Below are 110,521 nucleotides of genomic sequence, written 5' to 3' on the forward strand. Positions count from 1 at the left end.
GGAAACCGCGCACGACAGCGCCGGCGATATCGGTGTCGCACACGGTCTGCAGGCCGGACCAGGCCGGCATCGAATTGACTTCGAGGATCGAGAAGCCGCCCTCCCCGTCCTCCACCAGGTCCACCCCGGAATAGTCGACCCCGACCGCGGCGGCGGCGGCCTCGGCCATCTCGGCGGCGTCCCGGGGCATGGCCCAGGGCAGCGGCCGGCCCCCGCGGTGGACGTTGGTGATCCAGCCGTCGCCCTCCCGGATCATGCCGGCGATCGCGCGTCCGTCGCAGACGAACACGCGATAGTCGCGCCACAGCCCGTCCCGCCGCGGCACGTAGCGCTGGAGATAGTAGACACGGGCTACAGCCTCCTCGTCCGGCAGGTCCCCGGGCGTCTCGATCAGCGCGAGCCCCTCCCCTTGCGAGCCGAACAGCGGCTTGAGGACCAGAGGTGCGCCGGGGCGGGCTTCCCGCTCCACGATCTCCGCGGCGGCCTCGCGTTTCGAGACGACCCAGGTCTCCGGGGTCGGAAGGCCGGCACGGGCGATCAGCAGCGAGGTCGCCGCCTTGTCGACCGAGCGTTCGATGGCCGTGGGCGGGTTCCAGACCGTCACGCCCGCCGAGACCAGGGCGTGCAGCACGCCGAGCCGCATGGTGGTCGCCTCGAACGTGCCCCCCGCGATGGTCCGCAGCAACACGCCGCCGGGCAATTCGCCGGAGAAGCCCGGGACCCGCAGCGGCTCGCCGCCGCCGGTGGCCACGATCACGTCGGCCAGGGAGAACAGCACCGGCTCGACCCCCTGCGCCCGCAGGGCCGCCAGGAGCCGGGCCTTGTGCCAATTGCCGTTATCGGCCGCGAGGGCGATGCGCATGGATCGGAGACTCTCGACGGCCCTTTCCTGCACGGGAAAGCACCGGATCTGTGTGGGTGCGAAGCGCGATCGCGAGGGCCGGCCGGGACCGGCTTCCCTCTCTCCCACTGGGGAGAGAGGGACCCTCGCTTCATGCGATTGGCAGTGCGACGTCGTCTACGCCGCGATGCCTCGTGAACCGGAGCTCGAACGCCCCGCGTTTAAGCGAACGACGCTTCCACCAGCGCCGGCTCCAGGCGGCCGCCGCGATACGTGGCGCCGGTGCGCACCGACGTGACGATCGCTTCGGCCGGCGAGAACAGCGCGCCGTCGATCCTGTAGAAATCGCCGTTCACCCGCGAAAAGATCTCGGCGAACGGGGCGCCGTGGTCGCTCGACGTGGTGGACGGGATCTGCTCGGCGAGCTGCTTGGCGTCGGCATCGTCGGCATCGACGAAGAGCTGGACCCGGCCACCGTAGATGATCGCATCGTTGGTGCGGCCCATCGCCTTGATGAAGTCCGGGTGGGGCGGCGAAAGCGGGGCCGACCCGATGCCGTCTACGATCGCGTGCAGGTCGAACCCGACCGTGTGGGCCTTGTGCAGGGCCACCTCGAGCACCCGGGCGACCACCTGGGTCGAGCCGGCCAAGCTCTGGGTCGGTGCGAAGATGAAGGTCAGGTCCTCGGGCCGCAAGCCGGCCGCTTCGGCGACCTTGGCGACGACGCTGTCGGGCGGACCGCCGGCGGCTTCGAGCACCAGAGCGGTCTTCGAAGCGGAATCCCGATAGCCGAGCTCCTGATACAGATCCTCGACCGCAGCGACTGCGCGGCCGGGGCCCGAGCCGAGGGCGAAGAAGCCGGAATCGCCGGCTTCATCGGCCAGGCTCCAGCCCGCATACTGGCTGCCCAGGCAGGCGAGCACCGGGTCGGCCGCATGGACGATCACGGAATACGGCCAGGAGGCGATCGGGCCGCTCGGGGCGATGCTCACGGTGCCGAGGCCGCCGAGGCAGATCTCGGCGATGCGTCGTCCGGCCTCGATGGAGCCGCGCGCCTGGGCGCCGGCATCGACCATCCGGGCTCCGCCGGCCGTCTGCGACACGGACAGGCGCAGCGTCGCGGCGTCGGCCACGAACCGCTCGATCAGCGGCGCCGTCAGCGCGTTGACGCTGGGATAGGATTGGCTGGCACTCATCTCAGGGTTTCCTCGGGGTGCATTTTCTCAGCGGTGAGGTCGGCTTGGAGCCGCGCCGTCCGCGTGTTCAAACTGTCGAGCGCCATCTGCCGGTCGGCCCCATGGGCAAGCACCGTGCAGAGAGGCGCGTCGCGGCGGACCACCGTGCCGGGGCGCGGGCGGTCGCGCACATGATCCGGCCAGGCGAAATCCGGCACGGGCGCATGCTCCCGACCCGCGTAACAGATCTGGGCGGCGGCCGCATCCGCCGGTTGCGCACCGAGCGCCGGCATGGCGCCGAGGCTGGCCGCGATGTGGGCCGCCAGGAGCGGCGTGCTCCGGCGATCGAGGATGTCGAGGGTCGCGCCGGGCCGCGGGTTGATCTCGGTGAGCCACCAGCAGCCGGACCCGTCGACCAGGAAATCGGCGCTGCCGAGGCCGCGCAGGCCGGTCGCCGCAACGATGCTCTCAACGGCCTCCGCGACCGTAGCGATCAGCGCGTCGGGGAGAAGCCGAGCTTCCGTCGCAGCGCCGGTTGCGGCACCGCCGAACCGGTAGGGCCGGATCGGCGACGGCGCGCACCATTGCTCCGTCACCGCCAGCATTTGGATCGCGCGTCCGTCGGCGAGGAAGTTCAGCGCGTGGGGTCGGCCCGGGACCCGGGCCTGGAAATAATGCGCGTCCGGCGCGGGGCCGCGACCCGCCGGACGGATGTGGCTGCCGCCGCTGCCGCCGGTCCGCTTCAGCAACCAGCCGGACGGGTCGGGACGCGCATCGGTCGCGATCTTGGGATGCGGGATGTCGAGCCGGACGCAGAGCGCGGCGAGCGCGAACGGATCCTTGAGTGCGGCGACCGCGGGCGCATCGGCGCCGACCAGACGGTGCCGTTCGGCGGCCCGGGCGATCAGGCCGGGCGCGTCCTCGAAGCCGCTGCCAAGGACGAGGCCGACGACCGAGCCTGCGGTTTCGGCCAAGGCGTCGATCGCCGCCAGGGTCGCTTCGAAAGCCATCGGGCTGCCGAATCGACCCGGGAGCGGCCGGTAGGCTTCGCTGAGCGCCAGCGTGTCGGAATCGCCGAACAGGTCGGCCACGAAGGGGCGCATTCCCGCCCGCCGAGCCGCCTCCGCGAGGGCGCGCCCGGATTGAGCGGCGATCAGGATCGCCTCTGCCACGCCGGGATGCGCCGGAGCCGGCTCAGCCCGCGATCTCGACGGCCAGCGTGTAGGCGTCGCGGAAGTCGAGGCAGAGCGGCGTATCGGAGGCGAGCATCCGATCGAACAGGCGGCGCTGGGTCTGGTACTTCACATTGCCCACCGCGAGGGCGCCGATGCCCACGCCCTTGCCGGTCGGCAGCGGCACGTCGACGGCGTTGACGTCGATTCCGGCGATCCCGGCGGGCGGCACCGCGTTCACGTCGGACGCGACGAGAAGCTTCGGAGCGGATTTCAGATCCTCGGCCGAGAGGATCGGGATGCCGGCCGGCCCGGCCGACAGGATCACGTCGGCGTCCCGGATGGCGACGCGGCGGTCCTCCGGTGTCGTCCCGTCGACGGCGCCGACCTCGATGCCGAAGCGCCACTTCATCGTGAAGGCGATCTTGGAGACCCGCTCCTCGCCGTCATGGCCGACCAGGACGGTCTGCGCGCCCTGAAGCGCGCCGATCACCGCGGCCACGTAGGCGACCACGCCGGCGCCGCCGAAGATCACGATGCGCTTGCCGGTCAGATCGGTGCCGAATTTCTGCCGGAGGGCCCGGGAGACCTGCGCCACCATGGCGGCGCCGGTGGTGAACGAGCCGGCGGGATCGGCGAAGACGTGGTTCACGAACGGCGGCACGAACGCCTTCTTGGCGCGGTCGACCATGTCGAGGGCGTCCTCGGCGTTCTTGCCGCCGATGAAGATGCCGGTCCGCGTGCCGTCTGCCGGAGAGCGCGAGAAGATCGAATCCTGGGTCAGCGACACGACGTCGGCGAGGCTGACCTCGGTGTAGGTCACCACCGTCTCGAAGCCGGCGTCGACGGCCATGTTCACGTCGAACGGGCTCATGTGCCGGAGCGGCGTCAGCATGTGGAGGATCGAGCGGGCCATGACGTTCTATCCCGTTTGGCGCGCATCAACCTGCGCCTGCAGACCGTCCAAACCCGCTGCGGGTGCCGCGGTCAAGTCCGGACCCGCCGGTTCAGTCCCCCGTGGTTATCGATGCGCCGCTGTTGCGGCCGCGGGCAATCAGGAAGCGAAGCGGCCCGCCGCGGTCGAGACTTGCCACCAGGGACCGGGCGTCGGCCTCAGACGGCATCAGCGCGAATCCGGTCGGTCCCCAGGACGATTGGCCGTAGCCGGGCACGCCCTGCGCGGCGGCTTGGTCGAGGGCCTGTGCGACGGCGGCGCTGGCGTAGCGGCCGCCCTGGTGCGGGGCGAAATGATCGCCGATGAGATCCTGGATCCGGGTGATTCCCGCGCCGAAGCCGTGCGGCTCGGCGAGCGCGACCGCCGGCAGGACCTGCATCAGCACGATCCGGCAGATCTCGGCCGCCTGTGCCTCGGGGAAGCGCGGGAGGTCGCGAAACGCCTCTACCTCCCGCGTCCCGTGCACGCCGGCCATGCTCCGATCGAGGATGAGCACGATCCGCCAGGCTTCGGGATAGGAGAGGCGCGCGGTGACCGGCGGTGCTGCGCCATCGGGGCCGCGGCCGCCATCGACGATCAAGCCGCCCTCGGTAAACGCACTGAGCCCGACCCCCGACCGATTGCCGCGATCGAGGCTGGAGGAGAACGCGGCCGCCGAGAAAGAAGCCCCGCTCAGTCGCGCCATCGCGGCCGCCACGGCCAGCGCGAGCTGCGTGCCCGATCCGAATCCAGCGTGCGCCGGGATCGTCCGCTCGACCGCGATCGCCACCGCGTCGGACCCGCCGAGATGGCTCGCCGCCGCACGGGCGTAGCCCTGGACGCGCTCGACCTCCTCGCCGGTGACGGACAGGTGTGCGGACCGGCGGGCGGTGAGCGTCAGGGAGGGCGTGTCGATGGCCAGCCCGATGCTGCCGAAGCGGCGGCCCAGGCCGCCGTGCAGGTCCAGGAATCCGAAATGCAGCCGCGCGGGCGCCTCGACTCGGATGGTGCTGCTCGAAGCGGCCGCCTCGTTCCGCTGGGGGACCTCGCCCACGCCCATGTCTTCGAAATCCACACGCCGAACCGGCGCGCTTTTCCCATGCGGCGGGCGGCCGAAGCAACGGGATCTTGCGGCCGATCGGCCGAACCAGAATGCGAACCCCCCTTGCCGAGGCGTGCGGATGAATGCAAACCTAGGGCAGCGACGGCGCGCCGAGTTGCCGCCCGCCCGGACCTGTCGGGCGGTCGAGCCATTCCGATCCGGCGGGATTCTCCTTCGGGAGTGAACCTGCTTCGTCCGGTCTTACGGCCGTCGCCCGCTCCGAAGCCAAACAAGAACGTCGCGTGAGGGAGCATGGCAGCCTGGGTGAAGGGTGGCGCGACGGACGCGGGCACCGCCATCGAGGCGGCCGTATCCTTGCTCGCCAAGGCGCGCGCGCCGGTGATCGCCGGCCTGAGTGCCGACGTCGCCGCGATCCGCGCGGCCTATGATCTCGCGGGGCGCATCGGCGCCTCCATCGATACCGCTGGCGCGGTCGGCACGTATGCCGAGCTAGGCTCGCTGAGCCGGGTGGGCGCCATGACCTCGACGCCGGCCGAAGCGGTCGGCCGGGCCGATGCCGTGCTCGTGGTCGGCGCAGCCACTTGGCATACGCCACTCATCAAACGCTTGGCGGAATCGAAGCCCACGCGTGGGCGCGCTGCCGGTTCGGACCGGGCGCTCCTGGCCCTCGGAGCCGGTCCGGAGGGCTCACAGGCGGCGCTGTCCTGCCCGGCTACGGGCGGGCTGGCGGAGGCCGTCGCGGAACTGCGCGCTTACGCCAAAGGCCATCTCGCGGGCGACACGCCGCAGGCCAAGCTCGTCGCGCGGATCGCCGCCGCACAGTACGGCGTCCTGCTGTACGATCCCGCGGAGCTCGGTGAACTGGGCGTGGAGATGCTCCAGGGCTTCGCCATGGAGCTGAACGAGACCACGCGTTGCTTCACGCTCTCGGTGGCTGGACCGGATCAGGACCGCGCCGTCGTGCCGGTGGCCGCCTGGTTGACCGGGCAGGGGCCGCGCAGCGGGTTCGGCCGCCGCGTCCCCGAACATGATCCGTGGCGCTTCGATGTCGCCCGGCAGGTCGCCGCTGGCGAGGTCGATGCCGTCGTCTGGCTCGCCGCGCTGCCAGTGGACCGGCCGGATTGGCTGGCTGCCGTGCCCTCCGTGGCGCTGGTCGCCGAGGCGGAAGCCTCTCTCGCCGACGTGGTGATTGCGGTCGGCCGTCCGGGACGCGACCTGGGCGGCGTCTTGTGGAACGAGCAGCGCGCCGCGCTGACCTATTGGCCGGCTTCGGCCCCGACGGACCTGCCGTCCGCCGCGTCGGTACTGGGTGCTCTGGCGGAGCGCCTGGTCGAAGCTGGCGCCGTGTCGAGGAGTGAGCCCGCATGCTGAGCGTGATCCGGGGCGGGCGCGTCGTCGATCCGACCGCGTCCCGCGATGCCGTCGGCGACGTCTGGATCGAGGATGGCCGCATCGTCGAGCCCGCCGGCCGGGCGCCCGATCGGGTGATCGATGCGTCCGGCTGCGTCGTGATGGCGGGGGGCGTCGAGGTGCACTCGCACATTGCCGGCGGCAACGTGATCACCTCGCGCCTGCTCCTGCCCGACCTCTATGTCAGCGAGGCCTCGCCCGAGGGGCATCCTTTCGCGCATGCCGGCGGAGCTGCGGGCTGGATCGGCTCGACCTACGCGCGGATGGGCTACACCACCGCGGTCGAGCCGGCGATGCCGCCGACACACGCCTTGGCGACCCAGCTCGAACTGGCCGACATCCCGTTGCTGGATCGCGGCGCGCTCACCGTGATGGGCAACGACGACCAGCTTCTGCAGCTGTTGCGCGAACGGCAGGGCGGGAATGCCGTCCGCGATCTCGTGGCGCTCTCGGTCGCCACCTCGCGCGGCCTCGGCGTCAAGTGCATCAACGCCGGCGGCGCATCCGCTTTCAAGGACGGCGCGCTGCGCCTGTCTCTCGATGACGAGATTCCGGTCTACGGTCTCTCGACTCGGCAGATCATGGGGTCGCTGCTCGACGCGGTCGAAGAGATCGGCGTCCCGCACCCGCTGCACGTCCACTGCAACAATCTCGGCCTGCCCGGCGCGGACGATTCGTTCATCGAGACCCTGGAGGCCGCGGAAGGCCGACGCATCCACTTCGCCCATGCGCAGTTCTATGCCTACGGCGCCACCGAGGGTGGCGGCTTCCGTTCCGCGGCCGAGCGCATCGCCCAGGCCATCGCCGACAACCCGAACGCGACCCTCGATATCGGGCAGGTGGTGTTCGGACAGACCGTAACGGTCTCGCTCGACATCTTGCGGCAGTTCGCCGGCCGTAAGGGTGCCAAGCCGAAGAAGTGGGTGTTGAACGCCGGCGATGCCGAAGGCGGCGGCGTGGTGCCGTTCCTGTACCGGCCGCGCGGCCCGACCAGCTCGCTGCAATGGGCGATCGGTCTGGAGATCATGTTGCTCTCCACGGATCCGGAGCGCACGATCCTCACCACCGACCACCCGAACGGCGGCCCGTTCACGCAATACCCGCGCATCATCCACTGGCTGATGGACAAAGCTGAGCGCGATCGCGAGATCGCGACGCTGCCGGGTATCGTCGCGGAGCGGTCCAGCCTGCCGACTCTCGAGCGGGAATACAGCCTCTCGGAAATCGCTCAGCTGACGCGATCCGGCCCGGCCAAGCTGCTGGGACTCGCCGACCGTGGCCACCTGCGGCCCGGGGCCTGTGCCGACGTGGCGGTCTACCGCGACACATCCGACCGCACGGCGATGTTCACGGCCGCAAAGCTGGTCCTCAAGGACGGCGTGCCGATCGTCGAGGATGGCGAGGTGGTGGAATGGCGCGCCGGCCGGACGCTCTCGCTCTCGGTCGAGTCGGATCCGGCGATGGCCAAGCGCGCCGACGCCTACCTGACGGACCGGTTCGGCGAGGGGCTCGACAGCTTCGCTGTCCCGGACGCGGCGTTCGACGCAGATACGGACACCTTCGAGGCGGTGCCATGCCGGGCGTGATCAGCGGGGCGAGTGGCGGAAACAACCATGTCTGACCTCAGCCTCAACGGCATCCCGATCATCGACACCTTCGCGGAGGCGTTCGATGTGGCCGGGACCGCCATCATCGTCACCAACGACACCGCCAAATGGGCGATGATCGCCGCGACCACCATGACAGGCTTCGCCACGTCGGTGATCGGCTGCGGCGCCGAGGCCGGCATCGATGCCGTGCTGTCGCCGGACGAGACCCCGGACGGGCGGCACGGCGTGCGCATCCTGCTGTTCGGCTTCGAGCCGAACGGCCTCAAGGACCAGCTGATCAAGCGCGTGGGTCAATGCATCCTCACCTGCCCGGGCACGGCCTGCTATGCCGGCGTGGACGGACCGACGAAGATCAAGCTCGGCGGCGCGATCCGGTATTTCGGTGACGGCTTCGCCATCGCCAAGCGGCTGCCGGACGCCAGCGGCAAGCTTCGGCGCTACTGGCGCATCCCCGTGATGGACGGGGAGTTCCTCTGCGAGGATTCGGTCCGGTCCGTTGATGGCGCCGTGGGCGGCGGTAACCTGCTGTTCCTTGGCCGGACCCATTCCGAAACCCTGATCGTCGCCGAGGCGGCCGTTGAGGCGGCCAAGGCGGTACAAGGTGCGATCCTGCCGTTCCCGGGCGGCATCGTCCGTTCGGGCTCGAAGGTCGGCGGCCGCACCAAGGGCATGATGGCCTCGACCAACGATGCCTATTGCCCGACCCTCAAGGGCCGTGCCGGCTCGGCGTTGCCAGCCGATTGCGGCGTCGTGCTGGAGATCGTGATCGATGCCCTGACCTCGCAGGGCGTGTCCGACTCGATGCGCGCCGGCCTCCATGCCGCCACCGAGATCGGCGGAAAGCACGGGCTGATCGCCGTGACGGCGGGCAATTACGGCGGCAATCTAGGCCGTCACCATTACCATCTGCGCGACTTGCTCGCGCGCGACGACACCAAGACGGAGGGCTGAGCCTTGAGCACCCTCACCCTGCGCGCGGCCCCGCCCGAGCGGCTCGACTTCCTGAACATCAATCCGCTGGCCCTGAGCCGGCTTTCCCAGGCCGACGCCGAACGCCTGGAGATCGGGACATCCCGCACCGGCGTGCGTCTCGGCGACTGCTTCTCCGTCTCGCTGGACGGCTCCGACACCCTGACCATTGAGGGCGGCCACGAGCGCCTCGACCGGGTCGGCGCTGCCCTGTCCGAGGGAGCGATCCGCGTGACCGGCAATGTCGGCCAGCGCCTCGGTGAGGGCATGGCCGGCGGCAGCCTGACCGTGACCGGCGATGCCGGACCCTATGCGGGCTCCGGCGCCACCGGTGGCGCCATCACGATCGACGGCGATGCCGGCGATTATGCGGGCGGTGCCGTGTACGCGGCCAAGGCCGGCCTCGATGGTGCGACGCTGATCATCCGCGGAACGGCAGGCGCGCATCTCGGCGACCGGATGCGGCGCGGGATCCTCCTGGCTGGCCGGGCGGGTGCCTATGCCGGCTCCCGGATGATCGCGGGGACGTTGGCCGCCCTGACCGTCGGGGACCATCCGGGCTACGGCATGCGCCGTGGAACCCTACTGATCGGTTCGCACGGACGGTTGTCGCCGACCTTCGTTGAGACCGGGACGCACGATCTCGTCTTCCTGAAGCTGCTTGGAAAATCACTCCGGGGCCTCAGCGCGGAGCATGCCGCGCTGCTCGATCGGCCGCTGCGGCGCTATTCCGGCGACCTCGCGACCCTCGCCAAGGGCGAGATCTGGGTCGCGTCCTGACGTCACCCTGGGCAGAGCGGCCGCACGCGGCATATGCTCTGTCCAAGCGGGCCCGTACGAGGCCGGCACATTGGGGAGACGCCCATGCTCCTGCTTCTGTCGATCTGTCTCGTCGCCCAGCCCTCGACCTGCCGCGAGGACAGGATCGAAATGTCCTACGAGGGCTCGAACCCGTTCATCTGCCTGCGCCATTCGCAGAGCGCGCTGGCGACCTGGCAGGCCGCCCATCCGGACTGGCATGTCGAGCGCTGGCGCTGCGCCGCGCGCGGCAGCCTGCCGAAAAACCTGTGAGCGCGTCCCGAGACCGCCTCCCGGCGCCGGGTCTCCGGGCGGCCGGTTGCCGGCGACGAGCCCCGGCCGGGCGGCACCGATGCGCTCGCTGAAACTCCGTTTCGCGCTGCTGCTCGGTGGCACCGCGATCGTGGTGATGCTGGCGGCCCTCGCGGCGTTGGCCTCGATCGCGGCGGCCGAACGGACGGTTGACCGCACCCTCGAAGCGCAGCGCCGTCTCGAGCTGCTGGCCGAGTTGTCCGGCCGCCTCACTCAGTTCGGCCTCGCGGCGGTGGAGACGGTCGGCAATCCCGACGGGCAGCCCGAGGCCATGGCGATCGCCCGCGATAATGCCGACCGGGCGCTCACCACGGTCGACGAGGCGCTGGCCCAGAGTTTCCCGCCGAGCGACGACCCGGCCGACCGCATGCAATACGCCGCCCGGACGCGACCGATGGCGCAGCTGCGCGCCGCCCGGGTCGTGCTCGACCGTCAGGTCGCGCGGATCAACCGGCAGACCGAACCCGAGAAGCGTCAGGACGCGATCAAGGGTGCGCTCAACGGCTTCGGGGCGATGACCGGCCAGCCGCTGTCGTTCCTGATCGAGGCGGAGCGGCGCAGCATGGCGCTCGGGTCGGAACAGGCCCGCGCCCTGTCGGCGCGTCTGCGCGTGGCCGCAGCCTCGGCGGTTGCGGCGGCCCTCGTGCTCCTGGCGGTTCTCTATCGCGGAGTCACCCGCCCGACCTTAGCGCGGATCGAGGAGGTCCGTCGGGCGGCGAGCGCCATCGGCCACGGTGCCCTCGATACGCGCCTATCGGTGGCGACCCGCGACGAACTCGGGCTGCTGATGACCAACGTCAACCGCATGGCCGCACGCCTCGCCCGGCGCGAATCCCGGGTGGTGGCCGACCGTGCTGCCCTAGAGGACACCGTGGCGACCCGCACCGCGGACCTGCGGGCCGCCAACGCCCGCCTGGAGGCCGTGGATCGCTCCCGCCGGCGCTTTTTCGCCGATGTCAGCCACGAGTTGCGCACGCCGCTCACAGTCATCCTCGGCGAATGCGATCTGGCGCTGCGTGGTGCGTCCCGGGGTGCGGATCCGGCGCCGGTCTTCGCGACGATCCGGAAGCGGGCGCAGCGGTTGAAGCTTCGGGTCGAGGATCTGCTGCGCGTTGCGCGGTCGGAATCCGGGGAGATCGAGTTCGACAAGCGTCCGCTCGGGCTCGCCTCGGTGCTGGCCGAGGCCGTCGACAACATGGCCTCGGAGGCGGCCCGACGTCGCGTCGGCCTCAGCCTCGATCCCGGCACCCAGGACGTCGAGTGCCTGGCCGACCGCGAGTGGATGCGCCAGACGGTGGAGAGCCTCGTGGACAACGCCCTGCGTCACGCTAAGGGGCTGGCCCGGGTCGAGGTCGCGTTGTCGGGCGAGCCCGGAGCCCGCGCCCTGATAACCGTGACCGATGACGGGCCCGGCTTCGGCGCGTCGGAGGCCGAGCTGTTCGAGCGTTTCCGCCGCGGCGCCGGAGCGAGCCCCGACGAGACCGGCTTCGGCATCGGCCTGGCGCTCGCGCGCTGGATCGTCGAGCAGCATGGCGGCTCGATCCGCCTCGGGGCCGGCCCCGACGGACGCGGCGCTCGGGTCAGCCTGGACATCCCGGCGCTCGATCCGGCATGGGAGAGCGGCACGGCTGGGAATACGGCCAGTACCATGCAGGTGAGGGAGCCAGCCGCATGACGCGGATCCTGATCGTCGAGGACGATATCGACATCCGGGGGCTATTGGCCCGCGGCCTGGAGGCCGAAGGGTTCGAGGTCGGTACCGCCGCCTGCGTCGACGAGGCGTTGAAGGCGGCGCATGATCCTGCGCCCGGCGCCGTCCTGCTCGACATCAACCTGCCCGACGGCTCCGGCCACGATGTCTGCCGGTCCCTGCGTGAGGGTGGTTTCCCGGGCGCGATCCTGTTCCTGTCGGCGCGCGACGAGATCCGCGACCGGGCCGAGGGCCTGGCGCTCGGCGCCGACGACTACATCATCAAGCCGTTCGTGTTCGACGAGCTCGTGGCGCGCCTGCGGACGCACCTGATGCGGCGCGAGCAGGCCGAGGCGCCGCGCTCGCGGATCAGTGCCGGGCGGCTGCTGCTCGATCTCGACACCCGTCAGGCGAGCTGCGGCGAGGCCAGCGCGCGCCTGACCCCGCGGGAGGCCGATCTCCTCGCCATGCTGATGGAGAGCATCGGCAAGCCGGTGTCCCGCGCCGATATCTTCGACCGGCTCTGGGCCAGCCAGGGCGGCCTCTCCCTTAACGTGGTCGACGTCTATATCGGCTATCTACGCTCCAAGATGGCGGACTTCGTTCGGTACGGGGGGCCAGGATTGGTCACCGTTCGGGGCAAGGGCTTCATGCTGGAACTACGCGGTCCCGATTTCCGCCAATGAGCCACTATACTTAAGTCGAATCCGGTAACGGTTTTGATGGTGAGCCGGGCATTTAGGTAGAGTCTCACAAAAAATTTGGGAGTATCCGGCAACTTAGTGCTTGAAGACCGCTGCTGAATCGCCGATATCGGTGGCGCGCCGGAAAACCAGAGCGCCATCAGTGTCTTAGGGTACTCTTAGGAACCCGAGACGCCTGGTGAGGATACCGCCAAGGAGAAACACCATGAAGTGGGCTGCCCCTGTTGTGTCCGAGATCTGTGTCGGCATGGAAGTGACGAGCTACGAGTCGGCTGAGATCGACACCTTCAACTAAGTTTTCAGGGGCCGGGGATCGCGGGAACCGCACCATGCGCGTCGTGATTCTCGGCTCCGCTGCCGGTGGCGGCCTCCCGCAGTGGAACTGCCGCTGCCCCAATTGCACCCTTGCACGGTCCGAGCCGGACCGGGTGCGCCCACGGACCCAATCGAGCATCGCGGTCTCCGCGAACGGGTCCGATTGGCTCCTGATCAACGCCTCGCCGGATATCCGGCAACAACTCTTCGACAATTCCCAGATGCATCCCCGCGAGGGACTGCGCCACTCGCCGATCCGGTCCGTGCTCCTGACGAACGGAGACGTCGACCACGTGGCGGGTCTGCTCACCCTGCGCGAGGGCCAGCCCTATACGCTGTACGCCACCCGCGGCATTCTGGACTCCGTCAACGCCAACCGCGTGTTCGACGTGATGGCCGAGGGCGTCGTCGCCCGCCAACCGATCGCCATGGACCAGCGGTTCGAGCCGATGCCCGGCCTGTCCGTCACGCTGTTCCCGGTTCCCGGGAAGGTGCCGCTCTGGCTCGAGGACGAGACCATGGAGATCGGCGCAGAGACCGAGACCACCGTGGGCGCGCTGATCGAGGCGGGCGGGCGTCGCCTCGCCTACATCCCCGGATGCGCCCGGGTCACGGACGCGCTCAGGGACCGGATCGCCGGCGTGGACGCTCTGCTGTTCGACGGTACCGTCCTGCACGATGACGACATGATCCGTGCCGGCGTCGGCACCAAGACCGGCTGGCGGATGGGGCACGTGCCGATGCGGGGCGACAATGGCTCGATCGATGCGCTGGCCGGCGTTTCGCTCGGCCGCCGCGTCTTCGTCCACATCAACAACACCAATCCGATCCTGGTCGAAGGTTCGCCGGAGCGCGCCGATGTCGAGGCGGCCGGCTGGACCGTGGCCCATGACGGTCTGAGCCTCGCCCTCTGAGGCAATCTCGCCCACCGGTTGGGTACAGGCCGAGCCGGCACTATATCGGGATCGAGCCCGGACATTCGCCCCGGCGGGGCATCATTCTGAACGGTCGTTGCCGGCACTCGGGATGGTTCCCGCGCAGAGGGCGGGATCGGAGTACAGGAAACGCGACCCGAGAACGGATTCCGGTAACGCCATGAACGCAGTCTTCCCGACCCCTTCGTCGACCCCCGACTCTGCCGAGAGCCAGCGGCTGCTCTCCCCGGACGAGCTTGAGGCAGCTCTGCGCGACATCGGCGCGCGTCGGTACCACATCCTGCATCCGTTCCACCGGCTCCTGCACGACGGCAAGCTCTCGAAGGATCAGGTCCGGGCCTGGGCGTTGAACCGCTACTATTATCAGGCGATGATCCCGGTGAAGGACGCCGCCGTGCTCGCACGGATGACCGACGCGTCCCTGCGGCGGATCTGGCGCCAGCGCATCGTCGATCACGACGGTGACCATCCGGGCGACGGGGGCATCGAGCGCTGGCTGAAGCTCGCCGAGGGTGTCGGGTTCGACCGGGATTACGTGCTGTCGACCCGTGGCATCCTGTCGGCCACGAAGTTTTCCGTCGAGGCCTACGTCCACTTCGTCGCCGAGAAGAGCCTGCTGGAGGCGATCGCCTCGTCGCTCACCGAGATGTTCTCGCCGACGATCATCTCGGAGCGCGTCGCCGGGATGCTGAAGAACTACGACTTCATCACCAAGGACACGCTGGCGTATTTCGACAAGCGCCTGACCCAGGCACCGCGTGATGCAGACTTCGCCCTCGATTACGTGAAGACGCATGCGACGACGCCGGACCTGCAGCGGCAGGCGATGGCCGCGCTGACGTTCAAGTGCAACGTGCTCTGGACCCAGCTCGACGCCCTCTATTTCGCCTATGTCGACCCCGGCATGATCCCGCCGGATGCGTGGACGCCGGGAACCGGTCTCGTTGCGGAAGCACCCGTCGCGACGGCGGGGTCCGGCGTTCGCAAGATGGCAGCCGACGACCGGCCGCGCCTTCCGCGAGGCGTGCGGCTGCGCCACGACGAGACCCGCGGCAAATACGTCCTGCTCGCTCCGGAGCGGACCTTCGACCTCGACGACAACGCCGTGGCGGTGCTCAAGCTCGTGGATGGGAACCGCAGCGTCGCCGCGATCGCCGACGAGCTTGGCCGGACCTATGCGGCCGATCCGCGGGCCATCGAGGCCGATATTCTGATGATGCTGGACGGGCTGGCGGAAAAACGGGTCCTGGAGCGATGAACGCACTGACGCCGAACCGGCCGGACGTTCCAGCGCCGGTGGGCCTGCTCGCCGAGCTGACCCACCGCTGTCCGTTGCGCTGCCCCTATTGTTCGAACCCGCTGGAGCTCGACCGTCGCTCCGGCGAGCTCGACACGGCCACGTGGCAGCGTGTCCTGACGGAGGCGTCCGGCCTCGGCGTGCTCCATGTCCACCTCTCCGGGGGCGAGCCGACGGCGCGCAACGATATCGTCGAGATCACCAAGACCTGCGCGGATCTCGGCCTCTACTCGAACCTGATCACCTCCGGGGTGGGCGGTGCTCTGGGCAAGCTCCAGGCGCTCTACGATGTCGGGCTCGACCACGTGCAGCTCTCGGTGCAGGGCGTCGATGCGCAGAACGCGGAGAAGATCGGGGGCCTGAAGAACGCGCAGCCGCAGAAATTCGAGTTCGCCGCCAAGGTGGTCGAGCTGGGGCTGCCGCTGACGCTGAACTCGGTGATCCATCGCGGTAACATCCACGAGGTCGAAGGCTTCATCGACCTTGCCGTGAAGATGGGTGCCAAGCGCCTCGAAGTGGCGCACACGCAGTATTACGGCTGGGCCTACGTCAACCGCGCGGCCCTGATGCCCGACAAGGCGCAGGTCGATGCCTCAATCCGGATCGTCGAGGCCGCACGTGAGCGGCTCAAGGGTCAGCTCGTCATCGACCTCGTCGTGCCGGATTACTACGCGAAATACCCGAAAGCCTGTGCCGGCGGCTGGGGCCGCAAGCTGATGAACGTCACGCCCCAGGGCAAAGTCCTGCCCTGCCACGCGGCCGAGACGATCCCGGGTCTCGAGTTCTGGCACGTCACCGACCACGCGCTGGGCGAGATCTGGCGGGATTCGCCAGCCTTCACCGCCTATCGCGGGACCGACTGGATGAAGGAGCCCTGCCGCTCTTGCGACCGTCGGGAGAAGGATTGGGGCGGCTGCCGCTGTCAGGCCCTGGCGCTCGCCGGGGATGCCGCGGCGACCGATCCGGCCTGCTCGCTCTCGCCGCTCCACGCCAAGGTGCGGGCGTTGGCCGTCGAAGAAGCGGCTGAGACGCCGCCGGAATATGTGTATCGGACGATCGGCAGCAACGTCCGGTCGCCTTTCAAGGAGGACGTCAACTCGTGAAGCTTCTTGCCACGACAGCCGTCGCGCTGGTGCTGGCCGCGGCGCCGGCGTTTGCTGAAGATGCGCCCAAGCCCGCGGCGGTCACCCAGGTCAACGCGGCGGCCCCGCCCAGTGCGGCCGATCTGCTGTTCGAGCAGCCGCATATGAAGAACGCGGCCCCCGGCTCGACGATCACGTACGATTACCTGCGCCGGTCGGGCATCGCCAAGGGACCGTTCGGGCCGCCCCTGTCGGATACGCTCACGCTCACGCTGGAGCCAGGTAAGAGCCCGGAGGCACGCGACATCCGCGTCATGATGTTCTCCGGCCTGAACCGCGTGCCGGCCGGTCCCTTTGAGGACATGAGCGGCAACCCGGTGGTCTCGCTGTTCCTGGAGAACCACCTCCGCTCTCTGGCGAAGGTGCTGGAGGCCAATCCGCGCTACCTGAAGCTCGCCATCCGTAAGGGACTGCGCGAGGCCGCGACCGTGACGCCGACCAAGGTCTCGGTAGGCGGCCGCGAGGTCGACGGCTGGCGGGTCGAGATCCAGCCCTTCGCCAAGGATGCCATGGAACAGCGCATGCGCGGCATGGACAAGATGATCTACACCTTCATCATCGCCCCGACGGTTCCTGGCGAGATCGTCTCCATCGAGGCGTCGTCGAAGAACGCCGAGGGTGGCGAATTGCTCGAGGAGAAGCTGAGCTATGATCCGAAAGCTGGCTGAACGCGGCGCGCTCGCCGCCCTCGCCCTGTGCCTGTCCGGCCTCGCCGGTTGGGCGGCTGAAGAGAACGACTATCCCACCGACGCACGGGTCGATTACGTCTTCGGCTGCATGGCGGCCAACGGCCAGACCCGCGAGAGCATGCAGCGCTGCTCCTGTTCACTCGACCAGCTCGCCGCGATCCTGCCCTACGACAAGTACGTGCAGGCGAGCACGGTCCTGTCGATGCGCCAGGGCATCGGCAACCGGGCGAACGAGTTCAAGGCGACCAAGATCTTCGACGACAAGGTCGCCGATCTCCGGCGCGCGCAGGCCGAGGCGGAAATCCGCTGCTATCGCGGCTGATGACCGGACCATGACGGCCGGCGTTGCGCTGGCCTGTGGTTTCGATCACACCGGGTCCCGAACCACTCCTGAGAACGGGACCCGATCCGTGCCCCCCTCCCCCGGCCTGTCCGATTTGTTGCCCGGCCTCGGGTCGCGCACGTTGGTCATGGGCATCCTCAACGTCACGCCCGATTCGTTCTCCGACGGCGGCCTGTTCTCCGGTGAGGCCGAGGCGGTCGCCCAGGCGAAGCGCCTCGTGGACGAGGGCGCCGCGATCCTCGATATCGGCGGTGAATCGACCCGGCCGGGCCACATTCCCGTCCCGGCCGAGGAGGAGCAGGCCCGCGTCCTGCCGGTGATCCGGGCGGTGGCACCCGGCCTGACTGTCCCGATCTCGATCGATACCTACAAGGCGTCCACCGCGCGTCTCGCGCTCGAAGCGGGCGCGCGCATCGTCAACGACGTCTGGGGCCTCCAGCGAGAGCCCGACATCGCCTCCGTGGCAGCCGCACACGGCGCCCCCGTGGTGATCATGCACAACCGTGAGACCATTGACGCGGATCTGGATATCATCTCGGACCTGCTGACCTTCTTCGAGCGCTCGCTCGACATCGCCCGGCGGGCCGGCATTCCGGAGCGCGACATCGTGCTCGATCCTGGCGTCGGCTTCGGCAAGACCTGGACGCAGCACCTGGACGTGCTGCGGCGCCTTCCCGAGATCCGGGCCCTGGGCTTTCCCGTCCTGGTTGGAGTCTCCCGCAAATCGCTGCTCGGCCGACTGCACGACCGTGAAACCCGGCCGGCGGACCGGCTCTACGGATCGCTCGCAGCCCATGCCCTCGCCGCCACGCTCGGAGCCGACATCGTGCGGGTCCACGACGTCGCGGCCCATGTCGATGCCGTTCGGGTTGTCGACGCCGTCATGCGGCCGGACGCCCGATGAGCACGGACCGGATCGGCGTCGCCCGCATCGCGGTGTTCGGGCGCCACGGCGTGCTGCCTGAGGAAGCCGTGCTCGGTCAGCGCTTCTACATTTCGATCGATGCGCGGCTCGACCTTGCGCCGGCCGGTCGCTCAGACGACGTCGCCCACACGGTCAGCTACGCGGACCTCACCGAGATCGCCGTCATGATCGCGACGGAGCGCCGGTTCAACCTCATCGAGGCTCTCGCCGAGACGATCGCGGCCACGATCCTCGAACGCCACGCCATGGTTGAAGCGATCACGATCCGCATCGACAAGCCGAGCGCGCCGGTGCCCGCGATCCTGGATGGGGTCAGCGTCGAGATCACGCGCCACCGCGGAGCCCGCGCATGAGGGCGTATCTCGGCATCGGCAGCAACATAGGCGACATGGCCGCGATGCTCGACCGTGCGGTCGCGGGGCTTGCCGCGACGCCCGGCATCGACGTGGTCGCCCGCTCGGCCGACTATCGGACGCCGCCCTGGGGCAAGACCGATCAGCCCTGGTTTCTCAACGGTGCGGTGGCCGTCGATACGACGCTCGATCCGCATGGGCTGCTCGATGCCTGCCTCGGCGTCGAGCATGCGCTCGGGCGCATCCGCGAGGAGCGCTGGGGCCCCCGGGTGATCGACGTCGACGTGCTGGCGTACGAGGGAGCAACGGTGGACGACGCGCGGCTGGTTCTGCCCCACCGTCATGTGCGGGAGCGTGCCTTCGTGCTGGTGCCACTGGCCGAGATCGCCCCGGATCTCGTGATCGGCGGCGAGCGCGTCGCCGATGCCCTGGCCAAGCTCGACCGCACCGGGATCACGCGAGTCTGAGCCGAGGCTTGCGGGCGGCTGTCAGCCCGCAAGCCCGAAGCGTGGCCTACTTCGCGCCGGGTTCGGCCATTTCGTTGGCCTCGTCGTCGAGGAGCGGCACGTCGTAGTCGCGCAGTACCTGATCGATGTCTGCTTTGCGCTTGCGCAGGACCGTATTGAGCGAGCGCTTCCAGTCGTTCTCGCCGAGGCGCACACCCATGGCGATCCGGTAGGCCATAGGCGGACGGGAGGGCTCCTTGAGCAGGGGCGTCACCGTCATGGGCGTTCCGGATTGCTTCGCAAGCCATCCTGCAGCAGGTCCCCAGAGCACCGCTGCATCGATGTCCTTGGCAGCCAGCCCCCCGACGATCTCGGCGCCGACGGTCTGGTACTTGCGGGCCGGATCGAGCTGATAGGGCGCGTAGGCCTTCATGGTCGAGACGAGGCCGAGATCACCCATCCGGTTCACCGGCGGTGTGCCGGCGATGACCCCGATCGCCTTACCTTTCAGCCGCGGATCGTCGAGGGCGGTGATGCCGTCGAGTTCTCCCATGCGGGTGACGAGCACGTAGGACGAGCGATAATAAGGATTGGTGGTCTGGACGAGGTCGCTGCCGAAGGCCTGGCCCATGATCAGGTCGCACAGGCCGGTGCCCAGCGTGTTGCGCACGAAGCCGGGACCCTGGGTCAGCCAGTAGTAGCGGACCTTGATCTTCAGTTCGTCGGCGATGATCGCCGCGATCTTGTTCTCGAAGCCGTCTTCCTTACGCTCGGAAAACGGCATGTTGCCGGGATCGCCGCAGACGCGCAGCACATCGGTCGTAACCGTGTCCGGTAGATGCTGCGCTGCAGCCCCCTGCGCCACCGTCATCGACAGGGCGCAGAGGGCGAGCGTCCGGGTAAAGGACAATGCAGGGGAGGACATCAGCCGCCCATGCACTCCTTCTCGGCCTTCCGGGCGGTCTCAGGCTTGTCCTCGTGGTCGGAGGGACGAACGCGGCCAACCGCGCCATCGGCCCGGGCCTTGAGGTAGGTGTAGAGATCGTCCGAGTAGCACATGACGTTCTTGTTATCGCCAAAGGCCGGCATGACCTTCTGCTCGGATGCGCTGATGTCCTGCTTGCCGCCCACCAGGATGCCGATGAACTCCTCATACGAGAGGTGCTTCAGCGAGTCCTTCAGGGCCGGCGCGTAGGTCGAGCCCATGCCATCAGGGCCGTGGCAGACGTGGCACTCGGCGTGATAGCGGCGGTAACCGGAGTAGGTGTACCAGTCGAGCTTCTTGCCATCGTTGGTGACGTGGTACGTCGGATGGCCGTCTGCGTCGACGTACTTGCCGTCCTCGACCTTAACGGCGGCGTTCTTCTTAAGTAGAGCGGGGTCCTGCTCGGCGGTCTTGTCGTTCGCGTTCAGCGAATTGGCGAGAGCCGGATCGGCAGGCTTGGCATCCTCAGCATGTACGGCAACCGCGGAAACGGTCGCTAGGGCGAGGGCGGCGAGAAACGGCCGCGTGACGATGTTGCTGAGGTTGTGCAACGCGTAGTCTCCCTGGAGCGAGGCCCTTCGTCTCGCTTGGAGCCGTAGCCTCTTACGACGAATTCTAATCACAAGGATGCCGGCGCGGAAACCCGCGCCGGCACCATTTCGACACCTAAACCCTGCGGCCGATTAGTTCGGCAGAGCGAAGACGGTCAGCTGACCACCGAGGTTGGTGTACTGCGAGAGGGCTGCGTAGCCGCCCACCGCGCCGAGACCGGCGTTCGGGTCGGTCAGACCGGCCGCGAGGCCGATGCCGGCCCAGCCGCCGACGCCCGACAGGACGCCCACGTACTGCTTGCCCTTGAGCTGGTAGGTCATCACGTTACCGATGATGCCCGACGGCGTCTTGAACTTGAACAGCTCCTTGCCGGTCTTGTCGTCGACAGCCTTCAGGTAACCTTCGAGGGTACCGTAGAACACCACGTCACCGGCGGTGGCGAGAGCACCGGACCACACCGAGAACTGCTCGGCGTTGGACCACTTGATCTTACCGTTGACGCCGTCCCAGGCGATGAAGTTACCCATGCCGCCGTGCGAGTTCGGGGCCGGGTACATCGACAGGGTCGCACCGACGTAGGGCTGGCCCGGGGTGTAGGTCACCCGGAACGGCTCGTAGTCCATGCAGACGTGGTTGGTGGGCACGTAGAACAGGTTGGTCTTCGGCGAGAAGGCAGCAGGCTGCTGATCCTTGGTGCCGAGGGCCGCCGGGCAGATACCCTTGGAGTTGGTATCCTCGCCGTTCTGCTCGGTCGAGTACTTCGACACGACCAGCGGCCGGCCGTAGTTCTTCGAACCCTTGTCCATGTCGACCTTGGTCGCCCAGTTGACGGCCGGATCGAACTTCTCGGCGACCAGGAGGGCGCCGGTCTCGCGGTTCAGCGTGTAGCCGAAGCCGTTACGGTCGAAGTGGGTCAGGAGCGGCTGCTCCTTGCCGTCAACCTTCTGATCCGTGAGGATCATCTCGTTGATGCCGTCGTAGTCCCACTCGTCGTGCGGGGTCATCTGGTAGACCCACTTGGCGACGCCGGTATCTGGGTTACGCGCCCAGATGGTCATCGACCACTTGTTGTCGCCCGGACGCTGCTTGGGGTTCCAGGTCGAGGGGTTGCCCGAGCCGTAGTACATCAGGTCGAGCTTGGGGTCGTACGAGAACCAGCCCCAGGTGCAGCCGCCGCCGGTCTTCCACTGATCGCCTTCCCAGGTCTTCAGCGAAGAATCCTTGCCGACCGGCTTGCCGAGCGAGGTGGTCTTCTCCGGGTCGACCAGCATCTGGTCGTCCGGGCCGATGGAGTAGCCGCGCCACACCTTCTTGCCGGTCTTCAGGTCGTAGGCGGTGACGTGGCACTGCACGCCGAACTCGCCGCCCGAGATGCCGACGATGACCTTGTCCTTCACGGGCAGAACCGTGGCGGTGTTGGTCTCGCCCTTCTTCGGGTCGCCGTTGACGACGGACCAGTTCACCTTGCCGGTCTTGGCATCGAGCGACACGAGGGTGGTGTCGGCCTGGTGCAGCAGGATGGTGCCGTCGGCATAGGCGAGGCCGCGGTTGACCGTGTCACAGCACATGACCGGGATCACGGACGGATCCTGCTTCGGCTCGTACTTCCAGACGATCTTGGCCTCGTGGTCGAGGTCCAGGGCGTACACGATGTTCGGGAACGGCGTGTGCACGTACATCATGTTGCCGATCACGAGCGGCGAGCCCTCGTGGCCGCGCAGCACGCCGGTCGAGAAGGTCCAGGCAACCTGGAGGTTCTTCACGTTCGCCGAGGTGATCTGATCGAGCTTCGAATAACGGGTGTTGCCGTAGTCGACCGTCTGAAGCGCTTGTTCCGCCGGGTTGGCGATGCTCTTCAGGACGCTTTCGTTGGCCAGCGCCGGCGCGGCGATAGCCGCGACACCTGCGCCGAGCGCGAGGAGATGTACCGCTCTCATGGGTTCCTCCGACAAGTCTTAAGAGTCGTACAGACGCACTTAGAGAGTGGCGTCGCTCGGACCCCGACCTGACTGTTTGCGACAGGGATGGACGCTTCGGTAGCGGGCGTAGCGGACTTGAGGAGATCGAAAGATCCCCTCGCCAGGAGCCGCCATCCCTGAGGCGGCTCCCTCGAAACCGAAGCTTGCCCGGACCTTAAGAGATTTTTGAGCGCCGTCAACTCGATGTTGCTGAGCCTTGGGGATACGGTGAAAGCTTCTTTGTGCGTAACAAAACACGCGCGAATGTCATTGCTGTGCAATGTGGAATGCTGCGCTGCACAAGCTGGGGTGCGGCTATTTGGGCCCGTCTCAGGCTGCAGAGCGCGCTGTCCATGCAGTTCTTGCACGCCCAGGCCGCCCGGCTCGTTCCACTATGCTCCGACTGCCTGATGAGCGTGACCATAACCGGTATTCAGGGCGCAGGCTGAGAGCTTGGCCAATCGCGGTGCGAAATGGTCGAGCTTGGGAAATGGCGGCGTTTTCGTGGGTTGAAGACGGCTTGTAGTCCCGCCGCTCGCGTTGGATGCGACGTTTTGGAGCCCGTGGCTCGTCCTCCTCACGAGGCTGTGATTGCCGAATCGTCCCGGCTCGATTCGTGACGTTCAAGACAGCAACGGTCCGGCGGGTTGGGCCGGGTGTTGCGCCGGCATCAGCGGGTTCAGGCTCGGCCGGGGACAGCTTGGTGCGGGGTGGCCGGGCGTCGCTACGAACAATGCATGCAGACAGCCCTTGCCGGCCGTCAGTAACGTCGGTCGTTACCGGTCACAGCGCGCCGACGTCGCCAACGCTTTCGAATTCGGCACTGTCGCCGACGAGGTCCGTCAGGGAGATGTCGACGCGGCGGCCGTTCTTGAGACGGAGCTGGGCATCGGGTTCGAGCCAGATCGGTCTCAAGCCGGCATGGCTGCCGTGGAGGTCACCGTGGGCGAACACACCGCCCTGCCTTCGCTCCACGACGACACGGTAGCGGACACGAACGCTTTGGCATCCTTCAGCCGTGACAAGGCCCCGCCCGGTCAGCGTCGTCAGGATCTCGTTCGGTTCGAACATACGCGTGACGCGGCGGTAGGATTAAGTGGCAAGCAACATTGCCACTTAATCCTACCGCCGCGACGTGTCACGCCCTCGTGACCGTATTGTTGCGTGAGGCGGCAGCGTCGTCGGCGTGCAGGCGTCGGAAGCTTCACGGTGCTGCGCTGATACGGACAACCGGCGACAGCCTTGTGCTTTGCAGCATCTGGGGAGCAGGACGCCGCCGATACCGTTCACGGCGGGCGCGATACGCTGAAGACAACTCCGTTCGAGTGTTTCGGTGCGGTCGCCTACCGTGCCGGGGTGCAACCCCGCTTCGATAACAGCGCCACAGAAATCAAATAGACTGGTTGCGCCTGGCCGTGGGCCGGGGGTCGACACGGACCTAATCCTCGATCGGGGTAACGCTTACGGCGAAGGCCATGTGAGCCAGGTCCGACGACCGGCCATCCTTCTTTGGGGCGACATTCGAACAAGCGGCCTGGGCCCCGAAGATGGTTCGCTGAGAGATGTCTCTCTTCCTCGATCCCAGGATGCCGGAAATTTACTCAGAGTGGCTCCGGTCAGGGCCACATCCGGCGCCGAGGCGCGGTAAACACCTATCGACCGCCACCGCCTTCGCAGACGCTGTCCCGGCGCCCGCCCGTGACCCTAGCCATCGACACCCGAGTGACCCACCGCGCTCGTCGGCTCCAGTTCTCGAACCACGATGCGGCCGTTCTCGACCGAAAGCGCCAGACGACCCTGCTTCAAGGCGAGGGCCTTGTCGCCGAACAGGGTCCGGCGCCAGCCCTGCAGCGCGGCGACCTCGGCGGTGTCGTCGTCCGCGATGGCCTCCAGGTCGTCCACCGTCGCGATGATCTTCGGCGCGACGGCCTCGGACTCGCACACTGCCTTGAGCAGCACCTTCAGCAATTCCACGATGGCACCGTTGCCGCCGCTCCGGCGCATCCGCTCCGGTATGCGGATGTCACCGGTGTCCCGGGTGAGACCGCGCTCCACGGCTGCCAAAATGTCGGCTCCAGTGCGCGAACGCTCGAAGCCGGCCGGAATCGTCCGCAGCCGGCCCAGGGCCTCGGCGCCGCGTGGCGCCGCCGAGGCGACGTCGATCACCGCCTCATCCTTCAGGACCCGGCCACGGGGGACGTTCCGGGACTGTGCCTCGCTCTCGCGCCAGGCCGCTACTTCCATGAGCACGGCGATCTCACGGGGCTTGCGCATCCGTCCGGAAAGCCGCCGCCAGGCCTGGGCCGGGTCGGCCCGGTAGGTCTCCGGCGACGTCAGGACCGCCATCTCCTCGTCGAGCCAGGCGCCGCGATCGGTGCGCAGCAGCTCGGCGACTAGGACTTCGTAGACCTTCACCAGGTGGGTGACGTCCGACAGGGCGTAGCTGAGCTGGGCTTCCGAGAGCGGCCGCCGTGACCAGTCGGTGAACCGTGACGATTTGTCGATCTTGGCCTTCGCCACGTCGTTGACGAGCTGCTCGTACGACACGGAATCCCCGTAGCCGCAGACCATGGCGGCAACCTGCGTGTCGAAGAACGGCTGCGGCAGGATCCCGCCCATCAGCCAGATGATCTCGAGATCCTGACGGGCCGAGTGGAACACCTTCACGGTCCGCTCGTCGGCCATCAGATCAATGAACGGTTGCAGGTCGATGCCCGGCGCCAGGGGATCGACCAATACGCCGGTCCCGTCCGGTGCCGCGATCTGGATCAGGCACAGTTTCGGGTAGTACGTCGTCTCGCGCATGAACTCCGTGTCGACGGTCACGAAGGGTTGCTCGGCGAGACGCGAGCAGACGTCGTGCAGCGCGGCGGTGGTGGTAATCAGGTCCATGGATCCGGCTATACGCAACCGGCGCCGTCATGGGGAGACGCCTGCGCGAAGGTCCCCATGTTTCACACGGTCCTCTTTGCGCCCGGTCAGCTCGCCAAGGCCGTCCGGCGGCGCGCCTGGGCCTGCCGGCGGATCCGCATTGCGTCGGCCCGGCGCTGGGCTTCGGCGCGCCCGAGCAGGCGATCCAGGATGCCGGTCTCGATGCGCTCGCCCGTGGCGCCGTCGGTCAGCCGGCGGATCCGGTCGACCCGGAAGCCGCGATAGCCGCCCCGGCGGGCGTCGATGCCGCCCAGGAGCGTCCGGCCCGGTCCGAGCTTCAGTTCGCGCGCAGACAGGGAGCGGTTGCTCCAGGCACCGGTCGCGTCCTCGTAGACCAGATCGAAATGCCCCTCGAGCGGTAGCGTGCGCCAGGCGCCGGACTGGCTTTCGACGGGCCGGTCGGGACGGCCGACAGAAACGGAAAACGCGTTTTGGCTCATGGACATCATATGGGGATCGTGGGCCCCGTCCGGTAGGCTGGAGGCCCGGTTCGGCACCGGTTTCCGGCGTCGCGTGCTTGACTTGGGGGGCCTCGCGTGAATGGTGCCCGCCTTCCCAGAGAAGAAGCCCGTCATGCACCGTTACCGTTCCCACACCTGCGGGGCGCTCCGCCCGTCCGACGTCGGACAGACCGTCCGGCTCTCCGGCTGGTGCCACCGCATCCGCGACCATGGTGGCGTGCTGTTCATCGACCTGCGGGACCATTACGGCCTGACGCAATGCGTGGTCGATTCCGACTCGCCCGCCTTCAAGGCCGCCGAGGTCGCGCGCTCGGAATGGGTGGTGCGTATCGACGGGCGCGTGCGTACCCGGCCCGCCGGCACCGAGAATGCCGAGCTGCCGACCGGGGCGGTCGAGGTCTACATCGACGATCTGGAGGTGCTGGGTCCGGCCGGCGAGCTGCCGCTGCCGGTCTTCGGCGATCTGGAATACCCTGAGGAGACGCGGCTGCGGTACCGCTTCCTCGACCTGCGCCGGGACAAGCTCCACGCCAACATCATGAAGCGCGGGGCGATCATCGACGCGCTGCGCCGCCGGATGCGCGACGGCGGCTTCTTCGAGTTCCAGACGCCGATCCTCACCGCGTCGTCGCCCGAGGGCGCGCGCGACTACCTCGTGCCGTCCCGGGTCCATCCCGGAAAGTTCTACGCGCTCCCGCAGGCGCCGCAGCAGTTCAAGCAGCTGACGATGATCGCGGGCTTCGACCGCTACTTCCAGATCGCGCCCTGCTTCCGTGACGAGGACGCCCGCGCCGACCGCTCGCCGGGCGAGTTCTACCAGCTCGATATCGAGATGAGCTTCGTTACCCAGGAAGACGTGTTCCAGGCGGTGGAGCCGGTCCTGCGCGGCGTCTTCGAAGAGTTCGCCGAGGGCAAGCGCGTCACCAAGGAGTTCCCGCGCATCACCTTCGCGGATTCGATGCTGAAATACGGCGTCGACAAGCCGGACCTTCGCAATCCCCTCATCATCGCCGACGTTACCGATGAGTTCGCCCGGGACGACGTGGCGTTCAAGGCCTTCAAGGGCGTCATCAGTGCCGGCGGCGTGGTCCGGGCGATCCCGGCGACCGGAGCCGCGTCGCAGCCGCGCTCGTTCTTCGACAAGCTCAACGACTGGGCCCGCTCCGAGGGCGCGCCCGGGCTCGGCTACGTCGTGTTCGAGGACGACGGCGGGCAGCTTACCGGCAAGGGGCCGATCGCCAAGTTCATCCCGGCCGAGGTCCAGGCCCTGATCGCGCAGAAGACCGGCGCGAAGGCGGGCGACGCGGTGTTCTTCTCCGCCGGGACCGAGGCCAAGGCGGCCGCGCTCGCCGGCAAGGCCCGCATCCGCGTCGGCGACGAGCTCGGCCTCTGCGACAAGGATCAGTACGCGTTCTGCTGGATCACGGACTTCCCGATGTACGAGTGGAGCGAGGAGGAGAAGCGGATCGACTTCTCCCACAACCCGTTCTCGATGCCGAACATCGACCGCGAGGACTTTTTGGCCCTCGACCTCGATACCCTGGCCACAGAGGGCCAGGACGGCGAAGTCACAAAAAGAATCTTGGGTATCAAGGCGTTCCAGTACGACATCGTCTGCAACGGCATCGAGCTGTCCTCCGGCGCGATCCGCAACCATCGCCCCGACGTGATGGAGAAGGCCTTCGCGATTGCCGGCTACGGCCACGATGTGCTGGAGCAGAAGTTCGGCGGCATGCTCAACGCCCTGCGCATGGGCGCCCCGCCGCACGGCGGCATCGCCCCGGGAGTGGACCGCATCGTCATGCTCCTGTGCAACGAGCCGAACATCCGCGAGGTCGTGCTGTTCCCGATGAACCAGCGCGCCGAGGACCTGATGATGGGCGCGCCCTCCGAGGCGACGCCCAAGCAGCTCCGCGAGCTGCACATCCGCCTGAACCTGCCCGAGAAGAAGGCGTAAGCGCAGGCGGACCGGTCGCGCCGTGGCGAGCCTCGTCGCGGTCGTCGTCGCCCATGACAGCGCCGAGGTGCTGCCGGCCTGTCTGGCGGCACTGGCGCGGCAGCACGTGCCGGCGATCGTGGTCGACAACGCCAGCCGGGACGCCTCCGTGCCGGTGGCGGAGGCCGCCGGCGCGTGGGTGATCCGCAACGCCCGCAACGAGGGCTACGGCCGCGCCAACAATATCGGCGTCACCGCGGCCGTGACGGCGGAGCGGGTCCTCATCGTCAATCCGGACGTGGTCCTGCAGCCGGGGGCCGTCGATGCGTTGCTGGCGGCCGCCGCCGCTTGGCCGGATGTGGGCCTGCTGGCGCCGCGCCTGGTCGAGCCGGACGGGCGGTTCTTCTACCAGGCGCGCTCGCTGCTGGCGCCGTATCTCACCAACCCGGGGGGACGCCCGGCGCTGCCCGAGGGCGATGCCTGCGCGCCGTTCCTGTCCGGAGCCTGTCTGATGATCGCGCGGGCCCTGTTCCTCAACCTCGGCGGCTTCGATCCGAACATCTTCCTGTTCTACGAGGACGACGACCTCTGTCGGCGCGTAGCCGATGCGGGCCGCGCCCTCGTCCACGTCCACGGCGCCGTGGCTCTGCACGGTCGCGGGCGCTCGTCCGCACCGGAGCTTGGCCGGGTGTTCCGGTCGCGCTGGCATCAGGCGTGGTCGCGGGCCTATGTCAGCCGCAAATACGGCCTGCCCGACCCGAGCGTGTCCCACCTCATGACCAACCTGCCGAAGGTCGCGCTCTCGGCACTCGCCCTGCGCCGGTCCGGGCTGGAGCGGTACGGTGGCTCCGCATCCGGCGCCCTCGCCTTCCTGCGCGGCCGAGACGCCCTGGCCCGCGAGGGGCTGCGCTGATGGCCGGCCCCACGATCGCCACCGCCCTGGCACGCGGCCGCAACGGCTTCACCGGCTTGCGCCTGGCGCTGGCGCTGGCGGTGGTCGTTTCGCACGCTTTCAGCGTCGCTACCGGGGCCGCGGGCGACGAGCCGCTGGCGCGGCTCACCGGCTACACTCTGGGCGAGCACGCGGTGAACGGCTTCTTCGCGGTCTCGGGGTTTCTCGTCACCATGAGCTGCGACCGGCGCGGCCTCAGAGACTACGCGCTGGCCCGCGCCCTGCGGATCCTCCCGGGCTTCGTCGCCGCCACCGTGCTCGTTTCTCTGCTCCTCGGCGCCGCGATGACGCGCCTGCCGCTGAGCGAGTACCTGCGCGATCCAGCCCTCTGGTCGTTCGTGCGCGGGACGCTGACCGCCTTCAAGAGCAACGCCGCGCTGCCCGGCGTCTTCGAGGCCAACCCGTACCGGGCGCCGCTCGGCACGATCTGGACCTTAAAATACGAGTCTCTTTGCTACTTGGGCGTGCTGCTCGCCGCCCTGTGCGGCCTCCTCCGCCGGCGGATCCCGGCGCTCTTGATCGTTGCGGGGCTCGCTGTCGCCTTGACGGCCGCCATAGCTTGGCGTGGCCCCGAGTTGCCGAAGGGTCTGGAGACGGTCCTGCGGCTGCCGCTCATCTTTTCAGCCGGCGCCGGACTGTATCTGTGGCGCGACAGCCTGCGCGTCTCGGGTGTCGTCCTCGCCGGCCTGGCTGTCGCGGCCACGCTCCTCGCTCGAACGCCGGCCTACCCGCCCCTGCTGTTCCTGGCGGAAGCCTACGGCGCCGTGTGGCTCGCCCTCGGGCCGATGGCGCGCGGCCTGTTCGATCCGAGGGCCGACCTGTCCTACGGGATCTATCTCTACGGCTGGCCGGTGCAGCAGAGCCTGCATGCCCTCTGGCCAGAGCCCTCCGGCCTCGCCCTGCTCGCTCCCGCGCTCGCGGTGACGCTGCCGGTGGCGGCGCTGTCCTGGTACGGCGTCGAACGGCCGGCACTGGCGCTCAAGGCGCGGGCGCTCGGCCGACGCAGCCTCGGCACGATCGAGCCGGCCGGGCCGTGAGCACTCTCCCCCCATCGGCCGCGCTGGCCCTTGCAGCACGGCTTCTGGAGGCCGAGGGCTTCGCCATCGTCGCCCGGAACGAGCGCGGTGACAGCCTCTATCTCGCGCTATCTAAGAGCCCCTGGCACCTGCGTCTGTCGAACCATGCACGAACCGCCAAGCAGCGCGCCCGGCGCAATGACATCCTGACGAGCCTGATCATCGATGCGCCCCGCTCGCCGGATCAGGTTCATACGCTGGTCCTGGGGGCATTGAAGAACTTCAGCGCGGCACTGACTCTACGAGAGGCTCAAGCCTCGGCCTCGGGCTCGCGAAAGTAGGGTTCGACGGTGCCCTTCAGCTTCACGGTCATCGGGTTGCCGGCCCGGTCGAGGGTCTTGCCGGCCGAGAGGCGGACCCAGCCCTCGCTGACACAGTATTCCTCGACGTTGGTCTTATCGACGCCCTTGAATCGCACGCCGACGCCGCGCTCCAGCATGGCCTCGTCGTAGAACGGGCTGTTCGGGTTCGCGGCCAGGCGGTCGGGAGGCGTGTCGGTCATCATCCGGATCTCGGGTCGGTTTCGTGTGCGGCCCCGCGCGGGTCCGGCAGGGCGAAGGGCTCGCCGGTACGGGAATCCGGCTCGGCGCGCAACGCCGCGAGCAGGTCGGCGATCCGCCCGCTCTGCAGCAGCGGCACCAGCCGCGTCACCGTCGCGTGCGGCCGGTCCCACCAAGCGGTCTCCACCAGCGCCGCCACGGTGGCCTCGTCGAAGCGGTGGCGCACCACCCGGGCCGGATTGCCGGCGACCACAGCGTAGGCCGGGACGTCCCGGGTCACCACCGCCCGGGCAGCGACCACGGCGCCGTGCCCGATCGTGACGCCGGACAGGATCATGCAGCCGGACCCGAGCCAGACATCGTGCCCGATCACCACGTCGCCGCGCGAGGCGTGGTAATCCGCCGGTGCAAGCGCATCCGGGAACAGGCCGCGCATCGCCGCGAACGGGTAGGTGGAGGCCCAGTCGAGCCGGTGGTCGCCGCCGAGCAGGATCTCGACCTTGTCGGCGATGGAACAATAGCGGCCGATCGTCAGGCGACGGCCGCTCTCCGGGAAGCGCACTTTGGGACGCCCGTACGAGTAAGCGCCTATGGAGAAGCCGTGCGCGCGCGCCAGCGCGGCGAGGTGGATCCGCGTCTCGTTATGCGGGTTGCGCCCCCTACGCAGCCGGTGCAACAGACCGGTCACGATGGGATCCGGCGCGGTGCGCGACCGCGTCGTCTCCGGGAAAGTAGGCGAGCTGGAAGGTGAGCGATGGCCGATAACATGTCCGAGGACCTCAAGGCCGGGGCGCTCGTCTACCACCGCCTGCCGCAGCCCGGGAAGCTGGAGATCCAGGCGACCAAGCCGCTCGGCAACCAGCGCGACCTCGCCCTCGCCTACTCGCCCGGCGTCGCAGCCGCCTGCATGGCGATCTACGACGACCCGCAACAGGCTGCCGAACTGACGATCCGCCAGAACCTCGTGGCGGTGCTCACCAACGGTACCGCCGTCCTCGGCCTCGGCGATATCGGCCCGCTCGCCTCCAAGCCGGTGATGGAGGGCAAGGCGGTCCTGTTCAAGAAGTTCGCCGGCATCGACGTGTTCGACATCGAGGTCGACCAGAAGGACGTCAACAAGCTCGTCGACGTCGTCTGCGCGCTCGGGCCGACCTTCGGCGGCATCAACCTGGAGGACATCAAGGCGCCGGAGTGCTTCGAGGTCGAGGAGCAGTGCCGGGCCCGGATGAACATCCCGGTCTTCCACGACGACCAGCATGGCACCGCGATCATCGTGGCGGCGGCGGTCCTCAACGGGCTCGAACTCGCCGGCAAGGCGCTTTCGGATGTCCGCATCGTCACCTCCGGCGCCGGCGCGGCGGCGCTGGCCTGCCTGAACCTGCTCGTCTCGCTCGGCGCGACCCGGGAGAACATCACGGTCACCGACATTAAGGGCGTGGTCTATAAGGGCCGCCCGGAGCTGATGGACCGGTGGAAAGACGTCTACGCCCAGGAGACCGAGGCGCGCACGCTGGCCGAGGTGATCCCGGGGGCGGACGTGTTCATCGGCCTCTCGGCCGGCGGCGTCCTGAAGCCCGAGCTGCTGGAGAAGATGGCGGACAAGCCGCTGATCATGGCGCTCGCCAACCCCTATCCGGAGATCATGCCGGACCTCGCGCAGGCCAAGCGCCCCGACGCGATGATCTGCACCGGCCGCTCGGACTTCCCGAACCAGGTCAACAACGTCCTGTGCTTCCCCTACATCTTCCGTGGGGCGCTCGATGTCGGCGCCACCAGCATCAACGAGGAGATGAAGCAGGCGGCCGTGAAGGCGATCGCGGCGCTCGCCCGCGAGACTCCCTCCGACGTGGTCGCGCGGGCCTATGGCGGCGAGGCACGGCCGTTCGGCCCGGAATCGCTGATCCCCAGCCCGTTCGACCCGCGCCTGATCGTGCGCATCGCCCCGGCGGTGGCCAAGGCCGCGATGGATTCCGGCGTCGCCGGCCGGCCGCTCACGGATTTCAACGCCTACGTCGACAGCCTCGACCGGTTCGTCCACCGGTCCGGCCTCATCATGAAGCCGCTGTTCTCGAAGGCGAAGGCCGACCCCAAGCGGGTGATCTACGCCGAGGGTGAGGACGAGCGGGTCCTGCGCGCCGTCCAGGCGATCGTGGAGGACAAGGTCGCGTTCCCGATCCTGGTCGGGCGCCCGCGCGTGGTCGAATCGCGCCTGAAGCGCTTCGGCCTCTCCATTCAGGAGGGTCGCGACTTCGAGCTGATCGATCCCGAGGACGATCCCCGCTACCGCGCCTACGTCCAGACCTATCTGGACGTCGCTGGCCGGCGCGGCATCACCCCGGATGCCGCCCGCACGCTCGTGCGCACCAACAACACCGTGATCGGCGCCATCGCGGTCCGGCGCGGCGAGGCCGACGCCCTGATCTGCGGCCTGGAGGGCCGGTTCGAGACCCGGCTCAGGATCATCCGCGACGTGATCGGCCTGGCACCCGGCATCGCCCAATGCGCCGCCATGAGCCTGATCGTGACCAGCGAAGGTGCGTACTTCCTGGCCGACACCCATGTCCGCCAGAATCCCACCGCCGAGGAGATCGCCGAGGTCGCCCAGGCCTGCGCCGGCCATGTCAGCCGCTTCGGCCTGACGCCCAAGATCGCCCTGCTGAGCCACTCGGATTTCGGGCAGTCGGATTCCCCCTCGGCCATGAAGATGCGGGAGGCGCTGGCGCTTCTGCAGTCGCGCGACCCGAACCTGATGGTCGACGGCGAGATGCAGGCGGATTCGGCGCTCTCCGAGCTGGTGCGCGACCGGGTGCTGCCGGGCTCGCGCCTCAAGGGCGCGGCCAACGTCCTGATCTTCCCGAACCTGGATGCGGCCAACATCGCGTTCCAGTTCGCCAAGGTTTTGGCGGACGCGCTGCCGGTCGGGCCGCTGCTGATCGGCCCGGCCAAGCCCGCCCACATCCTGACGCCGTCGGTTACGGCCCGCGGCATCGTCAACGTCACCGCCGCGGCCGTGGTCGAGGCGCAATCCGAGCCGGCGCCCCTGCCCGGGGGCGAAGCCGGCGCCGGCATGATCTCCGAGTGAACTGAGCGGAACGATCCCGGCAGCTTCGGCTGCAGGGATCGTTCCCAGTCGCGCCTTCACGCCGCCCGGACGGTGTCGAGGAAGCGGGACACCTCGGCGGTGAGGTGTTCGGATTGCCGCGACAGGTCGGTGGCCGCGCCGAGCACCTGGCTCGCGGCCTTGCCGGTTTCCTCCGCGGCACTGGCGACGCCGGCGATGTTGCTGGTGACTTCCCCTGCGCCCGCTGCCGCCTGCCCGACGTTGCGGACGATCTCCTGGGTTGCGGCCCCCTGCTCCTCGACCGCCGCCGCGATCGAGGTCGCCACGGCGTTGATGTCCCGGATCCGCGCCGTGATCGTGCCGATCGCCGTCACGGCCTGGCCGGTCGAGGCCTGCACCCGCGCGATCTGGCCGGAGATTTCCTCCGTCGCCTTGGCGGTCTGCTCGGCCAGCGCCTTCACCTCGGAGGCGACCACCGCGAAGCCGCGCCCGGCCTCTCCGGCCCGAGCCGCCTCGATCGTGGCGTTCAGCGCCAGCAGGTTGGTCTGCCCGGCGATGTTCGAGATCAACCCGACCACGTCGCCGATCCGCGCTACTGCGCTGCAGAGTTCCTGCACCAGCGCGCCGGTCTGCCCGGCTTCGGTGACCGCCCCCAGCGCCAGCTTGGCCGATCCGTCGACCTGCCGGCCGATCTCCTGCACCGAGGAACCCAGCTGCTCCGAGGCGGCCGCCACGGTGTTGACGTTGCTGGCCGCCTGCTCGGCCGCGGCGGCCACCGTCGTCGATTGGCTGGCCGTCTGGTTCGCGGTGGCCGTCAGGGTCTGGGCGGTCGCCTGGAGCTCGGCGGCCGAGGACGAGACCTGACCGATGATACCGCCGACCGACGTCTCGAAGGCTTCGGCCATCTGGCGCATGCCGGCCTTGCGTTGCTGCTCCGTTGCCAGGCGCGCTTCAGCGGCCGCGGTTTCCAGCTGACGGTTCCGGATCAGGTTGTCCTTGAACACTTGCACGGCCGCCGCCATGGGCCCGAACTCGTTGCGATACAGCCCGACCGGCACCTCCACGGAGGCGTCGCCCGCGGCGAGGTCCCGCATCGTTGTCGACATCGTCCTGATCGGCCTGAGCACGCCGGCGAAGATGACGACGAGGCCCAGGCCGACCAAGAGGACGACCGCCGCGAGGGCCGCGACGTTGCGGATCAGGATGCCGCGTGCCGCATCGGCCAGGAGGTCGGCGTGCTCGATCATATCGTCGAGGCTCGCGTAGGCGAGATCGACGATGGTGGCCTGCGTCTCGGTATTCCGCTGCCGCAGGTCCTGGAACGTCACGCTCGGCGGCGTTCCCTGGCTCAGGGCGTCGAACACGGCCTTCGCGATGGCCGCGTTCTCGCCCTGGAAGTTCTTGGCGTCGGCATTCTGGAACGCGGACCGAACCGTATCCGAGACGGAGGCGGCGGCCTCGGTGGTGACGGCCCAGGCCGTTTCCAACCGCGCCCGTTCCCCGGCAGCCGCCACGGTCTCGGGCAGGGTCCAGGAGGTGCCGGCCGCCAGCGACGTCTGGACCCGGAGGGCGACGTTTCCGATCGCGACCCGCGCCGCCCAGGCCGCACGCTTGAGGCCGAGATAACGCTGCAGGGCGGCGTCCGAACGGGGGATGGCGCCGTCCACGGCGTTCGTCGTTGCGGTCAGGGCATCGAGCAGCTCTTGATAGGCGGCGAGCATCGCGGGCATCAGCGTCGCGTCGCGTCGCTCCTTGGTGAGGCGCAGGGCCGCGTCGATGCGGGGGCGCAGCGCGTTCACGGCCTCGTGCGCTGCGTTCAGCCGCGTGACGGTCGCGGTCACCGCCGGAACGGTCTGCTCGTGCAGGAGGTCTTGGGCCCTGGCGAAACTCTCGATCATCGCCTGCCGGTTCGTCGCGATCGCCGACAGCGTGTTCGGCCCCGCGGGTTCCTGGCTACCCAGGGCGAGAGTCGAGCCGCGTTCGAGACGCAGTGGCAGGATCGTCTTGAGCAGGCGCCGACTCGTATGGGCCAGGGTGACGGCGAGATCGGCTTGCCGGGCCTGTTCCTGCGCAGAGACGAGCGCAGTCGTCGTATAGCTCAGCAACATCACCGCCAGAGCGGCGATCACCAAGCATAGGAGCGTCCGTATCGAGAACCGTCCAAGCCAACGCATGATCACAATCCGATGGCCGCCCACGGCCTCTGCAGATCCTGATACCTGAAACTTTCTTTCGATGCACCGCATCCTACTGATGCGATGGATTTGCTGTACTTTGAGGTTGAAGAACCAAATAATTATAATAAATGATTCAATAGTTATAGCTTGGACGATGTCATATTGTGCGGTGGTGCCGACAACTCATCGGCTGTTAATAGAGAATTTTTATGCTGGGGCCAAAGCTCCGCACCGTCGCAGCGGCGAGGCCGCGCGTTTGTCGCACGCAGGGCTTTCGTGGCGTGCCCCGGGACGTGATGACTGAAGTACCCGCTCGAACAGGCGTCCGCGGGCGCGATCCGGTTTCGGGTTCGGGTTCGGGCCGTCGTACCCGGCCGATCCGGCTCCAGAACCGGCGCGCCTGACAGGCCGGCCGCGTCGGGTCAGGCGGCGGTGTCGATCTCGATGCGCCCGTCCATCCCGACCACGCGGCCGAGTGCGCGCACCCGGTTCAGAAGGCGGTCGCTGGCGAGAGCGGCCCAATCCCGCGGCATCCGCAGCGTGACCCGGCCGTCCTCGACGAAGAGCGGCGCCCGGGTGAGCGCACCGTCCATGCCGGCCGAGATCGGGAACGCCACCCGGAGCATCGCGCCGAGCAGGCGGGCCCGCTCGAACAGGCGCGGACCCGCCACGGTCCGGAGGATTGGGTTGGCTTTTTCCGGGGCGAGGCCGCTGTGGCGGAGCGAGACGGCGAGGGCGAGATAGGCCCGTCCCGGATGGTCCACCCCCACGAAGGCGGCGTTCTGGATCGCCGCGATGCTCTGCTCGTCGCGGTAATCGGGGTGCGCGCGCCAGCCGACATCCGAGAGCAGGCAGCCCGCATGGCGCAGGCGGCGTTCGTCCGCGGTTTCGGGGCCGTCCAGCGTCGCCACGAACCGGTCCGTCCACGCGATCAACTCCTCGCCGTGGCGCGGCGCGCGGGAGCGCAAAGCGTTGAACTCCGCCGCCGAGGCGAGGAGCGGATCGACGAGTCGCGTGTCGCGGTCGAGCTGCTCGAACAGCAAGCCCTCCCGAACCCCGGAGGCCGAGATCGCGACTTCCCGCGGGCGCCCGACCCGGATGATCTCTTCGAGCACCACGGCGCCGTAGGCCAGGAGCGGGCGGCGCGCCTCCGAGATCGTGTCGACGTCCTGGAGCAGGCTGACATCCGTCTGCTCGACGATCTGCAGGAAGCTCATCTCGTCGGTGGGCTCCACCGCGTAGCCGTGCATCACGTGGACCGGGTAGCCGCGCGCCGCCTGATGCAGCCGCGCCAGGGCGCGCCAGGTACCGCCGACCGCGTAGAAGGTCCGGCCGCGCAGGGTCTCGAGCTGCGGCTCGGCCTTGCGCATATGCTCGCGCACGATCTTGGCGGCCTTCTTGATCGACCCGCCGGAGAGGTCCTGCAGGGCGAGGCCGCCGAGCGGCATGGTCACGCCCTGGCCGACCACGGTGCCGCGCACGTCCACCAGTTCGAGGGAGCCGCCGCCCATGTCGCCGACCACGCCATCCGGCGCGTGGAAGCCCGAGATCACGCCCATGGCGGACAGCTCCGCCTCACGGCGCCCCGACAGCAGCTGGATCTCCTGGCCGCAGGCGGCCTCGGCGGCGCGCAGGAAGTCCGGCCCGTTCTCGGCGTCCCGGGCCGCTGCCGTCGCCAGCACGAACACCCGGCCGACCCGCATGGTCTCGCACAGCACGCGGAACCGTCCCAGGGCGGTCAGCGCACGGTTGACCGCGTCCTCGTTCAGCCGGCCCGTGGTCAGCACGTTGCGGCCCAGGCCGCACAGGACCTTCTCGTTGTAGAGCGGCGTCGGCGCGCGGCTCAGGCCGTCATAGGCGACGAGCCGCACCGAGTTCGAGCCGATATCGATGATCGCCACCGGCGGCCGCGGATCGCGCGAAGGCCGGTCGGCGGAATGCGCGAGGGTGAGGTTGGCGCGAGGGCTGCCCAAACGTCCGAGTCCTTGATGGAACGTGGCCGGCCGGACCGGCGGGCCGCGTGTGCAATCCGGAGCCGCAACCGAGATCGGCTCCACGTCGATGATTCGCTGCGCTCGCGGCCGAACCGGGATCCCTGGCGACGGCGCAAGCTCTAAGCCCAATCGGGCCGGCAGAGCAACGTTTCGGCTGCCCGGCCCTTTTGCCGGGCGGAGTTTCCGGATGCAGACCCGCACAACATGGTCCCGAAACCTGTCGAGCGTCCCGCGCATCGGCCGGTGCACTTAGGCGCGCTGAGCCCGACGGCTCAGAGCGCGGGGACTCGACTTCTTCGATGCCTTGCCCCGGCCGGAAAGACTTGGATTCGTCATGAAGTACTTGTGCGCGTTGAACGGTTCCTCACCGTCCGCCGGCTGGATCCGCTCGCAGCCCCCGGAGGCCAGCAGCCGCCAGCTCTGACGGTTGTCCAGGAGGTTGGCCAGCATGATCTGGTCGAGGACCTGCTGGTGCACGGTCGGGTTCGTGATCGGCAGCATAGCCTCGACCCGGCGGTCGAGGTTGCGGCTCATCAGGTCGGCCGACGAGATGTAGATCGTCGCCTTCGGGTGCGGCAGCCCGACGCCGTTGCCGAAGGCGTAGATCCGCCCGTGCTCCAGGAAGCGCCCGACGATCGACTTGACCCGGATCGTCTCGGACAGCCCCGGGATGCCCGGCCGCAGGCAGCAGATGCCGCGTACCACGCAATCGATCTGCACACCGGCCGAGGACGCATCGTACAGCGCGTCGATGATCTGCGCGTCGACGAGGGAGTTGCACTTGATCCAGATCGCCGCCGGCCGGCCGGCCTTGGCGTGGGCGACCTCGGCCTCGATGTTCTCCAGCAGCCGGTTCTTCATCGTCAGGGGCGAGACCGACATCCGCTCCAGTTCGGCGGGCTCGGCGTAGCCGGTGATGAAGTTGAAGATCCGCGAGACGTCCCGGGCGATCGCCGGGTCGGCCGTGAAGAACGACAGGTCCGTGTAAACGCGCGCCGTGATCGGGTGATAGTTGCCGGTGCCGACATGGCAGTAGGTCACGAGCTTGTCGCCCTCGCGCCGGACCACCAGCGACAGCTTGGCGTGGGTCTTCAGCTCGACGAAGCCGAACACCACCTGCGCGCCAGCCTTCTCCAGGTTGCGCGCCCAGCGGATGTTGGCCTCCTCGTCGAACCGGGCCTTCAGCTCGACGAGCGCAGTGACCGACTTGCCGAGTTCGGCGGCCTCCGCGAGCGCCGCGACAATCGGGGAGTTCGACGAGGTGCGATAGAGCGTCTGCTTGATCGCCACGACGTTCGGGTCCCGGGCCGCCTGGGCCAGGAACTGCACCACCGAATCGAAGGATTCATAGGGGTGGTGGACGATGAAGTCCTTCTGGCGGATCGCCGCGAACACGTCGCCGCCGCTCTCGCGGATCCGCTCGGGAAAGCGCGGGTTGTAGGGCTTGAATTTCAGGTCCGGCCGGTCGATCCCGACGATCTGGGACAGCTCGTTGAGGGCGAGCATGCCCTCGATCAGGAAGATCGCGTCCGCTGAAATCTCGAGTTCGTCGGCGACGAAACCGCGGAGGTCTTCGGACATGCCGGATTCGACCTCGAGGCGGATCACGACGCCCCGGCGGCGCTGCTTCAGGGCGGTCTCGAAATGCAGGACGAGGTCCTCTGCCTCCTCCTCGATCTCGAGATCCGAATCCCGCACCACCCGGAACGCGCCGCTGCTCTTGACCAGATAGCCCGGGAACAGCCGACCGGTGAACATCCCGATCACCTGCTCGATCGAGATCAGGCGCGCGGCGGTCTCACTCTGGCTGGTGGGCAGGCGAACGAACCGATCGATGACGCCGGGAACCCGGATCAGGGCCCGCAGCAGCCGGCCGTCGCGCGGCCGCACCAGCGCCAGCGCGATGGTGGTGCCGAGGTTGGGGATGAACGGGAACGGGTGCGCCGGATCGATCGCGAGCGGCGTCAGGACTGGTGAGACATGGTTGAGGAAGTATTCCTCCAGCCAGGCGGCCTGCTCGGCGGTGAGGGCGGCGGGCTCGACAATCTCGATCTCGGAGTCCTGCAGTTCCACCCGCAGCTGGCGCCAGCGCGCCTGCTGGTCGGCGGCGAGCCGCGCCACCTCGATACCGATCCGGTTCAGTTGCTCGGACGGGGTCAGCCCATCCTGGGACGGGAGCGTCAGACCGGCCCGGACCTGGTCGATCAGGCCGGCCACGCGGACCATGAAGAACTCGTCGAGGTTGTTCGCCGAGATCGATAGGAAGCGCAGGCGCTCCAGAAGCGGATGGTTCGGGTTGGAGGCCTCCTCCAGCACCCGGCGGTTGAATTGCAGCCAGGACAGCTCGCGGTTCACGAACCGCTCGGGGGAATGCCGGAGCGAGCGCCCGGCCTCGACCACGGGTTCCCGCGCCGCGCCGGCCGGCTGCTCCACCGGTGCCGCCGGGACGGCGGGCCATTCGTCGGCGGTATCGATCGGTACAGGCTTCGTCTCAGCGGTTGCACCGGGTGCCGTGGCGGCCATCGCTTTCGGGTTGGTGTCGCTCGTCACCGCAGCGCTCTTGACGGCCGCGCTTTTGGCGGCCGCGCTCCGCGAGGCCGTACGAGAGCCGGGAGCGCGCGCTCGCGGAGCCGGTGCGCTCGCATCGGCCGTGTCCTCGGCCGGTTGGCTCGATGCGGCCGTGCGGTTGGCCGGCGCGCGCCTTGCGGCGGGGCGGCGTGGGGCCGGATCGGTCGCGTCGGGCCGACGGGGCTCCGCGGCCTCGTCGGCGGCGTCGCGGTCCATGGGCTTCTGCGTCGATTCCATTCCGATTCCTGTCCTTGCCGCTGCCGGCGCGTCTACCATTCTACACCCGTAGCTTTCACGACGCTTTCGTGACGGCCACGGCTTTCCGCTTCTAAGCGTCCGGATCGATCTCGTCGTCGAACCCCATGCGGCGTAGCACGGCCAGCGCCAGGGGCCGGCTGATCCGCCGGCCGCGTCCGAGCGCGTCCCGATCCAGTTCGGCGACGAGATCCCGCGCGCGTCCCAAGGAGCGGTCGATCCGCAGCGCCAATGCCTCGATCACGCTGAGATCCACCACCAGCTGACGGTCGACGAACAGCTTGACCAGGACGGCGCGCAGCAGCGCGTCGTCCGGCGCCTCGATGGCGATGCTCGGCGCCAGGCGCAGCCGCGAACGCAGGTCCGGCGTCACGAGGCCCAGGGCGTCGATGCCGGAGGCACTGGTCAGCAGGACCGGACACGCCCGCTCGCGGGCGCGGTTGAGCAGATGGAACAGGGCCGCCTCGTCGCGCCCGTCTGCGCGATCGATATCCTCGATCACCAGCGCGCCGTTCGAGACGAGGTGCTGGACCGCATCCGCCCCGATTTCGGAGGCTGCGGCCCTCCAGGCATGGGCCCGCTCGGCCCAGATCGCCGCGAGGTGGCTCTTGCCGCTGCCCGAGGGGCCGGTCAGCACCAGCACGCTGTCGGGCCAGTCCGGCCAGGCTTCGACCAGCGCGTAGGCCGCCTCGTTCGCCGGCCCGACCAGGAAGTCCTCGCGGCCGTACCGGGGATCGAGGGGCAGGTCGAAGGCCAGCTGCCGGGGTGGTGCGTTCTCGCGCATGGGGTGCCCAGATCGATCGTTCAGGATGACCGCGTCTTGGTGGCGGTCAAGGTCCGGCCGGCCTCGTCGTTCAGGTCGATCAGCACCGGTTGCTCGGCATGATAGAGGCGGCTTTGAAGATAGCGCTTCAGGGCGAACCGCACGAGTACGCCGAGCGAGGCCGCCACCGGCACCGCGAGCAGCAGGCCCACGAAGCCGAACAGGGTTCCGAAGGCGAGCAGCGCGAACATCAGCCAGACCGGATGCAGGCCGGTCGACTCGCCCACCAGTTTCGGAGCTATCACGTTGCCCTCGAGGAACTGGCCGATCAGGAACACGCCCACGGTCAGCCCCAGATGCAGCCAGTCCGAGGACGGCCAGAACTGCACCAGGGCGACCCCGACCGAGAGCATGAAGCCGGTGAGCGTCCCGACATACGGGATGAAGGTCAGGAGGCCGGCGATCAGCCCGATCAGAACCCCGAAATTGAGCCCGACCAGCCAGAGGCCGACGGCGTAGAAGCTGCCGAGGATCAGGCAGACCAGGGTCTGGCCGCGCACGAAGCCGGTGATCGCGCCGTCGATCTGGCGTGCGAGGTCGCGCACCGTGGCCCGGTGCCGGGGGGGCACCCAGCTGTCCAGAGCCGCCATCATCCGATCCCAGTCGACAAGGATGTAGAAGGCCACGACCGGGGTCACCACCAGCAGCGACGCGATCGAGATCAGCGCCTGGCTGCCGGACCAGATCGACTTCAGGAACGCGAGCAGCCACGCGCCGCCCTGGCTCGCCAGCGTGCCGACGGAGGATTGCAGCTCGGTCAGCACGTTGTCACCGCCGACGCGCTCCAGCAGCGGCCCGGCGCGTTCGGCGATGATCCCCTGGAGCCGCGAGACCATCGCGGGCAGCGCGTTCACCAAGCCCGCGACCTGGTTGGCGGTGAGCGGGATCAGGATCAGCAGCGACACGATCAGCGCCACGACGAACAGCGCCAGGATCAGCAGGCTCGCGGCGAGGCGGCCGAGGCCCAGGCGCTCCAGGCGGTCCGCCAGCGGATCGAGCAGGTACGCCAGCGCGATGCCGGCCACGAACGGCAGCATCACCTCGCGCAGCAGGTAGACCAGGAGGCCGAGGGCGACGAGGCTCCCCAGCCCGATGACAGCCCGTGCGCGCATGATGTCGTCCCCCCTCGGGCCGCATAGCACGCCCTGTCGCAGAGTGGAGATCGGGCAGGTCCCGATCAAGGCACGCGCCAGCCGACTCGCGCAGCGCGCTGGAAGCCGCTAGAGCGGACCCGATGATGACCGGGACGACGCTGGCATGACCGCCAAGGATGGACAGGGACTGACCTACGCGGAGGCGGGCGTCGATATCGACGCCGGCAACGCGATGGTCGAGACGATCAAGCCGTTGGTGCGCTCGACGCGGCGGCCGGGGGCGGATGCCGAGATCGGCGGCTTCGGCGGCCTGTTCGATCTGAAGGCCGCGGGGTTCCGCGACCCGATCCTGGTTGCGGCCAACGACGGCGTCGGCACCAAGGTCAAGATCGCGATCGAGACCGGTCGCCATGACACGATCGGCATCGATCTGGTGGCGATGTGCGTCAACGACCTCGTGGTCCAGGGCGCCGAGCCGCTGTTCTTCCTGGATTATTACGCCACCGGCAAGCTGGTGCCCGGCGTCGGCGCCGACATCGTGCGCGGTATCGCCGAGGGCTGCCGGCAGGCCGGATGCGCACTAATCGGCGGCGAAACCGCCGAGATGCCGGGCCTTTACGACGGCTCGGATTACGACCTCGCCGGCTTCTCGGTGGGCGCTGCCGAGCGCGGCACGCTGCTGCCGAAGCCCGGTATCCGACCCGGCGACGTGGTGCTCGGCCTGCCCTCCTCCGGCGTCCATTCCAACGGCTTCTCGCTCGTCCGCCGCATCGTCGCCAAGACCGGCCTGGGCTGGGACGCGCCGGCCCCGTTCGACGCGAGCCGCAGCCTCGGAGACGCCCTGCTGGAGCCGACCCGGATCTACGTGAAGCCCCTGCTGTCCGCCCTGGAGGCGACCGACGGCATCCGCGCGCTCGCGCACATCACCGGCGGCGGCTTCCCCGACAACCTGCCTCGGGTGCTGCCGGACGATATCGGCATCGCCATCGACCTCGACGCCATCACCCCGCCCCCGGTGTTCGGCTGGCTCGCCCGCGAGGGCGGTGTCGCCGAGGCGGAGATGCTGCGGACCTTCAACTGCGGCATCGGCATGGTGGTGATCGCCGCCGCCGAGGCGGTCGACGACGTCGACGAGGCCCTGACCCGGGCCGGCGAGGCGCCGGTGCGCCTTGGCCGGATCACCGCGCGCGGCTCCGAGCCCGTGACCTTCAGCGGACGCCTCGCGCTCTGATGGCCGCCCCCCGGAAGACCCGCGTCGCGGTCCTGATCTCGGGCCGCGGCTCGAACATGGTCGCGCTGATCGAGGCTGCGAAGGATCCGGCCTACCCGGCCGAGATCGTGCTGGTCCTGTCCAACCGTCCGGATGCCGCCGGCCTTACGCGGGCGACGGCGTCCGGGATTCCGGCCCGGGCGATCGACCACACCGGTTTCCGGGATCGGGCCAGCTTCGATGCCGCCCTCGACGCCGCGCTCCGGGCCGCCGACATCGACCTCGTCTGCCTTGCCGGATTCATGCGGATCTTCACGCCGGACTTCGTGGCCGGCTGGGCCGGGCGGATGCTCAACATCCACCCCTCGCTGCTGCCGCTGTTCAAGGGGACCCACACGCACGCCCAGGCGCTCGAAGCCGGCGTGCGGCTGCATGGCTGCACGGTTCACTTCGTGGTGCCCGAACTCGATGCCGGGCCGATCGTGGCGCAGGCCGCGATCCCGGTGCGCCAGGGCGACGACCCGGACAGTCTCGCCGATCGGGTGATCGTCGAGGAGCGGCGGCTCTATCCCGCGGTGCTGGCGCTGGTGGCCGGGGGACGTGCCCGGCTGGAGGGCGACCGCGTCGTCATCGCCGACACCGCACCGGACGGCGTCCTGTTCAGCCTGTAACGGGGATTCCGAAGGGACAGGTCCCTTCGGCGGGGTCCGGGGCAGCGCCCCGGGAGGGTCAGATCGGCCGCTGCAGCTTGCAGCTGTCGAGGGCCGAGAGGGCCTTGGCGCGTGCGGAATCGTTGAAGTAGCCCGTGGTGCGGTAGGCCTCGACCTCGGATTCGTCGAGGCTGCGCAGGGTCTGACGGGCGTAGCAGCCGCAGGGACGCTCGAGGGACGCCTCGGGGGCGCTGGTCAGCCGGGCCTGGACGACCGTGCAGGCGTGGCGCACGCGGCCTTCGAGGCTGGCCTTCGTGGCCGTCTTCAGCGCCGGATCCGGCTCGTACTGCTGGAACGGGGCCGGGGATCCGCCCGCGAGGGCGGCGGTCGCGCCGATCGCGATCAGGCCGGACGCGATCAGCAGGGGCAGGCGGCGCATCGTCATGGTCTTGGCGGTCCAGGGCTGAGGGTCAAATAACCTCGGCCGTTGGACGCCGCGGGGCGCCGCTCCGTCAATGACGGACCGGACACACCGGGCGGCATTCACCCCGCTGCCGGGGGGAATGCGACGGGATGGCGGAACGGTGTGCCCGACCCGCCACCCCGGCCTCCGCTTCAGGCGGCGATATCGGAATCCTTGAAGAACTGCGCGATCTCGAGCTTGGCGTTCTCGGCGCTGTCCGAGCCGTGCACGGTGTTCTCACCGACGGACTCGGCAAACCGCTTGCGGATCGTGCCCTCGGCGGCCTGGGCCGGGTTCGTGGCGCCCATCACTTCGCGGTACTTGGCGACGGCGTTCTCGCCCTCGAGCACCTGCACGACCACCGGGCCGGAGGTCATGAAGCTGACGAGCTCGCCGAAGAAGGGCCGCTCCTTGTGGACCTCATAGAACTTTTCGGCCTGCTCCTTGGTCAGGCGGATGCGGCGCTGGCCGACGATGCGCAGGCCCGCCTCCTCGATCACCGCGTTCACGGCGCCGGTCAGGTTGCGCCGGGTGGCGTCGGGCTTGAGGATCGAGAAGGTGCGCTCGGTGGCCATGGTGTGTCCGGTCTGTCTGTGAAAAAGGCGGAGGGTGCGCGCCGGGCTGACGGGCGCATCTCAGGCGCGAAAATTTCGCTTCCGCCGCAGGCTTATAGCGGGCGCCCTACCGGGCCTCAAGCGGCGCACGGACTGGGCTCTGCCGGCGATCTGCGGCGTCGCGCCGAATCCGGGAGCCGAAGCTCAGGCGGTGGCCGAGCTCTTCCTCGAACGCGCGGCTTTCTTCCGCGGGCCGGCAGCCGGCATCGCGAAGGTCGCATCCGGCCTGCCCGGCAGGCTGACGACGATCCTGACCTTTCCGCCGAGGGCGGAAGCGATGCGGGCGATGGTGGAAACCTGCATGTCCGCGGACGGATTACGTTCAAGCTTGGCCACGTAGGCCTGAGAGGTCTCCAGCGCCTGCGCCAGTTCTGCCTGCGTCATCCCCATGTCGCGCCGGAATTGCGCCAAGGTTCGGCTCTCCTGGACAAGCAGGTCCGCATGGGCCTGGATCTCCGCCTGATCGTCTGGGGAAAACTCCGCCAGGATGTCGGTGAGCGGTACGATGGTTCCGCGCTGCGCGTCCTTTGTCATCTGAAGCCCTCCGTCATCGCTTCGGCGTCCTTCTGCTGCTGCGTTGCGAACGGGTATGCGCGGCCGATTGTGTGGTCCGGGACGAAACCATTTCGCTTGATGCCGCGTGAAACGCGCATCCGCCGTCGCGATCATTTGATTGTAGACAAGCGCCGAAGATCGACCGCCCTTCGATGCGGCTGCGAGCACGATCGCCCTGCGCGTCACATCGAATGCGTAGGCCACGCGCCATTCGACCTTGTTCACGGTCGGACGCAGTTCTTTCATGTTCGCGTGCTTCGAGCTTTTGAGGGTGTCGGCCATGGGACGGCCCAGCTGCGGGCCTTCGCTGCCGAGGGCCAAGGCATAAGCCGCGATCGTTTTTCGGGCTTCAGCATCGAACGCGGCGAACTCCGCGCGAAAATCCACGTCGAAAGCGACCGCCCACGTCAATGCCGTGCCGTCCGACCTGATTATAACTCATGAGTTATATCGTCAAGGGCGTGCGTTAGCGAGTCCTGCGCTGGCGTTGAGTGTCGCCCGCGCGGCGGCTTTGCCAACAGGCGAAACAAACTCAGCCGTGGCTCTGCCGCAACACCGCCGAAAAATCGCCTGATTGCGGCGGCTCACTCGGCCCAAGCCGATTTCGTCCGCCCCTCAGGCGCCTTCGGTGCCCAACATACGGAGACGAACCATGCGCCTCGCCCTCAGCACCACCCTCCTGCTCGCCGGACTCTCGGCCGCCGCCGCCGATACCGGGAAGGATCCGTCCGGCACGTGGCTCACCGGCGATGGCCGCGCCAAGATCCGCATCGACCGCTGCGGCCTCGGCCAGAAGCTCGTCTGCGGCAAGGTGGTCTGGCTCAAGGCACCCACCGCCGAGAACGGCGCCGCCAAGACCGACGTGAAGAACCCCGATCCGAAAAAGCGCAGCCGTCCGGTGATCGGCCTGCAGCTCATCGACGGCCTTAAGCCCGACGAGGAGAAGTTCACCGGCGAACTCTACAACATCGAAGAGGGCAAGGTTTATACCGTCAGCCTGGAGCGCGAGAGCGAGGCCGAGCTCAGCGTCTCGGGCTGCATGCTCAAGGTGCTCTGCGGCTCGCAGACCTGGACGCGGGTTCCGGACGTGAACCAGCAGGCCGCCAACAAGAACTGAGGCTTAGATCGCCGCGAGGCCGCGCTGGACGGCCGGCCTCGCCAGCACGGAGTCCAGCCAGCGCGCCACGTTCGGCAGGGCGGCGATCTCGACGCCCTGCTTGAAGTTGAGCTTGGCCCAGGTCACCGTCGCGATGTCGGCGATGGAATAGTCGCCCGCGAGGTAGTCCCGACCCTCGAGCCGGCGCTCCAGCACCCCGTAGAGGCGGTTGGCTTCGGCGGTGAAGCGCTCGATGGCGTACGGCACCTTCTCGGACGCGTAGATCTTGAAGTGGTGCGTCTGCCCGAGCATCGGGCCGAACCCGGCCACCTGCCAGAACAGCCACTCGTCCACGGCCACCCGGGCGCGCTCGTCCGTCGGGTAGAACTGGCCGGTCTTGCGACCGAGATACTGCAGGATTGCTCCCGATTCGAACACCGTGATCGGCTGCCCGCCCGGCCCGTCCGGGTCGACGATGGCCGGGATCTTGTTGTTCGGTGAGATCGCCAGGAAGTCGGGCGTGAATTGCTCGTTCTTGCCGATGTTGACCGGAACCACGCGGTACGGCAGCCCGCACTCCTCGAGCATCACCGGAATCTTCCAGCCGTTCGGCGTGCTCCAGGTATGGACGTCGATCGGCCGCCCGGACACCGCTGCCATCTTGATCTGCTCCTCGACCGATCACACGGCGGCGCGGCGTTCCCCCGCCGATCTCGGACACTGCCGGCAGTGAAGACGATTTCCCGGCCGCGCTCAAGGGCGTCGATTGCGACGGGCTCACGTTTCCGAGAGCGCGCAGCTGTCTTGTTGGCGAAAGCTGCCGCGCCCTTGTCCGAAGCGTGGCCGTCCGGCGAGATTGCCCCCTGGAATCATTGTGATCCCGGGGGGAGTCTCGATGTTCGATCGTCGTGTGCGGATTGCGGTGCTGATAGCGCCGCTCTTTTTGGTCCAGCCGCTTCTGGCGAAGGAGGCGCCGGCTCCGACCGCGAGCGAGGCCCCCGCGGGCAAGGAGCCGGCCACCCGGGAGCCGGCCGCCAAGGAGCCCTCCACGAAGGCGCCGAGCGCCGGGCAGAGCGCGGCTCGCGAACGGCAGAAGACGTGCGGCGCCCAGTGGCGCGCCCTCTCCGACGCTCAGAAGACCACTCAAGGGCCGAAATGGCCGCAATACTGGAGCAGCTGCAACAAGCGGCTGAAAGGCGGCGACAAAGCTTGACAGCAACGCGAACCGCCGCACCTCTCGTTCGTTGCTGGTTTGAACGGGAGCGTGGGTGGAATTCGGTGCTGACATGACGGATCGGCAGGCACTCCGGCCGTCTGCGGCATACCCGGCAGCCGATCGGTGCGCGTGGTCTATGCCGTCGTGCAGGCGTTCCTCCCGGTATGGGTATCGCCCCTGCGCAAGCACGCCGGACCCGGTACAGCATGGCTGAGGTCTCGGCCCATGCCGGCTCGCCCCGGCAGGCGACAATCGGCGACCGACTGATCGGCTTCCTCGATGCCTGGGTGCCCAAGCCCGCGGCCTGGGCGTTCGCCCTGCGGATCTGGATCGCCATGATGCTGGCCCTGGCTGCCGCGTTCTGGCTCCAACTCGACAGCGCCTCGTCGGCGGCCACCTGCGTGGCGATCCTCGCGCAGCCGAAGCGCGGGCAGGCGATCTCCAAGGGCGTCTACCGGCTGCTGGGCACGCTGATCGGCGCCGCCGTATCGATCCTGTTCATGGCGCTGTTCGGCCAGGACCGGGTCCTGCTGCTGCTCTCGTTCACGGTCTGGCTCGGGCTGTGCGTGTTCACCGCGCAGTACCTCCAGGACACGCGCGCCTACGGGGCGATGCTGTCGGGCTACACGGTGGCGATCGTCGCCCTCGGCCAGATCGACGAGCCGCAAGGCACCTTCGATGCCGCGGTCTCCCGCGTCGCCGTGATCGTGCTGGGCATCATCGTCATCACCTTCATCAACGACGCCCTTGCCTCGCCGAGTACCTGGCGGACGCTGCTGCCGCAGTTGCGCAAGGCCTGGGACGACACGCGCGCCTACGCCCGCGAGACCCTGTCGGACGGCGATCTGGGTGCATCGCGGACCGCCGCGCTGATCCGCACCATCGCGCCGATGCGGGCCGATGCCAGCGCCATCGCGGGCGAGCTCGACGACGGACCCTGGCGGGCCGCGGGCGCGCGCAGCTGCATCGCGGCGCTCTACGTCCTGGCGGCTGCGGTCCGCGCGGTCGCTGCGGCCTCCGCCTGCTTGCGCACGCGGAGCCCTGCGGTGGAGGAGGCGCTCGCGATCTGCCGCCGCGTCGCCGAGGATCCCGACCCCGAGACGCTCCAGCGGGACGACGCCCGACTGCGGGATCTGATGGACGCCGCGATCCGCGACGGCAAAAGGCCCCTCGACGAGGTCGTGGTCCTGCAGCGTGCCCTCGACGTCGCCTGCGCGGCCACCTTCGCGCAGGACGGGATCCAGGCGGTGGCCGACGGCCATCGGCCCTTGCGCGACGCCAGGCTGCCGACGCACCGGGATTTCCCGGTGGCCCTGCGCGGGGCCCTGCGGGTGGCGATCGGCTTTGCCATCACGGCCGCCGCCTTCGTGGCTCTCGGGCTCCCGCAGGCATCCTTCGCGCTGGTCCAGGTGGCGTCCACCGCGGCGCTCTCGTCAGTAACGCCCGATCCCAAGAAGTTCGCGAACGGCGTGGTCATCGGGATGACGCTGGCGGCGACGTTCGCGGGCATCGCGCGGTTCGTGTTCCTCGACGGCGTCCAGGGCTTCCCGATGCTCGCCATCGTGATGGCGCCGGTGATCTTCCTCGGCTGCTTCCTGTCGTTGAATCCGAAGACTTTCGGAATCGGCTTCATCGTGATCGTGTTCTTCCCCGTACTGCTGGGCCCGTCCAACCCGCAGAGCTACGACGCCCAAAGCTTCCTGCTGAACGCGTTTCTGGTCGTGATCGCCGCCATCGTCCTGTCGATCGTGGTCCGCCTGCTCCTGCCGGTCACGCCGGAGCGTCAGCGGGTCTACGCCCTCGATTCGGCCCAGCGGTCGCTGGCCGACGCCCTGGTCGGCGAAGGCGGGGACGCGACCACCCGCACGAGCCTCAACGCGGACAGGCTGTTCCAATTCGCCGGCTACAGTTCAGGCAGCGGGGCGGTGCGCCGGGCGAGCCTGTCGCACGCCTTCGCGCTGGCCCGGCTCGAAGCCTCGGCCGCGCGGGCCCATGCGGAGCTGCGGCGGCTCTGGTCGGTCGAGCCGTTGCGGGCCGCGATCCAGCAGGCCAGGGCCGGCCTCGCCACCGGCGACGACAGGGCGCTGGAGAGCGCCGCACGGGACCTGATCCGGGCAGCCTCCCAGGAGGACCGGGTTCTGCGGTTGACGACGGCGCGGGCCGCCAGTGACCTGGTGACCGCGGCCCGAACCATCGCGCGCCATCGACGCGTCCTGCGGCGCCTCGATATCGCATTGTTCTAACTTAGGGTTTGGCGCGAAACCGACATGTATGAGGATATCCATATCGGTGGGGTCCTGGTCTCCTCGTTCGTCGCGTATGCGCTTGCGGCCTTCGTGATCCTCCTCGGCCTGCGTTGGGTCTTTGCCCGGATCCGGTTCAGCCGCTACGTCGCCAACGCGCCGCTCGCCGAGGCCGGCATCTACGTCTGCGTCCTCGCCCTCCTGATCGCGTTCATCTGATGCCTGCCACCACCGCCGACGAGGACGATCCCAGAGCCGCTCACCGCGAGGAGGCGCCGCGCCCGGCCGATCCGCCGCCCCTCACCGCGCAACGGGGCCGCGCCGGGAAGGTCCTACGGCTGGCCGCCACGGGCGTGATCCTGCTCGTCGCCTTCGCGGCCGCCTGGTTCGTCTGGGAGTTCTATGTGGCGGCGCCGTGGACCCGGGACGGCCGGGTCCGCGTGCAGGTCGCCAACGTCGCCCCGCAGGTCTCCGGGCAGATCGTGGCGCTGCGCGTGCAGGACAACCAGCTCGTCCGGAAGGGCGACCTGCTCTACGTGATCGATCCGATCGATTTCGAGGTCAACGTCACCTCGGCCGATGCCGAGGTGAAGAACCGCGAGGCCGACCTCCAAGTGAAGAATGCGCAATCCGCGCGGCGCCAGGCGCTCACCACCGTGTCGACGTCGGTCGAGGAGAAGCAGCAATACGCCGGCACCGCCAAGATCGCCGAGGCGGCGCTGGAGAGCGCGCAGGCGCAGCTGCGGCAGGCCAAGGTCAACCTCGAACGGACCCAGGTGAAATCCACGGTGAACGGCCGCGTCACCAACCTGCTGATGCGGGTCGGTGATTACGCCCGCACGGGCACCTCGAACATCAGCATCGTGGATACGGACTCGTTCTGGATCGACGGTTATTTCGAGGAGACCAAGATGGCCAACATCCATGTCGGCGATGCGGCCGACGTGAAGCTGATGGGCTACGATCCGCATCTCACGGGGACGGTCGAGAGCATCACGCTTGGTATCTCGACGGCGAACGCGGCGGCGAGCACCCAGGGCCTGCCGGACGTGAACCCGGTCTATACCTGGGTGCGCCTCGCTCAGCGCGTCCCGGTCCGCGTCCGCATCGACCGCAAGCCCGCCGACGTGCCGCTGGTGGCCGGCATGACCGCGACCGTGGTGGTGGGTGATGGCCGCGCGCCGATGCCGACATGGTTCATGGACCTGCGCAACCGGGTCTCGGGCCTGATCTCCGGCCCGTCCGGCCCGCAGGTCGAAGCCGATCGACCCTGATCCCGGACCTCGACAGGGTTGGTCCTGAAGGGCCCGAAACGCGCGCCGATCAGGAGGCGCCCTCGTTGCGGACCGTATTCAGCGCGGCAGGCCTGCTGTGTGCGGCGGGCCGAGCCGTCGCGGCCCGCGAGACGGCCGCGGTGTTCGACGTCCAAATCTCCAACTTCTCCCCCGTGCCGGGCGACGAGGCCAACCGGGCGCGGCTCGAACGCACCAGCGACCAACTGCGCGACCTGCTCCGGAAGATGGGTCTGTCCGTGGTCGCGCCGACCGACCCGGTGAAAGACGAGGTCGCCTGGAGCGCAAGACCTACGCCGCTGCAGCGGCTGCGTCGGTGTCTTCGCCCGCAAGCTCGGCGCCGCCATCGCGATCACCGGGGAGGTCGAGAAGGTTTCGAACCGGATCTTGAACCTGAATGTCTATGTCGAGCCGGTTTCCGGAAACGCTCCGGAGAGCGCCTATAGCGTCAACCTGCGCGGCGACACGGACGAGTTCTTCGAGCGCGGCATCGGGTTTCTGGTTGAGGACGACAGGGGTGCCGGCCAGTGAGATGCGGTCGATCCAGACGGGCACGAGACAAACTTTTGCGGTGCCGAGCCCCGGCCCGTAAGTCTTTGATTCGGCTGTCCCGCGCTGCGAAGGATGCGGGGGGGTTCTTGGAAAATCGAGCCTGGCCGGAAATCGGGTGTTGACGGGCATCTGAAGGCGGCGCAATCTTCGGATGTGTTCAGCGATAGTGAACACAAACCGGAGAGATGGCCGGCACGTCGGGGATGTGTTGGTCCAGATCAGCTTCCGGAAGCTGGAGGAGACAGGGATGACTCCACCGCAGCGTGACGCCGCCTAGACGGCTTCGGGACAGGTTCGGCCCGGAATCCAGCGGCATCAGACGAACAACCGGACGGAGGCGGCCTTAGGGGCGCAGAAGCGGCCAAGCAATGGCTCGTCTTCGAATGCGCGAAAGGCCCCACATCGCGCCGCTTCCGCCGCGGTTCCCATCAGGTCCAGATTGGCTCTCCACCGCCCGGCATCGCCGCGGCGGTCACACCACTTGGCGCGATGAACGCCGCCCGCGATGGCCGGACGACGTATCCGCGGCTGAGATGACGGCGCCGACCGGACTCGAACCCCTCGCGCCGACATCCCTGGCTCGTGACAGGAACCGGCAAGGCGGACGTCGCATCACCAAGCGGCGCGCGCTTTGCCGATCTCACTTCAGGCGATGCCGAGCTTGTCCTTCAGCAGGGCGTTAACCGCCGCCGGGTTCGCCTTGCCGCCGGTGGCCTTCATGGTCTGGCCGACGAACCAGCCAAGCAGGGTCGGCTTTTCCTTGGCCTGGGCGACCTTGTCGGGATTGGCCGCGATGATCTGGTCGATCGCCGCCTCGATGGCGCCGGTGTCGGTGACCTGCTTCATGCCGCGGCTCTCGACGACGGCGCGCGGGTCGCCGCCCTCGGTCCAGACGATCTCGAACAGGTCCTTGGCGATCTTGCCGGAGATGACGCCCTCGCCGATCAGGTCGACAATCCCCCCGAGCTGGTCGGCCGAGACCGGCGTGGCGTCGATCGAGAGCCCCTCCTTGTTGAGGCGGCCGAAAAGCTCGTTGATCACCCAGTTGGCCGCGGCCTTGCCGTCGCGACCCTTGGCGACCGCCTCGTAATAGTCGGCCGAGGCGCGCTCGGCCACGAGCACGCCGGCATCGTAGGGGGATAGGCCGTAATCCTTCACGAACCGCGCCTTCTTGGCGTCCGGCAACTCCGGCAGGCCGGACGCCAGCGCGTCGACGTAGGCTTGGTCGAACTCGAGCGGCAGCAGGTCGGGATCGGGGAAGTAGCGGTAATCATGCGCTTCTTCCTTGGAGCGCATCGAGCGGGTCTCACCCTTGCCCGGATCGAACAGGCGGGTCTCCTGGTCGATCTTGCCGCCGTCTTCCAGGATCGCGATCTGGCGCCGGGCCTCGATCTCGATCGCCTGGCCGATGAAGCGGATCGAGTTGACGTTCTTGATCTCGCAGCGCGTGCCCAGCGGCTCACCCGGGCGGCGTACCGAGACGTTCACGTCGGCGCGCAGCGAGCCCTTCTCCATGTCGCCGTCGCAGGTGCCGAGGTAGCGCAGGATCGTGCGCAGCTTGGTCACGTAGGCCTTGGCTTCCTCAGACGAGCGCAGGTCCGGCCGGGAGACGATCTCCATCAGCGCCACGCCCGAGCGGTTGAGGTCGACGAAGCTGCGCAGCGGATCCTGATCGTGCAGCGACTTGCCGGCATCCTGCTCCAGGTGCAGCCGCTCGATGCCGACCGTGATCGACGTGCCGTCGGCCATGTCGACCAGCACCTCGCCCTCGCCGACGATTGGGTCCTTGTACTGCGAGATCTGGTAGCCCTGCGGGAGATCCGGGTAGAAGTAGTTCTTCCGGTCGAACACCGAGCGCAGGTTGATCTGCGCCTTCAGGCCGAGACCGGTCCGCACCGCCTGGGCGACGCATTCGGCGTTGATCACCGGCAGCATGCCGGGCATCGCGGCATCCACCAACGAGACGTGGTCGTTCGGCTCGGCCCCGAACTCGGTCGAGGCGCCGGAGAACAGCTTCGCCTGGCTGGAGACCTGGGCATGGATCTCCATGCCGACGATCACCTCCCAGTCGTGCAGGCCGCCCTTGATCAGTTTCTTGGGGTCGACAGGTGCGTTCATGGTGGTCCGGGCCAGGATGTGATGCGGTCTCCGCACGATCCGATTCACGACCGCATCCTGAGGTGCTGCGCAGCGGCCTCGTGGGCTCGTTCGCGGCCCCCTTGGTAGGCGCGCGTGCGCGGTCACCTCAGGATGCGGTCGCGGATGGGATCGCGCGGTGTGCCGCTGTCCTACTCTCGAGAAGCACTTACGGGCCGCTTCGCGGAAGAATCAAGCGCGCCGGGCGATCGTCCGCCGGGCGCCATAGGCGAGCATGGCCCAGAGCAGGGCGGCGATCGTCCGTACCGGGAAGAAGGTCGGCCCGTCATGGGTGATCGGCGCCGGCCACGGGATCCCGGCCGCGCTCACCGCCCAGGAGAACAGGACCGAGAATCCGAGCGCCGCGATCGCCGCAATGAAGACCTTGCCGAACTGGCTGGCGGTCCAGCCGAGATAGACCGCCACCACGATCAGCGCCGGATCGAACGCGGCCCATATCCAGACCGTCCAGGGATAGAAGGGGACTGTCATGCCCACCAAGGCTCGGGCAGGGTCGTCCGGCCGGCGGCTTGCTCGATCACCTGGGCGACCGCGAACAGCGTCTCCTCGTCGAAGGGACGGCCGATCAGCTGAAGGCCGAGGGGCAGGCCCTGGCCGTCGATGCCGGCCGGGACGGCGATGCCTGGCAGCCCCGCCATGTTCACCGTCACGGTGAACACGTCGTTGAGGTACATCTCCACCGGGTCGGCCGACGCCTTCTCGCCGATCCCGAAGGCCGAGGACGGCGTTGCCGGGGTCAGGATCGCGTCGATCCCGGCCGCGTAAGCCTCCTCGAAGTCGCGCTTGATCAGGGTGCGGATCTTCTGGGCGCGGACGTAATAGGCATCGTAGTAGCCGGCCGAGAGCACGTAGGTGCCGATCATGATCCGGCGCTTGACCTCGCGGCCGAAGCCGGCGGCGCGGGTGTTCTCGTACATCCCGGCGATGTCCTTGCCGGGTACGCGCAGGCCGTAGCGGACGCCGTCGTAGCGCGCGAGGTTCGAGGACGCCTCGGCCGGGGCGACGATGTAGTAGGCCGGCAGCGCCGAGGAGGTGTGCGGCAGGGAAATCTCCCTGATCGTCGCGCCGGCATCCTTCAGCCAGGCTGCGCCGTCGTCCCAGAGCTTCTGGATCTCGGGCGGCATGCCGTCGACCCGGTACTCCTTGGGGATGCCGATGGTCAGGCCCTTCACGCCGCGGCTGACCGCGGCCTCGAAGTCCGGCACCGGGAGGTCGACGCAGGTGGTGTCGCGCGCATCCGGACCGGCCATCGAGCCGAGCAGGATCGCGCAGTCCCGCACCGTGCGCGCGATCGGGCCGGCCTGGTCGAGGGAGGACGCGAAGGCCACCGTACCCCAGCGCGAGCAGCGGCCGTAGGTCGGCTTGATCCCGACCGTGCCCGTGAAGGCGGCGGGCTGGCGGATCGAGCCGCCGGTATCGGTAGCGGTGGCGCCCAGGCACAGCCGCGCCGCCACGGCGGCGGCCGAACCGCCGGAGGACCCGCCCGGCACCAGCTGCGCCTCGGAGCCCTTGCGCCGCCAAGGCGAAACCACGTTGCCATAGGCGCTGGTCTCGTTGGACGAGCCCATGGCGAATTCGTCGAGGTTCAGCTTGCCCAGCATCACGGCGCCGTCGCGCCAGAGGTTTGCCGAAACGGCCGATTCGTAGTGCGGCACGAAGGTTTCGAGGATCTTGGAGCCCGCGGTCGTGGTGACGCCCTCGGTGCAGAACAGGTCCTTGATCCCGAGCGGGATGCCCTCGAGCGGGCGCGCCGCACCGGCCGCGATCTTCTGGTCCGCGGCATCCGCCATCGCGAGGGCGCGGTCCGGCGTCTCCAGGATGTAGGCGTTCAGGGCGCGGGCCTTGGCCATCGCGTCGAGATGGGCCTGGGTCAGCTCGCGGGCCGAGATCCGCTTCGCCTTGAGGGCGTCGCGCGCCTCGGCCAGGGTGAGTTCGTTCGGATCCACGCTGTTCCCGTCCTCGCGCGCCACGGCGCGCATGCCCGCCAGAATGTTTGCTTCGCCGAAGGCTGGATGCAGCCTACTCGACGACCTTCGGAACCAGGAAGTAATTGTCTTCGGTCTCGGGGGCGTTGGCGACCACGTCCGCGGCGCGGCCACCCTCGGTGACCACGTCCTCGCGCTTCTTCATCGCCATCGGGGTGACCGAGGTCATCGGCTCGACGCCGCTCACGTCGATGGCGCCGAGCTGCTCGACGAAGGCCAGGATGGCGTTCAGCTCACCCTGCAGCGGACCGACCTCGTCGTCGGTGACCGCGATCCGCGCCAGATGCGCGATGCGCCGAACCGTCTTCTCGTCGACCGACATGCCGTCCCGTTCGTCCCTGCCCGGGAGGCATCCCCGGCGCCGGCCGCGCTATAGCACTGCGGTTCGACGCGCCGCAACGCGGGCGTTGGAGCCGGCCCGCCCCTCACGACGGCGGGCGAGGGGCGCGCCGAACGCCTCTTTCCGGACGGTAGCGGCTGGATTTCGGAAAAAGACGATGCGGACCAACGATCTAGCGCATCGTGCCGGTTCCGCTGCCCGGCGCGATGCGCTAGGTCACCACGTGGTTCGGCGTGACCGACATCTCGATGGTGATGCCGGCCGGGCGCACGGGCCGGAAGACCGATTGCGAGGCGCCGAAGACCAGGACTTCGAAGGCCAGGACCAACATCCAGCAGTGCTTGCGGGTCACGGATCGTTTGCGGCTGGGCTGGGCCGGAGTGCAGGGCTGGCCGATCGTCGTCATGGCGATACCCGGAGTGTGGATTAACGAGGTCTTAACCTACCTATTCGCGAACGGCTCCGGGCGCATCCGGGTCGATCTACGGAGAGCGTTAACGCTGTGGACGGTGGAGTGGCTGTGATGTGGGAGTCTGTGTTCACGAGCCTGGCGGCGGGGTTCACGGCGCAGGGGGCCGACCTCGACCGCGCCGCGGCGGAGCTGGGCTTCCCCCTGCCCGCCTCCTACCGCAGCTTCTGCGAGACCTGCGGCATCGGCCTGGCGGGCGGGCAGTTCCGGATCGCCGTTCCGTCGCCGTACGAGGCCAGCGATCTGGCCACCCAGGCCGGGGTGATCGCCATCAGCGTCGGCAACGCCGTGGCGATGCTGGAGGATGGCGGGGAACCGCACCGCTTCGATGTCGAGGACGGCGACCCGGCGGTGATCGAGCGCGCGTGCTTCTTCGGCGCCGGCGAGGACGGCAGCTTCCTGTTCTGGGACGTCTCCGGCACCGGAGAGGAATACGACATCTGGCTGCTCGCGCCCGACCTCGAGACGGTGCGGTTCGGCGGCGAGAGCCTGGCCGACTTCTTCACCCGGGTGACCGGACCCTCCGCCGCCCTGGTCCTGGGCCCCGGGTCGGCGTCGCTCCCCGCCGGGTTCGAGGGGATCTCGGAGGCCACGCTGGCGCGGGGCGCCGGGGTCGCTTAGAGCATCGCCCAGGGTCGGAATCCTGAATGATGCTCTCAGTTTTTATGCGGCATCGTCCCGAAAGCCGGCGACCACCGTTCGGGACGATGCATCAGGCGGAGCTATGAACTTCGACGAGATCCGCACCTTCGCGGCCGCATCGCGCGGTGGCGCGCGCCTGATCGGCGTCGATCTCGGGACCAAGACGATCGGGCTCGCCCTGTCGGATCTCGGCCGCCAGATCGCGAGCCCGCTCGAGACGATCCGCCGGGTGAAGTTCACCCCGGACGCGCAGCGCCTGGCCGCCTTGTGCCGGCAGCACGCGGTCGGCGGCCTGGTGATGGGGCTGCCCCTGAACATGGACGGCAGCGAGGGGCCGCGGGTGCAATCGACCCGCGCGTTCATCCGCAACCTCAGGCCGATCATCGACATCCCGCACGTCTTCTTCGACGAACGCCTGTCCACGGCCGTGGTGACCCGGGCGTTGATCGAGGCGGATGCCTCCCGGGCCCGGCGCGGCCAGCTCGTGGACAAGCTCGCCGCCGCCTACATCCTGCAGGGCTGCCTCGACGTGATGCGCAACCTCGCGGATTCCGACGCAGACGCACTCAACGACTGAGGAGCGAGACCGCACCGCTGCCGTGCCGCTCGATCCGGCCGTCGAGCTCCAGCTCCAGCAGCACCGTCTGCACCACCCGGGCGCCGACCCCGGCGCTGCGCGCGAGCTCGTCGGTCCCAATCGGGCACGGCCCCAGCAGGGCGATGATTCTCTGGCGGTCGTCTGTAGGCTCCTCCGGTTCGACCGCCGGCGCGTCGGGACCGGCGGCCATCCTGGTGCTGTCGTTGAGCAGGTCCGCCCGCCGATCCAGATCGATCTCGTCCCAGAAATCCGGTTGCTCGGCGAAGTCCGGCCGGTCCCGTGCGGGGGCTGCATCGGGATCTGGGCCGCGATCGATGATCGGGCCGATCACGGCGAGGACGTGGTCGATGTCGGCCACCAGGGTCGCGCCCTGGCGGATCAGGTCGTTGGTGCCCTCCGCCCGCTGGTCGAGCGGGGAGCCCGGGACGGCGAACACTTCGCGGTTCTGCTCCAGGGCGTAGCGCGCCGTGATCAGCGAGCCGGAGCGGCGCGCCGCCTCCACCACGATCGTGCCGTAGGCCAAGCCCGAGATGATGCGGTTGCGGCGCGGGAAGTCCCGGCCGCGCGCGTCCCAGCCGATCGGCATCTCGGCCAGCACCGCACCGCCCTCCCCCAGGATCGCGTCGACCAGGGCCGCGTGGCTGGCGGGGTAGATCCGGTCCTGCCCGCCGGCCATCACTGCGACGGTGCCGGTGTGCAGGCTGGCCTTGTGGGCGCGGGCGTCGATCCCCCGGGCGAGCCCCGAGACCACTGCGAGACCGGATTCGCCGAGGCCCCGGGCCAGCCGCTCCGTGAAGGCGAGCCCCGCGGTCGAGGCATTGCGCGACCCCACGATGGCGATGGCGGGCCGCGCCAGGATCCTGGGGTCGCCACGCAGCGCGATGAGCGGCGGGGCCGCGTCGGTAACCTGAAGCAGGCGCGGAAAGTCCGGTTCACCGGTGGCGAGCAGCCGACCCCCGAGGCGTGCCAGCGCGGCGACCTCGTCCTCGGCCTGCAGCCGGCTCGGCGGCTCGATGCGTTTCCCCTGCCGCCCGGTCAGCGAAGGCAGGGCTTCGAGGGCTGCGGCGGCGCCGCCGAACCGATTGATCAGCGAGCGGAAGCTGCGGGGGCCTACGCCCTCGGTCCGGATCAGCCGCAGCCAGTCGAGGCGCTGGGCGTCGCTGAGCTGCATGGCGCCCCCTCCTCGGGATCACGCCGTCGCCCGTGACGGCTCAGCCCTTCTGGCCGATACGCCCCTCTGAGCCGGCCGCGAGTCGGCGGATGTTGGGTGCGTGCTTCCACCATAGCAGCAGGCCGAGCAGCAGGAACAGCACAGCTTGCGTCGGCGCGCCGAGCGCCCACAGCACGAGCGGCGTCGCCGCGGAGGCGGCCAGGGCCGCCAGCGACGAGTATTTCAGCGCAAAGGCCAGGCCGAGCCAGATCGCCGCGAAGGCCGCCAGAGCCGGCGGGCTGAAGGCCAGCAGCACGCCGATGAAGGTCGCCACCCCCTTGCCGCCCTTGAAGCCGAGCCAGACCGGAAAGAGATGGCCCAGGAAGGCTCCGAGCCCGGCGGCGAGCGCCGGTCCCTCGCCGAACTGCCGGGCGATCAGCACCGCGGCGGTTCCTTTCAGGGCATCGCCCAGCAGGGTCGCGGCGGCGAGACCCTTCCGGCCGGTGCGCAGCACGTTGGTCGCGCCGATATTGCCCGAACCGATCGCCCGGACGTCGCCGAGGCCGGCGAAGCGCGTCAGGATCAGCCCGAACGGGATCGCCCCCAGGGCATAACCCAGGGCCAGGCCGCCGAGGACGGCCGGCGTCGCGAGGTCCGGGAAAATCATGCCGCCGCCGCCAGATCGTCGAGGGCGTGTACCGTCCGGCCTCCGACCAGCGTCAGCACCGCGGCGCCCTGGAGGCGCGCCTCATCGAACGGCGAGTTCTTCGAGCGCGACTTGAGCCGCCGCTTGTCGAGCACGTAGGGCAGATCGGGGTCGATCAGCACGAGGTCGGCGGGCGCACCGACCGCCAGCCGGCCGGCCTCGCGGCCGAGGATCCGGGCCGGGTTGACGGTGAGCGCCGCCACGAGCTTGGCGAGCGCGAGGTCGCCGGTATGGACCAGCCGCAGGGACGCGCCGAGCAGGGTCTCGATCCCCAGCGCCCCGTCGGCCGCCTCCGCGAAGGGCAGGCGCTTGGTCTCCACATCCTGCGGGTTGTGATCGGAGACGACGACGTCGATCACGCCCTCGTTCAGGGCCTGCACCATGGCGTGCCGGTCGGCCTCGTCGCGGAGCGGCGGCGAGAGCCGGCAGAAGGTGCGGTAATGGCCGATGTCGTTCTCGTTCAGAACGAGGTTGTTGACCGAGACCCCGCAGGTCACCGGCAGCCCGTCCTGCTTGGCCCGGCGCACGATCTCGACCGAATCGGCGGTCGAGATCATGGCCGCGTGGTAGCGGGCGCCGGTCAGCCGGACGAGGCGGATGTCGCGCTCCAGCATCACCGTTTCAGCCTCCCGGGGGATGCCCATCAGCCCAAGGCGCGAGGCGAGTTCGCCCTCGTTCATGACGCCCTCGGCGACCAGGTCGGCATCCTCGACATGCTGCATGAGGAGGGCATCGAAATCCCGGGCGTAGGTCAGCGCACGACGCATCACCTGGGCGTTGCCGACCGCATGCAGGCCATCGGTGAATGCCACCGCGCCCGCTTCCTGGAGCAGGCCGAACTCGGTCATCTCCTTGCCGGCCAGGCCCTTGGTGATCGCGGCCGCGGGCAGGACGTTGACGCACGCGGTGTCACGGGCGCGGCGGAGCACGAAGTCCACGATCGCCGGGCCATCGATCACCGGGTTGGTGTCGGGCATGCAGACCAGGGTGGTGACGCCGCCCGCCGCCGCGGCGGCGCTGGCCGAAGCCAGGGTCTCGCGGTGTTCGGCCCCGGGCTCGCCCACGAAGGCACGCATGTCGATCAGGCCCGGGGTGAGAACACGCCCACGGCAATCGATCCGCGTGGCCTCCGCCGGAACTCCGGGGGCGGCCCCCTCGGCGATGTCGGCGATCCGGCCGTCGCGCACCAGAACGGCCCCCCGCGTCTCGTGGCCCGTCGCCGGGTCGAGGAGGGTCGCGTTGGCCAGAAGAATGCTGCTCACAGGGGCGCTCTCGCTGAGGATGCCGGGCCGTCGAGACGCATGGCGAGGCCGGCCGCCGCCATATGGGCCTTGGCCTCGGCCACGCTGGCCTGCCCGAAATGGAAGATCGAGGCGGCCAGCACGGCGCTGGCGCCGCCCTGGGCCACGCCGGCCACGAGGTCGTCCAGACCGCCGACCCCGCCCGAGGCGATCACCGGGACGGTCACGGAGTCGCTGATCGCCCGCGTCAGCGCGAGGTCGTAGCCGGAGCGCGTGCCGTCCTTGTCCATCGAAGTGACCAGCAGCTCGCCTGCGCCCTTCCCGGCGACGAGGCGGGCGAACGCCACCGCGTCGATGCCGGTCGGATCGCGGCCGCCATGGGTGAAGATCTCCCAGCGGGCGGCTTCGCCGGGGCCGGAGACCCGCTTGGCGTCGATCGCCACCACGATGCACTGCGCACCGAATTTCTCAGCCGCGCGGGCGACGAGGTCCGGGTCCTTCACGGCGGCGGTGTTGATCGCGACCTTGTCGGCACCGGCCAGGAGCAGCCCGCGCACGTCTTCGACCGCGCGGACGCCGCCGCCGACCGTGAGGGGCATGAAGCAGGCCTCGGCGGTCCGGCTGACGATGTCGAGCAGCGTCCCGCGGGCCTCGCGGCTGGCGGTGATGTCGAGGAAGCACAGCTCGTCGGCACCGGCCGCGTCGTAGACCTTGGCCGCCTCCACCGGGTCGCCGGCGTCGCGCAGGCCCTCGAAGCGGACGCCCTTCACGACGCGCCCGTCCTTCACGTCGAGGCAGGGGATGATGCGGGTCTTGAGCACGAGCCCTCGGCGGTCCGATCAGGTTTCGGGATCGATCGCGAACGGCCGATCCATGATGTCCTGATACGTGTAGGGGCAGGCTTCTGGGAAGTGCCTCAAGGCGAGACCTGTCGTGTCCGCGGCTTCAAGGCGGGGGCATCGATAAGCCCGCCCGACAGCATCGCCCAGCCGGTTCTTGAGACTTGGGCTGTCACGAAGTTCGTCGGAGACGTGGTTCCGGTGCCTTGCGATATCGATTGCATCGAGTCGGCTATGCGCGCTTGAGCCGTCGTCGACCGTGAGCACGGTCGCGAGTACCCCCCGCAAGGCGCCCATCAAGCCGGCGAATTGAATCCGGCCTAAGCACTCTATCTCCTGAGCGAGAGTCTCCCCGTCGAGCCCCGTTACGGCGCCTGCACGCAGGAGAGCGCGCCGATCCTGCGTCCAGGCGTAGAAGTCGTCTTGGTAGGCCGTTCCGACTGGTGCGCGGTGGGCCATGACAACTTCTTGGGTCGATGGGCGTCGATCGTCAAACCTATCACGCCGCCGGGCCGCGTGCCTGCGCGATCGCCGCAAGGGCGGCCTGCGGGTCGATGCGGCCGTCGTAGAGGGCCCGGCCGGTGATGGCGCCGGCGATAAGGGCGCAATCGGGCTGGAGCAGGCGGTGCACGTCGTCGATCGAGGCGAGGCCGCCGGAGGCGATCACCGGGATCCGCACGGCCTGTGCCAGCGCCAGGGTCATCTCGACGTTGAGGCCCTTGAGGATCCCGTCGCGGGCGATGTCGGTGTAGATGATCGCCGCGACGCCGGCATCCTCGAACCGGCGGCCGAGCTCCTCGGCGGTCATGCTGGAGGTCTGCGCCCAGCCCTCGACCGCCACCCGGCCGTCCTTGGCGTCGATGCCCACCGCGATCTTGCCGGGATGCAGGCGCGCCGCCTCCCGGACGAATGCGGGATCGCGCACGGCGGCGGTGCCGATGATCACCCGGGCTACGCCCTTCGCAAGCCAGCCCTCGAGCGTCTTCATCTCGCGGATCCCGCCGCCGAGCTGCACCGGGATGCCGACCCGGGCCAGGATCGCATCGACCGCGGCGGCGTTGCGCGGCGCGCCCGCGAAGGCGCCGTCGAGATCGACCACGTGCAGCCAGGGAAAGCCCTGGTCCTCGAAGGTCGCGGCCTGCGCGGCCGGATCGTCACCGAAGATCTTGGCCTGCGCCATATCCCCCTGGATGAGGCGGACGCAGCGCCCTTCCTTCAGGTCGATCGCCGGGTACAGGATCACGGGTGGTCGTTTCCTTCTGGCCGAAGCCGGAGCCCGCTCAGGGGCGCCAGTTCAAAAAGTTCGCGATGAGAGCCAGGCCGAGGCGCTGGCTCTTCTCGGGGTGGAATTGCGTTCCGGCGATGTTGCCGCGGGCGACCATGGCGGTGACCGGCCCACCGTACTCGGCCTGCGCGACCACGTCCTCCGGGTGCGCGGCGGCGAGCGTGAAGCTGTGCACGAAGTAGGCGTGCAGGCCGTCTTCCCCGGTGGGGATGCCGGCGAGCAGCGCGTGGTCGCGAGCCGCCAGCAGGGTGTTCCAGCCCATATGGGGGATCTTGAGCGCCGGATCGGACGGGCGGATCGGCGCGACGTCGCCCGGGATCCAGCCGAGACCCGGCGTGGTCTCGTATTCGAGCCCGCGGGTCGCGAGCAACTGCATGCCGACGCAGATCCCCAGGAACGGCCGGCCGGCGACCTGCGCCACCTCGGTCATTGCCTCGACCATGCCGGGGACGGCATCGAGCCCGCGCCGGCAATCCGCGTAGGCGCCGACGCCCGGCAGGACGACGCGGTCGGCGGCTGCCACCACGGCCGGGTCGGAGGTCAGGCGGATCCGGGCGTCGCGCCCACTCTCGCGCGCAGCGCGCTCGAACGCCTTGGCGGCCGAATGGAGGTTGCCCGACCCGTAATCGATGATCGCGACCGTCTCGGTACTCATGCGGGTCTCGACGTGACACTCACCGGGCGATTTCCTGCGCGGGGAACAGGCCGATCACCGGCTCGGTGCGTCGGGTCGGCCCGGCCGGGAACGGCGCCCGCGGCGCCGCTGCGCTCGAATCGAGCCAGCGGTTGAGGGCCCGGGCTTCAGCCTCCTCGGGGGTAGCGGCGATGACGGCATCCCGGGCCGGCCATCCCCGGCGCACCAGGGTCCAGCGGCGCAGGCTCGAGGCTTCGAGGCCGACCAGCCAGGAGGCCAGCAGCGTGACGAGCGTGGCGATTCCCGCCGGCAACCCCATAAGATGGCCGATGCCGGCCAGGGCCAGGAACCCCGCCAGGACGATGAGCGCCGCGATCCAGAGGCGGTGGAACAGGAACCACAGCACGCCGAAGGCGAAGGCCGGCCAAGCAAAGCCGTCCGGCACGAGCACGGCCCTGTCGAGGCCGATGGACTCGCCCGGCCGCGCATCGATCGGCAGGTGGAGCGTGTAGCTGCGCATCCGCATGGCGGGTCTCCCGGCTCCGGCGCTATCCCGAACGATGTTTTCGGGACGGTGCAAACTCAAGGACGAAACGACGGTCTACAGGGAGCCCTTCGTAGAGGGAACGCGTCCCTCCTCGCGGGGATCGATCGCGACCGCTTTCCGCAAGGCGCGGGCCAAGCCCTTGAAGCAGCTTTCGGCGATGTGGTGGGCGTTGTCGCCGTACAGGGTCTCGACGTGCAGCGTCAGCCCGGCATTCATCGCGAAGGCCTGGAACCACTCGCGGACCAGCTCGGTGTCGAACTGCCCGATCTTCTCCACCTTGAACGTGGTGCGAAACACCAGGAACGGCCGCCCCGAGATATCGACGCAGACCCGCGTCAGCGCCTCGTCCATGGGCAGGTGGATGTCGGCGTAGCGCGTCACGCCGCGCTTGTCGCCGAGCGCCTTGGCAAAGGCTTGGCCCAGCGCGATGCCGCAATCCTCCGCGGAATGGTGCTGATCGATATGCAGGTCCCCGTCGACCTTGACCTCCAGGTCGAACAGGCCGTGCCGGGCGAACAGGTCCAGCATGTGATCGAGGAAGCCGATGCCGGTGGCGATCTTCGACTGCCCGGTCCCGTCGAGGCCGACGCTAACCGCGATGTCGGTCTCGGCGGTCTTCCGGCTGATGGAGGCGCTGCGCATTTTATGAGGACTTTGCGTCGGGGCCGGCCTGCGGCCGCGCGGGCGTTCTAGTGTGACTTCGTTCGGAATGGAAAGGGCGACGCCGCCCTAGCCGTTCAGCACCCGGCCCGCCACAGCGTCGAGCTTGGCCAGCACCGCCGGGTCGCGGGCGGCCGGCGCGGTCATGATCGCGCCGTCCAGCGCCCGGTGCGAACCCGCCGGGCAGGGCTCGCGCGTGGCCGGGAAATCGCGGGCGAGCCGTGCCACCAGCCGGGCGGCCTTGTCGGCGTTGGCCCGGGCCACGGCGATCACCGCGGCGACGTCCACGGCGTCGTGGCCGGGGTGCCAGCAATCGAAGTCGGTCACCATGGCGATCGTCGCGTAGGTGATCTCGGCCTCGCGGGCGAGCTTCGCCTCGGGCATGTTGGTCATGCCGATGACGTCGAACCCCTGTGCCTTGTAGGCGCGGGATTCGGCGAGCGACGAGAATTGCGGGCCCTCCATGCAGACATAGGTCCCGCCGCGATGGACGGGAATGTCCTCGGCCTTGGCCGCCGCCGCGATGTGCGCCTGCAGGGTCGGGCCGACCGGATGCGCGAGCGAGACATGGGCCACGCAGCCGTCGCCGAAGAACGATGACGCGCGCCCATGGGTGCGGTCGACGAACTGATCCACGAGCACGAACAGTCCCGGAGGCAGCTCCTCGCGGAACGATCCGCAGGCCGAGAGCGAGACCAGATCCGTCACGCCCGCCCGCTTCATCGCGTCGATGTTGGCGCGGTAATTGATGCCCGACGGCGAGAACCGGTGGCCGCGCCCGTGGCGGGCCAGGAACACGATCTTGGTGTCGCCGATCCGCCCGATGCGCAGGGCGTCCGATGGCTCGCCCCAGGGCGATGCGACCTGCTCCTCGCGCACGTCCTCCAGGCCCGGCAGGTCGTAGACCCCGGACCCGCCCATCACCCCGAGCACCGCTGCCGTCATGCCGGTTTCCCTTTCGTGAGGTTCGTCCAATCCGCGACCTCATCGTGAGGTGCCGGAGCGGAGCGGAGGCCTCCTGCGTCAGCGGCTATCCCTGGAGCTCCCCTTCGAGGCCCGCCGACGCGGGTACCTCAGGATGAGGGGAGGAGGGCATCTGCGTTGCCGGGAGGCGGACCGTCGCGTTCGCCGACCGGTAGCACGCAGTCCCAGCGCAAAAAAGGTGGGCCCCCCGAAGGAGGCCCACCCAGCAGGATCGGAGAGGCGGCGCCTCAGAAGGTCTTGTGCAGCTCCGGCTGGAGGCCGTGGACCTCGCCGCCGACATCGGCCCAGACCTTCTTCTTCACGTAGTAGAGCAGCCCCGACATGATGATCAGGAACAGGATCACGCGGAAGCCAAGCGCCTTGCGGTCCATCATGTGCGGCTCGGCCGCCCACATCAGGAAGGCCGAGACGTCCTTGCCGTACTGGTCCACCGTCTCGGGGACCACGGGCTGGCCGGCGTCGTTCTTGGCGTAGGTGACCTGGCCGTCGGTGATCGGCGGCGGCATCGCGATGATGTGGCCGGGATAGTACTTGTTGTAGTGGCCGCCATCGGGGACCGTGAAGTCCTTCGGCGCCTCCTCGTAGCCGTTGAGGAGGGCGTGGATGTAGTCGGGCCCCTGCTCGGAATAGCCGATCAGCGGAAGCCAGTCGGTGAGGAAGTACAGCGAGCCGCGGGAGAAGGTCCGCGCCTTGGCGATCACCGAGAAGTCCGGCGGTGCCTTGCCGCCGTTGGCGGCCGCCGCAGCCTGGTCGTTCGGGAAGGGGGGTGGGAACGTGTCCGCCGGCCGACCCGGCCGGTCGAACATGTCGCCCGCATCGTTCGGGCCGTCCTTCACCTGGTAGGTCGCGGCCAGCGCCTTGACCTGCGCGGCCGAGAAGTCCGGCCCGCCCTCCTGCGCGAGATTGCGGAAGGCCACCAGCTTCATCGAGTGGCAAGCGGAGCAGACTTCCTTGTAGACCTGAAAGCCCCGTTGGAGCTGGGCGGTGTCGAAGCGGCCGAACGTGCCGGCGAAGCTCCAGTTGACGCGGCCCGGCACCGGGCCGCCATGCCCTTCCTGGGCGGAGGCCGGCACGGCGCCGATCAGCAGCGCCGCGAGGGCGGCGGCAGCGGTCGTCGAGAGGACGCGGGTCATCATCATGGTTCCGTCGTCACCCCGTCAGCCTTTGGTAATCGGAGCGGCGGCGGCGCCCGCCGGCATCCCCGATCCGTTCACCTGTTTGCCCGGCCCGGTCACGCTCTCCAGGATCGAGGCCGGGAGCGCCTTGGGCGTCTCGAACAGGCCGCACAGCGGCATCACGATCAGGAAGTGGGCGAAGTAATAGGCCGTGCAGATCTGCGACGCGATCACGTAGCCCCCCTCCGGCGGCTGGGATCCGAGCCAGCCCAGGAGGAAGGTCGCGCCGATGAACGCCCAGAAGAACTGGCGGTAGATCGGCCGGTAGTTGCAGGAGCGCACCCGCGACCAGTCCAGCCACGGCGCGAACGCCAGGATGATCACCGCCGAGAACATCAGGATCACGCCGCCGAGCTTGCTCGGGACGGCCCGTAGGATCGCGTAGAACGGTAGGAAGTACCATTCGGGCACGATGTGCGCGGGCGTCACCGCCGGGTTGGCCGGGATGTAGTTGTCGGCGTGGCCCAGGTAGTTCGGCTGGTAGAACAGGAACCACGCGAACAGGATCATGAACACGCAGGTGGCGAACACGTCCTTGACGGTGGCGTAGGGGGTGAACGGAACCGCGTCCTTGCCCGACTTGATCGGGATGCCGGCCGGGTTGTTCTGGCCGGTGACGTGCAGCGCCCAGACATGCAGCACGACGACGCCGGCGATCATCCAGGGCAGCAGGTAGTGCAGCGAGAAGAACCGGTTCACCGTCGGGTTGCCGACCGAGTAGCCGCCCCACAGCAGGGTCTGGATGGTGTCGCCCACCACCGGGATCGCCGCCAGGATGTTGGTGATGACGGTGGCGCCCCAGAAGCTCATCTGGCCCCACGGCAGCGTGTAGCCGAGGAAGGCGGTCGCCATCATCAACAGGTAGATGATCACGCCGAGGATGTAGAGCACCTCACGCGGGGCCTTGTACGACCCGTAGTACAGCGCCCGGAACATGTGGACGTAGACCGCCACGAAGAACATCGACGCGCCGTTGGCGTGCGCGTAGCGCAGCAGCCAGCCGTAGTTCACGTCGCGCATAATCTTTTCGACGGAGTTGAACGCCCCTGTCGCGGAGGGCTCGTAATGCATCGCCAGCCAGACGCCGGTGACGATCTGGATTCCCAGGAAGGCGGCGAGAATCGCCCCGAAGGTCCAGAAGTAATTGAGGTTGCGCGGGACCGGATAGGCGATGAAGGACGAGTGCACGAGCCCGGCGATCGGCAGCCGGGCCTCGAACCATTTGGCGACGCGACTCTTCGGGACGTACGTGCTGGCAGTTCCGCTCATGTCCGCGTCCTTCTCACGCCGCTTCCTTGCCACCCTCGCCGATCCGGATCTTCGTATCCGTCTCGAAGGCGTAGGGCGGGATCGGCAGGTTGATGGGGGCCGGCCCGTGGCGGACGCGCCCGACGGCGTCGAACTGCGAGCCGTGGCAGGGGCACGCCCAGCCCTCGAAGCTGCCCTGGTGACCGATCGGCACGCAACCGAGATGCGTGCAGTTGCCGTAAACGATCAGCCACTGGTCGTGGCCTTTCTTGACCCGGGTCGGGAAGGCCGCCGGATCGATCATCGCCGACAGCGGGACCGCCTCCATGTCGGTCACCTCCTTGGCGGTGAGCTTGCGGACGAAGATCAGCTTGCCGCGCCAGAAGACGTTGACGATCTGTCCGTCCTGGATGGGCGTCAGATCGACGTCGATCGGCGCCCCGGCCGCGATCGTGTCGGCGTCGGGCGCCATGGAGGAGACCAGCGGCCATGCCGCGGCACCCGCACCGACGGCGAGGCCAGCCCCCGTGGCGAGGAACAGGAAGTCGCGGCGGCTGCCGTCTTGGGAGCTGCCGTCGTGGGCGCTGCCCTCCCGGGATGCGGGAGTAGTGGCGGAGGTGGTCGCCAAGATTTGGAACTCCGTGCGTCGGCGTGAGGGCCGCAGGTGCCCTGCCCTGATGTCCCGGCTGTACCGAGATCAAAGCATTATCGTTCTAATCTGAGCAATGAGACCGTCTGCCACCCCCAAGTCAAGCTATGCCGGGGCGCCGGAGGACGCGCTTAGGTCACGATCGTTGTCATATGTTGCAGGGCAGCGCCCGGCCTGCGCTGCTACGCCACGGCGCTGTCGAGACGGGTCGTTCCACCGTCCAGGAAGCCCCCGGATTGGCGGGCCCAGAGGCCGGCGTAGACGCCCCCGCGGGCGACGAGTTCGGCATGGGTGCCCTCCTCGACGATTCGGCCCCGGTCGATCACCACCAAGCGGTCGAGCGCCGCGATGGTCGACAACCGGTGGGCGATCGCCACCACGGTCTTGCCGGCCATCAGCGTGTCGAGTGATTCCTGGATCGCCGCCTCGACCTCGCTGTCGAGGGCGGACGTCGCCTCGTCCAGGATCAGGATCGGCGCGTCCTTGAGCATGACCCGGGCGATGGCGATGCGCTGGCGCTGGCCGCCCGACAGCTTGACGCCGCGCTCGCCGACCTGGGCGTCGTAGCCCCGGCGGCCCTTGTGATCAACGAGATCGGCGATGAACCGGTCGGCATGGGCCAGCCGGGCGGCGCGAACGATTTCCTCCTGCGTGGCCCCGGGACGCCCGTAGCCGATGTTCTCGCGGATCGAGCGGTGCAGCAGGGACGTGTCCTGGCTGACCATCGCGATGGCCTCGCGGAGCGACTGCTGCGTCACCGTCGCGATGTCCTGGGCATCCACCAGGATCCGGCCGCTCTCGACCTCGTAGAGGCGCAGCAGCAGGCTCGCGAGGGTGGATTTACCCGCGCCGCTGACGCCGACCAGCCCGACCTTCTCGCCGGGGCGGATCGTCAACGTGAAATCCTCGATCACGGTGGCGTCGCCGCGTCCGTAATGGAAGCCGACATTCTCGAAGCGGATCTCGCCGCCCGCGACTGCCAACTCGCGGGCCTCCGGGGCGTCGACCAGCGCGTGCGGGCGCGCCATGGTCTGCATGCTCTCTTGGATCACCCCGACATTCTCGAACACGCCGCGGACCGTCTGCATCACCCAGCCTGACATGGCGATGAGCCGCAGGATCAGGGCGAGGCCGGCCGAGGCTTCGCCGGTGGTCATGCTGCCGTCCCGCCAGAGAATCAGGCAGGCCGCCCCGGTGGCGATCAGCAGCGCGCTGTTGAGCATCCCGAGCACGCTGGTCGTCAGCGTCACCAGCCGGAACTGGTACAGGTAGGCGTCGGTATGGACCTCCACCGCGTCGCGCACCGTCGCACGCTCCTCGCGGTCGCGGGCGAACAGCTTCACGGTGAGGATGTTGGTGTAGCTATCGACGATGCGGCCGATCAGCACCGAGCGGGTGTCGGCGGTCTTGTGCGAGCGGGCGCGGGCGCGGGGCACGAACCAGGTCGTGAGCGCGGCATAGGCGCCGATCCAAACCAGCACCGGAAGGGCGAGCCAGGGCGAGATCGACCCGAACAGCCCGACCGCTGTCACCGCGTAGATCGCGACGTAGAGCAGCGTGTCGATGAACACGACGGCCAGTTCGCGAACCGCCGGACCGACCTGCACGACGCGGTTCGCAAGGCGGCCCGAAAAGTCGCCCTGGAAGTACGAGAGCGAATGCCCGAGGGTGTAGAGATGCGCCCGCCAGCGGATCTGGCTGGTCGATTGCGGCACGATCAGCTGGTTGGACAGCACCTCGTGCAGCCAGATCGAGATCGGCCGCACCAGCGCGATCAGCAGGAATACCAGCCCGAGCCCGACCGCATGGTCCGACATGACGCTGGCCCGGTCGGACGTGGCCAGCAGGTCGATGAACCAGCGCATCACCAGGTAGAGCGAGGCCTCGACGGTCCCTGCCACCACCGCGATGACGAACAACGCCACCAGGGCCGCCCGGATCGGACGCAGGTAGAACCCAGCGAAGCCAAGCACCGTCCGCGGCGGGGTCCGCGTCTCGTCGAAGGGCGCGAACGGATCGACGCGGCGCTCAAGCCAATTCAGGAACATGTCTTCCGGGCGCACAGATGGGAGAGCCCACCATGTAAGTGCCGGCCGTCGGCCGCCAAGCGCGCGCGGTCGTCGCGGCGCCGGGGCCTCAGATAAAATTCCTTCTTGAGGATCGGCCGGACGCGGCCGATCCCGTTGTCGCGGATCCGGTTCAGCGGGCCAGGGCGAGCGAGGCGCCCGACTTGGTTAGCGCCCCCTCGAGCGCGCCGCCGCCCTGGCGCAGCCGCGCCGCCACCGTGCCGCCGGGCTGATAGAGGTAGACCTCGCCATCGCGGAAATCCCAGGCCGAGACCCGGGCGAGGTCCTTGTTGGGGCAGCCGGACGCAGAGGCTTTGTAGAGGTCGAGGGCCGGGGCACTGGACAGGGTCACCTTGCAGTTCCCGCCAGTCGCGTCCCGCGCGTCCCAGCTGCCGACCACCGAGGCGCGGCCGCTGGTGACGACGGGTGGGGGCGGCGCCGGCGGCACGACCGGCTCGGCGATGACCGTGGGGGTGTTGGGCGTCGCATTGGCCTGGACGCCGGGCAGCGGCGGCGCGTCGGGGCTGGCGCTCGCGCCGGGCGGGGGCGCGAGCGGTGCCGCCGTCACCGTGCCCGACGGGACCGCCTGAACGGAATCGAGAGGCGCCTGCGACGGAGCCCTCGTCCTCGGGCTTTCCAGTCGGGTGGACGCGCAGGCGCCGAGCGTGGCGCTCAGGCACAGGGCGGCGAAGGTCGGCAGGCTCGGGCGCAGCATCGGACCACTTCGGATCAGGCTTGGGAAAAGCGCACGGCGGCGCCTTGGGCCCTGACTCGGTGGCAAATGCGCTGACGGCAAGGCGACCGCGCCGGCCGCACCCGAGTCCGCTGCGGACGGAAGGCCTTTTCGCCCCGGTGTGGCCGGGGCGCCTCAGATCCGGCGGTCAGACCACCCGCTCGACCATCATCTTCTTGATTTCGGCGATGGCCTTGGCCGGGTTCAGGTTCTTCGGGCAGGTGTTGGCGCAGTTCATGATCGTGTGGCAGCGGTAGAGCCGGAACGGGTCGTGCAGGGCGTCGAGCCGGTCGCCGGTGTTCTCGTCGCGCGAATCGATCAGCCAGCGATAGGCCTGGAGCAGGGCAGCCGGGCCGAGGAACTTGTCGCCGTTCCACCAGTAGCTCGGGCACGACGTGCTGCAGCACGCGCACAGGATGCACTCGTACAGGCCGTCGAGCTTCGACCGGTCCTCGGGGGTCTGGCGCCACTCCTTCTCGGGGGCGGGGGTCTCTGTCTGGAGCCAGGGCTCGATCGCGGCGTGCTGGGCGTAGAAGTTGGTCAGGTCCGGGACCAGATCCTTCAGCACCGGCATGTGCGGAAGCGGGTAGATCCGGATCGCCCCGTCCTTGTCCTTGCGGGTCATCATCGGAAGGGCGTTGTCGGGGCTCTTGCACTCCTCGATGCCCATCGTGCAGGCGAGCGCGTTCTGCCCCTCGATGTTCATGGCGCAGGAGCCGCAGATGCCCTCGCGGCAGGAACGACGGAACACGAGGGTCGAGTCGACCTTGTTCTTGATCCACAACAGCGCGTCGAGCACCATCGGGCCGCAATCGTCGCGGTCGACCTGATAGGTGTCGATCCGCGGGTTGGCCCCGTCATCCGGGTTCCACCGGTAGATCTTGAAGGTCTGCAGGTTCTTGGACCCGGCAGGCGGTGCCCACGAGCGTCCCTGCGTGATCTGGGAGTTTTTGGGAAGGTTGAACTGGGCCATCGCGTTTATATCCGGCAATATCGGTCAGAACCGGAAACCGGTCTGGACGGATACGCACGCCGCGGTCCGACGCGCGCATCGAGAGTGTTGAATTCAGTACACCCGAGCCTTCGGCTCGATGTACTGGATCTCGTTCGACATCGTGTACGTGTGCACCGGCCGGTAATCGATGTTGACCTGGTGGCGGCCCTCGTCGAGCCAGGAGAGGGTGTGCTTCATCCACTCCTTGTCGTCGCGGTCCGGGAAGTCCTCGCGGGCATGGGCGCCGCGGGATTCCTTGCGGTTGGCCGCCGATTCCATGGTCACCACCGCTTGGCCGATCAGGTTGTCGAACTCCAGGGTCTCGAGCAGGTCGGTGTTCCAGACCAGCGACCGGTCGGTGATCTTCACGTCGGAGGCGGCATTCCAGACCTTGTGGATCAGGCCCTTGCCCTCTTCCAGGACCTCGCCGGTGCGGAACACCGCGCAGTTGTTCTGCATGGTCTTCTGCATCTCGGCGCGCAGCTCCGCGGTCGGCGTCGAGCCGTTGGCGTGGCGGAAGCGGTCGAGGCGCTCGAGCGCCTTGTCGGTGGCGCCCTTGGGCAGTTCCTGCGCCCGGCCGTTCGGCTCGACGATCTCGGCGCAGCGCTTGCCGGCGGCGCGGCCGAACACCACGAGGTCGATCAGCGAATTGGAGCCGAGGCGGTTGGCGCCGTGGACCGAGACGCAGGCCGCCTCGCCGATCGCCATGAGGCCCGGCACCACGGTGTCGGGGTTGCCGTCCCGCAGGGTCAGCACCTCGCCGTGATAGTTCGTGGGGATGCCGCCCATGTTGTAGTGCACGGTCGGGATGACCGGGATCGGCTCCTTGGTCACGTCGACGCCCGCGAAGATCTTGGCGGATTCCGAGATGCCCGGCAGGCGCTCGTGCAGGATCTTCGGGTCCAGGTGGTCGAGGTGCAGGTAGATGTGGTCCTTGTTCTTGCCGACGCCGCGGCCGTCGCGGATCTCCATGGTCATCGAGCGCGAGACCACGTCGCGCGAGGCGAGGTCCTTGGCCGAGGGGGCGTAGCGCTCCATGAAGCGCTCGCCCTCGGAGTTGGTCAGGTAGCCGCCCTCGCCGCGCGAGCCCTCGGTGATCAGGCAGCCGGCGCCGTAGATGCCGGTGGGGTGGAACTGCACGAACTCCATGTCCTGGAGCGGCAGGCCGGCCCGCAGCACCATGGCGTTGCCGTCGCCCGTGCAGGTATGCGCCGAGGTCGCCGAGAAGTAGGCGCGGCCGTAGCCGCCGGTGGCCAGGATGGTGGTCTGGGCGCGGAACCGGTGGATCTCGCCGGTGGCCTGGTCGAGGGCGATGACGCCCCGGCAGCGGCCGTCCTCATCCATGATCAGGTCGAGGGCGAAGTACTCGATGAAGAAGTCGGTCTGGTTCTTCACCGCCTGCCCGTAGAGGGTGTGCAGCATGGCGTGGCCGGTGCGGTCGGCTGCCGCGCATGTCCGCTGGGCGGTGCCCTTGCCGTAATCGGTGGTCATGCCTCCGAACGGGCGCTGGTAGATCTTTCCCTCTTCCGTGCGGGAGAAGGGCACGCCCCAATGCTCCAGCTCGTAGACGGCGGCCGGCGCGTTGCGGACGAGGTACTCGATCGCGTCCTGGTCGCCGAGCCAGTCCGACCCCTTCACGGTGTCGTACATGTGCCAGCGCCAATCGTCCGGCCCCATGTTGCCGAGCGAGGCCGAGATGCCGCCCTGCGCCGCCACGGTGTGCGACCGGGTCGGGAACACCTTGGTGATGCAGGCGGTGCGCAGGCCGGCCTCGGAGCAGCCGACGGTGGCGCGCAGGCCCGCGCCGCCGGCCCCGACGATCACCACGTCGAAGGCGTGATCGTGGATGGTGTAGGCAGGTCCGCTGCCGTTGGTGCCGTTGGCGGCCATGATCGGCTCCTCGAAATGCGTGATGGCGGGGTTCAGGCCGGCTGTCCGAAGCCGATGCGCAGGACCGCGTAGAGGCAAGCCACGGCCACCAGGACCGCGTAGATGTTGTTGGCGAACACGGCGGCGATCTTCGTGCCCTGGCCGTGAACGTAATCCTCGATCACCACCTGCATGCCGATCCGCATGTGGATCGTCACCGACAGGAGCGCCAGGATCAGGATGATCGAGACGAAGGGTTTCGCGATCAGCTGCGTCGCTTCGACATAGCCCCGGCCGGCCATGTTGGCGACGATCACCACGAAGGCCAGCATCAGGACGGCGTTCGCCGCCGCGGTCACCCGCTGCTGCCACCAGTGGCCGGCGCCGTGATGGGCGATGCCGATGCCGCGGACGCGCGCGCGCGGCGTGCGGATCGAGACGCGGGTGTCCTGGCGGATCTCTTCCTTAGCCATGCCGGCCTCCCCTCAGCGGACCAGAAGGGCGACCGCCCAGATGACGATGGTGAGCGCGATCGACCCGACCAGCGTCAGGCGCGCCATGTTCAGGCGCTTCTCCCGGTCGAAGCCGACGCCGGTATCCCAAACCAGGTGGCGCAGGCCGCCGAGCATGTGATGCATCAGCACCCACGTGTAGGCGAACAAGATCAGGCGGCCGAGCAGCGAGCCGAAGAACCAGGCGACGTAGGAATAGGCCGCCGGCCCCGAGGCAAGCGCCACGAGCCAGATCGCGACGAGGGCAGTTCCGCCGTAGAGCGCGGTGCCGGTAATACGGTGAAACACCGACATCGCCATCGTCCAGGTCCAGCGATAGATCTGGAGATGCGGTGAAAGCGGCTGTGCCACTGTCGGGCGGGCGGTGGGTGCCATTGGGTTGAAGCCTCGCAGCTGCGAACTGGACCGTCTCTAATCTGGTGGTAGCGCTAGTGCCTCCGGGCCCAAGCCGCAATGTGTCATGCTGCGGCGCAATGCGGGGGGCGTGTTGATAGGGCGGCGGATCTGTCACTTGAGTTGGCCCAGGAGGCGCCACCAGGCGTAATCGAGGGGTGTCGCGATCACGAGCGAGGCCAGCCCGAAAGCCAGGGTGAGTCGCGTCGCGTCCCGCAGGCGCACGCCACCGAGCTCGCTGGCGACCACGATCGGGGGCGCCTGATAGGGGAAGAAAAGCGTCGAATAGCCGATCACCTGCACGGACACGACGGCGAGCGCCGACAGCCCGCTGGCCTGGGACATCTCCCCCGCCAGCGCGGTGTAGAGGGCCGGCGCCCCGTTGGCCGTGACGAGCAGCGTCAGGACCGTGCTGATGCCGGCGAGCACCGCGAAGTTCTGGGTCGGCGCGTCCGGGGTGAGCGGCGCCACGGCCAGCAGCGCATGGCCGAGCCGTGCCCCGAGGCCGGTCTCGTTCACCAGGGCGACGAGGCCCAGCAGCGCCGCGATGTAGAAGCAGGTCCGCAGGTTCACCTGCTGGAACGACTCGGGCGGAAGCACCCCGATCCTGGGCAGCAGGCAGATCACCGCGGCCGCGAGCCCGACCCAGGCCGGGGCGAGGCCGTGCAGGCTGTCGGTCATCCAGAGCGCCAGAGTGCAGGCAAGGATCACCGCCAGGCGCCGTTCCGCACCCGAGACGGGCCGCGGCACCGGCAGGGCGTGTGCGTCGGGGCTGAGCCGGTCGGGGAACAGGCGCACGATCAGCGCCACCAGCAGGGCGCCCTTCACCACCGCCAGGACCGGCGCGTGAAGGACGAAGTAGGACAGGTAGGAGAGGTGCAGGCCGAGCACCTTCTCGGCGGAGCCGGCCATCACGAGATTTGGAACGTTGGCGGGCAGGATCGCCGCCGACAGGATCGGCGTCGCGACGCCGACCGCCAGGACCGCGCCGGTCCGTCCCGGCCGGCCTGGCACCAGCCCGAAGCTGTCGCAGAGCGCGAGCGTCACCGGGATCATCAGGGCGATCCGGCCGAGGTTGGACGGCATCACGAACGCGATCAGGAAGCTCAGGATCACAAGGCCGGCAATGAATTGCGCGTAGGAGCCGGACAGGCGTCCCGCCAGCGCGCCGGCCATGCGGGCGCCGAGGCCCGTGCGGGTCATGCCCTGGCCCACGACCATGCCGGACAGGACCAGCCAGAACGCCGAGGCCGAGAAGCCCGAGAACACGGTGGCGGCAGTTCCAAGCCGCAGCAGCATCGCCAGACCGAAGAAGGCGAGCGCAGTGACGATCTCCGGCAGGAGTGCCGTGGCCCAGAGGCCCATGCACAACACCAGCAGGGCGGCTGTCGCCGGAACGACCGCTCCTCCGCTCATCCGCCCCTCCCGCGCTGCGTGCAAGCGCCTGCATGGGCCGGTCTGGAACCGTTCGCAATTCGGCAGTCCGCGACGCAGCCTTCGCGAACCGCGAAGGCTGACGGGTCCAGAAACCGCCCTCGCGCCTAAAAAAGCCCGACCGTTTCCGGCCGGGCCTTCATGGCAGCGACGGAGCCTGCGGACGGCGTTCAGTAGCCGTAGCCGTAGGTGCCGCAATAGGCGGGATCGTAACCGTAGCCGAAGGCACCGGTGCAGCTGTCGCCGTAGCCGTCGCCGGCCAAGCCGTATCCGACACCGCCGAGACCGTAGCCGACCCCCAATCCGAGGCCGACACCGGCAAGGCCATAGCCCAGGCCGCGGCCGTAGCCACCACCATAACCCCGGCCATAATAGCCGCGGTTGGCGAACCCACGGCCGACGCCGCCGCGATGGCCGATCAGACCGCCGCGGCCGGCATTGGCGAAGCCGCCGCGCTGGAAGCCACCGACTCCGACACCGCGGCCGACCCCGATGCCGGGATGACCGATGCCCGCGCCGCGAAATCCGCCACCGCCAAGAGCTGAACCGCGGAAGCCGCCGCCACCCAAGCCGGCCCCGCGGAAACCGCCGCCACCCAACGCGCCGCCCCGGAAACCGCCACCGCCGAACCCGCCGCCGTGAAAGCCGCCACCCCGGAACCCGCCGCCGCCGAAGCCGCGGGCATCCGCGCCGGCCGGGACCAGGGTGAAGGCCGCCAGCAGAGCCGTCGATGCGAGAGCAAAGCGCTTCATGAGAAAGTCCAATCCTTGCGAGGAGTATGACTTTCCAACGTCCGATCGATCGCAGGTATCCCGGCGCGACGACTGAATACGCCGTGTCAGTCAGTCGCTGTCATGCGAAAATTGTACGAAAATATTGAAAGCTTGACTGTATCGAGGGTCCGGCGGGTTACCGGAACGGCGGCTCGTCGAAGCTGCGCAGCTTGCGCGAATGCAGCCCGTGCCGGTCGGCCCGCAGCGCGTCGAGGGCCGCCAGCCCGACGCGCAGGTGCTCCGACACCGCCCGGTCGTAGAACGCGTTCGCCGCGCCGGGCAGCTTGATCTCGCCGTGGAGCGGCTTGTCGGAGACGCAGAGCAGCGCCCCGTACGGCACGCGCAGGCGGAAGCCCTGCGCCGCCACCGTGCCGCTCTCCATGTCCACCGCGATCGCCCGCGACTGGTTGATCCGCCGGCGCTCCTGGCTGAACCGCAGCTCCCAGTTGCGGTCGTCATAGGTCACCACCGTGCCGGTGCGCAGCCGGCGCTTCAGAGCCTCCGCCTGCTCGCCGGTCACCGAGGCGGCGGCGCTCTGGAGCGCGACCTGCACCTCGGCGAGCGCCGGCACCGGCACGTCCGGCGGCACCAGTTCGTCGAGGATCCGGTCCCGCCGGAGATAGGCGTGGGCCAGCACGTAATCGCCGATGGTCTGCGACTGGCGCAGGCCGCCGCAATGGCCGACCATCAGCCAGCAATCCGGGCGCAGGACGGCGAGGTGATCGGTGATCGTCTTCGCGTTCGAGGGGCCGACGCCGATATTGACCAGCGTCGTGCCCTGCATGGTGCCATCGGCGCCGCGCGCCACGAGGTGATAGGCCGGCATCTGGTGGCGGTGCCAGGGCGAAGCGGCGATCACCGCGGCGGGATCGGCCGTCGCGGCCTCCGCCCGGCTCACCGACAGGCCGCCGGGCAGCACCAGCCGCTCGAAACCCTCCGCGCCGGAAGCCAGGCGCTCCAGCCCGTGCCGGACGAACTGATCGACGTAGCGGTGGTAGTTGGTGAGCAGGATCCAGGGCTGGACCTCGCGCCAGTCGCACCCCGTGTAGTGGACCAGGCGGCGCAGGGAGTAATCCACCCGCACCGCGTCGAACAACGCCAGAGGCAGCGGCTCGCCGTCCACCAGATCGAACGTCCCGTCGGCGATCTCGTCGCCCACCAGCGACAGCAGCGGAACGGGGAAGTAGGTCGCGAGTTCGGCGCCGTCGACAGTGCTCCCGCGCGCGTCGAGCCCTGCCTCCAGCACGTAGGGATAGGGGATCTCCTGTGCGCTCAGGCCCACCTCGATCTGGATGCCGTAATCGTCGATCAGCGGCTGCAGCTGCCGGGTGAGGTAGTGGCGGAAGAAGGCCGGGTGCGTGACCGTGGTGGCGTAGGTGCCGGCGGCCTGGAGCTTGGCGGTGGCGCGGCGCACCCGCGGCAGCGGGCCGGCGGGGCGATAGCTGATCCGCAATTCGGGATAGCGGAACGCGAGACGCTCGGTGGCGTCCGGCGGAGGACCGCCCGCAAGGTACCGCTCCAGCGCCTGCCGCAAGGCGTCGGCGGCGCCGTCATAGAGCTCGACCAGGCGATCGACTGCGCTCTCCGCATCCGCCACGGCCTGCATCGGCCGCAATTCCCGCTCGATCATGAACCCTCCCGTCGCAAGCTCGGATCTACACCGCGGAGCGTGCGCGCGCGACCCGGGCTTGCGGCCGGACGGCGCTTGACCGAGAACCGGCGCGGGATGAGAGGGCGCGGAGGTTCCTTGAGCGGCGCGGACGAATTCGGGATCCGTCCCGGCGAGGAGATGGCGGACCTGCCCGCCGCATTCGACGCCGGCCTCCACTTCATCGGCCGCCTCAGGACGCCGTGGCGTACGCGCCGGGACTGCCCGAAGAACGGGCTGCAGACCGACGCCGTCTGCACCGTCGAGGTCGATCCAGCCTACGCGCCCGGCCTGCTCACGATCACCGGCTGCACGCACCTCATCCTGCTCTACTGGATGGACCAGGCCACCCGGGGGCTCGTGGTTCAGCAGCCGCGCCACGCCGACGGGCCGCGCGGCACCTTCGCGCTGCGCTCCCCCGCCCGGCCCAACCCGATCGCGCTCTCGGTCGTCGCGCTGATCACCCGCGCGGGCGACACCCTGCAGGTCCGCGGGCTCGACTGCCTGGACGGAACGCCGCTCCTCGACATCAAGCCCTATTACGCCACGACCGATTCGCGGCCTGAGGCGCGGGTCGACCGCGCCGGCGCCGAGCCGTGAGGCGGGGCCTTCTCGCGATCCTCGCGGCCCTAGTCCTGCTGACGCTGGGAGGACTCGCCGGCTGGTACCTGCACAAGCCCGCCGTGGATGCCCGAGCCTACGCGGTGATGCGCGGCATCGCCGTCCAGGTCAGCCTGGACGAGGCGCCGCAGGACTACGTGTTCTGGGCCGGCGATTCCCAGGTGGAGCTGCAGCCCGGAAGCCAGCGGCCCTGCGGCCTGGACCTTGTCAACGGCGGCTTCAGCGGTGCGACCGCCGCCGCCCTTCTCGATCACCTCGCCGGGCTGCGATTCAACCATGCGCCCAAGGTCGCGGCCCTGACGATCGGCACCAACGACATCCTCGCGAAGAACGCCCCACGGTCCGTCGAGGCGGCTTCGCGGTTCGAGGCGCATGTGGTTGCCCTCGTCAAACGGCTTCAGGCGGCCAGCCCCCGCGTGGTGGTGACCGCCCTGCCCCCGATCGGCCGCGAGAGCGGCCGGTTCCTCGATGCGGCGGCCGTACCGGATTATTCGCACCGGCTGCGCGCGCTCTGCACCCGCCTCGGCTGCACCTTTGCGGACCCGTTCGCGCCGCTGCGCGACGGCGAGACCGGCTACGCCAAGCCTGGAGCGCTCCGGGACGGTCTGCACCTGGCGGCGTTCCGGCAGGCGATGGCGGCGCTGGAGCCGGTGCTCTGCGCGCGATGAGCATTCGCGGAAGGCGGGTGATCGCTTGTGCGAGCCTCGGAACTCGGTCCCGCGGCTCCTGCGTGTGAATCTCGGCCTTCCGCCCCGTCATCAGGTGTGAAGCGACGTGACCCCGGTCAGCATCACAGGGGATGACACGGCGCCGGGCAGGGACGATTCGCTGCGCTCACCGTGTCGGCGGGCTTCGTAGCGATGACCTTGGACAATCTCTGGCTCTTGAACGCATACCGCGCCGACAGCGCCAAGATCGTTCGACCTCCGATGAGTAACCCCGCGTGTTCGACGTCTATCTGACCGGGTTCTCCGTCAGCGCCGGCCTGATCCTGGCCATCGGTGCCCAGAACGCCTTCGTGCTGCGGCAAGGCCTGCGCGGCGAGCATGTCGCGCTGGTCTGCGCCACGTGCGCGGCGTCCGACGCGCTCCTGATCCTGGTCGGCGTGACCAGCTTCAAGAGCCTCGTGGTCTTCGCCCCGTGGCTGCGGCCGGCGATGCTGTATGCCGGCGCGGCCTTCCTGATCTGGTACGGCGCGCGCAGCCTCCGGTCGGCCTTCGCAGCCACCGAGGCGCTGCGGCCCGCCCCGGGATCCGCCGCCGGCCTCGGGCGGACGCTCGCGACCTGCCTCGCGCTGACCTGGCTCAACCCGCACGTCTATCTCGACACGCTGCTGCTGATCGGATCGATCTCGACGCGCTTCCCCGGTCAGGAACCCGCCTTCGCGGCGGGCGCGATGAGCGCCTCGGTCGCGTTCTTCTTCGCGCTGGGCTACGGCGCCGCGATCCTCCGGCCCCTGTTCGCCAAGCCGGCCGCGTGGCGCGTGCTGGAAGGCGGGATCGCGATCACCATGTGGGTGATCGCGGCCGAGCTGCTGCTGAGCGGGGGTTCATAGCGGTCGTTCGATCGCTGCGAAGCGCGCCCGTCACTCCCACTCGATCGTGCCGGGCGGCTTCGAGGTGATGTCGTAGGTCACCCGGTTGATGCCCTTCACCTCGTTGATGATCCGGGTTGCGACCCGGCCCAGGAAGGCCATGTCGAATGGGTAGAAGTCGGCGGTCATGCCGTCCACCGAGGTCACGGCGCGCAGGGCGCAGACGTGGTCATAGGTGCGGCCGTCGCCCATCACGCCCACCGTCTTCACCGGGAGGATCACCGCGAAGGCCTGCCAGATCGTGTCGTAGAGGCCGGCCTGGCGGATCTCGTCGAGATAGATCGCATCGGCCTTGCGCAGGGCCTCGAGCTTCTCCGTCGTGATCGTGCCGGGGCAGCGGATGGCCAGGCCGGGACCCGGGAACGGATGGCGGCCGACGAAGGCGTCGGGCAGGCCGAGTTCCTTGCCGAGCACCCGGACCTCGTCCTTGAACAGCTCGCGCAGCGGCTCCACGAGCTTCATGTTCATGCGCTCGGGCAGGCCGCCGACATTGTGGTGGCTCTTGATCGTCACCGACGGACCGCCGGTGAACGACACGCTCTCGATCACGTCCGGGTAGAGCGTGCCCTGCGCCAGGAACGCCGCGCCGCCGATCTTCTTCGATTCCGCTTCGAACACGTCGATGAACAGGCGGCCGATCGTCTTCCGTTTGACCTCCGGGTCGCTGACGCCCTCCAGCGCCGAGAGGAACATGCCGCTCGCCTCAACGTGGACCAGCGGGATGTTGTAATGGTCCCGGAACAGCGCCACGACCTGCTCGGCCTCGCCCAGGCGGAGCAGTCCGTGATCGACGAACACGCAGGTCAGCTGATCGCCGATCGCCTCGTGAATCAGCACCGCGGCGACGGCCGAATCGACCCCGCCGGACAGGCCGCAGATCACCTTCTCCGCGCCGACCTGTTCGCGGATCTTGGCGATCGCCTCCTCGCGGTAGGCGCCCATGGTCCAGTCGCCGGAACAGCCGGCGATGTCGCGCACGAAGTTGCGGATCAGCAGGGCGCCGTGCGGGGTGTGGGCCACCTCGGGGTGGAACTGCACCGCGTAGTAGTTGCGCGCCGCGTCGGCCACGGCCGCGAAGGGGGCGTTCTTCGAGATCGCCACGGTGGTGAAGCCGTCCGGGAGCTTGGTGACCCGATCGCCGTGGCTCATCCAAACCGGATATTTCTCGCCCGTATGCCAGACGCCGTTGAACAGCGGGCAATCGGCCAGGATCTCGACCTCGGCCCGGCCGAACTCGGCGTGGTGCCCGCCCTCGACCGCGCCGCCGAGCTGGGCCGCCATGGTCTGCTGGCCGTAGCAGATGCCGAAGACCGGGACGCCCGATTCGAACACGAGCTGCGGCGCCCGGGGGCTCGCCTCGACGGTCACCGATTCGGGGCCGCCGGAGAGGATCACGCCCTTCGGCTTCTGCTCGCGGAAAGCGGCCTCGGCCTTCGTGAAGGGGACGATCTCGCAATAGACCCCCTCCTCCCGCACCCGCCGGGCGATGAGCTGGGTCACCTGAGAGCCGAAATCGACGATCAGGATCTTGTCGTGGTCGGTGTTCATCGCGGGCGATTATCCGAAGGCCGGGGCACACGCAACGCAGGGGCCCGGCTCCGCCTGGGGATCACGATGCGAGCCGCGCGCCGGGCGCAGAGCTCGCGGCCGGCTCGACGCCGGGCCGTGCGCCCGACGGGACGGCCTACGCGCCGGTCGCGGTCAGTCGAAGTTGCGGACCTTGGCCGAGCCGCCCAGGCTGATCGCGGGTTTGGCCGGTGCGCCCGCGAGGCTGACCTTCTTCTGGCCCGGCAGGGTCTTGGCGCGCAGTTCCGGGGCGGCGACGGGGGCCGGCTTGGCCGGCTTCAGGTGCGCCTGGCCGTGGATCACCGAGCCGATCTCGCCGGCGACCCGAATCAGGTCGTCGCGGTCGCAGGAGCGGGCCACCTTCAGGCCGAGCTTGTGCATGTGGCTCTTGCCGTAGAGGTAGGCGGCGAGCTGGGCGCGCTTCAGAGGCGTGATCTGCTCCAGGATCATCGGAAGGTCGAACTCGTCGGCCCGGTAGACATCGCCCAGAACCTCGAGGCTCACGGGGCAATCGACTTCGGGCTCGGCGCCGCTGGTCGGATGCGCTTGTGTCATGGTTGCCTCTCGGGAAGCGATGGATCGGAAGCTGGCTCGGATGCCCCGGAGCCGGTGTCGGTTTCAAGCCCTGCCGGCGCAGTAAGGTCCGCAATCCTGGCCTGCGCGGGACCGGGGGTCGCAACTGGGGGTACCGGCTGCTCCGGTTTCCAGGCGCCGAGGCAGCCGGTGCAGACGGATTCGATCACCGCGCGGGCATGGGCCTGACGACGCGCCCACAGGGCCTCGCGGGCGGTCCGGTCGCCGTCCTGCGTCGGCCGGATGCGGATGAACAGCGGCTCCTCCGCGCGGGCCGGCACCGAGGCGAGCGCCACCAGGACGAGCAGAGCCGCGGCGCGGACCTTCGAGCCCGGACCGAGCTGTGCCGGACACGTCATGCCGTCTTGTCCCCCTCCGGCGGAGCTGAGCACGAGATCTCGCGCCGCATGGTAAACCGTCGCTTAACGCGGCGGCCCCTTCGGCACCAGCGGCGGCGGATTACGGCGCGGCGCGTGGCAAGGCAGCGGGGTCTGGTGCAGGCTCGTCCAGTGCAGCCTGACGGCGATCCTGGGCCCGGCCGAGCCATAGGCTGTTGAGCAGCCAGGCCACCGAGAGCGGTACCGCCGCCCCGGCGATCCCGGTGCTGCCGAGGCCGAGCCCCTGGATTCCGGTGAACGACCACGCCCCGACCTGATCGCCCAGGCGATAGACCACCGTGTCGATGAAGCTCTTGGCCTTGTAGCGATCTTCCCTCGGAACCACGGTGAACAGGACTTCCCGGATCGGGCGGGCAATCGCAAAATTTCCGGCCCGGCGCAGGACCTGGAACGCCACAATCACCCCGATGGTGGGCGAGACGGCGAGCGCGGCGAAGCCCAGCACGCTGAAGGCCGGCAGCAGCGCCAGGGTGATCCCAACGCCGAGCCGCTTGACGATCCGCCCGGTCAGGAACAGCTGCACGCCGAGGGTCAGCACGTTCACCGCGAGATCGACGCTGGCGAAGAACGCGGTCTGTGCGCCCCGGTCCGGGAAGCTCCGCTTGGCGATGCCGGCCTGCTCGAAATACAGGAAGGTCGAGGTCACCGAGAACAGCAGCAGGAACAGCGAGATGTTGAGCAGGTAGGGCGACGCCAGGGTGCGGGTCACGCCCGCCAGCACGCTGCCGCCGATGGTGCGGTCCTGCCCGTCGCTGACGGTCTCGCTGCCCGGAACGGCGTGGAGCCGCGCCGACAGGGACGCCAGCCCGCGCATGCAGAACACCGCGACTTCGAGCAGCACCACCGCGCAGAGCATCAGGCCCCAGGTCGGCACGTTCTTGGCGAGGATCGCGGTGGTGGCCGAGCCCGTGATGGCCCCCACGGTCGCGCCGGCCGCGATGAAGCCGAACAGGCGCTTGCTCTGGTCGTTCGAGAAGACGTCGACGATGGTGGCCCAGAAGATCGAGACCACGAACAGGTTGAAGATCGACAGCCAGACGAAGAACACCCGGCCGATCCAGATGCCCCAATCGGGCGGGGCCAGGTACAGGGCCAGCGCGAAGGCCAGGATGTTGGCGGCGAAGAACCGGTAGGTGATCGGCACGAACCGCGCCCGCGGCATGCGCTTCACCAGGTAGGCGAAGGGCAGGTTCAGGGCGAGCATGCCGACCAGCGTCGCCGTGAAGAGCCACGGCAGGTTCTCGATGCCCCCGGCCACGCCCATCTGGTCGCGGATCGGTCGCAGCACGTAGTAGGCGGCCAGGATCGAGAAGATGTAGGCCCAGGACCAGGCGAGCGCCTGGCCCTCGCCGGGCCGGATGTCGATCAGGCGCGCGAGCGGGCCGCGGGGCGCGGATGTTTCAGGCACGCGCCCGTCACTTCCCCAGCCCGAGCTTCTCGCGCAACTCCGGGGCGGTGGCCTCGTGACCGAAGCCGGGCGACCCCATGGCGAACTTGTCGGCGTCCTTGAGCGGGCCGACGACGACCGGATCGAAGCCGGCATCGCGCACAAGGACCTCGGCCACCTTCAGCGCCGCGGGATCGTCGCCGGCGATCGGGATCGCCATCCGGCCGCCCTGGCGGTCCTGGCCGCCGTTCGCACCCGCCTTCGCGAACACCTTGTAGTTGGCCGCGTTGAAGGCCCGGACCACCTTGGCGCCCGGCAGGTACTTGGCCGAGGTCGCCCCGATGCCGTTCGCCTGAACCTCGTCGTAGAGCGCGCCGTCGCGCTTCTGCGTGGCGTTGCCGGCGTCGAGCACGACCTTGCCGGAGAGTGACGCCGCCAAATCCTTCGCGAGGTCGGGATAGGCCTTGTAGGGCACGGCGACGAACACCGCCTCGCCGAACTTGATCGCCTCTTCCGGCGTCCCGGCCTTGGCCTTGGGTCCGAGCTCCGCGATCATCGGCGCCAGGGTCTCTGGATGGCGCGAGGCGAACATCACCTCGTGGCCGTCTTTCACCCAGAGGCCGCCGATGGTGCCGCCGATGTTGCCGGCCCCGATCACCCCGATCCGTATTTTCTTGGCACTCTCTTGCGCCAGGGCCGGAACCGCGGTGGCCGTCATGAGGACGGCGGCGAGGGCGAGCGCAGCGCGCCGCGTGGTGCGATCAGACCGCATCGATGAAGGTCTCCATCTGCTTACGCTGAGCCGCGTCGGGGAGCGGGCCCCGGGCGGCGGCAAGGTTGTCCTCGACATAGGCCACCTTGGCCATGCCGGGGATCGGGCATGTCACGGCGGGGTGGCCGAGCACGTATTTCAGGAAGACCTGGGGCCAGCTGGTGCAGCCGAGATCCTTGGCCACCGCGGGCAGCTCCTTGCCCTGCACCGCCTTGAACAGGCGATCCCGGCCGAACGGCACGTTGGTCATCACGGCCACGCCCTTGTCGGCGGCGAGCGGGAGAATGCGCTCGGCCGCGGCCCGGTTGTCGATGGCGTAGTTCACCTGGATGAAGTCGAGCGTCTCGCGCTTCATCACCGCCTCGAGGGCGTCGAGTTGGCCGTCCCGCCAGACTGTGACGCCGACATAGCGAATCCGCTTGGTACCCTTCAGGTCGCGCAAGACCGCGAGATTCGCGTCCACGTCGATCAGGTTGTGGACCGCCACCAGATCGAGGCTTTCGACCTTCATCCGCTTCAGCGACCGCTCGAACTCCGCGCGCGTCGCGTCGTGACCCTGCGTGTCGACCTTGCTGGCCAGGAACAGCTTCTCGCGCAGGCCGGGCTCGGCCAGGATCAGGCCCAGCACGTCCTCGGCGGTGCCGTAGCTCGGCGCCGTGTCGATCACCGTGCCGCCGAGCGACACGAAAGCCTGCACCGCCGCCTTCAGGGGCGCGACCGCCTCGGCATTCGGTTCGACCTCGTAGCGCCGGGAGGTGCCGATCCCCATCGCCGGCAGCATCTCGCCAGTCGATGGGATCGGCCTTCGGATCAGTGGCTCCGTGGCCCAGGACAGGCGGCCGGCGAGCGGCGCCAGAGTGGCAGCCGCGATGACGGCGCGACGGGATAGGGGCATGGCCAGCCTCCGGTGGTGTCGGAACCCGACCGGGACATAGGGCACGCTGCGCGGATGTGTATTCGTTATTCTCACGCTTGCGCGAGCGGCGGGCCGGTTTCACATACGTCCGGACATGGGTCCGCTCGGTCCGGCACCGTCGCGCGCGGGCACCATTGCGATCTGCCCGGCCGTCTCGGGCCTCAGCCCCGCCCTGTGGCATCCCGGGGGATCTCCGGATCGCGCCCCTTCGATGCGCGGCAAGTCGCTAACGCCAGGCGACCCTGCAAATCGCTGCTCCGTCCAAGACTCCTGCGAAACGCGATCCGACGGACGCTAGAGCTGGTCCCGGTTACGTTGCGATCGGGAGCAGATCTAGCGTCCTAGCTTTCGCGCGTTCGCTTACGCCGAACGGGCCTCCATTTCGACGGCGCGCGTTCTAGCCGGTAAAGTCGAGAGCGGGCAGGCCCGGCGCTCCAAGCGAGGAAAGCCGTTGCCACGATGTCGGCGTTCCGCAGCCGCAGGTCTTGCTGCGTGGCCCCGGTTTTCAAGGCGCGGTGCTAATCCTCCTCGGGCGGGTCCTCGAATTCGGCGCCCTCCGTGTCCGGCGCGATCCGGAACCGGTACTCGTCGATCGCCAGGAAGGCGCGGTGGACGACCTGCGGGTCGAGCCCGTCGCGCACCACGATCGTCTGGAAATCGATGAACAGGCGGGCGATCCGGGCCTCGTCCGACAGGGCCGCCAGCGCGGAGGAACTCGCGCCCGCGTGCATGATGTAGCGCTTCGCGGCACCGTCCGTGTCGGGGGCCGGCAGCACCACGATCTGCCCGGCCGTCTCCGGCCGCAGCTCCGCCCAGCGGGCGGGTGTCCACGCAATGATGGCCTCGATCTGCTTCATCGGCACCTCCGGCTGCTCGGGAGGATCCGCCTAAGCATCATTTGCCGGAGGGGCCACCCGGCAGGCGCTAAAAAGTAGTCGTCCCGCATGGCGAAGCGATCCAGCGATTCTCCACAGCCGAGGCTGTCGCGCTGCCGGAGATCGCGTCGCCCGCGTTCGCCATGATCATGGAGCTATGCCGGGCCTGAAGCCTGCCCGACCGCGCGCCCGTCTTTGAGGGCGGGCGGTCTTCGATCGCCCGGCACATGAGAAGGGGACCGCGGCTCAGATCCGCGGCCCAGATCATCGACCGCCGGAGCCGCCGACGGTGTACGATTACACCGTCGCACAGGGTCTGCGCTGCCGCGCGAAGACGCGTCTCCTGGCGTTTGGGACGTTCAGTGCGCGCGCTCGACCTGCCCCCGGATCTCCCCCTTCGGATTCGCCGCGGTGTGGAGGTTGAAGTAGAGCTTGCCGGCTTCGAGGTCGGCGGCCTTGGAATCGTCGAGGGTGGCCTCGCCGGAGAACGGGCTGCTGGTGGCGGTCACGGGCACCAGGACGCCGGCATTCGCGCCTGCGGCGGCCGGGCCATGGAAATGCGCGGCGGTGACCGGGCCGGTCAAGCCACTGTAGGTCCCGTTCCAGCTCAGGTGCTTGGTGGCTGGATCGTAGGTCGCCGTGATGCTGCCGGTGCCCTTCGAATCGGTCGCCGGCACCTCGCTGCCGCCGTTCAGCGTCGCCGCGTACGGGGTGCCGGCGCCGGCCGCTTGGACCGCGGAGGTCGCCAGCGGCACGGACCATGCGAGGAGGGCGATCAGACCGGTTCTGGACAGGCGTGTCATCGGACGCTCCGCTTCGGCGTGGCCCTCAAGCGGGGCCACGTGTCGCAAGATAAGGGGGCGGCGGCGCCCGGACCATCGGGCTATCGTGAAACCTGGGACAGATGTCCGGCCACGTGGGCCGATGGGGGCGCGATGGCGGTCACGGACGCGGGCGCCCCGGCGGGCGGGCATGGGCGGGAGATCACGGCCCGCGGGATCGTGCTCGGCGCGCTGATCACGGTCGTCTTCATGGCCGCCAACATCTATCTCGGCCTGAAGACCGGGATGACGTTCTCGTCCTCGATCCCGGCGGCGCTGATCTCGATGGGCGCCCTGCGCCTCGTCGGCGGCGCCGGCATCCTCGAGAACAACATCGTCCAGACCCAGGCCTCGGCGGCCGGCACCCTGTGCAACGTGATCCTGGTTCTTCCGGGCCTCGTCCTGATCGGGCACTGGCACGGCTTCCCGTTCTGGGAGACCAGCCTGGTCTGCCTGATCGGCGGGTGGCTCGGCGTCGCCTTCTCGATTCCCCTGCGCCGGGCGCTGGTCACCGGAAGCGACCTCCCCTACCCCGAGGGTGTCGCCGCCGCCGAAGTGCTGCGCGCCGGCCATGCCGATTCCGAAGGTTCCGCTTCCGATGAGCGCGGCCTCACGACCCTGCTGACCGCGGCCGCCGGCTCCGGCCTCGTCGCCTTCGCCACCAGCGGCCTGCGCATCCTGGCCGAGGGCGTGCTCACCGCCTTCAGCCTGGGCGGCGCGGTGTTCAGCATCGGCAGCGGCTTTTCCCTGGCCCTGGTCGGTGTCGGCTACCTCGTCGGGATCGGCGCCTGCCTGGCCCTGCTCACCGGCGTGGTCATTGCCTGGGGCATCATGGTCCCGGTTTTGACCGCCCTGACGCCCCAGCCCGGGCTGGAGCCCGGCGCGGCCGCGCAGGCGATCTGGTCCGGGCAGGTCCGGCTCGTCGGCGCCGGCATCATCGCGGTCGGCGGGTTCTGGACCGTGGCCACGCTGGTCCGGCCGATCGCCCGCAGCATCCGGGTGGCGCTTGCCGCCGGCAACCCGGCGCATTCTGCAGCCCGGCAGGACCGCGACCTGCCGCTGCCGCTGGTGGGCGTCGCCGCGCTGGCCCTATGCGTGCCGCTCGGCGCGCTGTTCGCCGGCTTCGCGGCCGATCTCGGCATCGCCGGCCCGATGCTCGCCGCCGTGGTGGCGGCCGGGCTGCTGTTCTGCCTCGTGTTCGGTGCCGCCATGGCGGCGGTCTGCGGCTACCTCGCCGGCTTGCTCGGCTCCTCGACAAGCCCGATCTCCGGGATCGGGATCCTCACCGCCATGGTCGGCGCCGCCCTGCTGCCGTTGGTGCTCGGCCCCGCCGGAACACCGGAGGCCCGGCGCGTCACCGTCGCGCTGGTGCTGCTGGCGGCCTCGGTGATCGTCACCGCGGCGTCGATCGCCAACGACAACCTGCAGGATCTCAAGACCGGCCAGATTGTCGACGCCACGCCGTGGCGTCAGCAGCTGGTACTGATCGTCGGCGTCGCCGTCGGCTCCCTGGTGATCGTGCCGCTGCTGTCGCTGCTCTACGGCGCCTACGGATTCGTCGGCTCGATGCCGCGCCCCGGCATGGACCCGGCGCTGGCGCTCACCGTGCCGCAGGCCGCCCTGGTGACCCAGATCGCCGACGGCATCGTGGCCCGCACCCTGCCCTGGCCGATGTTGCTGATCGGCTGCGGCCTCGGCGCCGTGATGGTCGCCCTCGAAGTCGCGCTCAAGCGCCGGGCGTTCAGCTTCCCGGCGCTCACCGTGGGCATCGGCATGTACCTGCCGCTGTCGGTGGAGATGACCATCGGGCTCGGCGGCCTGCTCGGCTTCCTGTGCGCCCGCGCCCTGCGCCGCCGCGGCGCCGGGCCCGAGGACCTCGAAGCCTCCCGCCGCCGCGGCGTGCTCATCGCCTCCGGATTCCTGGTCGGCGAGAGCTTCGTCGGGATCGGCCTGACGGCCGTCGACGCGGCCTCCGGCCATTCCTCCACCCTAAGTCTCGTCGGCCCGGATTTCGCGCAGGCGGCGACGTATCTGGGCGCCGCGGTGTTCGCCGTCGGACTCTTCGCAACGGCCCGATTCATCCGCGGCCCGGTCCCGGTCTCCTCGCAGCGAAGACCTGTCGGCGCCCCCAATTTCCGCGCATAACACCGTTGACAGCCCGCGCTCGCCCTCCCTATACCCCGGCCGCTGGCCGCGCCGTCCCGTTCGGGACACGCGGCTCGTGGCGGGGTAGCTCAGCTGGTTAGAGCAGAGGAATCATAATCCTCGTGTCGGGGGTTCGAGTCCCTCTCCCGCTACCAAAGAATTCAACGACTTAGACGCGAAGCCCTGGCCTGGACGCCGGGGCTTTTTCGTTCCGGGGCGGATTTGGGGCGGGACCTCGCGATCCGCCCCCGTTCCGTCCCGCCCCCGTCCGCCCCCGTCGCGACGCCTGTGGATGATCCCACCCGGTATCACCGGCAGCCGGTGATCCCACCCGGGATCAGGATGCCAGCCGCACGGGACGCGCCCGCCGCCGGTCCCGCCCCAGCGCCCTCGCTAGGTCCGCCGGCCGCTCGGCCTTCACCAGCCCGGGCCGCCGCGTCGACCTCACCTCCAGCATGTCCTCCGCCAGGGCCCGCAGGATCGCGTCGCGTTCCTCGCCGGCCACTGCATCCAGGATGTCCGCGTAATCAGGCATTGCCAACCCTCCGTCGCAGGAACAGATAGAGAACAAACGCGGCGGAGCAAGGACTGGGGCGGTGATCCTTCGGCTGGGCGACTTCCCCTACCGGCGGGTCCGGGTGGCCTGCCTGTGGTGCCCGCGCCGGCGGGGGGACTACTGCACCGAGAGGATGATCGCGCGCCTCGGGCCGAACGCCTCGCTCGACGCGGTGCTGCTGGCCGTGACGGTCACGTGCCGGTGGCCGAAGGCGTGGGGGAAGCGCGGCCCGAACCAGTACGTGCCCTGGTGCCGGGCCTACCTCGTGGACCTCGGCACGGACCGGCCGCCCGACCGACAAAGCTAACGGCGGACCGACGGATCTAAAGCTGCGGGGGGCTCCAACGACAAATCTAACGCTCGGGCAACATGGCCGACGTTGATGGTCTAACCCGCTTCCGAAGCTGTCGAATCATCCTGTTGGGGACAGTTTCGTTGATGCCCCCAGGCCAGGCCCCGTTAACCCGGCCCGTGCTACGACACCGATTCCACCGCCAACCCTTTCCGTTTTGGAAACGGTTCGCCGCTCCGGAGAGACCCGTGAAACCGATACGCCGCCGTCCCCTCGCCGAGATCCCTAATCCCGGGGCGTGACCGCGTGCGCGGCAGCCCCCTTTGAGGCTGCCAAAATGACGACCTTTTTCACCGCCGACACCCATTTTTTCCACGCCGGCGTCCTGCGTATGAGCGACAGGCCGTTCGTCGATATCGCCGAGCACAACGAGCTCCTCGTGCAATCGTGGAACGCGGTCGTCGGCCCACGCGACGAGGTCTGGCACCTCGGCGACTTCGGCATGGGTGGCACGCCGGAGCAGTACGCGGCGCTCTTCAAGCGCCTCCGGGGCCGCAAGTACCTCGTTCGCGGGAATCACGACCGCACGAAGACGACCAGCCTCGGATGGCACGAGCAGCACGAGCTCGTCTCGCGCCGGATCGAGGGCCAGCGCGTCATCCTCTGCCACTACCCGATGAGGGCCTGGGTCGGCGCGTGGAGGGGGAGCATCCAGCTTTTCGGGCATACCCATGGCCTGCTCCCGGACACCTCGCAGTCCTGCGACGTCGGGGTCGACCGGTGGAGCTATAGGCCGGTCACCCTCGGGGAGATCCGGGAGCGCCTGGCGGCGACCACGGACCAGCCCGAGGAGAAGGTCCGTGGCGCCGCGCTGGAGGCCGAGGACGACGGCGAGGGCTAGAAGTTCACCTCGACTGTACGGTCGCAGACCTCGACATCCGAATGCTCCATGAAGATGTCGTGGTAGTGCTGAACGGCGGCGAGTTCCGGATGCTCGGAGTAGTCGCCGTTCAAGCTGATGCGCTGGGCCATGCCGGCCGGAGTGAGCCACTGCGTCAGGCGGTCGAAGGCGGCCTTGTCCTTGTCGACAAGGCACTTGCGGACGAACACGTCGTCCTCACTGTCTCCGTACGCCAGGCGCCACGCCGTATGCGTCCACTCGTCCGCGATGTAGGCCATGAACCAATCCTGAGGGATCGAGTCCGACCGTCCCTGGCCCTTCACGTAGAACATGCGCAGGTCGTCCCGGCCTTCCTCCTTCACGAGGTTCACGAGGACGTAGGCCCGGTACAGCGTCAGCAGCATGTAGTCGGCCTGCTTGACGCGGTCGCCGGGCCACTTGGCGTGCATGATCCTGGCGGCGTCGCACGCCCGATCCAGGATGACGCTCTTGGCTTCGTCTTCGGTCGTCGGCTCGTCGAATCCACAGATGATTGTCATGGGATGTGCTCCTCCCGCAGAGGCCGGCGGCCTCGATGCGCGAAGGAATCCCCAAGTCCCGGGCGGAGTCTATCGACACCTGGGAGCTTGGTTAAGACGGTTTGGGTAGGTTAACCCGATGCCAGACCTTCGCAGGGTCGCGGATCGCCTGCAACCCCTGGGGCGAATAGTGGTTAACAGGTGGTTACCAAGCGCAGATCCGGTGATTCCCGTTTTGGGAATGGGGCGCTCAGTCCGGCCCGTGCGCGGCGTGCCAGGACAGCAGCAGCAGGGCGCGCTCCCACACCCGGCGGTGGGCGCCGTCGTCGTCGGGGATGGCGCCCACCGCCTCGGCCTGGGCCCGCCCGTCGCGGGCGAGGAGCCCGTCCACGAGCCTGTCGACCGCGTCCGTCTCGGCTCTCCACGTCAACAGGTCGATCCTACCCACGCCCGATCACCTTCGGCTTGGGCCGGTCGAGGACGCCCGTCACGGCGTCGACGAGCTTCAGTGCCGCGTTGATGCCGGCCTCGCCCGACGCTTGCACGATGACCATGCGGAACGCCGTCCTTCCGGTATCGGCGTCCCGGGCGCCTTCCGTCACCGAGACGCTGAGCCGTGGTTCACGCTTCGCCATGATCGGCCTCCTTCGGCTGGGGCTTGGCGACCGCGCCCTCGACGTCGATCCCGCACGCCGCCGCCAGGAAGCACAGCGTCAGGAAGGCCAGGACGAACGCGGAGCCCCACACCGCGGTGACGAACACCGCCCGCAGCAGGGCGTCCCCGCGCCCGTCGAGGATGAAGCCGCAGGTCACGATTCCCGCGGCGGAGACGGCGACCCTGCCCGGGCCGCCGGCGATGAGGGTGAGGAAGGACCGCATCAGGATGCCCCCCTCACCAGATTGGCGTCCGCCTTGGCGAAGCGACCCATGTCCTTCAGGAGGAACTGCATCAGCTCCTTCCGGACCTCGGGTGTGCCCTGCAGGTAGAAGGTGTCCTCGCCGAGTGAGATGGAGATCTCGGGCTCTCGCTCCGCCTTCACCGCCGCCTCACCCTTCTCGATCAGGTCGAGGATGCGCTCCACGGACGAGGCGTCCCCGGAGATGGTCGTGAACGGATCGTCCTCGCCGAAGCTGTGGTGTTCCGTCCGGCGGAGGCTCTCGTCCGGAAGGCGGGACACGATGCCTGTCAGCGTGCGGACCTCCTCGACGATCTGGTCGATCTCGAACGAGTAGCTGGGCCCGTGCAGGATGGTGACGATGTTTCGGAGGCCGTTTTCCCACCGCGCCTGGTAGCGTTTGAGATCGGCGTCGGCGGCCTCCTTGGGCTGCTCAGGCGTACGGCATTCGCGCACCAGGGCCTCGTAGGGCCCCACGATCAGCGTTGACGGCGCCGGCTCGTCGGGTGCCAGGAAGCGACGTTGGGTCATGCTGAAGGCGACCCAACGCTCGCGGTCTACCTTGCTGCCATACCCGTTCAACGCATGAAGCTTCGCCGCTTTGGTCACGGTAGCGACGTCGGCTCCGTCCTCAACGAGGATGGTGCTCGACGTGAACTCCGGCCAGCCGATCCGGACGGCGAACACCTGCTGAAGAGGCCCCACGTCATCGACCAGGTCGAGGGGCACGTACCGGATCTCGAACCCGGCCTTGGCGAGGGACTGGGTGATCTCGTGGGCTAGCTCCTCGGCTCGGTGGGGGGCGCAGCCTTGCACTGCCGCCTTGATGTCTCGGACAATCACCATCTCGGCGTCCAGGACGGCGTGATCCCGGTCGGTGAGACCGTGCGGCCGCTCCGATGCGACGAGGATCTCCATGCCACGTGGGACGGGAGCTTCTGCCGCGGCCTTGATGGCTCGCTCACCCTCCTCATCGAGGACGATGTCGAGCCCCTGCACGGGGGCCTCACGCCATGCCAGGAGATCCTTCTCCGAGACGGCGGTCCAGTTGCCGGTGCGGACAGCCTCCCGAACGGCCTCGGCGTTGCCGGTCGGCTTCGGCACGATGATGAGGTCGGCCTTGGCCAGAGCGGCCAGGATGCGGTCGGTCCGCTCTATCGCAGACGATAAGCCACCATGGTCGGCGCGCACCGCCGCGTGGATGACGGCCCTCGTGCCGGTGACGTGGAACTTGGTCTGGATGTCCATGGTCTCGCGCCGCATGGGGACGCTCCTTCATGTGTGGGGTTGCTGGGGGAATCGAGGAGCGCCCCTGCCGCCGGGCGCGCGACGGGGCAGCCTCAGGCGGCTGCGGGCTGCCGGTAGTAGGAGGCGACTTGCTCGGCGATCTTCGGACCGTCGAGGACCTCCCGGACGGCGAGGCAAGCGACCGTGAGGGCCGTGGGGTCCTCGATCCCGATCTGCTCGGCGAGGACCTTCACGTCAGCCTCGTCGGTGGGGAAATCGAAGATGCAGTCGAGCTTCTTGAGGGCCTCGACCGCCTCGGTCTGGCTGGCATCGACGACGAACAGCCCCTCGCGCGCCAAGCGCTTCATGATGCGCTCGGCGACCTCGTGGGCGGCGACGTTGCCAGATGCGACGATCTCGCCGGCGATGATCCTGCGTGTGTTCTCAATGCTCATGGTGGTCTCCCAAGGAGTTGCGCTGATCTCGGTGGCCACTGTCGCCTGGCTCGTCGGCGGGGCGGATCAGGCGGCGATGGTGAGCCCGAGGGCCGGGACCGCCTTGGCGTGCCAGCCGGTGTCGTCGGCGTAGACCTCGGCCGCCCGCCACCGCGGGGGCTCCGTCCGGAGGATCAGGAGGTCGCCCTCGACCGGGACGGTGCCTTGGGCGAACACGGTGACCCTGCGGCCCGGCTCGACCTCGACGAGGCAATCGACGGTGAAGGCGGACCCTACGCGATGGATCACGGCTGGCTCCTTCTGGGTGGGACGCGGGGGAGAGTGGACGGCTGCGGCGGCTCGCCGTGGCTCTCGGCGAGCCCGTTCGCGAGGCGCTCGATGCTGATGCGCGACGTCTCCATGAGGAGGCGGTCGACCGAGTCCGAGACATCCATCAGCGCGCACTTCAGGGCCGGGTCAGTGAGCTCGTCGATCCGGCGGTGGACAGCCGCGCGGACCGTGATGAGCCGGGCCTTCGTCGCCGCCTTGTCGAGGCGCTGCAGGCCGGTGACGAACTCGCTACGGACGGACGTCATGCTGCACTCCTCTGGCGCCGGACCTCGGCGGCGCGCCGGGCGGCGGTGACCCGGTCCACGCGGGGGATCGGCAGGCCGCGCTGGCGGAGCACGCGGCGCACGCTGTCCTGCGACAGCCCGGTCTCGACGGCCGCGGCCGGCACGCTAGCGAGGCGCTCGACGGCAGCGACAACGGCGTCAGCGAGGCCGGGGGTCTTGAGCGGCCTGCTCCCCCGCGCAGGGCGGGGGAGCCCGAGCGTCTGGCGACCCTCGGCCGCCAACTCCAGAAGGACGTTCACGGAGCACCAGTGCCAGCGCTCGCGAGCCGCAATCATCCCGTCCTCGCGGGACAACAGCAGCGCGACGGTCTCGGGTTTGGGGCGAATCCAAACGTCCGTGGCGAGGCTCTTGCCGCGGCTCACGACACCACCTCGTCGACCGGGACGTAGGTGATCTCGCGTCGCAGACCGAGGCGGCGGAGAAGCCTGTCCCCGGGGACCCGGTGCCCCCTCAGGACGTCGCTCACGTACTGAGGCGAGACCCCGTTCGCGGACGCCCATTTCGCCTGGGTACCGGCAGCCCGGCACTCGGCCAGGAGCATGCGGACGATTGCTTCGTCTCCGAGGACTACTGGTCGTTCGAGGCTATCGTCAGCCACCATCGGGCCCTCCTGTCGACGTGACAAGAGAGAATGTACCCGCGATCCGCTGATCCGCTAGATGTGTAACGGATGATCAGGGACTATTTTGGCATTTCGATTTATTCCACAATCCATAATAAATCATCGGCCCTTGTCGGCCTTGGAATTCATGGCAATCTACTCTGATCTGCGGATCATCGGAGGTCGCCATGCTCACCCTCATCTTGCTCCTTGTCGCCGTCGGGGCCGTCTGCGCCTCGGCCTACGGGGCGGCCCAGCGCCCGCTCCCGCCCCTGACCGAGGCCCTGCCCGTCGGTGCCCTCGGCCTGGCATGGCGCCGCGTCGGGGAGCGCCAGACCAAGGGCGGCCTCAAGACCCTGTGGCTCGCCGATGCCGGTGACGAGAGCTCCTACAGCCGGCTCTACCGGGCGGATCGCGACGGGATGCGCGAGCTGGGCTTCTCCTGGGGTGGCGACCGCCAGGGCGAGTACGACAAGCCGGTCTGCTGGGAGCCGCAGCCCGCGCCGTCGAACGACCGATTCGAGGCGGCCTTCGCCCGGGCCGACGGGATCGCGCGCGAGGAAGAAGGACGCCGCGCAGCCGAGGAGGCCGAACGCCGGGCCCGGGTGGCCGAGAACATGGCTCGCCTGTGGGCGCAGGAGGGTGAGGAGCGCCTCGCCGCCGTCTCCCTCCTGCGCGACCGGATGAAGGCGCTGCCGTGGGCGTGGACGCGGTCGCAGCGGGACAAGGCGACCGCGATCTTCGCCGAGGGCGATCAGCCGTCAGCGTCGGCCGCCAAGATGGCCCGGCGCCTGGTCGAGACCTGCGACGAGATGGTCGCCCGGGTCACGGATCGGGCGCAGACGGAGAGGAAGGAGAAGTGGTGGGCGCTGGCCGCTGACCCGGCGATCCAACTCCTCGTCCACTCGGCCACGAAGCACCTGTCCGCCATGGACGACGACTGGGCGACGGTTTCTAACGATGCGGGCTGGTCGAAGGCTCACACCGCGTTGGGGCACGTCCTCTCCGGCCTGCCGCGGCTCGGTCAGTGCGAGGCGTCCCAGGCCCTGTGGGCCGTCCACGTCCACCGGCGGCAGATCCCCGACAACATGCGCCGCGAGCTCTTCGGGGAGGCCGCGTGATGGCCCGGCGACCGCATCCGAATCAACTCGACCTGTTCGCCAGCGTCACAGAGCCAACCCCGGAGCCGGCGGAGACCGTCGTCCGGCAACCGGATCGCCGCGACGACGAGATCACGCCGTTCGTCGACGCCTCGATCATGGGGGTCGTTCCGGGTCGTACCCCGATGGACGCCGCCCTGATCGAGGCCGGCCTCGCGAACCTCTACTCCCTCTCGATGGGGTACGCGCTGCGAGACATGACGGTGCCCTTCGCACCACGGAGCATCGCCTTCCCGGTGACGCTCCGGCGCGACCGGGGCGGTCGCCCATACCTTTTCCTATCGACGCCGGCCTGCGCCGACCTGCCGTACGTGCGCAGGGTCGAGGAGGTCACGGGGCTGAAGGCCGTGTGGGCGCCTTCAAACTGCGACGGGGGCATGTGGCACCACGCCATCGATCTCGCGACCGATGCCGGCTGGGAACGCCTAGCCGGGAGCATGGAGCACACGAAGATCAGCCACGTGCTCCACGCCGTCGGCCTCAATGTGTTCTGGGGGGAACTGTCGGTCGGCAACGCACGCGCCCTTCTCGAAAGGATCGGCGAGCCGGAGCCCGCCGACGCACGCCCGGCAATCCTCGGCTCGTGGGCGAAGCCGTTCGGCGCGTCGGTAACCAACAACTACCTGCACGGCTGGGGCTCCGTCCGCGCCATCGAGCTCGGCTGGGCAACCCCCAAGCGCATGAAGGGCAAGCGCGAGATCGAGGCGGCCTTCACCGAGGCCGGGCTCGCCGCAATCGCCGAGGCACGGGCATCGAAGATCGCCGCCTGAAGAAAAATCCGCATTTTTGCGGATTTCCCCGCTGTGCCTTTCGAGCCGGCGCGGCACGATTCCCTCACCACCAACCAAGGAGACAACCCGTGGCCCGTCAGCTTCTCGCCTACATCCTCGCCGCCATCGCCGCCGTCGCCGAGATGGCCGTCACCGCAACCCGCCTCGTCTGGAAGGCGGGCCGCTGGGTCGTCGAATCGATCACCCCCGCTCCCCGCCGCGCCGCCCCCGCCGGTGGTGGTTCCGCCGACATGGCCGCCGCGCTGGCCGAGGCCGCGACCGCCCCGGTCGGATCGCCTGCCGCCCTGACCGCCGCGCCGGCCCCCAAGAAGGCAATCACCCCCGACGAGGCCGCCAGGGAGTGGGGCTCCCTCGCCCAGCGTTTCGCCCTGTCCCAGGGGACGCTCACGGACGAGGAGCCCGATCTCCGCGCCCTCGACGAGGCGGCGCAGGCTTGGCTCCGGGGCCTCCCCTGGATGGACCTGATGAACGTCGCCAACGGGGACGCCTTGATGATCGGGCGCCACATGCTCGGCATGAAGCCGCTGGCGTCCCTGCCGCCGTGCCCGACGCTTGAGGAGTGGGAGCAGGGCAAGCGCGAGATGGCCCAGATGACCGCGGAGAAGCGCGAGCGCATGGCCGAGGGCCGCAAGGCCATCAGCGACGCGATCCAGGACCTGATCGACAGCCCCTCGTACGTGCCCTGCCAGGGCGTCTGATCACCCCGCATCCCTGACGCAACGAAGCCCGCCTCGGTCACCCCGGGGCGGGCTTTTTCAGGTCTGGATGCCATCGAAGAAAAATGCGTCCCCGTGCATTTTAGGGGTTGCGACTTTCCCTGTGCGCACGTGTGCACACGTCGTCAGCACGCGAAAGCATTCCGTCAGCACGTGGAGCCCCGTACGTACGCGGCCCCGGTGCCGCGTACGTCACGCGCGGCGGGCGTTCGTACGGCGGGCGGCGACCGCGACGGCCCGGACCGCATCAGCCCGGCGGCTGGTGGCGAGCTCGCCCTTCAGGCGGGCGTTCTCGGCCCGGAGCGCAGCGAGCTCCCGGCGCTGCTCCAGGAGGACCCGGGCGACGGTCGCCAGGTTCTCCGAGGTCACCGCCTCCTCCTCGGCAGCCCGGGCCTCGGCGACCAACCGGTCACCCCGGGCGAGGCCGGCAGCATGGGCGGCAGCGAGGCCGGCCGCGAGACCGTAGGCGCCGTTCTCGAAGCTGGAAACGAAACGGTCTGCGTTCATAGGGGCCTCCCCTGGTGCGTGAGACCAGGAGATCGCTACTCGGATTCACTTGTCGAGAGTCGGTCGCTTGTAGTGGTTACTGATCTCCTGGCCGCCTGTGGAGAACCCGTTACGTGCGGGCCAACTTTGGATCGGCCTGCAGGGCTGGGTTCGTACGGTAACAGAGCGCCCCGTTACACCTATGCTGTGTAACGAGTGCTCCGACTTGCGTAACGGATTGTCGAAGGTCTCCATTACCAGTGCCAGATGATGTGAGCGAAGTCGCTCAAGTGCCAGACGGTATCCGTCGGGTGCACGACCACGTTCCAGAGTGTCGTCGAGTCCGCGCAGGCGAGCCAGACGAAGCACTTCGAGGACGACTGCATGAAGCTGGAGGCCAGGCTCCGAGCCAATGACGAGATGCGCGACGACGCCCTGGCGGAATGCGATTACCTACGAGAGGAGAATGTCCGTCTGGCGCGGGAGGCCGCCGAGGTGCTGAAGCTGCGGGCCGAGAACGAGCAGATGCGGCGGCGCCTGGACAGGATACGCGCGGAGGAGTTCTGGGACCGGGTCATGGCCGAGGTGGCGGAGATGATGCCGGTCGGCGGGACGCGGCCGCTGGACGAGATCTTGGCGGGCCTGAAGGACTCGATCCACCGCGGGGCTCGGCTGCACAAGGAGCCGCTCGACGAGGACACGCTGAAGAAGAAGATGATCGGCCGGTGGGAGCACGGGAAGTATTTCGAGAAGGCTCCGGACGGCACCCTCGTGCGCAAGGCCGGATAAGCGGGGTTCCCGATCCGGGGGGCAAGCGGAACAACGGCATTCTTACCGGGACAACCAGTCGTGTGATGGCGTCGGAGAGCGCCGGACACCACTGTCGTTCTACTCGGCATCAGTCTCTCCCCATGAAAACCGCGCTACCGTCCCTTGAAACGAGTCGAATGTGCTGATGTAGAGTTGCGGCCGTCGCGGTAGGATACCATCTAGGCAGTAAGGTCCTGGGTGGAGCATTGCGATGGCCAGCAACGGAGTGGCGGCAGCTGCGCTTGTCGTTGTCCCCGACCACGAGACAGCGGTCGATCTCCTCTATTTCGAGGCCATCGCGCAAACGGTCGTCAACCTGATCGATGCGACACCCAACAAGCCACTCACCGTCGGCATTCACGGTGATTGGGGGGCCGGCAAGTCGAGCGTGCTGCGAATGGCCGAGGCTCGGCTCAAGAAGCGGGAGGGCGTTCTGTGCCTCCACTTCGACGGGTGGCGTTTCCAGGGGTTCGACGATGCCAAGACGGCATTACTGGAAACCATCGTCGAGGAGTTGCGCGACTCCGAGACCTTCGGTGCCAAGACGAAGAAGGCGGCCAAGGGCCTGCTCAAGCGCGTCCGCTGGATGAAGCTGGCCAAGCGAGGCGGCCAGTTGGCCTGGAACTATGCGAGCGGCCTGCCGAGCCCGGATCAGGTCACCGAGATCCTAGGTAAGCTTTCCGGCATTCTCAACGCGCCGGGGGAAGCCGTCGACGGCGAAGCGCTCAAGAAGGTCGTGGAGGAGGCGAAGGAATACCTCGCCGAACCCGAGGCGGCCGAGTCCGCGGTCACGCACATACGTGCGTTCCAGAAGGAGTTCGAAACGCTCCTGAAGGAGGCGGGCATCAAGAAGCTCGTCGTCCTGATCGACGACCTCGACCGTTGCCTGCCCAAGACCGCAATCGAGACCCTGGAGGCGATCCGCCTCTTCCTTTTCACTCCGCAGACGGCCTTCATCATCGCGACGGACGAGGCGATGATCGAGTATGCTGTCCGGCAGCACTTCCCCGACCTGCCGGCTGCGGCGGGGCCGACCTCCTATGCGCGGAACTACCTGGAGAAGTTGATCCAGGTGCCGTTCCGCATCCCTGCGCTCGGGATGGAGGAGGCCAAGGTCTACGTCACCCTGCTCCTCGCGCAGGCGATCCTGGGAGAGGAGGCCCGGGGTTTCGTGACGCTGGTCGAGAAGGCCCGGGCCGTCATCAAGACGCCCTGGATTTCGAATGCCCTCACGTTGGAGGACATCATCGCTGCCGGGCCCGACAAGCGAACGGAGCTGACGGCCGCCTACCGGCTTGCGCAGCAGCTAGGGCCGACGGTCGCGGAAGGGCTTGAGGGCAACCCCCGACAGATCAAGCGCTTCCTGAACGCCGTCGCGTTGCGGAAAGCCGTCGCCGACGCGCGCGGTCTCTCAAGCGAGGTCGAGATCTCCGTCCTAGGGCGCGTGATGCTGATCGAGCGCTTCAAACCGGATTTCTTCACGCAGGTCGCCAAGCAGGCGATGACGGTCGCGGGTGGCATCGTCGTGGAGTTGAAGCTGCTTGAAAGCGACGAGGCGACACCTCCGAGACCGGGTGGACCGTCCGCTGGATCGCCCCAAGCGGACGGCTCCAGGACACTGCCTGAGGCCGTGGCCGATTGGGCGGGGGACGCTTGGCTGCGCAACTGGGCACGGCTGGACCCCGACAAGCTCCTCAGTACCGTCGACCTACGCCCGTACGTGTTCGCGACCCGCGACCGCAAGAGCGCGTTCGGTCGTGCCTCGTCCAACGCCCTGCTCGACCGTATCCTGTCGTCCGTGGGTTCGGGTGCGCTCGGGGCGACGCAAGTGGACGGCGACATCCGAGCACTGGACGAAACCGGTGCCAACCTGCTTTTCAACACGTTGAAGGACCAGATCCTGGCCGTCGATCAGCTCTCGGCCTCGCCTCCGCACTTTGCCGGCCTGTGTGCGCTTGTGCGCCACCACCCCAGGTTCCAGGGTCGGCTCCTGGACTTCCTCGGCGAACTGCCAGCCGACGAGCTCGGCAGTTGGGCCGCTGCCGGTTGGTCCCCGCAGGCCTTCCAGGATGGGCCGAAGACGCGGGCGCGGGACATGTTGCGGTCCTGGTCAACCAGGGGAAGCCGTCAACTCCAGATCACCGCCAAGGCCACTTTGAGAAGTCTGGACGGACCGGAGCGCCGCTGATGGGAACGTCCGCACTGCCACGCGGGCAACGTCCGACGACCCCTCTGGTCCCGGGTTGGCTGGGCGGTCCGGCACCGCCGCCGGTCCCGCCGCCCGGCATGCCTCCGCCCCCCGTCGTCCCCCCCGGACCCGTGCCTCCTGTCCCGGTCCCAGGCCCTCCGACCCCGCCTGGCGCAACTCCCGCACTTCCCTTGGTCCCGGCCCCTCCGCCAGCCCCTCCGCCCGAACCCAACCGCTTCGGCCCGAGCAGGTCCAACTTCACCAGGTTCTCCCGGAGCGGCGGAACCGATGACCGTGCCCTGGGCAGGGCCGTCAGGGGGTACGCCCGCAACGCCGCCGGTGGGGCACGCAACGCGACGCGCCGGATGGGAGCGGCCCGTCAGGCTGCGGCGGGCGTGCTCGGCCTGTTCCGCGACTTCGACACGGTCGGCGTCCGCGAGACATTCGAGCGCCTTGGGCTCGATGCGCTCCTCGACGGAGGGGTTGCGGAGGCATTCGCGGGGCTCACGGACGTGATCTGCGCCGACGGTGGCCTCGTGGACGAAGCCATCGCTCGTGACGCATGGGCCGAGACCGTCGACCAGCTCGGCGCCCTTGGGATCGAAAGCCTCGACGCGTTCGAGGCCGCCCAGAAGCAAGGCTTTTTCGCCGCCTTCCTCTCCAACAGCATCGTGGGGCGCATTTTCCACGATATCGCGGTTCGCGGTTTCAAGGTCGCCCCGGTCATAGCCGACTTCCGTACCGTCGAGCGCGAGTTGCGGGACTACGTGTCCGCCGCCACGCGCGACGGCATCATCGGCCTAACCCCGCAATCGTTCGGCGACCTCACCGGCCCGAGCCTGGGACGCATCGTGGACGAGATCTACGAGGTGGCGTGGTCCCTGTTGGAAACCTACGGCGATGAAGGCGAATCCTCATGAGATGCCACATCGTCGTTCGTCTCGGACCCTCCGACCGCGCATCCATCGCCGCCCCCGCCGGAGAGCCGCAGCGTACCCTCGACGTCCGTCCCGACGTAGCGGGCCTGAGGTTCGGCATGGGCCAGATCCTCGGCGAGATGGCCACACGCGGGTTGCGTCCGACCGAGGTAGGCGTCGACCTGCTGGTTCTTGCCGTAGCCGTGCAGGCGGCCGACACGCGGATCTCCAGGGTCCGTAACGCGGAGGACTCCTTCACGCGGGAGATCGCGCTTTGGGTCCCGGTCTCGGATCCCACGCTATGGTCCGGCGTGGCGGACCTGATCGAGCGGATGCTGGGCTTCCTGTCGGGGGACATCTGGCGCGTGTTCTTTCGATCCAGGCCCGACGACGGTCCGCTCGCGCCGGCTCCTCTGGGTCTACCGCTTCTCCCGTTCGACCGGGTGGCCTTGTTCTCCGGCGGGGTCGACAGCTTCGTCGGCGCGACAGATCTCCTCGCCAGCGGAAGCAAGACGTTGTTCGTCAGCCACTACTGGGATGCCGGCACGTCGAGCCAGGCGGCATGCGTCCGAATGCTCGATCAGCAGTTCGGAGCCTTCGGCACGCGCCACGTTCGTGCACGGGTCGGCGTCACGGCCGGCGACATGGCCTCCCTTGGCAGCGAGGACACGCAGCGTGCCAGGTCGTTCCTATTCCTCGCCCTCGCCGCCGCCGGAACCAGCGCGATGCCCCGTGGGTCCCGGGTGGTGGACGTTCCCGAGAACGGCCTCATCTCCCTCAACGTCCCGCTCGATCCGCTCCGAGTGGGAGCATGGAGTACACGCACGACACATCCGTTCTACCTGGCTCGCTGGCAGGAGTTGCTGAGGCGGCTGGACCTCGCGGAGAACGTCGAGAACCGTTATCGATTCAGGACGAAGGGACAGATGCTGGACGAGGTGGCCCGACGCAGCTTCGTCGAAGCCGCCATGCCGAGCACGATATCCTGCTCCTCGGTATCGAAGGCCCGGTGGGAGGGAAGGCCGCCCGGTCATTGCGGATATTGCGTACCGTGCCTCATACGGCGCGCCGCCGAGGTCCATGCCTACGGCTACGAACCCACGACGTATCTTGACCTTCCCGTGTTGGGCGGCACGGTCGATCCGCGGGGCGCCAAGGGAGAACACGTCAGGAGTTTCGAGTTCATGGCCCAACGTCTGCGGCGAAAGCCGGAAACCGCGGTCGCGCTCGTGCGAAAACCTGGGCCGCTCACTGACTACGCCCCCGGGGAGATACGCGACTACACCAAGGTCTTCGCGGAGGGTATAGACGAGGTGGGACGAGCTATCGGAAACCTGCAGTCCTTCGCTCCCTGAAGCTCCCGACGGCGGTGGCCTTGCACGATTTCCATTGCCACCTCGACCTGATGGCCGATCCGAAGGCGGAGTACGAAACGCGCGGTGCCTATCGGGTGACCACCGTCGCCGTCACGACGACCCCGCGCGCCTGGCAACAGAACCTTGCATGGTCCAAGGGAAACCCTTGGACGCGACCGGCGCTGGGGCTTCACCCGGAATTGGTCGGGCAGGCACAGGACGAGGTCGGCCTGATGCTGGACCTCATGCCCCAGGCGAGGCTCATCGGGGAGATCGGCCTCGACGGCAGTCCGCACCTGGCGGATGCCTTCGAGGCGCAACGACGCGTGTTCAGGGAGGTCCTGCACCGGGCAGGCTCGCTGGGTGGCCGGGTGCTGAGCATCCACAGCCGTCGCGCCGCCGGACAGGTCCTCGACGAGATCCGTGCCTGCCCGTCGAGGGGAGGCTTCCTGCCCGTCCTGCATTGGTTTTCCGGTACGGCCTCCGAACTCGGTCGGGCCATCGCAGCGGGCTGCTGGTTCTCCGTCAACGGCAGCATGTTGAAGGGGGCACGGGCATCTTCCCTCATGGCTGCAGTTCCCCTCGATGCGCTGCTGATCGAGAGCGATGCCCCTTTCCGGGGTGGCAAGGGCGACCTGAGGGCTACGGTGAACCGCCTTGCGGAGATGCTGGGAAAGGACACGGCGGACTTGGAAGCCATCACCGACGGCAATGCATCCCGCTTGCTTGGAAACTTCGATATCCCAGCCTAGTCGTCTCAGCCTCGGTAGCGCAGCGCCTCGACCACCAGGGCGAAGGCCGGGGCGTGCTGGTGCCGGCTCGGGTAGTACAGGTGGTAGCCGGCGAACGGGGGGCACCATTCGGCCAGGACCCGCTTGAGTCGGCCCTCCTCGACGTAAGGCCGCACCCGGTCCTCCGGCAGGTAGGCGAGGCCCAGCCCGCCGAGGGCGGCCTTCAGGATCAGCCCGGTGTTGTTGAACGCCATCTGGCCCTCGACCCGGACGTTGAGCTCGCGGCCGGCCTTCTCGAACTCCCAGGCGTAGATGTTCCCACGCGTCGGCAGGCGTAGGTTGATGCAGCGGTGGTGCATCAGGTCCTGCGGCTTCCCCATCGAGGAGGTCGCCGGCGCGGTGAAGGAGTTGATCGCCCAGGGCAAGGTCAAGCATTTCGGCTTGTCCGAGCCTGGAGCGCAGACCGTTCGTCGGGCGCACGCGGTCCAGCCCGTGGCCGCCATCCAAAGCGAGTATTCGCTTTGGACCCGCGACCCGGAACCGGAGATTGAACCGCCCCGGGATTTTCGGAGGCTCCAACTCTTGAGAGACTGGAGCCATGACGAAGCATATCCCACCCTTCTCCCCTGAGGTCCGCGAGCGGCCAACCAGGCGCTGGTCGAGCTCCTGCAACGCTTCGCCGAGGCCAAGGAGGCGACGGCGGCGCAGATCGCGTTGGCTTGGTTGCTCTCGCGAAAGCCATTCATCGTGCCCATCCCCGGCACGCGCCGGCTCGACCGGGTCGTGCTCACGCCCCAGGACATGGCCGAGATTGAGGCGTCCGCCTCCGCCATTCCTATCGAGGGAGAACGTTTGCCCGCTGCCGTCCTGCAGTTCTCCTACCGCTGACCCCATCCAAGGGGCGTCGGGATTCACGACTCCTAAGGCAGCGCATAGCGGGACGCGCGTCCCGTTGCCCGCTTCCGGAGTCAACGGCCCGTAAACTATGACCGTCTGGCCCGGGATCGTGCGTCACGATCCGCCGCCGGTCCCCGGGACGGTTACGAGGGTCTCCTGACGAACCCGATGTCGGCGGCGACGGCCTTGAGCCGATCCGGTTCCCGCTCCTTTCGTTCCGAGTAGCGGTCCACGAGGTAGTCGGATCGCTCGCGGGTCAGGAGCGTGAACTTCATCAGCTCCTCGCAGACATCGACGACCCGGTCGTAGAGCGGCCCGGGTTTCATCCGGCCGGTTTCGTCGAACTCCTTGTAGGCCATCGGCACCGAGGACTGGTTCGGGATGGTGACCATCCGCATCCAGCGCCCGAGCACGCGCAGGCCGTTGACGGCGTTGAAGGACTGCGAGCCGCCGGAGACCTGCATCACGGCCAGCGTCCGCCCTTGGGTCGGGCGCACCGACCCCTCGGACAGGGGCAGCCAGTCGATCTGGCTCTTCATCACCCCGGACATGGCCCCGTGTCGCTCCGGGCTGACCCAGACGTGCCCTTCCGACCAGATCGAGAGGTTCCGGAGTTCCTGGACCTTTGGGTGATCGGCGGTGGCGTCGTCGGGCAGAGGGAGGCCGTGCGCGTCGTAGATGCGGACCTCGCCGCCCATCGCCTCAAGCAGGCGCGCCGCCTCGTAGGCGAGGAAGCGGCTGAACGAGCGCTCCCGGAGCGACCCGTAGAGGATCAGGAAGCGCGGGGCGTGGGCGAACGGCGTCGCCACCTGCAGGTCGGCGCTCGCCGGAACGATGAAGTGTCCCTCGCTCAGGTTCGGCAGGCCGTCGGCGAAGGGCTGTCGAGGCTTGTCCAAGGAACGTCTATCCTCTACGTTTCAATGATGGTTGAGATATTGACATCATGATGGACGAACGGCAAGCTGTCGCTGCCTTCGCGGCCCTCGGCCAGGAGCATCGGCTGCGCATCGTGCGCCAGCTCGTCACAGCGGGGCCTGACGGGATGGCGGCCGGCATGCTGGCCGAGGCGGTCGGCGTGTCCGGCACCAACCTGTCGTTCCACCTGAAGGAACTCAGCCATTCCGGCCTGGTCACCTCCCGGCGCGAGGGGCGGTCGATCATCTACAGCGCCGCCTACCCGGACCTGTCCGAGCTCATCCAGTTCCTGATGCGCGATTGCTGCCAGGGCCGCCCCGAGGTCTGCGCCCCGGCCGTAGCCGCCCTATCCGCCTGCTGCGAGGAAACCGCCTGATGGACGTCGTGATTTACCACAACCCGGATTGCGGCACGTCCCGCAACACCCTGGCACTCATCCGCAACGCCGGCATCGAGCCGCACGTGATCGAGTACCTGAAGACGCCGCCGAGCCGGGTGATGGTCCGTCAACTCGCGGAGCGTGCCGGCCTCACCGTGCGCGACCTCCTGCGGGAGAAGGGCACGCCCTACGCCGATCTCGGCCTTGGGGACCCGAGCCTTACGGATGACCGGCTTCTCGATGCCATCGAGGCTCACCCGATCCTGTTGAACCGCCCCCTGGTCGTCACCCCTCAGGGCGTCGCCCTCTGCCGACCGTCCGAGGCGGTCCTCGACCTCCTGCCTGCCCAGCAGGGCGAGTTCGTCAAGGAGGACGGCGAGCGCGTCGTCGACGAGCACGGCCGGCGCATCGCCACCGCCTGATCGCTCCACATAATCAAGAACAAGAAACGGTCCCGATGCTCGCGCTCGCCATCTTCGTCGTCACCCTCGTGTTCGTCATCTGGCAGCCGAAGGGGTTCGGGATCGGATGGAGCGCCCTGATCGGAGCCGCGGTCGCGCTCGCCACCGGGGTCATCCACCCGGGCGACATCCCGGTCGTCTGGCACATCGTCTGGGACGCCACGTTCACCTTCGTCGCGCTGATCATCATCTCGCTGCTGCTCGACGAGGCCGGCTTCTTCCACTGGGCGGCGCTCCACATCGCCCGGTGGGGCGGCGGACGGGGGCGCCTGCTGTTCCCGTTGGTGATCCTGCTCGGCGCCGCCATCGCCGCGGTGTTCGCCAACGACGGCGCGGCCCTGCTGCTCACCCCCATCGTGCTGGCCATCCTGCTGCGCCTCGACTTCAAGCCGGCCGCGGCGCTGGCCTTCATCGTCGCCTGCGGGTTCGTTGCGGACTCCACCAGCTTGCCGCTGGTGATCTCGAACCTCGTCAACATCGTCTCGGCGAACTTCTTCGACATCTCCTTCAGCCGCTACGCGGCCGTGATGGTGCCGGTGAACCTCGTCTCGCTCGCGGCGACCCTGGTGGTGCTGTGGCTGTTCTACCGGCGCGACCTTCCGGCCACGTACCCCGTGGCCGAGCTCGAAGCGCCGCGCCACGCGATCATGGACGCGCTGGTGTTCAAGGCAGCCTTCCCGCTCCTCGGGCTGCTGCTGGTCGCCTACTTCGTGACGGCGCCGTTCGGCGTGCCCGTCTCGGTGGTCACCTGCGCCGGCGCCGTGATCCTGCTGGCGCTGGCGAACCGGAGCCGCGTCATTCCGATCCGCAAGGTGCTAGCGGGGGCCCCCTGGCAGATCGTCCTGTTCAGCCTCGGCATGTACCTCGTCGTCTACGGGCTGAAGAATGCCGGCCTGACCGACTACCTGGCGCAAGGCCT

At 68.8% G+C, this 110,521-nt stretch carries 117 protein-coding genes, 1 tRNA gene and 3 pseudogenes (2 of these 121 running past the window's edge); 50 read left to right on the top strand and 71 right to left on the bottom strand.

Annotated elements, in window-relative coordinates; translation table 11 throughout:
* The 5 genes from AC0IY0_RS10380 to AC0IY0_RS10400 form a co-directional block, all read right to left on the bottom strand.
* Positions 1–862, bottom strand: the 5' portion of a protein-coding gene (locus tag AC0IY0_RS10380) for an ATP-grasp domain-containing protein (RefSeq protein WP_147906617.1). Its footprint begins 47 nt before the window's first position; only the first 862 of its 909 coding nucleotides appear in the window; it begins with the start codon at positions 860–862; its stop codon lies beyond the left edge, outside the window.
* Between the two features lie 200 nt (positions 863–1,062).
* Positions 1,063–2,037 carry a methenyltetrahydromethanopterin cyclohydrolase gene (gene mch / locus AC0IY0_RS10385; RefSeq protein ID WP_471763743.1) on the bottom strand — a complete coding sequence of 325 codons (975 nt, stop codon included), beginning with the start codon at positions 2,035–2,037 and terminating at the stop codon, positions 1,063–1,065.
* On the bottom strand, positions 2,034–3,188 hold the full coding sequence (locus AC0IY0_RS10390; RefSeq protein ID WP_471763744.1) for an ATP-grasp domain-containing protein: 1,155 nt from the start codon (positions 3,186–3,188) through the stop codon (positions 2,034–2,036). Before AC0IY0_RS10390 ends, mch begins: the two co-directional genes overlap by 4 nt.
* A 22-nt stretch (positions 3,189–3,210) precedes the next feature.
* On the bottom strand, positions 3,211–4,104 hold the full coding sequence (locus AC0IY0_RS10395; protein ID WP_147906614.1) for an NAD(P)-dependent methylenetetrahydromethanopterin dehydrogenase: 894 nt from the start codon (positions 4,102–4,104) through the stop codon (positions 3,211–3,213).
* A gap of 91 nt (positions 4,105–4,195) precedes the next feature.
* Positions 4,196–5,176, bottom strand: a complete 981-nt coding sequence (locus tag AC0IY0_RS10400) for a beta-ribofuranosylaminobenzene 5'-phosphate synthase family protein (protein WP_471763888.1) — start codon at positions 5,174–5,176, stop codon at positions 4,196–4,198.
* Between the two features lie 300 nt (positions 5,177–5,476).
* On the opposite strand from AC0IY0_RS10400, the gene AC0IY0_RS10405 reads away from it, so the two are divergent.
* The 16 genes from AC0IY0_RS10405 to folK all read left to right on the top strand — a co-directional run bounded on the left by AC0IY0_RS10405 (position 5,477) and on the right by folK (position 19,144).
* Entirely contained in the window at positions 5,477–6,556 is a 1,080-nt protein-coding gene (locus tag AC0IY0_RS10405; protein WP_471763745.1) for a formyltransferase, read from the top strand.
* Positions 6,550–8,181: a formylmethanofuran dehydrogenase subunit A gene (locus AC0IY0_RS10410; RefSeq protein ID WP_419830398.1), complete on the top strand. Its 1,632-nt coding sequence runs from the start codon at positions 6,550–6,552 to the stop codon at positions 8,179–8,181. Before AC0IY0_RS10405 ends, AC0IY0_RS10410 begins: the two co-directional genes overlap by 7 nt.
* A gap of 27 nt (positions 8,182–8,208) precedes the next feature.
* Positions 8,209–9,156, top strand: coding sequence for a formylmethanofuran--tetrahydromethanopterin N-formyltransferase (fhcD, locus tag AC0IY0_RS10415; RefSeq protein ID WP_147906611.1), 948 nt, complete (start codon positions 8,209–8,211; stop codon positions 9,154–9,156).
* A 3-nt stretch (positions 9,157–9,159) separates the two neighbouring features.
* Entirely contained in the window at positions 9,160–9,954 is a 795-nt protein-coding gene (locus AC0IY0_RS10420; RefSeq protein WP_147937865.1) for a formylmethanofuran dehydrogenase subunit C, read from the top strand.
* Positions 9,955–10,038: 84 nt separating this feature from the next.
* Positions 10,039–10,245, top strand: a complete 207-nt coding sequence (locus AC0IY0_RS10425) for a hypothetical protein (protein ID WP_007564437.1) — start codon at positions 10,039–10,041, stop codon at positions 10,243–10,245.
* A gap of 79 nt (positions 10,246–10,324) precedes the next feature.
* Positions 10,325–11,959, top strand: a complete 1,635-nt coding sequence (locus tag AC0IY0_RS10430; protein WP_147906609.1) for a sensor histidine kinase — start codon at positions 10,325–10,327, stop codon at positions 11,957–11,959.
* Positions 11,956–12,660: a response regulator transcription factor gene (locus AC0IY0_RS10435; RefSeq protein ID WP_147906608.1), complete on the top strand. Its 705-nt coding sequence runs from the start codon at positions 11,956–11,958 to the stop codon at positions 12,658–12,660. Before AC0IY0_RS10430 ends, AC0IY0_RS10435 begins: the two co-directional genes overlap by 4 nt.
* 223 nt (positions 12,661–12,883) lie before the next feature.
* On the top strand, positions 12,884–12,973 hold the full coding sequence (gene pqqA, locus AC0IY0_RS10440) for a pyrroloquinoline quinone precursor peptide PqqA (protein ID WP_007564431.1): 90 nt from the start codon (positions 12,884–12,886) through the stop codon (positions 12,971–12,973).
* 34 nt (positions 12,974–13,007) lie between these two features.
* Positions 13,008–13,907, top strand: a complete 900-nt coding sequence (gene pqqB / locus AC0IY0_RS10445; RefSeq protein WP_471763746.1) for a pyrroloquinoline quinone biosynthesis protein PqqB — start codon at positions 13,008–13,010, stop codon at positions 13,905–13,907.
* A gap of 181 nt (positions 13,908–14,088) precedes the next feature.
* Positions 14,089–15,186, top strand: coding sequence for a pyrroloquinoline-quinone synthase PqqC (gene pqqC / locus AC0IY0_RS10450; protein WP_471763747.1), 1,098 nt, complete (start codon positions 14,089–14,091; stop codon positions 15,184–15,186).
* Positions 15,183–16,328, top strand: coding sequence for a pyrroloquinoline quinone biosynthesis protein PqqE (gene pqqE / locus AC0IY0_RS10455; protein ID WP_419830400.1), 1,146 nt, complete (start codon positions 15,183–15,185; stop codon positions 16,326–16,328). Before pqqC ends, pqqE begins: the two co-directional genes overlap by 4 nt.
* Entirely contained in the window at positions 16,325–17,035 is a 711-nt protein-coding gene (locus tag AC0IY0_RS10460) for a hypothetical protein (RefSeq protein WP_419830401.1), read from the top strand. Before pqqE ends, AC0IY0_RS10460 begins: the two co-directional genes overlap by 4 nt.
* On the top strand, positions 17,016–17,378 hold the full coding sequence (locus tag AC0IY0_RS10465) for a hypothetical protein (protein ID WP_147906603.1): 363 nt from the start codon (positions 17,016–17,018) through the stop codon (positions 17,376–17,378). The genes AC0IY0_RS10460 and AC0IY0_RS10465 overlap by 20 nt, the downstream gene beginning before the upstream one ends.
* Positions 17,379–17,466: 88 nt before the next feature.
* Positions 17,467–18,303, top strand: a complete 837-nt coding sequence (gene folP / locus AC0IY0_RS10470; protein WP_471763748.1) for a dihydropteroate synthase — start codon at positions 17,467–17,469, stop codon at positions 18,301–18,303.
* Positions 18,300–18,677, top strand: coding sequence for a dihydroneopterin aldolase (folB, locus tag AC0IY0_RS10475; protein ID WP_147906601.1), 378 nt, complete (start codon positions 18,300–18,302; stop codon positions 18,675–18,677). Before folP ends, folB begins: the two co-directional genes overlap by 4 nt.
* Positions 18,674–19,144, top strand: coding sequence for a 2-amino-4-hydroxy-6-hydroxymethyldihydropteridine diphosphokinase (gene folK / locus AC0IY0_RS10480; protein WP_147906600.1), 471 nt, complete (start codon positions 18,674–18,676; stop codon positions 19,142–19,144). The genes folB and folK overlap by 4 nt, the downstream gene beginning before the upstream one ends.
* Positions 19,145–19,190: 46 nt before the next feature.
* Here the strand turns inward: folK and AC0IY0_RS10485 are convergent, their stop codons facing one another.
* The 6 genes from AC0IY0_RS10485 to AC0IY0_RS10510 all read right to left on the bottom strand — a co-directional run bounded on the left by AC0IY0_RS10485 (position 19,191) and on the right by AC0IY0_RS10510 (position 25,998).
* Positions 19,191–20,048 carry a substrate-binding domain-containing protein gene (locus AC0IY0_RS10485; RefSeq protein WP_471763749.1) on the bottom strand — a complete coding sequence of 286 codons (858 nt, stop codon included), beginning with the start codon at positions 20,046–20,048 and terminating at the stop codon, positions 19,191–19,193.
* On the bottom strand, positions 20,048–20,659 hold the full coding sequence (locus AC0IY0_RS10490; RefSeq protein ID WP_147906598.1) for a c-type cytochrome, methanol metabolism-related: 612 nt from the start codon (positions 20,657–20,659) through the stop codon (positions 20,048–20,050). Before AC0IY0_RS10490 ends, AC0IY0_RS10485 begins: the two co-directional genes overlap by 1 nt.
* A 132-nt stretch (positions 20,660–20,791) precedes the next feature.
* A complete protein-coding gene (xoxF1, locus tag AC0IY0_RS10495) occupies positions 20,792–22,597 on the bottom strand; it encodes a lanthanide-dependent methanol dehydrogenase XoxF1 (protein ID WP_147906597.1) in 1,806 nt (601 codons plus the stop codon).
* A gap of 804 nt (positions 22,598–23,401) precedes the next feature.
* A complete protein-coding gene (locus AC0IY0_RS10500; RefSeq protein WP_147937869.1) occupies positions 23,402–23,689 on the bottom strand; it encodes a hypothetical protein in 288 nt (95 codons plus the stop codon).
* A 633-nt stretch (positions 23,690–24,322) separates the two neighbouring features.
* Positions 24,323–25,510, bottom strand: a complete 1,188-nt coding sequence (rnd, locus tag AC0IY0_RS10505; RefSeq protein WP_147906595.1) for a ribonuclease D — start codon at positions 25,508–25,510, stop codon at positions 24,323–24,325.
* Positions 25,511–25,596: 86 nt separating this feature from the next.
* Entirely contained in the window at positions 25,597–25,998 is a 402-nt protein-coding gene (locus AC0IY0_RS10510; protein WP_419830404.1) for a hypothetical protein, read from the bottom strand.
* A 124-nt stretch (positions 25,999–26,122) separates the two neighbouring features.
* On the opposite strand from AC0IY0_RS10510, the gene aspS reads away from it, so the two are divergent.
* From aspS to AC0IY0_RS10530, 4 genes are read left to right on the top strand one after another with little or no spacing between them, the layout of a single operon-like run.
* Positions 26,123–27,967: an aspartate--tRNA ligase gene (aspS, locus tag AC0IY0_RS10515; RefSeq protein WP_147937870.1), complete on the top strand. Its 1,845-nt coding sequence runs from the start codon at positions 26,123–26,125 to the stop codon at positions 27,965–27,967.
* A gap of 22 nt (positions 27,968–27,989) precedes the next feature.
* Positions 27,990–28,859, top strand: a complete 870-nt coding sequence (locus AC0IY0_RS10520; protein WP_471763750.1) for a glycosyltransferase family 2 protein — start codon at positions 27,990–27,992, stop codon at positions 28,857–28,859.
* A complete protein-coding gene (locus AC0IY0_RS10525) occupies positions 28,859–29,935 on the top strand; it encodes an acyltransferase family protein (RefSeq protein WP_147906592.1) in 1,077 nt (358 codons plus the stop codon). The genes AC0IY0_RS10520 and AC0IY0_RS10525 overlap by 1 nt, the downstream gene beginning before the upstream one ends.
* A complete protein-coding gene (locus AC0IY0_RS10530) occupies positions 29,932–30,255 on the top strand; it encodes a hypothetical protein (protein ID WP_419830407.1) in 324 nt (107 codons plus the stop codon). Before AC0IY0_RS10525 ends, AC0IY0_RS10530 begins: the two co-directional genes overlap by 4 nt.
* Here AC0IY0_RS10530 and AC0IY0_RS10535 read toward each other — a convergent pair.
* On the bottom strand, positions 30,225–30,476 hold the full coding sequence (locus tag AC0IY0_RS10535) for a DUF3297 family protein (protein ID WP_419830408.1): 252 nt from the start codon (positions 30,474–30,476) through the stop codon (positions 30,225–30,227). The genes AC0IY0_RS10530 and AC0IY0_RS10535 overlap by 31 nt on opposite strands.
* A complete protein-coding gene (locus tag AC0IY0_RS10540) occupies positions 30,476–31,150 on the bottom strand; it encodes a CatB-related O-acetyltransferase (RefSeq protein WP_471763889.1) in 675 nt (224 codons plus the stop codon). The genes AC0IY0_RS10535 and AC0IY0_RS10540 overlap by 1 nt, the downstream gene beginning before the upstream one ends.
* 78 nt (positions 31,151–31,228) lie before the next feature.
* Between AC0IY0_RS10540 and AC0IY0_RS10545 the strand changes: the two genes are divergently transcribed.
* The gene (locus AC0IY0_RS10545; RefSeq protein WP_147906589.1) at positions 31,229–33,556 is read left to right on the top strand and encodes an NADP-dependent malic enzyme; all 2,328 of its coding nucleotides are present in this window, start codon (positions 31,229–31,231) and stop codon (positions 33,554–33,556) included.
* 56 nt (positions 33,557–33,612) lie between these two features.
* Here the strand turns inward: AC0IY0_RS10545 and AC0IY0_RS10550 are convergent, their stop codons facing one another.
* The 5 genes from AC0IY0_RS10550 to AC0IY0_RS10570 form a co-directional block, all read right to left on the bottom strand.
* Positions 33,613–35,709, bottom strand: coding sequence for a methyl-accepting chemotaxis protein (locus AC0IY0_RS10550; RefSeq protein WP_471763751.1), 2,097 nt, complete (start codon positions 35,707–35,709; stop codon positions 33,613–33,615).
* Between the two features lie 425 nt (positions 35,710–36,134).
* Entirely contained in the window at positions 36,135–37,685 is a 1,551-nt protein-coding gene (ppx, locus tag AC0IY0_RS10555; protein ID WP_471763752.1) for an exopolyphosphatase, read from the bottom strand.
* 270 nt (positions 37,686–37,955) lie between these two features.
* Positions 37,956–40,229, bottom strand: coding sequence for an RNA degradosome polyphosphate kinase (locus AC0IY0_RS10560; RefSeq protein WP_471763890.1), 2,274 nt, complete (start codon positions 40,227–40,229; stop codon positions 37,956–37,958).
* Between the two features lie 373 nt (positions 40,230–40,602).
* A complete protein-coding gene (locus AC0IY0_RS10565) occupies positions 40,603–41,313 on the bottom strand; it encodes a P-loop NTPase family protein (RefSeq protein ID WP_471763753.1) in 711 nt (236 codons plus the stop codon).
* 20 nt (positions 41,314–41,333) lie between these two features.
* A complete protein-coding gene (locus AC0IY0_RS10570; RefSeq protein ID WP_419830412.1) occupies positions 41,334–42,464 on the bottom strand; it encodes an AI-2E family transporter in 1,131 nt (376 codons plus the stop codon).
* 145 nt (positions 42,465–42,609) lie between these two features.
* Here AC0IY0_RS10570 and purM point away from each other — a divergent pair, with 145 nt between their 5' ends.
* Positions 42,610–43,677 (top strand): phosphoribosylformylglycinamidine cyclo-ligase, encoded by a 1,068-nt coding sequence (purM, locus tag AC0IY0_RS10575; protein ID WP_147937878.1) that lies wholly within the window; start codon positions 42,610–42,612, stop codon positions 43,675–43,677.
* Positions 43,677–44,327 carry a phosphoribosylglycinamide formyltransferase gene (purN, locus tag AC0IY0_RS10580; protein ID WP_471763754.1) on the top strand — a complete coding sequence of 217 codons (651 nt, stop codon included), beginning with the start codon at positions 43,677–43,679 and terminating at the stop codon, positions 44,325–44,327. The genes purM and purN overlap by 1 nt, the downstream gene beginning before the upstream one ends.
* A gap of 58 nt (positions 44,328–44,385) precedes the next feature.
* Here purN and AC0IY0_RS10585 read toward each other — a convergent pair whose 3' ends face one another.
* From AC0IY0_RS10585 to AC0IY0_RS10595, 3 genes are all read right to left on the bottom strand, one after another.
* Complete coding sequence (locus tag AC0IY0_RS10585) at positions 44,386–44,751, bottom strand: hypothetical protein (protein WP_147856475.1); 366 nt, start codon at positions 44,749–44,751, stop codon at positions 44,386–44,388.
* 170 nt (positions 44,752–44,921) lie between these two features.
* The gene (gene ndk / locus AC0IY0_RS10590; protein ID WP_471763755.1) at positions 44,922–45,344 is read right to left on the bottom strand and encodes a nucleoside-diphosphate kinase; all 423 of its coding nucleotides are present in this window, start codon (positions 45,342–45,344) and stop codon (positions 44,922–44,924) included.
* 183 nt (positions 45,345–45,527) lie between these two features.
* Positions 45,528–46,349: a type II toxin-antitoxin system RelE/ParE family toxin gene (locus AC0IY0_RS10595; RefSeq protein WP_471763756.1), complete on the bottom strand. Its 822-nt coding sequence runs from the start codon at positions 46,347–46,349 to the stop codon at positions 45,528–45,530.
* Between the two features lie 241 nt (positions 46,350–46,590).
* Between AC0IY0_RS10595 and AC0IY0_RS10600 the strand changes: the two genes are divergently transcribed.
* Complete coding sequence (locus AC0IY0_RS10600; RefSeq protein WP_147937881.1) at positions 46,591–47,055, top strand: DUF2147 domain-containing protein; 465 nt, start codon at positions 46,591–46,593, stop codon at positions 47,053–47,055.
* 3 nt (positions 47,056–47,058) lie between these two features.
* Here AC0IY0_RS10600 and AC0IY0_RS10605 read toward each other — a convergent pair whose 3' ends face one another.
* Positions 47,059–47,694, bottom strand: coding sequence for a glutathione S-transferase family protein (locus tag AC0IY0_RS10605; protein ID WP_147906577.1), 636 nt, complete (start codon positions 47,692–47,694; stop codon positions 47,059–47,061).
* 235 nt (positions 47,695–47,929) lie between these two features.
* Here AC0IY0_RS10605 and AC0IY0_RS10610 point away from each other — a divergent pair, with 235 nt between their 5' ends.
* The 5 genes and pseudogenes from AC0IY0_RS10610 to AC0IY0_RS10630 form a co-directional block, all read left to right on the top strand.
* Entirely contained in the window at positions 47,930–48,247 is a 318-nt protein-coding gene (locus AC0IY0_RS10610; protein ID WP_471763757.1) for a hypothetical protein, read from the top strand.
* 209 nt (positions 48,248–48,456) lie between these two features.
* Positions 48,457–50,493, top strand: coding sequence for an FUSC family protein (locus AC0IY0_RS10615; RefSeq protein ID WP_471763758.1), 2,037 nt, complete (start codon positions 48,457–48,459; stop codon positions 50,491–50,493).
* A gap of 24 nt (positions 50,494–50,517) precedes the next feature.
* Entirely contained in the window at positions 50,518–50,712 is a 195-nt protein-coding gene (locus AC0IY0_RS10620; protein ID WP_147906574.1) for a DUF1656 domain-containing protein, read from the top strand.
* A complete protein-coding gene (locus tag AC0IY0_RS10625; RefSeq protein WP_471763760.1) occupies positions 50,712–51,767 on the top strand; it encodes an HlyD family secretion protein in 1,056 nt (351 codons plus the stop codon). The genes AC0IY0_RS10620 and AC0IY0_RS10625 overlap by 1 nt, the downstream gene beginning before the upstream one ends.
* Before the next feature lie 360 nt (positions 51,768–52,127).
* A pseudogene (locus AC0IY0_RS10630) lies at positions 52,128–52,316 on the top strand (DUF2380 domain-containing protein); the annotation flags it as partial.
* A gap of 666 nt (positions 52,317–52,982) precedes the next feature.
* Here AC0IY0_RS10630 and gatB read toward each other — a convergent pair.
* From gatB to AC0IY0_RS10655, 5 genes are all read right to left on the bottom strand, one after another.
* Positions 52,983–54,455 (bottom strand): Asp-tRNA(Asn)/Glu-tRNA(Gln) amidotransferase subunit GatB, encoded by a 1,473-nt coding sequence (gene gatB / locus AC0IY0_RS10635; RefSeq protein WP_471763761.1) that lies wholly within the window; start codon positions 54,453–54,455, stop codon positions 52,983–52,985.
* A gap of 210 nt (positions 54,456–54,665) precedes the next feature.
* A complete protein-coding gene (locus tag AC0IY0_RS10640) occupies positions 54,666–54,965 on the bottom strand; it encodes a hypothetical protein (RefSeq protein WP_147906571.1) in 300 nt (99 codons plus the stop codon).
* Positions 54,962–56,473 (bottom strand): Asp-tRNA(Asn)/Glu-tRNA(Gln) amidotransferase subunit GatA, encoded by a 1,512-nt coding sequence (gene gatA, locus AC0IY0_RS10645; protein ID WP_471763762.1) that lies wholly within the window; start codon positions 56,471–56,473, stop codon positions 54,962–54,964. The genes AC0IY0_RS10640 and gatA overlap by 4 nt, the downstream gene beginning before the upstream one ends.
* 40 nt (positions 56,474–56,513) lie before the next feature.
* On the bottom strand, positions 56,514–56,801 hold the full coding sequence (gene gatC / locus AC0IY0_RS10650; protein ID WP_147906569.1) for an Asp-tRNA(Asn)/Glu-tRNA(Gln) amidotransferase subunit GatC: 288 nt from the start codon (positions 56,799–56,801) through the stop codon (positions 56,514–56,516).
* A gap of 229 nt (positions 56,802–57,030) precedes the next feature.
* A complete protein-coding gene (locus AC0IY0_RS10655; RefSeq protein ID WP_147906568.1) occupies positions 57,031–57,225 on the bottom strand; it encodes a hypothetical protein in 195 nt (64 codons plus the stop codon).
* A gap of 117 nt (positions 57,226–57,342) precedes the next feature.
* Between AC0IY0_RS10655 and AC0IY0_RS10660 the strand changes: the two genes are divergently transcribed.
* Together AC0IY0_RS10660 and ruvX are read left to right on the top strand one after the other, a co-directional pair.
* A complete protein-coding gene (locus AC0IY0_RS10660; RefSeq protein ID WP_471763763.1) occupies positions 57,343–57,909 on the top strand; it encodes an SMI1/KNR4 family protein in 567 nt (188 codons plus the stop codon).
* A gap of 103 nt (positions 57,910–58,012) precedes the next feature.
* Positions 58,013–58,507 (top strand): Holliday junction resolvase RuvX, encoded by a 495-nt coding sequence (gene ruvX / locus AC0IY0_RS10665; RefSeq protein WP_147906566.1) that lies wholly within the window; start codon positions 58,013–58,015, stop codon positions 58,505–58,507.
* Here ruvX and dprA read toward each other — a convergent pair.
* From dprA to AC0IY0_RS10775, 22 genes are all read right to left on the bottom strand, one after another.
* Positions 58,497–59,699 carry a DNA-processing protein DprA gene (dprA, locus tag AC0IY0_RS10670; RefSeq protein WP_471763764.1) on the bottom strand — a complete coding sequence of 401 codons (1,203 nt, stop codon included), beginning with the start codon at positions 59,697–59,699 and terminating at the stop codon, positions 58,497–58,499. The two genes, ruvX and dprA, sit on opposite strands and share 11 nt — an antisense overlap.
* A 40-nt stretch (positions 59,700–59,739) precedes the next feature.
* Positions 59,740–60,345 (bottom strand): glycerol-3-phosphate 1-O-acyltransferase PlsY, encoded by a 606-nt coding sequence (gene plsY, locus AC0IY0_RS10675; RefSeq protein ID WP_147906564.1) that lies wholly within the window; start codon positions 60,343–60,345, stop codon positions 59,740–59,742.
* Positions 60,342–61,646, bottom strand: coding sequence for a dihydroorotase (locus AC0IY0_RS10680; RefSeq protein WP_147906563.1), 1,305 nt, complete (start codon positions 61,644–61,646; stop codon positions 60,342–60,344). Before AC0IY0_RS10680 ends, plsY begins: the two co-directional genes overlap by 4 nt.
* The gene (gene hisF / locus AC0IY0_RS10685; RefSeq protein WP_471763765.1) at positions 61,643–62,446 is read right to left on the bottom strand and encodes an imidazole glycerol phosphate synthase subunit HisF; all 804 of its coding nucleotides are present in this window, start codon (positions 62,444–62,446) and stop codon (positions 61,643–61,645) included. The genes AC0IY0_RS10680 and hisF overlap by 4 nt, the downstream gene beginning before the upstream one ends.
* Positions 62,447–62,464: 18 nt before the next feature.
* Positions 62,465–62,923: a DUF29 domain-containing protein gene (locus AC0IY0_RS10690; RefSeq protein ID WP_471763766.1), complete on the bottom strand. Its 459-nt coding sequence runs from the start codon at positions 62,921–62,923 to the stop codon at positions 62,465–62,467.
* Between the two features lie 40 nt (positions 62,924–62,963).
* A complete protein-coding gene (hisA, locus tag AC0IY0_RS10695; protein WP_147906560.1) occupies positions 62,964–63,707 on the bottom strand; it encodes a 1-(5-phosphoribosyl)-5-[(5-phosphoribosylamino)methylideneamino]imidazole-4-carboxamide isomerase in 744 nt (247 codons plus the stop codon).
* Between the two features lie 37 nt (positions 63,708–63,744).
* On the bottom strand, positions 63,745–64,404 hold the full coding sequence (gene hisH / locus AC0IY0_RS10700; RefSeq protein WP_471763767.1) for an imidazole glycerol phosphate synthase subunit HisH: 660 nt from the start codon (positions 64,402–64,404) through the stop codon (positions 63,745–63,747).
* Between the two features lie 19 nt (positions 64,405–64,423).
* Positions 64,424–64,903 carry a DUF2628 domain-containing protein gene (locus AC0IY0_RS10705; RefSeq protein ID WP_471763892.1) on the bottom strand — a complete coding sequence of 160 codons (480 nt, stop codon included), beginning with the start codon at positions 64,901–64,903 and terminating at the stop codon, positions 64,424–64,426.
* An 81-nt stretch (positions 64,904–64,984) separates the two neighbouring features.
* Positions 64,985–65,572: an imidazoleglycerol-phosphate dehydratase HisB gene (gene hisB, locus AC0IY0_RS10710; protein WP_147855552.1), complete on the bottom strand. Its 588-nt coding sequence runs from the start codon at positions 65,570–65,572 to the stop codon at positions 64,985–64,987.
* A gap of 87 nt (positions 65,573–65,659) precedes the next feature.
* Complete coding sequence (locus AC0IY0_RS10715; protein WP_147906557.1) at positions 65,660–66,535, bottom strand: S-methyl-5'-thioadenosine phosphorylase; 876 nt, start codon at positions 66,533–66,535, stop codon at positions 65,660–65,662.
* A 266-nt stretch (positions 66,536–66,801) separates the two neighbouring features.
* Positions 66,802–67,713, bottom strand: coding sequence for a cytochrome c1 (locus tag AC0IY0_RS10720; protein ID WP_471763768.1), 912 nt, complete (start codon positions 67,711–67,713; stop codon positions 66,802–66,804).
* A gap of 18 nt (positions 67,714–67,731) precedes the next feature.
* Entirely contained in the window at positions 67,732–69,018 is a 1,287-nt protein-coding gene (locus AC0IY0_RS10725) for a cytochrome b (RefSeq protein WP_471763769.1), read from the bottom strand.
* 13 nt (positions 69,019–69,031) lie between these two features.
* On the bottom strand, positions 69,032–69,625 hold the full coding sequence (gene petA, locus AC0IY0_RS10730; RefSeq protein WP_147906554.1) for a ubiquinol-cytochrome c reductase iron-sulfur subunit: 594 nt from the start codon (positions 69,623–69,625) through the stop codon (positions 69,032–69,034).
* A gap of 203 nt (positions 69,626–69,828) precedes the next feature.
* Positions 69,829–71,694: an ABC transporter ATP-binding protein gene (locus AC0IY0_RS10735; RefSeq protein ID WP_471763771.1), complete on the bottom strand. Its 1,866-nt coding sequence runs from the start codon at positions 71,692–71,694 to the stop codon at positions 69,829–69,831.
* A gap of 151 nt (positions 71,695–71,845) precedes the next feature.
* Positions 71,846–72,427, bottom strand: coding sequence for an AprI/Inh family metalloprotease inhibitor (locus AC0IY0_RS10740; RefSeq protein WP_471763772.1), 582 nt, complete (start codon positions 72,425–72,427; stop codon positions 71,846–71,848).
* Between the two features lie 166 nt (positions 72,428–72,593).
* The gene (locus AC0IY0_RS10745; RefSeq protein ID WP_147937896.1) at positions 72,594–73,418 is read right to left on the bottom strand and encodes a succinate dehydrogenase iron-sulfur subunit; all 825 of its coding nucleotides are present in this window, start codon (positions 73,416–73,418) and stop codon (positions 72,594–72,596) included.
* A gap of 93 nt (positions 73,419–73,511) precedes the next feature.
* Positions 73,512–75,329, bottom strand: a complete 1,818-nt coding sequence (gene sdhA / locus AC0IY0_RS10750) for a succinate dehydrogenase flavoprotein subunit (protein ID WP_147910780.1) — start codon at positions 75,327–75,329, stop codon at positions 73,512–73,514.
* 32 nt (positions 75,330–75,361) lie between these two features.
* A complete protein-coding gene (gene sdhD, locus AC0IY0_RS10755) occupies positions 75,362–75,781 on the bottom strand; it encodes a succinate dehydrogenase, hydrophobic membrane anchor protein (RefSeq protein ID WP_471763774.1) in 420 nt (139 codons plus the stop codon).
* Positions 75,782–75,793: 12 nt separating this feature from the next.
* Positions 75,794–76,195, bottom strand: coding sequence for a succinate dehydrogenase, cytochrome b556 subunit (sdhC, locus tag AC0IY0_RS10760; protein ID WP_147910782.1), 402 nt, complete (start codon positions 76,193–76,195; stop codon positions 75,794–75,796).
* A 132-nt stretch (positions 76,196–76,327) separates the two neighbouring features.
* Positions 76,328–77,629 carry an SLC13 family permease gene (locus tag AC0IY0_RS10765; RefSeq protein ID WP_471763776.1) on the bottom strand — a complete coding sequence of 434 codons (1,302 nt, stop codon included), beginning with the start codon at positions 77,627–77,629 and terminating at the stop codon, positions 76,328–76,330.
* Between the two features lie 188 nt (positions 77,630–77,817).
* Complete coding sequence (locus AC0IY0_RS10770) at positions 77,818–78,399, bottom strand: hypothetical protein (RefSeq protein WP_471763777.1); 582 nt, start codon at positions 78,397–78,399, stop codon at positions 77,818–77,820.
* A gap of 157 nt (positions 78,400–78,556) precedes the next feature.
* Entirely contained in the window at positions 78,557–80,050 is a 1,494-nt protein-coding gene (locus AC0IY0_RS10775) for an AMP nucleosidase (protein WP_147937901.1), read from the bottom strand.
* Positions 80,051–80,209: 159 nt separating this feature from the next.
* Between AC0IY0_RS10775 and tsaA the strand changes: the two genes are divergently transcribed.
* The 3 genes from tsaA to AC0IY0_RS10790 all read left to right on the top strand — a co-directional run bounded on the left by tsaA (position 80,210) and on the right by AC0IY0_RS10790 (position 82,244).
* Positions 80,210–80,668, top strand: a complete 459-nt coding sequence (gene tsaA, locus AC0IY0_RS10780) for a tRNA (N6-threonylcarbamoyladenosine(37)-N6)-methyltransferase TrmO (protein ID WP_471763893.1) — start codon at positions 80,210–80,212, stop codon at positions 80,666–80,668.
* Positions 80,665–81,357 (top strand): SGNH/GDSL hydrolase family protein, encoded by a 693-nt coding sequence (locus AC0IY0_RS10785; protein ID WP_471763778.1) that lies wholly within the window; start codon positions 80,665–80,667, stop codon positions 81,355–81,357. The genes tsaA and AC0IY0_RS10785 overlap by 4 nt, the downstream gene beginning before the upstream one ends.
* A 275-nt stretch (positions 81,358–81,632) precedes the next feature.
* Entirely contained in the window at positions 81,633–82,244 is a 612-nt protein-coding gene (locus AC0IY0_RS10790; protein ID WP_147937903.1) for a LysE/ArgO family amino acid transporter, read from the top strand.
* Between the two features lie 30 nt (positions 82,245–82,274).
* Here AC0IY0_RS10790 and guaA read toward each other — a convergent pair whose 3' ends face one another.
* From guaA to AC0IY0_RS10830, 8 genes are all read right to left on the bottom strand, one after another.
* On the bottom strand, positions 82,275–83,831 hold the full coding sequence (gene guaA / locus AC0IY0_RS10795; protein ID WP_147907751.1) for a glutamine-hydrolyzing GMP synthase: 1,557 nt from the start codon (positions 83,829–83,831) through the stop codon (positions 82,275–82,277).
* Positions 83,832–83,984: 153 nt separating this feature from the next.
* Positions 83,985–84,404, bottom strand: a complete 420-nt coding sequence (locus AC0IY0_RS10800) for a hypothetical protein (protein ID WP_471763779.1) — start codon at positions 84,402–84,404, stop codon at positions 83,985–83,987.
* Positions 84,401–84,781, bottom strand: coding sequence for a hypothetical protein (locus AC0IY0_RS10805; protein ID WP_471763780.1), 381 nt, complete (start codon positions 84,779–84,781; stop codon positions 84,401–84,403). Before AC0IY0_RS10805 ends, AC0IY0_RS10800 begins: the two co-directional genes overlap by 4 nt.
* A 100-nt stretch (positions 84,782–84,881) precedes the next feature.
* Entirely contained in the window at positions 84,882–86,228 is a 1,347-nt protein-coding gene (locus AC0IY0_RS10810) for an NTP/NDP exchange transporter (RefSeq protein WP_419830431.1), read from the bottom strand.
* A gap of 7 nt (positions 86,229–86,235) precedes the next feature.
* On the bottom strand, positions 86,236–86,979 hold the full coding sequence (locus AC0IY0_RS10815; protein ID WP_471763781.1) for an NADPH-dependent F420 reductase: 744 nt from the start codon (positions 86,977–86,979) through the stop codon (positions 86,236–86,238).
* Positions 86,969–87,874 (bottom strand): aldo/keto reductase, encoded by a 906-nt coding sequence (locus AC0IY0_RS10820; protein WP_471763782.1) that lies wholly within the window; start codon positions 87,872–87,874, stop codon positions 86,969–86,971. Before AC0IY0_RS10820 ends, AC0IY0_RS10815 begins: the two co-directional genes overlap by 11 nt.
* A 539-nt stretch (positions 87,875–88,413) precedes the next feature.
* Positions 88,414–88,752: a hypothetical protein gene (locus tag AC0IY0_RS10825; RefSeq protein WP_471763783.1), complete on the bottom strand. Its 339-nt coding sequence runs from the start codon at positions 88,750–88,752 to the stop codon at positions 88,414–88,416.
* 377 nt (positions 88,753–89,129) lie between these two features.
* Complete coding sequence (locus AC0IY0_RS10830) at positions 89,130–89,573, bottom strand: CHRD domain-containing protein (protein WP_147907744.1); 444 nt, start codon at positions 89,571–89,573, stop codon at positions 89,130–89,132.
* A gap of 132 nt (positions 89,574–89,705) precedes the next feature.
* On the opposite strand from AC0IY0_RS10830, the gene AC0IY0_RS10835 reads away from it, so the two are divergent.
* Positions 89,706–91,736, top strand: coding sequence for an OPT family oligopeptide transporter (locus AC0IY0_RS10835; RefSeq protein WP_471763785.1), 2,031 nt, complete (start codon positions 89,706–89,708; stop codon positions 91,734–91,736).
* Between the two features lie 78 nt (positions 91,737–91,814).
* Positions 91,815–91,891: transfer RNA gene (locus tag AC0IY0_RS10840), tRNA-Met, on the top strand.
* A gap of 182 nt (positions 91,892–92,073) precedes the next feature.
* Here AC0IY0_RS10840 and AC0IY0_RS10845 read toward each other — a convergent pair.
* On the bottom strand, positions 92,074–92,271 hold the full coding sequence (locus tag AC0IY0_RS10845; RefSeq protein ID WP_056097086.1) for a hypothetical protein: 198 nt from the start codon (positions 92,269–92,271) through the stop codon (positions 92,074–92,076).
* A 61-nt stretch (positions 92,272–92,332) separates the two neighbouring features.
* On the opposite strand from AC0IY0_RS10845, the gene AC0IY0_RS10850 reads away from it, so the two are divergent.
* Both AC0IY0_RS10850 and AC0IY0_RS10855 read left to right on the top strand, forming a co-directional pair.
* Positions 92,333–92,599, top strand: a complete 267-nt coding sequence (locus AC0IY0_RS10850) for a hypothetical protein (protein WP_056097081.1) — start codon at positions 92,333–92,335, stop codon at positions 92,597–92,599.
* Between the two features lie 322 nt (positions 92,600–92,921).
* On the top strand, positions 92,922–93,485 hold the full coding sequence (locus AC0IY0_RS10855; RefSeq protein ID WP_056097078.1) for a metallophosphoesterase family protein: 564 nt from the start codon (positions 92,922–92,924) through the stop codon (positions 93,483–93,485).
* On the opposite strand, the gene AC0IY0_RS10860 is transcribed toward AC0IY0_RS10855, so the two are convergent.
* The 10 genes from AC0IY0_RS10860 to AC0IY0_RS10905 form a co-directional block, all read right to left on the bottom strand.
* Positions 93,482–94,024, bottom strand: a complete 543-nt coding sequence (locus AC0IY0_RS10860; protein ID WP_056097074.1) for a hypothetical protein — start codon at positions 94,022–94,024, stop codon at positions 93,482–93,484. The genes AC0IY0_RS10855 and AC0IY0_RS10860 overlap by 4 nt on opposite strands.
* Positions 94,025–94,253: 229 nt before the next feature.
* Entirely contained in the window at positions 94,254–94,433 is a 180-nt protein-coding gene (locus tag AC0IY0_RS10865; protein ID WP_156384043.1) for a hypothetical protein, read from the bottom strand.
* Between the two features lie 10 nt (positions 94,434–94,443).
* Positions 94,444–94,638 carry a hypothetical protein gene (locus tag AC0IY0_RS10870; protein ID WP_056500594.1) on the bottom strand — a complete coding sequence of 65 codons (195 nt, stop codon included), beginning with the start codon at positions 94,636–94,638 and terminating at the stop codon, positions 94,444–94,446.
* Positions 94,625–94,882, bottom strand: a complete 258-nt coding sequence (locus AC0IY0_RS10875; protein ID WP_056246687.1) for a hypothetical protein — start codon at positions 94,880–94,882, stop codon at positions 94,625–94,627. The genes AC0IY0_RS10870 and AC0IY0_RS10875 overlap by 14 nt, the downstream gene beginning before the upstream one ends.
* Positions 94,882–96,162 carry a hypothetical protein gene (locus tag AC0IY0_RS10880; protein ID WP_056097065.1) on the bottom strand — a complete coding sequence of 427 codons (1,281 nt, stop codon included), beginning with the start codon at positions 96,160–96,162 and terminating at the stop codon, positions 94,882–94,884. The genes AC0IY0_RS10875 and AC0IY0_RS10880 overlap by 1 nt, the downstream gene beginning before the upstream one ends.
* A 77-nt stretch (positions 96,163–96,239) precedes the next feature.
* On the bottom strand, positions 96,240–96,581 hold the full coding sequence (locus AC0IY0_RS10885) for a hypothetical protein (protein WP_056097062.1): 342 nt from the start codon (positions 96,579–96,581) through the stop codon (positions 96,240–96,242).
* Positions 96,582–96,647: 66 nt separating this feature from the next.
* Positions 96,648–96,869, bottom strand: coding sequence for a hypothetical protein (locus tag AC0IY0_RS10890; RefSeq protein ID WP_056097059.1), 222 nt, complete (start codon positions 96,867–96,869; stop codon positions 96,648–96,650).
* The gene (locus tag AC0IY0_RS10895) at positions 96,866–97,156 is read right to left on the bottom strand and encodes a hypothetical protein (RefSeq protein ID WP_056097056.1); all 291 of its coding nucleotides are present in this window, start codon (positions 97,154–97,156) and stop codon (positions 96,866–96,868) included. The genes AC0IY0_RS10890 and AC0IY0_RS10895 overlap by 4 nt, the downstream gene beginning before the upstream one ends.
* Positions 97,153–97,557: a hypothetical protein gene (locus AC0IY0_RS10900; protein ID WP_056097054.1), complete on the bottom strand. Its 405-nt coding sequence runs from the start codon at positions 97,555–97,557 to the stop codon at positions 97,153–97,155. Before AC0IY0_RS10900 ends, AC0IY0_RS10895 begins: the two co-directional genes overlap by 4 nt.
* Positions 97,554–97,796: a helix-turn-helix domain-containing protein gene (locus tag AC0IY0_RS10905; RefSeq protein WP_056246685.1), complete on the bottom strand. Its 243-nt coding sequence runs from the start codon at positions 97,794–97,796 to the stop codon at positions 97,554–97,556. Before AC0IY0_RS10905 ends, AC0IY0_RS10900 begins: the two co-directional genes overlap by 4 nt.
* Positions 97,797–97,984: 188 nt before the next feature.
* Here AC0IY0_RS10905 and AC0IY0_RS10910 point away from each other — a divergent pair, with 188 nt between their 5' ends.
* The 3 genes from AC0IY0_RS10910 to AC0IY0_RS10920 all read left to right on the top strand — a co-directional run bounded on the left by AC0IY0_RS10910 (position 97,985) and on the right by AC0IY0_RS10920 (position 100,445).
* Positions 97,985–98,917: a hypothetical protein gene (locus AC0IY0_RS10910; RefSeq protein WP_056097050.1), complete on the top strand. Its 933-nt coding sequence runs from the start codon at positions 97,985–97,987 to the stop codon at positions 98,915–98,917.
* Positions 98,917–99,726, top strand: coding sequence for a hypothetical protein (locus tag AC0IY0_RS10915; RefSeq protein ID WP_056097047.1), 810 nt, complete (start codon positions 98,917–98,919; stop codon positions 99,724–99,726). Before AC0IY0_RS10910 ends, AC0IY0_RS10915 begins: the two co-directional genes overlap by 1 nt.
* Before the next feature lie 89 nt (positions 99,727–99,815).
* Positions 99,816–100,445, top strand: a complete 630-nt coding sequence (locus tag AC0IY0_RS10920) for a hypothetical protein (RefSeq protein WP_056097044.1) — start codon at positions 99,816–99,818, stop codon at positions 100,443–100,445.
* A 210-nt stretch (positions 100,446–100,655) separates the two neighbouring features.
* Here the strand turns inward: AC0IY0_RS10920 and AC0IY0_RS10925 are convergent, their stop codons facing one another.
* Positions 100,656–100,970 carry a hypothetical protein gene (locus tag AC0IY0_RS10925; RefSeq protein WP_056097041.1) on the bottom strand — a complete coding sequence of 105 codons (315 nt, stop codon included), beginning with the start codon at positions 100,968–100,970 and terminating at the stop codon, positions 100,656–100,658.
* A gap of 363 nt (positions 100,971–101,333) precedes the next feature.
* Between AC0IY0_RS10925 and AC0IY0_RS10930 the strand changes: the two genes are divergently transcribed.
* The 5 genes from AC0IY0_RS10930 to qatD all read left to right on the top strand — a co-directional run bounded on the left by AC0IY0_RS10930 (position 101,334) and on the right by qatD (position 106,971).
* Positions 101,334–101,738 carry a hypothetical protein gene (locus tag AC0IY0_RS10930; protein WP_157085675.1) on the top strand — a complete coding sequence of 135 codons (405 nt, stop codon included), beginning with the start codon at positions 101,334–101,336 and terminating at the stop codon, positions 101,736–101,738.
* A 232-nt stretch (positions 101,739–101,970) separates the two neighbouring features.
* A complete protein-coding gene (qatA, locus tag AC0IY0_RS10935) occupies positions 101,971–103,947 on the top strand; it encodes a Qat anti-phage system ATPase QatA (protein WP_056097040.1) in 1,977 nt (658 codons plus the stop codon).
* Between the two features lie 98 nt (positions 103,948–104,045).
* Positions 104,046–104,867: a Qat anti-phage system associated protein QatB gene (qatB, locus tag AC0IY0_RS10940; RefSeq protein WP_354465852.1), complete on the top strand. Its 822-nt coding sequence runs from the start codon at positions 104,046–104,048 to the stop codon at positions 104,865–104,867.
* A 116-nt stretch (positions 104,868–104,983) separates the two neighbouring features.
* A complete protein-coding gene (qatC, locus tag AC0IY0_RS10945; protein WP_156384040.1) occupies positions 104,984–106,219 on the top strand; it encodes a Qat anti-phage system QueC-like protein QatC in 1,236 nt (411 codons plus the stop codon).
* Between the two features lie 20 nt (positions 106,220–106,239).
* Positions 106,240–106,971, top strand: coding sequence for a Qat anti-phage system TatD family nuclease QatD (gene qatD / locus AC0IY0_RS10950; protein WP_156384039.1), 732 nt, complete (start codon positions 106,240–106,242; stop codon positions 106,969–106,971).
* 5 nt (positions 106,972–106,976) lie between these two features.
* Here qatD and AC0IY0_RS10955 read toward each other — a convergent pair.
* Positions 106,977–107,321: pseudogene (locus tag AC0IY0_RS10955) on the bottom strand (LysR substrate-binding domain-containing protein); the annotation flags it as partial.
* Between AC0IY0_RS10955 and AC0IY0_RS10960 the strand changes: the two are divergent.
* Positions 107,293–107,838, top strand: a pseudogene (locus AC0IY0_RS10960) (aldo/keto reductase). The pseudogenes AC0IY0_RS10955 and AC0IY0_RS10960 overlap by 29 nt on opposite strands.
* A gap of 152 nt (positions 107,839–107,990) precedes the next feature.
* Here the strand turns inward: AC0IY0_RS10960 and arsH are convergent.
* Complete coding sequence (gene arsH, locus AC0IY0_RS10965; RefSeq protein ID WP_056097026.1) at positions 107,991–108,743, bottom strand: arsenical resistance protein ArsH; 753 nt, start codon at positions 108,741–108,743, stop codon at positions 107,991–107,993.
* Between the two features lie 47 nt (positions 108,744–108,790).
* On the opposite strand from arsH, the gene AC0IY0_RS10970 reads away from it, so the two are divergent.
* The 3 genes in view from AC0IY0_RS10970 to AC0IY0_RS10980 are tightly spaced (at most 35 nt apart) and all read left to right on the top strand, a layout consistent with a single transcriptional unit that may run on beyond the window.
* Positions 108,791–109,138 carry an ArsR/SmtB family transcription factor gene (locus AC0IY0_RS10970; RefSeq protein ID WP_056097023.1) on the top strand — a complete coding sequence of 116 codons (348 nt, stop codon included), beginning with the start codon at positions 108,791–108,793 and terminating at the stop codon, positions 109,136–109,138.
* Positions 109,138–109,563 carry an arsenate reductase (glutaredoxin) gene (arsC, locus tag AC0IY0_RS10975; protein WP_056097020.1) on the top strand — a complete coding sequence of 142 codons (426 nt, stop codon included), beginning with the start codon at positions 109,138–109,140 and terminating at the stop codon, positions 109,561–109,563. The genes AC0IY0_RS10970 and arsC overlap by 1 nt, the downstream gene beginning before the upstream one ends.
* A gap of 35 nt (positions 109,564–109,598) precedes the next feature.
* Positions 109,599–110,521: the 5' portion of an arsenic transporter gene (locus tag AC0IY0_RS10980; RefSeq protein ID WP_056097017.1), read on the top strand. Its footprint extends 373 nt past the window's final position; only the first 923 of its 1,296 coding nucleotides appear in the window; the start codon lies at positions 109,599–109,601; its stop codon lies off the right edge, out of view.

The sequence above is a fragment of the Methylobacterium sp. AC315 genome (assembly GCF_979253755.1).

Coding starts and splice junctions, on each gene's coding strand:
- AC0IY0_RS10800 (WP_471763779.1), bottom strand. CDS start 84,404: ATGACACAAGCGCATCCGACCAGCGGCGCCGAGCCCGAAGTCGATTGC.
- AC0IY0_RS10625 (WP_471763760.1), top strand. CDS start 50,712: ATGCCTGCCACCACCGCCGACGAGGACGATCCCAGAGCCGCTCACCGC.
- gatB (WP_471763761.1), bottom strand. CDS start 54,455: ATGAACGCACCTGTCGACCCCAAGAAACTGATCAAGGGCGGCCTGCAC.
- AC0IY0_RS10815 (WP_471763781.1), bottom strand. CDS start 86,979: ATGCGGTCTGATCGCACCACGCGGCGCGCTGCGCTCGCCCTCGCCGCC.
- AC0IY0_RS10500 (WP_147937869.1), bottom strand. CDS start 23,689: ATGTTCGAACCGAACGAGATCCTGACGACGCTGACCGGGCGGGGCCTT.
- pqqB (WP_471763746.1), top strand. CDS start 13,008: ATGCGCGTCGTGATTCTCGGCTCCGCTGCCGGTGGCGGCCTCCCGCAG.
- AC0IY0_RS10845 (WP_056097086.1), bottom strand. CDS start 92,271: ATGCCTGATTACGCGGACATCCTGGATGCAGTGGCCGGCGAGGAACGC.
- purM (WP_147937878.1), top strand. CDS start 42,610: ATGACCGCCAAGGATGGACAGGGACTGACCTACGCGGAGGCGGGCGTC.
- qatC (WP_156384040.1), top strand. CDS start 104,984: ATGGGCCAGATCCTCGGCGAGATGGCCACACGCGGGTTGCGTCCGACC.
- pqqE (WP_419830400.1), top strand. CDS start 15,183: ATGAACGCACTGACGCCGAACCGGCCGGACGTTCCAGCGCCGGTGGGC.
- hisB (WP_147855552.1), bottom strand. CDS start 65,572: ATGCGCAGCGCCTCCATCAGCCGGAAGACCGCCGAGACCGACATCGCG.
- AC0IY0_RS10565 (WP_471763753.1), bottom strand. CDS start 41,313: ATGCGCGAGAACGCACCACCCCGGCAGCTGGCCTTCGACCTGCCCCTC.
- mch (WP_471763743.1), bottom strand. CDS start 2,037: ATGAGTGCCAGCCAATCCTATCCCAGCGTCAACGCGCTGACGGCGCCG.
- AC0IY0_RS10620 (WP_147906574.1), top strand. CDS start 50,518: ATGTATGAGGATATCCATATCGGTGGGGTCCTGGTCTCCTCGTTCGTC.
- AC0IY0_RS10895 (WP_056097056.1), bottom strand. CDS start 97,156: ATGACGTCCGTCCGTAGCGAGTTCGTCACCGGCCTGCAGCGCCTCGAC.
- AC0IY0_RS10640 (WP_147906571.1), bottom strand. CDS start 54,965: ATGACAGTCCCCTTCTATCCCTGGACGGTCTGGATATGGGCCGCGTTC.
- AC0IY0_RS10600 (WP_147937881.1), top strand. CDS start 46,591: ATGCGCCTCGCCCTCAGCACCACCCTCCTGCTCGCCGGACTCTCGGCC.
- AC0IY0_RS10880 (WP_056097065.1), bottom strand. CDS start 96,162: ATGCGGCGCGAGACCATGGACATCCAGACCAAGTTCCACGTCACCGGC.
- AC0IY0_RS10805 (WP_471763780.1), bottom strand. CDS start 84,781: ATGACGTGTCCGGCACAGCTCGGTCCGGGCTCGAAGGTCCGCGCCGCG.
- AC0IY0_RS10425 (WP_007564437.1), top strand. CDS start 10,039: ATGCTCCTGCTTCTGTCGATCTGTCTCGTCGCCCAGCCCTCGACCTGC.
- AC0IY0_RS10405 (WP_471763745.1), top strand. CDS start 5,477: ATGGCAGCCTGGGTGAAGGGTGGCGCGACGGACGCGGGCACCGCCATC.
- ruvX (WP_147906566.1), top strand. CDS start 58,013: ATGAACTTCGACGAGATCCGCACCTTCGCGGCCGCATCGCGCGGTGGC.
- sdhC (WP_147910782.1), bottom strand. CDS start 76,195: ATGGCACCCACCGCCCGCCCGACAGTGGCACAGCCGCTTTCACCGCAT.
- guaA (WP_147907751.1), bottom strand. CDS start 83,831: ATGAACACCGACCACGACAAGATCCTGATCGTCGATTTCGGCTCTCAG.
- AC0IY0_RS10510 (WP_419830404.1), bottom strand. CDS start 25,998: ATGATGTCCATGAGCCAAAACGCGTTTTCCGTTTCTGTCGGCCGTCCC.
- AC0IY0_RS10435 (WP_147906608.1), top strand. CDS start 11,956: ATGACGCGGATCCTGATCGTCGAGGACGATATCGACATCCGGGGGCTA.
- sdhD (WP_471763774.1), bottom strand. CDS start 75,781: ATGGCTAAGGAAGAGATCCGCCAGGACACCCGCGTCTCGATCCGCACG.
- AC0IY0_RS10605 (WP_147906577.1), bottom strand. CDS start 47,694: ATGGCAGCGGTGTCCGGGCGGCCGATCGACGTCCATACCTGGAGCACG.
- AC0IY0_RS10570 (WP_419830412.1), bottom strand. CDS start 42,464: ATGCGCGCACGGGCTGTCATCGGGCTGGGGAGCCTCGTCGCCCTCGGC.
- AC0IY0_RS10745 (WP_147937896.1), bottom strand. CDS start 73,418: ATGGCCCAGTTCAACCTTCCCAAAAACTCCCAGATCACGCAGGGACGC.
- folB (WP_147906601.1), top strand. CDS start 18,300: ATGAGCACGGACCGGATCGGCGTCGCCCGCATCGCGGTGTTCGGGCGC.
- AC0IY0_RS10525 (WP_147906592.1), top strand. CDS start 28,859: ATGGCCGGCCCCACGATCGCCACCGCCCTGGCACGCGGCCGCAACGGC.
- AC0IY0_RS10545 (WP_147906589.1), top strand. CDS start 31,229: ATGGCCGATAACATGTCCGAGGACCTCAAGGCCGGGGCGCTCGTCTAC.
- gatC (WP_147906569.1), bottom strand. CDS start 56,801: ATGTCGGTCGACGAGAAGACGGTTCGGCGCATCGCGCATCTGGCGCGG.
- arsC (WP_056097020.1), top strand. CDS start 109,138: ATGGACGTCGTGATTTACCACAACCCGGATTGCGGCACGTCCCGCAAC.
- qatB (WP_354465852.1), top strand. CDS start 104,046: ATGCCTCCGCCCCCCGTCGTCCCCCCCGGACCCGTGCCTCCTGTCCCG.
- AC0IY0_RS10825 (WP_471763783.1), bottom strand. CDS start 88,752: ATGAAGCAGATCGAGGCCATCATTGCGTGGACACCCGCCCGCTGGGCG.
- hisH (WP_471763767.1), bottom strand. CDS start 64,404: ATGAGTACCGAGACGGTCGCGATCATCGATTACGGGTCGGGCAACCTC.
- AC0IY0_RS10720 (WP_471763768.1), bottom strand. CDS start 67,713: ATGATGATGACCCGCGTCCTCTCGACGACCGCTGCCGCCGCCCTCGCG.
- AC0IY0_RS10765 (WP_471763776.1), bottom strand. CDS start 77,629: ATGAGCGGAGGAGCGGTCGTTCCGGCGACAGCCGCCCTGCTGGTGTTG.
- aspS (WP_147937870.1), top strand. CDS start 26,123: ATGCACCGTTACCGTTCCCACACCTGCGGGGCGCTCCGCCCGTCCGAC.
- AC0IY0_RS10770 (WP_471763777.1), bottom strand. CDS start 78,399: ATGAAGCGCTTTGCTCTCGCATCGACGGCTCTGCTGGCGGCCTTCACC.
- dprA (WP_471763764.1), bottom strand. CDS start 59,699: ATGCAGCTCAGCGACGCCCAGCGCCTCGACTGGCTGCGGCTGATCCGG.
- AC0IY0_RS10560 (WP_471763890.1), bottom strand. CDS start 40,229: ATGGCCGCCACGGCACCCGGTGCAACCGCTGAGACGAAGCCTGTACCG.
- AC0IY0_RS10535 (WP_419830408.1), bottom strand. CDS start 30,476: ATGACCGACACGCCTCCCGACCGCCTGGCCGCGAACCCGAACAGCCCG.
- AC0IY0_RS10485 (WP_471763749.1), bottom strand. CDS start 20,048: ATGTCCTCCCCTGCATTGTCCTTTACCCGGACGCTCGCCCTCTGCGCC.
- tsaA (WP_471763893.1), top strand. CDS start 80,210: ATGGCGGACCTGCCCGCCGCATTCGACGCCGGCCTCCACTTCATCGGC.
- AC0IY0_RS10690 (WP_471763766.1), bottom strand. CDS start 62,923: ATGGCCCACCGCGCACCAGTCGGAACGGCCTACCAAGACGACTTCTAC.
- AC0IY0_RS10725 (WP_471763769.1), bottom strand. CDS start 69,018: ATGAGCGGAACTGCCAGCACGTACGTCCCGAAGAGTCGCGTCGCCAAA.
- AC0IY0_RS10615 (WP_471763758.1), top strand. CDS start 48,457: ATGGCTGAGGTCTCGGCCCATGCCGGCTCGCCCCGGCAGGCGACAATC.
- fhcD (WP_147906611.1), top strand. CDS start 8,209: ATGTCTGACCTCAGCCTCAACGGCATCCCGATCATCGACACCTTCGCG.
- AC0IY0_RS10395 (WP_147906614.1), bottom strand. CDS start 4,104: ATGGCCCGCTCGATCCTCCACATGCTGACGCCGCTCCGGCACATGAGC.
- AC0IY0_RS10655 (WP_147906568.1), bottom strand. CDS start 57,225: ATGACGACGATCGGCCAGCCCTGCACTCCGGCCCAGCCCAGCCGCAAA.
- AC0IY0_RS10860 (WP_056097074.1), bottom strand. CDS start 94,024: ATGACAATCATCTGTGGATTCGACGAGCCGACGACCGAAGACGAAGCC.
- rnd (WP_147906595.1), bottom strand. CDS start 25,510: ATGGACCTGATTACCACCACCGCCGCGCTGCACGACGTCTGCTCGCGT.
- AC0IY0_RS10910 (WP_056097050.1), top strand. CDS start 97,985: ATGCTCACCCTCATCTTGCTCCTTGTCGCCGTCGGGGCCGTCTGCGCC.
- AC0IY0_RS10550 (WP_471763751.1), bottom strand. CDS start 35,709: ATGCGTTGGCTTGGACGGTTCTCGATACGGACGCTCCTATGCTTGGTG.
- gatA (WP_471763762.1), bottom strand. CDS start 56,473: ATGCGCGCCGTGGCGCGCGAGGACGGGAACAGCGTGGATCCGAACGAA.
- AC0IY0_RS10660 (WP_471763763.1), top strand. CDS start 57,343: ATGTGGGAGTCTGTGTTCACGAGCCTGGCGGCGGGGTTCACGGCGCAG.
- AC0IY0_RS10885 (WP_056097062.1), bottom strand. CDS start 96,581: ATGAGCATTGAGAACACACGCAGGATCATCGCCGGCGAGATCGTCGCA.
- AC0IY0_RS10930 (WP_157085675.1), top strand. CDS start 101,334: ATGAAGCTGGAGGCCAGGCTCCGAGCCAATGACGAGATGCGCGACGAC.
- pqqC (WP_471763747.1), top strand. CDS start 14,089: ATGAACGCAGTCTTCCCGACCCCTTCGTCGACCCCCGACTCTGCCGAG.
- AC0IY0_RS10875 (WP_056246687.1), bottom strand. CDS start 94,882: ATGCGGTCCTTCCTCACCCTCATCGCCGGCGGCCCGGGCAGGGTCGCC.
- AC0IY0_RS10835 (WP_471763785.1), top strand. CDS start 89,706: ATGGCGGTCACGGACGCGGGCGCCCCGGCGGGCGGGCATGGGCGGGAG.
- purN (WP_471763754.1), top strand. CDS start 43,677: ATGGCCGCCCCCCGGAAGACCCGCGTCGCGGTCCTGATCTCGGGCCGC.
- ndk (WP_471763755.1), bottom strand. CDS start 45,344: ATGGCCACCGAGCGCACCTTCTCGATCCTCAAGCCCGACGCCACCCGG.
- plsY (WP_147906564.1), bottom strand. CDS start 60,345: ATGATTTTCCCGGACCTCGCGACGCCGGCCGTCCTCGGCGGCCTGGCC.
- AC0IY0_RS10820 (WP_471763782.1), bottom strand. CDS start 87,874: ATGCCCCTATCCCGTCGCGCCGTCATCGCGGCTGCCACTCTGGCGCCG.
- AC0IY0_RS10855 (WP_056097078.1), top strand. CDS start 92,922: ATGACGACCTTTTTCACCGCCGACACCCATTTTTTCCACGCCGGCGTC.
- AC0IY0_RS10705 (WP_471763892.1), bottom strand. CDS start 64,903: ATGCGCAGCTACACGCTCCACCTGCCGATCGATGCGCGGCCGGGCGAG.
- AC0IY0_RS10610 (WP_471763757.1), top strand. CDS start 47,930: ATGTTCGATCGTCGTGTGCGGATTGCGGTGCTGATAGCGCCGCTCTTT.
- sdhA (WP_147910780.1), bottom strand. CDS start 75,329: ATGGCCGCCAACGGCACCAACGGCAGCGGACCTGCCTACACCATCCAC.
- AC0IY0_RS10775 (WP_147937901.1), bottom strand. CDS start 80,050: ATGATCGAGCGGGAATTGCGGCCGATGCAGGCCGTGGCGGATGCGGAG.
- AC0IY0_RS10925 (WP_056097041.1), bottom strand. CDS start 100,970: ATGAACGCAGACCGTTTCGTTTCCAGCTTCGAGAACGGCGCCTACGGT.
- AC0IY0_RS10870 (WP_056500594.1), bottom strand. CDS start 94,638: ATGGCGAAGCGTGAACCACGGCTCAGCGTCTCGGTGACGGAAGGCGCC.
- pqqA (WP_007564431.1), top strand. CDS start 12,884: ATGAAGTGGGCTGCCCCTGTTGTGTCCGAGATCTGTGTCGGCATGGAA.
- folK (WP_147906600.1), top strand. CDS start 18,674: ATGAGGGCGTATCTCGGCATCGGCAGCAACATAGGCGACATGGCCGCG.
- AC0IY0_RS10830 (WP_147907744.1), bottom strand. CDS start 89,573: ATGACACGCCTGTCCAGAACCGGTCTGATCGCCCTCCTCGCATGGTCC.
- AC0IY0_RS10915 (WP_056097047.1), top strand. CDS start 98,917: ATGGCCCGGCGACCGCATCCGAATCAACTCGACCTGTTCGCCAGCGTC.
- AC0IY0_RS10905 (WP_056246685.1), bottom strand. CDS start 97,796: ATGGTGGCTGACGATAGCCTCGAACGACCAGTAGTCCTCGGAGACGAA.
- AC0IY0_RS10465 (WP_147906603.1), top strand. CDS start 17,016: ATGATCCGAAAGCTGGCTGAACGCGGCGCGCTCGCCGCCCTCGCCCTG.
- AC0IY0_RS10410 (WP_419830398.1), top strand. CDS start 6,550: ATGCTGAGCGTGATCCGGGGCGGGCGCGTCGTCGATCCGACCGCGTCC.
- AC0IY0_RS10735 (WP_471763771.1), bottom strand. CDS start 71,694: ATGTTCCTGAATTGGCTTGAGCGCCGCGTCGATCCGTTCGCGCCCTTC.
- AC0IY0_RS10585 (WP_147856475.1), bottom strand. CDS start 44,751: ATGACGATGCGCCGCCTGCCCCTGCTGATCGCGTCCGGCCTGATCGCG.
- AC0IY0_RS10740 (WP_471763772.1), bottom strand. CDS start 72,427: ATGCTGCGCCCGAGCCTGCCGACCTTCGCCGCCCTGTGCCTGAGCGCC.
- AC0IY0_RS10715 (WP_147906557.1), bottom strand. CDS start 66,535: ATGACGGCAGCGGTGCTCGGGGTGATGGGCGGGTCCGGGGTCTACGAC.
- qatA (WP_056097040.1), top strand. CDS start 101,971: ATGGCCAGCAACGGAGTGGCGGCAGCTGCGCTTGTCGTTGTCCCCGAC.
- AC0IY0_RS10430 (WP_147906609.1), top strand. CDS start 10,325: ATGCGCTCGCTGAAACTCCGTTTCGCGCTGCTGCTCGGTGGCACCGCG.
- AC0IY0_RS10970 (WP_056097023.1), top strand. CDS start 108,791: ATGATGGACGAACGGCAAGCTGTCGCTGCCTTCGCGGCCCTCGGCCAG.
- xoxF1 (WP_147906597.1), bottom strand. CDS start 22,597: ATGAGAGCGGTACATCTCCTCGCGCTCGGCGCAGGTGTCGCGGCTATC.